This is a genomic window from Bacillus songklensis (genome assembly GCF_042649685.1).
Lineage (GTDB): Bacteria > Bacillota > Bacilli > Bacillales > Bacillaceae_H > Bacillus_BA > Bacillus_BA songklensis.
On sequence record NZ_JBHRZT010000043.1, the window covers coordinates 120,048 to 205,202 of the forward strand.

General features: G+C 39.1%; 66 protein-coding genes, 17 tRNA genes, 1 rRNA gene, 7 pseudogenes and 2 riboswitches. Of the genes and pseudogenes, 22 read left to right on the forward strand and 69 right to left on the reverse strand.

The window, feature by feature from the left end; translation table 11 throughout:
- Window positions 1-194, forward strand: a 194-nt coding sequence (locus ACFOU2_RS10240; RefSeq protein WP_377914774.1) for a hypothetical protein, incomplete at its 5' end; no start/stop codon positions are given.
- Window positions 195-313: 119 nt separating this feature from the next.
- Here ACFOU2_RS10240 and ACFOU2_RS10245 read toward each other — a convergent pair.
- The 6 genes and pseudogenes from ACFOU2_RS10245 to ACFOU2_RS10270 all read right to left on the reverse strand — a co-directional run.
- Window positions 314-559, reverse strand: a pseudogene (locus ACFOU2_RS10245) (DUF1801 domain-containing protein); the annotation flags it as partial.
- Between the two features lie 246 nt (window positions 560-805).
- A complete protein-coding gene (locus tag ACFOU2_RS10250) occupies window positions 806-1,462 on the reverse strand; it encodes a YcnI family copper-binding membrane protein (RefSeq protein ID WP_377914776.1) in 657 nt (218 codons plus the stop codon).
- 22 nt (window positions 1,463-1,484) lie between these two features.
- Entirely contained in the window at window positions 1,485-3,155 is a 1,671-nt protein-coding gene (locus tag ACFOU2_RS10255; protein WP_377914778.1) for a copper resistance CopC/CopD family protein, read from the reverse strand.
- A gap of 991 nt (window positions 3,156-4,146) precedes the next feature.
- A complete protein-coding gene (locus tag ACFOU2_RS10260) occupies window positions 4,147-4,584 on the reverse strand; it encodes a PaaI family thioesterase (protein ID WP_377914780.1) in 438 nt (145 codons plus the stop codon).
- A gap of 481 nt (window positions 4,585-5,065) precedes the next feature.
- On the reverse strand, window positions 5,066-6,814 hold the full coding sequence (locus tag ACFOU2_RS10265; RefSeq protein WP_377914782.1) for an adenine deaminase C-terminal domain-containing protein: 1,749 nt from the start codon (window positions 6,812-6,814) through the stop codon (window positions 5,066-5,068).
- Between the two features lie 1,329 nt (window positions 6,815-8,143).
- On the reverse strand, window positions 8,144-9,556 hold the full coding sequence (locus ACFOU2_RS10270; protein ID WP_377914784.1) for a SpoVR family protein: 1,413 nt from the start codon (window positions 9,554-9,556) through the stop codon (window positions 8,144-8,146).
- A 145-nt stretch (window positions 9,557-9,701) separates the two neighbouring features.
- Between ACFOU2_RS10270 and ACFOU2_RS10275 the strand changes: the two genes are divergently transcribed.
- The 4 genes from ACFOU2_RS10275 to ACFOU2_RS10290 all read left to right on the forward strand — a co-directional run bounded on the left by ACFOU2_RS10275 (window position 9,702) and on the right by ACFOU2_RS10290 (window position 12,881).
- Entirely contained in the window at window positions 9,702-10,019 is a 318-nt protein-coding gene (locus tag ACFOU2_RS10275; RefSeq protein ID WP_377914786.1) for an ArsR/SmtB family transcription factor, read from the forward strand.
- A 15-nt stretch (window positions 10,020-10,034) separates the two neighbouring features.
- Window positions 10,035-11,405, forward strand: a complete 1,371-nt coding sequence (locus ACFOU2_RS10280; RefSeq protein ID WP_377914788.1) for an aldehyde dehydrogenase — start codon at window positions 10,035-10,037, stop codon at window positions 11,403-11,405.
- Between the two features lie 490 nt (window positions 11,406-11,895).
- Window positions 11,896-12,138, forward strand: coding sequence for a YhdB family protein (locus ACFOU2_RS10285; protein WP_377914790.1), 243 nt, complete (start codon window positions 11,896-11,898; stop codon window positions 12,136-12,138).
- A gap of 137 nt (window positions 12,139-12,275) precedes the next feature.
- Window positions 12,276-12,881, forward strand: coding sequence for a biotin transporter BioY (locus ACFOU2_RS10290; RefSeq protein ID WP_377914792.1), 606 nt, complete (start codon window positions 12,276-12,278; stop codon window positions 12,879-12,881).
- Between the two features lie 255 nt (window positions 12,882-13,136).
- Here ACFOU2_RS10290 and ACFOU2_RS10295 read toward each other — a convergent pair whose 3' ends face one another.
- The 11 genes from ACFOU2_RS10295 to ACFOU2_RS10345 form a co-directional block, all read right to left on the reverse strand.
- Window positions 13,137-13,670 (reverse strand): NADPH-dependent FMN reductase, encoded by a 534-nt coding sequence (locus tag ACFOU2_RS10295; protein WP_377914794.1) that lies wholly within the window; start codon window positions 13,668-13,670, stop codon window positions 13,137-13,139.
- A gap of 216 nt (window positions 13,671-13,886) precedes the next feature.
- Entirely contained in the window at window positions 13,887-14,531 is a 645-nt protein-coding gene (locus tag ACFOU2_RS10300) for a response regulator (protein ID WP_377914796.1), read from the reverse strand.
- A 13-nt stretch (window positions 14,532-14,544) separates the two neighbouring features.
- A complete protein-coding gene (locus tag ACFOU2_RS10305; RefSeq protein ID WP_377914798.1) occupies window positions 14,545-15,672 on the reverse strand; it encodes a GAF domain-containing sensor histidine kinase in 1,128 nt (375 codons plus the stop codon).
- A gap of 65 nt (window positions 15,673-15,737) precedes the next feature.
- On the reverse strand, window positions 15,738-15,896 hold the full coding sequence (locus tag ACFOU2_RS10310) for a hypothetical protein (RefSeq protein WP_377914800.1): 159 nt from the start codon (window positions 15,894-15,896) through the stop codon (window positions 15,738-15,740).
- Between the two features lie 199 nt (window positions 15,897-16,095).
- Window positions 16,096-17,853: a phospho-sugar mutase gene (locus ACFOU2_RS10315; protein WP_377914802.1), complete on the reverse strand. Its 1,758-nt coding sequence runs from the start codon at window positions 17,851-17,853 to the stop codon at window positions 16,096-16,098.
- Window positions 17,854-18,168: 315 nt separating this feature from the next.
- The gene (locus ACFOU2_RS10320) at window positions 18,169-19,836 is read right to left on the reverse strand and encodes a glycerol-3-phosphate dehydrogenase/oxidase (protein ID WP_377914804.1); all 1,668 of its coding nucleotides are present in this window, start codon (window positions 19,834-19,836) and stop codon (window positions 18,169-18,171) included.
- 455 nt (window positions 19,837-20,291) lie between these two features.
- Entirely contained in the window at window positions 20,292-21,782 is a 1,491-nt protein-coding gene (gene glpK / locus ACFOU2_RS10325; RefSeq protein ID WP_377914806.1) for a glycerol kinase GlpK, read from the reverse strand.
- Between the two features lie 290 nt (window positions 21,783-22,072).
- The gene (locus ACFOU2_RS10330; RefSeq protein ID WP_377914808.1) at window positions 22,073-22,624 is read right to left on the reverse strand and encodes a glycerol-3-phosphate responsive antiterminator; all 552 of its coding nucleotides are present in this window, start codon (window positions 22,622-22,624) and stop codon (window positions 22,073-22,075) included.
- Window positions 22,625-23,002: 378 nt separating this feature from the next.
- The gene (locus ACFOU2_RS10335; protein ID WP_377914810.1) at window positions 23,003-24,538 is read right to left on the reverse strand and encodes a GNAT family N-acetyltransferase; all 1,536 of its coding nucleotides are present in this window, start codon (window positions 24,536-24,538) and stop codon (window positions 23,003-23,005) included.
- Window positions 24,539-24,664: 126 nt separating this feature from the next.
- Window positions 24,665-25,468, reverse strand: a complete 804-nt coding sequence (locus ACFOU2_RS10340) for a L,D-transpeptidase (protein ID WP_377914812.1) — start codon at window positions 25,466-25,468, stop codon at window positions 24,665-24,667.
- Between the two features lie 456 nt (window positions 25,469-25,924).
- On the reverse strand, window positions 25,925-26,332 hold the full coding sequence (locus tag ACFOU2_RS10345; RefSeq protein WP_377914814.1) for a DUF5365 family protein: 408 nt from the start codon (window positions 26,330-26,332) through the stop codon (window positions 25,925-25,927).
- Window positions 26,333-26,611: 279 nt separating this feature from the next.
- Between ACFOU2_RS10345 and ACFOU2_RS10350 the strand changes: the two genes are divergently transcribed.
- On the forward strand, window positions 26,612-27,538 hold the full coding sequence (locus ACFOU2_RS10350) for an RluA family pseudouridine synthase (RefSeq protein WP_377914816.1): 927 nt from the start codon (window positions 26,612-26,614) through the stop codon (window positions 27,536-27,538).
- A 212-nt stretch (window positions 27,539-27,750) separates the two neighbouring features.
- On the opposite strand, the pseudogene ACFOU2_RS10355 reads toward ACFOU2_RS10350, so the two are convergent.
- The 3 genes and pseudogenes from ACFOU2_RS10355 to ACFOU2_RS10365 all read right to left on the reverse strand — a co-directional run.
- Window positions 27,751-27,849, reverse strand: a pseudogene (locus tag ACFOU2_RS10355) (aldo/keto reductase); the annotation flags it as partial.
- A gap of 225 nt (window positions 27,850-28,074) precedes the next feature.
- A complete protein-coding gene (locus ACFOU2_RS10360; RefSeq protein ID WP_377914818.1) occupies window positions 28,075-28,962 on the reverse strand; it encodes a cation diffusion facilitator family transporter in 888 nt (295 codons plus the stop codon).
- A 303-nt stretch (window positions 28,963-29,265) separates the two neighbouring features.
- A complete protein-coding gene (locus ACFOU2_RS10365) occupies window positions 29,266-29,967 on the reverse strand; it encodes a pirin family protein (protein ID WP_377914820.1) in 702 nt (233 codons plus the stop codon).
- Between the two features lie 266 nt (window positions 29,968-30,233).
- On the opposite strand from ACFOU2_RS10365, the gene ACFOU2_RS10370 reads away from it, so the two are divergent.
- The gene (locus tag ACFOU2_RS10370) at window positions 30,234-31,088 is read left to right on the forward strand and encodes a carbon-nitrogen hydrolase family protein (RefSeq protein ID WP_377914822.1); all 855 of its coding nucleotides are present in this window, start codon (window positions 30,234-30,236) and stop codon (window positions 31,086-31,088) included.
- Between the two features lie 242 nt (window positions 31,089-31,330).
- Here the strand turns inward: ACFOU2_RS10370 and ACFOU2_RS10375 are convergent, their stop codons facing one another.
- The 6 genes from ACFOU2_RS10375 to bioA all read right to left on the reverse strand — a co-directional run bounded on the left by ACFOU2_RS10375 (window position 31,331) and on the right by bioA (window position 40,840).
- A complete protein-coding gene (locus ACFOU2_RS10375) occupies window positions 31,331-34,459 on the reverse strand; it encodes an efflux RND transporter permease subunit (protein ID WP_377914824.1) in 3,129 nt (1,042 codons plus the stop codon).
- 1 nt (window position 34,460) lies between these two features.
- A complete protein-coding gene (locus tag ACFOU2_RS10380) occupies window positions 34,461-36,074 on the reverse strand; it encodes an efflux RND transporter periplasmic adaptor subunit (RefSeq protein ID WP_377914826.1) in 1,614 nt (537 codons plus the stop codon).
- A gap of 93 nt (window positions 36,075-36,167) precedes the next feature.
- Entirely contained in the window at window positions 36,168-37,439 is a 1,272-nt protein-coding gene (locus ACFOU2_RS10385) for a TolC family protein (protein ID WP_377914828.1), read from the reverse strand.
- A gap of 311 nt (window positions 37,440-37,750) precedes the next feature.
- On the reverse strand, window positions 37,751-38,749 hold the full coding sequence (gene bioB / locus ACFOU2_RS10390) for a biotin synthase BioB (RefSeq protein WP_377914830.1): 999 nt from the start codon (window positions 38,747-38,749) through the stop codon (window positions 37,751-37,753).
- Window positions 38,694-39,458, reverse strand: coding sequence for a dethiobiotin synthase (bioD, locus tag ACFOU2_RS10395; protein ID WP_377914832.1), 765 nt, complete (start codon window positions 39,456-39,458; stop codon window positions 38,694-38,696). The genes bioB and bioD overlap by 56 nt, the downstream gene beginning before the upstream one ends.
- Entirely contained in the window at window positions 39,455-40,840 is a 1,386-nt protein-coding gene (bioA, locus tag ACFOU2_RS10400; RefSeq protein ID WP_377914834.1) for an adenosylmethionine--8-amino-7-oxononanoate transaminase, read from the reverse strand. Before bioA ends, bioD begins: the two co-directional genes overlap by 4 nt.
- A gap of 257 nt (window positions 40,841-41,097) precedes the next feature.
- On the opposite strand from bioA, the gene ACFOU2_RS10405 reads away from it, so the two are divergent.
- Complete coding sequence (locus tag ACFOU2_RS10405) at window positions 41,098-41,370, forward strand: small, acid-soluble spore protein, alpha/beta type (protein WP_377914836.1); 273 nt, start codon at window positions 41,098-41,100, stop codon at window positions 41,368-41,370.
- Between the two features lie 266 nt (window positions 41,371-41,636).
- Here the strand turns inward: ACFOU2_RS10405 and ACFOU2_RS10410 are convergent, their stop codons facing one another.
- The 3 genes from ACFOU2_RS10410 to ACFOU2_RS10420 form a co-directional block, all read right to left on the reverse strand.
- A complete protein-coding gene (locus tag ACFOU2_RS10410; RefSeq protein WP_377914838.1) occupies window positions 41,637-44,078 on the reverse strand; it encodes a lamin tail domain-containing protein in 2,442 nt (813 codons plus the stop codon).
- Between the two features lie 231 nt (window positions 44,079-44,309).
- On the reverse strand, window positions 44,310-45,575 hold the full coding sequence (locus tag ACFOU2_RS10415; RefSeq protein WP_377914840.1) for a dicarboxylate/amino acid:cation symporter: 1,266 nt from the start codon (window positions 45,573-45,575) through the stop codon (window positions 44,310-44,312).
- Window positions 45,576-45,816: 241 nt separating this feature from the next.
- Window positions 45,817-46,863 carry a TRAP transporter substrate-binding protein gene (locus ACFOU2_RS10420; RefSeq protein WP_377914842.1) on the reverse strand — a complete coding sequence of 349 codons (1,047 nt, stop codon included), beginning with the start codon at window positions 46,861-46,863 and terminating at the stop codon, window positions 45,817-45,819.
- 117 nt (window positions 46,864-46,980) lie between these two features.
- Here ACFOU2_RS10420 and ACFOU2_RS10425 point away from each other — a divergent pair, with 117 nt between their 5' ends.
- The 3 genes from ACFOU2_RS10425 (at window position 46,981) to ACFOU2_RS10435 (ending at window position 51,142) form a co-directional block, all read left to right on the forward strand.
- Window positions 46,981-48,558, forward strand: a complete 1,578-nt coding sequence (locus ACFOU2_RS10425; RefSeq protein ID WP_377914844.1) for an ATP-binding protein — start codon at window positions 46,981-46,983, stop codon at window positions 48,556-48,558.
- A 29-nt stretch (window positions 48,559-48,587) separates the two neighbouring features.
- Window positions 48,588-49,277: a response regulator gene (locus ACFOU2_RS10430; protein ID WP_377914846.1), complete on the forward strand. Its 690-nt coding sequence runs from the start codon at window positions 48,588-48,590 to the stop codon at window positions 49,275-49,277.
- A 533-nt stretch (window positions 49,278-49,810) separates the two neighbouring features.
- Window positions 49,811-51,142 carry a peptide MFS transporter gene (locus ACFOU2_RS10435; protein ID WP_377914848.1) on the forward strand — a complete coding sequence of 444 codons (1,332 nt, stop codon included), beginning with the start codon at window positions 49,811-49,813 and terminating at the stop codon, window positions 51,140-51,142.
- A gap of 35 nt (window positions 51,143-51,177) precedes the next feature.
- Here the strand turns inward: ACFOU2_RS10435 and ACFOU2_RS10440 are convergent, their stop codons facing one another.
- Complete coding sequence (locus tag ACFOU2_RS10440; RefSeq protein WP_377914850.1) at window positions 51,178-52,497, reverse strand: TrkH family potassium uptake protein; 1,320 nt, start codon at window positions 52,495-52,497, stop codon at window positions 51,178-51,180.
- Window positions 52,498-52,844: 347 nt separating this feature from the next.
- Window positions 52,845-52,988: riboswitch (cyclic di-AMP (ydaO/yuaA leader) on the reverse strand.
- Between the two features lie 140 nt (window positions 52,989-53,128).
- Between ACFOU2_RS10440 and ACFOU2_RS10445 the strand changes: the two genes are divergently transcribed.
- Window positions 53,129-53,272, forward strand: coding sequence for a hypothetical protein (locus tag ACFOU2_RS10445; protein WP_377914851.1), 144 nt, complete (start codon window positions 53,129-53,131; stop codon window positions 53,270-53,272).
- A 161-nt stretch (window positions 53,273-53,433) separates the two neighbouring features.
- Here the strand turns inward: ACFOU2_RS10445 and ACFOU2_RS10450 are convergent, their stop codons facing one another.
- The 3 genes from ACFOU2_RS10450 to ACFOU2_RS10460 all read right to left on the reverse strand — a co-directional run bounded on the left by ACFOU2_RS10450 (window position 53,434) and on the right by ACFOU2_RS10460 (window position 58,308).
- Window positions 53,434-54,156, reverse strand: coding sequence for a thermonuclease family protein (locus tag ACFOU2_RS10450; protein WP_377914852.1), 723 nt, complete (start codon window positions 54,154-54,156; stop codon window positions 53,434-53,436).
- Window positions 54,157-54,403: 247 nt separating this feature from the next.
- The gene (locus ACFOU2_RS10455) at window positions 54,404-55,981 is read right to left on the reverse strand and encodes a peptide chain release factor 3 (RefSeq protein ID WP_377914853.1); all 1,578 of its coding nucleotides are present in this window, start codon (window positions 55,979-55,981) and stop codon (window positions 54,404-54,406) included.
- A 1,019-nt stretch (window positions 55,982-57,000) separates the two neighbouring features.
- Window positions 57,001-58,308: a Na+/H+ antiporter NhaC family protein gene (locus tag ACFOU2_RS10460; RefSeq protein WP_377914899.1), complete on the reverse strand. Its 1,308-nt coding sequence runs from the start codon at window positions 58,306-58,308 to the stop codon at window positions 57,001-57,003.
- 136 nt (window positions 58,309-58,444) lie between these two features.
- Window positions 58,445-58,550, reverse strand: a riboswitch (SAM riboswitch).
- 216 nt (window positions 58,551-58,766) lie between these two features.
- On the opposite strand from ACFOU2_RS10460, the gene ACFOU2_RS10465 reads away from it, so the two are divergent.
- Window positions 58,767-59,384: a DNA-3-methyladenine glycosylase gene (locus ACFOU2_RS10465; RefSeq protein WP_377914901.1), complete on the forward strand. Its 618-nt coding sequence runs from the start codon at window positions 58,767-58,769 to the stop codon at window positions 59,382-59,384.
- Window positions 59,385-59,428: 44 nt separating this feature from the next.
- Here ACFOU2_RS10465 and ACFOU2_RS10470 read toward each other — a convergent pair whose 3' ends face one another.
- On the reverse strand, window positions 59,429-60,532 hold the full coding sequence (locus tag ACFOU2_RS10470; RefSeq protein ID WP_377914855.1) for an AI-2E family transporter: 1,104 nt from the start codon (window positions 60,530-60,532) through the stop codon (window positions 59,429-59,431).
- A 552-nt stretch (window positions 60,533-61,084) separates the two neighbouring features.
- Here ACFOU2_RS10470 and ACFOU2_RS10475 point away from each other — a divergent pair.
- Window positions 61,085-62,422, forward strand: coding sequence for a hemolysin family protein (locus tag ACFOU2_RS10475; RefSeq protein WP_377914857.1), 1,338 nt, complete (start codon window positions 61,085-61,087; stop codon window positions 62,420-62,422).
- Window positions 62,423-62,514: 92 nt separating this feature from the next.
- Here the strand turns inward: ACFOU2_RS10475 and ACFOU2_RS10480 are convergent, their stop codons facing one another.
- Entirely contained in the window at window positions 62,515-62,673 is a 159-nt protein-coding gene (locus tag ACFOU2_RS10480; RefSeq protein WP_377914859.1) for a hypothetical protein, read from the reverse strand.
- A 695-nt stretch (window positions 62,674-63,368) separates the two neighbouring features.
- Complete coding sequence (locus tag ACFOU2_RS10485; protein WP_377914861.1) at window positions 63,369-63,548, reverse strand: hypothetical protein; 180 nt, start codon at window positions 63,546-63,548, stop codon at window positions 63,369-63,371.
- A 484-nt stretch (window positions 63,549-64,032) separates the two neighbouring features.
- Between ACFOU2_RS10485 and ACFOU2_RS10490 the strand changes: the two genes are divergently transcribed.
- A complete protein-coding gene (locus ACFOU2_RS10490) occupies window positions 64,033-64,473 on the forward strand; it encodes a YndM family protein (protein ID WP_377914863.1) in 441 nt (146 codons plus the stop codon).
- 35 nt (window positions 64,474-64,508) lie between these two features.
- Here the strand turns inward: ACFOU2_RS10490 and ACFOU2_RS10495 are convergent.
- Window positions 64,509-64,643 (reverse strand): annotated as a pseudogene (locus tag ACFOU2_RS10495) (hypothetical protein); the annotation flags it as partial.
- A gap of 370 nt (window positions 64,644-65,013) precedes the next feature.
- Between ACFOU2_RS10495 and ACFOU2_RS10500 the strand changes: the two are divergent.
- Window positions 65,014-65,904, forward strand: coding sequence for a YitT family protein (locus tag ACFOU2_RS10500; RefSeq protein WP_377914865.1), 891 nt, complete (start codon window positions 65,014-65,016; stop codon window positions 65,902-65,904).
- A gap of 259 nt (window positions 65,905-66,163) precedes the next feature.
- On the opposite strand, the gene ACFOU2_RS10505 is transcribed toward ACFOU2_RS10500, so the two are convergent.
- Complete coding sequence (locus tag ACFOU2_RS10505) at window positions 66,164-66,637, reverse strand: hypothetical protein (RefSeq protein WP_377914867.1); 474 nt, start codon at window positions 66,635-66,637, stop codon at window positions 66,164-66,166.
- Window positions 66,638-67,475: 838 nt separating this feature from the next.
- On the opposite strand from ACFOU2_RS10505, the gene ACFOU2_RS10510 reads away from it, so the two are divergent.
- Window positions 67,476-67,628 (forward strand): hypothetical protein, encoded by a 153-nt coding sequence (locus tag ACFOU2_RS10510; protein WP_377914914.1) that lies wholly within the window; start codon window positions 67,476-67,478, stop codon window positions 67,626-67,628.
- An 873-nt stretch (window positions 67,629-68,501) separates the two neighbouring features.
- Here the strand turns inward: ACFOU2_RS10510 and ACFOU2_RS10515 are convergent.
- Window positions 68,502-68,660, reverse strand: coding sequence for a hypothetical protein (locus tag ACFOU2_RS10515; protein WP_377914869.1), 159 nt, complete (start codon window positions 68,658-68,660; stop codon window positions 68,502-68,504).
- Between the two features lie 366 nt (window positions 68,661-69,026).
- Here ACFOU2_RS10515 and ACFOU2_RS10520 point away from each other — a divergent pair.
- A pseudogene (locus ACFOU2_RS10520) lies at window positions 69,027-69,222 on the forward strand (hypothetical protein); the annotation flags it as partial.
- Window positions 69,223-69,542: 320 nt separating this feature from the next.
- Here the strand turns inward: ACFOU2_RS10520 and ACFOU2_RS10525 are convergent.
- From ACFOU2_RS10525 to ACFOU2_RS10540, 4 genes and pseudogenes are all read right to left on the reverse strand, one after another.
- Window positions 69,543-70,115, reverse strand: coding sequence for a YitT family protein (locus ACFOU2_RS10525; protein ID WP_377914903.1), 573 nt, complete (start codon window positions 70,113-70,115; stop codon window positions 69,543-69,545).
- A 348-nt stretch (window positions 70,116-70,463) separates the two neighbouring features.
- Complete coding sequence (locus ACFOU2_RS10530) at window positions 70,464-70,718, reverse strand: hypothetical protein (RefSeq protein ID WP_377914871.1); 255 nt, start codon at window positions 70,716-70,718, stop codon at window positions 70,464-70,466.
- A gap of 177 nt (window positions 70,719-70,895) precedes the next feature.
- Window positions 70,896-71,072 (reverse strand): annotated as a pseudogene (locus ACFOU2_RS10535) (cold-inducible protein YdjO-related protein); the annotation flags it as partial.
- Window positions 71,056-72,321, reverse strand: coding sequence for a glycoside hydrolase family 1 protein (locus tag ACFOU2_RS10540; RefSeq protein WP_377914873.1), 1,266 nt, complete (start codon window positions 72,319-72,321; stop codon window positions 71,056-71,058). The pseudogene ACFOU2_RS10535 and the gene ACFOU2_RS10540, both read right to left, overlap by 17 nt.
- A 346-nt stretch (window positions 72,322-72,667) precedes the next feature.
- Between ACFOU2_RS10540 and ACFOU2_RS10545 the strand changes: the two are divergent.
- Together ACFOU2_RS10545 and ACFOU2_RS10550 are read left to right on the forward strand one after the other, a co-directional pair.
- Window positions 72,668-73,082: pseudogene (locus ACFOU2_RS10545) on the forward strand (helix-turn-helix domain-containing protein); the annotation flags it as partial.
- 78 nt (window positions 73,083-73,160) lie between these two features.
- The gene (locus tag ACFOU2_RS10550; RefSeq protein WP_377914905.1) at window positions 73,161-73,517 is read left to right on the forward strand and encodes an SIS domain-containing protein; all 357 of its coding nucleotides are present in this window, start codon (window positions 73,161-73,163) and stop codon (window positions 73,515-73,517) included.
- Window positions 73,518-73,546: 29 nt separating this feature from the next.
- On the opposite strand, the pseudogene ACFOU2_RS10555 reads toward ACFOU2_RS10550, so the two are convergent.
- Together ACFOU2_RS10555 and ACFOU2_RS10560 are read right to left on the reverse strand one after the other, a co-directional pair.
- Window positions 73,547-73,666 (reverse strand): annotated as a pseudogene (locus ACFOU2_RS10555) (hypothetical protein); the annotation flags it as partial.
- Between the two features lie 872 nt (window positions 73,667-74,538).
- On the reverse strand, window positions 74,539-74,859 hold the full coding sequence (locus tag ACFOU2_RS10560) for a 2Fe-2S iron-sulfur cluster-binding protein (RefSeq protein ID WP_377914875.1): 321 nt from the start codon (window positions 74,857-74,859) through the stop codon (window positions 74,539-74,541).
- A gap of 457 nt (window positions 74,860-75,316) precedes the next feature.
- Here ACFOU2_RS10560 and ACFOU2_RS10565 point away from each other — a divergent pair, with 457 nt between their 5' ends.
- A complete protein-coding gene (locus tag ACFOU2_RS10565) occupies window positions 75,317-75,478 on the forward strand; it encodes a hypothetical protein (RefSeq protein ID WP_377914877.1) in 162 nt (53 codons plus the stop codon).
- A gap of 93 nt (window positions 75,479-75,571) precedes the next feature.
- On the opposite strand, the gene yhbH is transcribed toward ACFOU2_RS10565, so the two are convergent.
- From yhbH to queG, 6 genes are all read right to left on the reverse strand, one after another.
- The gene (yhbH, locus tag ACFOU2_RS10570) at window positions 75,572-76,750 is read right to left on the reverse strand and encodes a sporulation protein YhbH (RefSeq protein WP_377914879.1); all 1,179 of its coding nucleotides are present in this window, start codon (window positions 76,748-76,750) and stop codon (window positions 75,572-75,574) included.
- Between the two features lie 235 nt (window positions 76,751-76,985).
- Window positions 76,986-77,141, reverse strand: a complete 156-nt coding sequence (locus tag ACFOU2_RS10575) for a hypothetical protein (RefSeq protein ID WP_377914881.1) — start codon at window positions 77,139-77,141, stop codon at window positions 76,986-76,988.
- An 89-nt stretch (window positions 77,142-77,230) separates the two neighbouring features.
- On the reverse strand, window positions 77,231-79,126 hold the full coding sequence (locus ACFOU2_RS10580; RefSeq protein WP_377914883.1) for a PrkA family serine protein kinase: 1,896 nt from the start codon (window positions 79,124-79,126) through the stop codon (window positions 77,231-77,233).
- A 391-nt stretch (window positions 79,127-79,517) separates the two neighbouring features.
- Entirely contained in the window at window positions 79,518-80,000 is a 483-nt protein-coding gene (gene trmL, locus ACFOU2_RS10585) for a tRNA (uridine(34)/cytosine(34)/5-carboxymethylaminomethyluridine(34)-2'-O)-methyltransferase TrmL (protein WP_377914908.1), read from the reverse strand.
- A gap of 60 nt (window positions 80,001-80,060) precedes the next feature.
- Complete coding sequence (locus ACFOU2_RS10590) at window positions 80,061-80,948, reverse strand: amidase domain-containing protein (protein WP_377914885.1); 888 nt, start codon at window positions 80,946-80,948, stop codon at window positions 80,061-80,063.
- 67 nt (window positions 80,949-81,015) lie between these two features.
- Complete coding sequence (queG, locus tag ACFOU2_RS10595; RefSeq protein WP_377914910.1) at window positions 81,016-82,158, reverse strand: tRNA epoxyqueuosine(34) reductase QueG; 1,143 nt, start codon at window positions 82,156-82,158, stop codon at window positions 81,016-81,018.
- A 123-nt stretch (window positions 82,159-82,281) separates the two neighbouring features.
- On the opposite strand from queG, the gene ACFOU2_RS10600 reads away from it, so the two are divergent.
- Entirely contained in the window at window positions 82,282-82,947 is a 666-nt protein-coding gene (locus tag ACFOU2_RS10600) for a B3/B4 domain-containing protein (protein ID WP_377914888.1), read from the forward strand.
- Window positions 82,948-83,078: 131 nt separating this feature from the next.
- Here ACFOU2_RS10600 and ACFOU2_RS10605 read toward each other — a convergent pair.
- From ACFOU2_RS10605 to rrf, 18 genes are all read right to left on the reverse strand, one after another.
- A tRNA-Gly gene (locus ACFOU2_RS10605) sits at window positions 83,079-83,152 on the reverse strand.
- Between the two features lie 72 nt (window positions 83,153-83,224).
- Window positions 83,225-83,306 (reverse strand) — tRNA-Leu (locus tag ACFOU2_RS10610).
- A 32-nt stretch (window positions 83,307-83,338) separates the two neighbouring features.
- Window positions 83,339-83,427 (reverse strand) — tRNA-Leu (locus tag ACFOU2_RS10615).
- A 10-nt stretch (window positions 83,428-83,437) separates the two neighbouring features.
- A tRNA-Cys gene (locus ACFOU2_RS10620) sits at window positions 83,438-83,512 on the reverse strand.
- Window positions 83,513-83,524: 12 nt separating this feature from the next.
- Window positions 83,525-83,599: transfer RNA gene (locus ACFOU2_RS10625), tRNA-Gly, on the reverse strand.
- A gap of 4 nt (window positions 83,600-83,603) precedes the next feature.
- Window positions 83,604-83,678: transfer RNA gene (locus ACFOU2_RS10630), tRNA-Gln, on the reverse strand.
- Between the two features lie 25 nt (window positions 83,679-83,703).
- A tRNA-His gene (locus ACFOU2_RS10635) sits at window positions 83,704-83,779 on the reverse strand.
- Window positions 83,780-83,791: 12 nt separating this feature from the next.
- Window positions 83,792-83,865 (reverse strand) — tRNA-Trp (locus ACFOU2_RS10640).
- A gap of 5 nt (window positions 83,866-83,870) precedes the next feature.
- Window positions 83,871-83,955 (reverse strand) — tRNA-Tyr (locus ACFOU2_RS10645).
- Window positions 83,956-84,089: 134 nt separating this feature from the next.
- Window positions 84,090-84,165: transfer RNA gene (locus tag ACFOU2_RS10650), tRNA-Thr, on the reverse strand.
- A gap of 10 nt (window positions 84,166-84,175) precedes the next feature.
- Window positions 84,176-84,251, reverse strand: a tRNA-Phe gene (locus ACFOU2_RS10655).
- A 10-nt stretch (window positions 84,252-84,261) separates the two neighbouring features.
- Window positions 84,262-84,337 (reverse strand) — tRNA-Asp (locus ACFOU2_RS10660).
- Window positions 84,338-84,409: 72 nt separating this feature from the next.
- Window positions 84,410-84,486, reverse strand: a tRNA-Met gene (locus ACFOU2_RS10665).
- 20 nt (window positions 84,487-84,506) lie between these two features.
- A tRNA-Val gene (locus ACFOU2_RS10670) sits at window positions 84,507-84,582 on the reverse strand.
- A 7-nt stretch (window positions 84,583-84,589) separates the two neighbouring features.
- Window positions 84,590-84,664 (reverse strand) — tRNA-Glu (locus tag ACFOU2_RS10675).
- Window positions 84,665-84,685: 21 nt separating this feature from the next.
- Window positions 84,686-84,777, reverse strand: a tRNA-Ser gene (locus ACFOU2_RS10680).
- A gap of 3 nt (window positions 84,778-84,780) precedes the next feature.
- Window positions 84,781-84,855: transfer RNA gene (locus ACFOU2_RS10685), tRNA-Asn, on the reverse strand.
- 9 nt (window positions 84,856-84,864) lie between these two features.
- Window positions 84,865-84,980 (reverse strand): 5S ribosomal RNA (gene rrf / locus ACFOU2_RS10690).
- Window positions 84,981-85,155: the final 175 nt, after the last annotated feature.

Genomic DNA, 85,155 nt, shown 5'->3' on the forward strand with positions numbered 1-85,155 from the left:
ATTTTGATTCCAAGATCATACGGATTGATGTCCGTACGCGACGGTTGGACAACTCCCGCATTGACTTTCTTGTTGAACTAGCACCACCCGTTCAACAAGAAAATTTCGTTCTGTTTGGTTCTTTCGATAATTACTTAAGAGCAGCCAATATTCCTACTCGTGATGAACGTTACGGCGAAGAAAAAAGCTTGTAGGAAGTCAAACCGGTAGGCAATGTGCCATCATTCAGCTTCGCTACTGAAACTGGTGTGTGTGACCATTAGTTAGATTCGAATGAATCGAATTTTTAAATCATCCACTTTCTTTAAGCCCTTTAATTATTCGGATACGTTTCTTTCAAAAACCTTACAGATTGGTTAATTAACGCTTTTAAAACATCAACATCAATATCTGCTACTTTATTGATGTATACACACGCTTTTCCAGTCGTATGTTTTCCAAAGTCCTTTAACAATTCCTCTCGTTTTTTGTCACCCACCGCAAAATACAAACTAATTTTGGCTTTTCTAGGTGAAAAGCCGACTAATGGTGCATCGCCTTCGTGACCAGATTCGTATTTATTTTGTTAAACTTCTATCTCCCAACATGTTTAATCTGTTGAACTAGAAGTCTTTTGGCTTTTAGTTTTTTTATGTAGTCAACCACAATCCAAGCAAACAAAAACAACTGTTTTAATAATCCCATTTGTACCAAATATTAGTATGTTTTTTTCTTTCGTAACAACCCCATTCTTTGAGACTATGAGAAGTAAAAAGCTCAGGTTGTCATATCTGAGCTTTTAAAATGATACTTGTTTTATAAATGATTATTTCTTACGACGTAACCCAAGGATCAACGCTCCAATTGAAAGTAATAGAGCAATAATTGATAGAACCATTGTTGTGGTTTGTGTACCGTCATCCCCTGATTCCGTTGCTGCAGCTGTATCTTTTACAGCATCATCATGGTCGGCATGATGACCGGTATCTTGCTGTTCCCCTGATGCAGGTGCCGTAGTAATGTTCGTAATCGAATGAGGAGATTCAGACTCTTCATCTCCTGTCCATTCTACAATGCTGTTGTCTTTATAGTATTGATAAGCATCCCACGCAGCTTCTTGTTCCTTATCTGGATTTTTGGCCACGAATGTAAACCGTTGGAACTGCCCAGGTAAAATCCCCTCACCAATTGCTGTCCATGTAATGGATGTGACATTGCCAGATCCATCTTTTTCAGTGGTAGTTGTCCATCCTGGTACTGGCTCGTATTGCTTATATTCCAATCCTTTAGGAATTTTGACTGTCACTTTTGTCGTTGGAACCTCTTTTTCAACCGGTACTTTCACTGTATAGGTTTCCCAGGCTCCAGGTGCTGATGTACTCGGATTGACCGTGACATGTGCACTGGCTGTGCCTGCAAAAAGAGCCATGGCTGTCATGGTTGAAATAATAGCTGTTGATGATTTCTTTAAGATATTTTTCATTTTATATAATCTCCTTTATCTATTATCGACTTCCTACTGCTACACGAAAATCTGTATCGAAACTGTCCAAAGACTTGGTTAATACATGCACGCGAACATTCCAACGCCCTGCCATATTCAAGTGCATTCCTTCTGTCTGGAATGCTCCTGGTGCTACGTTTGGAATGATAATGGTATTTTCCCCCGTCTGTATGTCGATAGACGAAAAGGTGAGGGTCACTTGTTCAATATTCGTCGGCATCTGCCCTCTCTTATCTTTTAACTCAACCATAAAAACGTTTGCCCCTTCCACATTAGGGCTAATATGTAAAGAAACATGATACCCGTTCTCCACTACACGTTTCGTTTGATTAAACGGCCCCGGCGACGCTGTTGCCGGCGGCAGGTTTGTGAGTATGGTCGCCAGCACGATCACCATCACACCAATCGTGAATTCAAGTCCCAACGTCCATCCCAATGTTTGCTTTTTTCGTTTTTTCCCTTGCTTAAAATGAAAAGCACCTAACAGAAGCATGAGGACAAATAACAGAATCTTGCCTAACAAAACTCGTCCGTATGACGTATGGATAAGGGAGTAAAGCGTTGGGACATACAAGACACTTCCGTAAATTCCCGTAGCTAAAAGAAGGATGACAGCACCTATTGCCCAGGGCGAGAAACGTTGAATGACTCTCCAATAAAACACACTGCTTTGTTCCCCATTTTCTGTTTTAGGGTGACTTCCTGGCAAAAGGATGATCAATGCAAATAACCCCCCTATCCACACAGAAGCCGCTAATAAATGAAGGAAGTCCATGACAACAGGTATGATTTCGTGATGAGAACCTGCAGCATGACTTGTTAACGACTTCGTAACAAGCAATCCCATTATGAAGACGAGCGATGCTCCCCATGCTTTAATGGAAGACAAATTTCCCCGTTTCATAGCCAAATACGTTGTGAAGCCAAGGATGGAAAAGATCATGATTTGTACCATCCAAATAGGTCCGAAAGCCGTATGATTTAATGTTTCTTTTAATAAAGAAGGCTTAAATGCCTGTGACCAGGTGACATCTGCATTAATCGTTGTTTGTAAAGGTAGATTCAGCAAAAGACTGATGGCAATCCCCAACAATGATAACCCCATGATTCTTTCACTTCTAGTCTGAACCTTGGAAGACTCTTGGGACTTTAAAGGATAAATAAAAAGATTAAAAAGGATGACTCCAATATATAATGCAAAGCCCGTATAGAGCAGCCAACGATTAATGATGATATCCGCTTTAGGAAAATAGCTGGATGTTTTCGCTTGTAAATCATTAGACTCTTTTCCTGCCTGACCAATACTAAAAGGAATCATCCCTTGTACGGGGTGTCCATCTGAGGAAATGATTTTCCATTGCATAGAATACGTACCATTTGGCAGGTTATCTTTTATTCCCGCTTCAAGGATCGCATGATTCTCTTTATTGATACGGGCATTGTTCAAATCAACACGATTTCCGGAAGCATCCATCACCGCAAGTGAATAAAAGCCAGGTTGGATAAATTCATTAAATTGAATACGAACGACAGATGGTGGTTCGGATAATGTCTGATTTTCCCCTGGTGTAGATTTTACAATATAAGCATGGGCATATGTCATGACAGGAAACAGTGCGATTACTAAATAAAAAATAAATGCCCCTAATCCAAGTTTTCTAAGGATCCCCAATTTACGCCTCCTCTCTAAAGTAATGAATAAAGGTTCATCTCCCATCAACTAGTCTACAACACATTGCAAAGCTGATACATTAAAGGCTTTACGTTTTAAGGATAAGATAAACTTGTGATGAAATTGTGATAAAACTATAATATTTATGCTCTTTTACATTAATTTTATACTTCACCTAATCGTTCACCTTATGAAAAACAAAAAAATAAGTTAAAAACTTGGCTATAAATCCATTTTCATCTTCAACTAACCCGTTAGCCAACCATGCTGTACTTCCCCAACACTACAGATTATGGAAGGTTTATCATTCTTCCACGGTAATTGAAGTAGAAATAAAAAAACTCCTCTTGTTTGGTTACCAAGTGGAGATCCTAAAATAACATATTCTTACTTTTGTTGCGTTATAAGTACATCTTCCGTTTCATCTTATTTATTACAAGTTAAAAATGCTCTCAGACAGACTATTTATTCTCTTTAGTTGCTTATTCTAGGTGTGCTAATTCTGAGAGTTTTACACATAAAACTTCAAATTGATGATTTTCATTTCTGATTTCACAATAACCGTTATTATAAATATAAATAATCGTATAAATTTCAGAATCGTAAAGAACTTTACTGCCAACTTCCAATTTTAAATGAAGCCCCCTATGTATGTCTGCCTGAGAGCCTTCCTTTACATTATCAGCGTTAAACGTTTTCACGCAACTGATATTTAGCTGAATAAACAATGACAATTTCCGTAAAAAAACTCTTATTCTGTTCAAAAGAAGGTCACATAAACAAATAGTTCACCTAAAAAATAGTCTACCCGAACCGTTCACAGCGTAATGGATGGACTATTTTTTTATTGTTTTGTATGTCTTCTTGAACTAATCTGCTCCTTTAGTTTAATAAGAAAAAAGCGATTTTCCATTATTGAAGCATCGCACCTGTTAGCTGAATAAGAAAAAGCTGTCTTAAGGACAGCTCTGATTAATAACTATTGCACTACTTAATCTTGTTCATCAAGTTCAATAAAATAATGATCCTTACGGTAAGACACTGCCTCCATGGTTGCTATTAGATTTTGCTCATGAAATATGTCAATTCGATAAAATCCAGTACGATAGTTTCTTTTTACTTCGGTTGCACGGGCTGCTATCTTGTCTCCAGACTTAGCTGACTCGATAAACTGGATTGTTGTAGATAGCCCTACGGATGTTTTTCCATATGCATTACAGGCTACCGAAAAAGCATGATCTGCTAAAGCATAAATTACCGCCCCGTGAACAGTTCCATATGCATTTACCATATGGCTTTGCACTACTAGCATTGCTTCTGCAAAACCAGCCTCGAATTTTGTTAACTGAATTCCTAATGACTGAGCATACGGATCGTTTTTTACTTGTTTATAAATTTGTTCGTAGTGTTTTTCTTGAACTACTCCCACTTAGCTAACGCTTGAAGTGAGAGATTCCTGCGAACACCAGTGTATCCACCAGTTTCTTAGCAGGCTACCCTCGTAGTCCCTACGATTGATACGAAATTCGTATGGTCTTTCAGTCTTGTTTTTGGTTTTTTGACACTTGGTTTTCGTGCCACAAGTTTACTGGTTTCTTCTTTTTGCGACTTTCGAATGGTATAGGCGAACGACAGCCACCAGACAAGTTCTATTTACGCAACTAGCACCACACTAGAATTCGTTCAAGAATATGATACCAAAAACTTAGGCTAACGCCTACCGAAATTCATCTCCCACTTACTCATTGGGCTACGCCCTGCACATTCCTTGAAGCGGGAGTATTCTTTCGGAAAATGATAAGTTTGATACTCATCAATTTTCTTCTTCACTAATGACACTCCTTCTTAAAATCCCCATCATTATTAAATGGTTATTAGTATGCTGAAAGATTTAAGTGCTATTGAATTTGTTAATTTTCTCTCTTTGTTGGAAAAACCAAAACCTCTCTATTTTTTACATCATATAAACCACTTGGAGTCAATCTAATAAATGGTAAATGAGTTGCTGAGAAGAATAATAAGGTGAAGGCAGGGTCATTATATTTAAAGCCTCTTTCTTTTAGTAACTCGATCATTTTTTTCTCATTTTTAATTAAAAATCCCATATCTAAATCAGACATGATACCATTTAAAGGTAAAGGAATTTCGTGTAGGATATGATTTTCTTCTGCCAAGACAATACCACCACCGATTGCTTGCATTCGTTCAAAAGCAATTAGCATATCTGTTTTTCTTTTACCTATGATTAAGATATCTCCTGTACCAGAATAAGAACTTGCAATTCCACCTAAATGTTGAACAAACCCTTTCACTAATGTATTTATTCTCCAAGATCCATCTCGAGCAACCATCATAAGGAAACATTCATCATGTTCAGGTGATAATTCATCACTACTTAAATCGATACTACTTTCATACGGTTTGGTAATTACATTATTTAATAAGTTAATGCCATTTGAGGTTGAGAAGCTCAAATCACCTTCTTGTAAAGTCCATTTTAAATTAAGAGGGGATATTTGAAACTTGTCCCAATCGATGGATGATGAATCATTTTTATCTTTTCCATCTTGCTTAATCCATTTACCTTTTGCTAATACACTGATAGGTGTAGGGTTATTTTTGCTCTCTAAAATATTTATATTAGCTATTCTCCCTGTAGCAATTGATCCATGTAAATGTTCCATATTATAATAGCGTGCAATATTATAACTTGCCATACAATAAGCATCAATTAATGGTATACCATGATTAATTGCTATTTTTATCAGTTCATCTGTCATTCCATTTTCATAAAAGAAAGGATGAGAACCGTCCGTGGTAAAGAAAAATCTATCAAATTTTTGGACACCTAACTCTATTAATTCTTTTAAAAGAATTTCTAAATCAGATCGAATAGATGAATGTCTAAGAGATACTGTATAGCCCTGCATTAAACGTGTTAGTGCTTCTTGACCTGTCATTGCTTCATGATCGCAATCTGTGCCCAATAACATTAATTTTGCTAAAGTACGTTCGGAAGCTCCTGGAAAATGCCCTTCTACTTTTTTATTTAACCTCTTTGTCTCTTGTACCCAGGATAGCATTTGGTTATCTCCATTTAATAATTTCGGCCACGCTGTTAGCTCTCCACCTTGCAGCACTGATTCATGTTGGAGCCAAGAAATCACATCTTCAGTATTAAAAATATCATGATTATTCGGCAACTCGGTTTGTCCATCAAAACGACACCACCAGTACATGCTTGATGGAATGTTTTTAAATTCATTTAATAATTCAAAGGCTACTTTGGTAGGGAGCTCAAAGAAAAAGGTTAAATTATCACTAATTAAAGTCGTTGTGCCGAATTGTCCAGCATGTTTTGCTAATGTAAGAGGATTGTATAACTGATAAGGGTGAGTATGCGGCTCAATATATCCAGGTACTAAATATTGCCCCTGACAATCAATGACCTCATATCCATTTAAGTTTTCAGGAAGATTCTCTCCAACATAAACGATACGATCTTCATATATCCAAATATTCGCAACTAACCATTGATGCAAATAGGTATTTAAATAGGTTGCGTTTTTTAGGATAATATGAGGTTTTTTTTCTTCATCAAGTACCTCTACATGGTTTCTGATTTGTTTGTTGCTCCATCTATAATTTCTATTATCCATCTTGTAAACCCCCATGTATGTCACTAAATATAAGTTTTGTTACCACAATAAACTTCACACAAGTTTAATATGCTTTTCAAGAATTTCTAGTCCTGTTTTTAACTCGTCTAAAGAATTTGTAGAAGAAAGAGGAATTCGCAAGAAATTTTCAGAAATGGACGAACCACTGAGAAAACGGACAGAATGAAATCCTCGAACTCCTTTATCCTTTTAATCTTTTTCCAATTGTAATTGACGTTTCCTTTTGTTTCCCTAGCTTCAATTAATATGAATTTCACCCTTTAATAGTTGTCTTAATAGTTAATTATTCTATATCAACTAGGAATTTCCTTTTTCCACTAACCTCCCCATTAGTTAAAGAAGGAGTCCTAGCATTTTGGATCGGCATGCATCAAATATAAGCTTTTATGCAAATTAATACATTCGTTGCTATTTTTCCGCTTCTACAAAATGACCATTTCCTTTAGCGAACACCCAAGAATCAGATAATCACCCAATTTTACATTTTCGTTGTATTTTACCTATTTTTTAACAAAAAAATGAGTATTACGTGGCAAATCTTTAATGATAAGTAGTTAAAAAGAATCAGAAAGGGGGACTGACATGAGCAGAATAGAAAGAGTCTTAATATAAGATATTTATGCTACAGAAGCAATTTGAAATGTATATAATATACAAATCTAGTTGACATTATCGGCAATTAAAAAGGTTAGGCAGCCTTAAGAAGATGATTTCTGTATTGCACAGGAATCATCTTTTTTAAATTCCATAACTTTACTAATGTATCCGTAGCTAAATCTACTGTCATTCGACTGGACACATGACATTTACGCGACCCTGATCATCAACGCAGAACAAGTCAATCTCGTCTTCCGTCTGTCGTTCAGTTGCTAAAGATGACCCAGGATAGGCAATCGTAACGGGGCGTCCTCGCGATGATAATTGCCATGGCATTGGTGGGTCCCATGATAGATATGGATAAAAAGGTACGTGTCTGTATGATAGTTCTCTCAAAGCTCCTTCCTCCTTTTGTTTTCTCCAAAATATGTTATTTTTAGTACCGTATCCTCGTTAATTGTCCCTATCATAATTGGGCTATCATTTAACTTGGATTTCCAGCCAGGATTGTGTTTATTCCGATGAAATTTAGAGTTAATTCTCTATCTAACATATAACGTATGTTGTTTTGTATATAAATGAATAATCTATTCAAAATCAGTTTACATAATCGTTCTTATAGAAAGGAAAAAAAGAGGCAAAATCACCTTTGATTCCAGCCTCTTTTTTATTTGAATTTTAATTAAAGTTATCCTTGAAAGATATTTCTTTTTATAAAAACTTCCGATGCATGGTTTTCCCGTCATATGTAAATACAACGGTCTTGTTCTCCAGCATGGTCTCCAAATGGACTGCTCTCCCCCACAGTTGATACACGTATGGCATAACTTTCTCCAGGTACTTCACATCCAATTCTATGTCTTCGTACCAGTGCTTTAAGTATAGCTCTCCATTCTTCAAATAGTCTCCGTCATTGACCGTGATGTACGGGAAGCCCCCATTGACGCGCATGCCGACTAATTGATCACGCACATTTTCCCACTCTTTGTCAACAATCTTGTAGTCTTTGCCTTGCTTCTGGAATAAGTACATATCTTCCCGCATGACAAGGTCTTTCGTTAAATAGTTGCGGATGAACGAAATATCGGATTCAATTTCACGTACCTCAAACATTTTTTCACGTCCTGATCCCGGCTGGATACCTTGACGTTTCATTTCTTCCGTTGGATTATCGTAACGTTCTTCGATATTTTCAAAGATTTTGATTCCAAGATAATACGGATTGATGCCCGTACGCGACGGTTGGACAACTCCCGCATTGAGCTTTGCAAATTCGATGGCTTCATCGCTCGTCAAGTCCATTTCACGGATGATGCGTTGATGCCAATAACTGGCCCAGCCTTCGTTCATGATTTTTGTCTCAAGCTGCGGCCAGAAATAAAGCATTTCTTCGCGCATCATGGTTAAAATATCACGCTGCCAGTCTTCCAAGTGACGGGCATATTCCTCGATGAATAAAAGAATGTCTTTCTCCGGCTGCGGCGGGAATTTCTTTTGCTTCTTTGAAGGTCTCGGTTTCTTACGATCTTTATAGTCCAAATTCCACAAATCATCATACGGACTTAACGAAGTTTCTGCCTCATCCTCTTCTTCATCATGGACACTCCAAGAGAGTTTTGGCCTCATGAGGGATGGATCGATGTGCTCTTGAATGGATAAAACGGCATCTAAAAATCTTTCCACTTCCCTCTTCCCATGAATCATTTCATATTTCTTAATTCTGTCTGCCGTGGCAGCCATGCTTTCGACCATATCCCTTTTCGTATTGCTGAACCGGCAATTGTTCTTGAAAAAATCACAATGGGCCAAAACGTGGGCCACAATCAATTTATTTTGAATCAAAGAATTGGAGTCGAGTAAAAATGCATAACAAGGATCAGAGTTAATGACAAGTTCATAAATTTTACTGAGACCTAGATCATAATGAAGTTTCATTTTATAAAATTGTTTTCCAAAACTCCAATGTGAAAAGCGTGTCGGCATCCCGTAAGCACCGAACGTGTAAATGATATCGGCAGGACAAATTTCATACCGCATCGGATAGAAGTCCAATCCGAATCCGGAAGCGATCTCCGTAATTTCTTCAATCGACCTCTCCAGAGCTTTACGGTCTTCCTCTCTCATTGTGATACATCCCCCTTTCCTTCTTATTCTCAATTTATGTACTTGCAGATGAAATGATGAGGTAAAAATCATCAAACTTGCTTTCCTTCCTTCTATCTATTACAATACGTTTAAACATTTAAACATATGATGAAAGGTGAAATATATGTCTACTAATAATGATCATGACCAGGCAGTCCAACGTTTCCGGGATAGCATCCCTCTCTTTCAAGCATTGAGTGATCCAGCAAGACAGGATATCATTCTCCTTCTGGCAGAACATAATTCTTTGAACGTAACAGATATTGCCAACCGCTCCCGGTTATCCCGTCCAGCTATTTCCCACCATTTAAAAATATTGAGAGATATCGGGCTAGTTTCCATTGTGCAACAAGGAACACAGCGTTACTATTCACTTTCGCTGGAAGATGCGGTATCCCAATTAAAATCGTTAATTTCAACGGTAGAACAAACTTGTTTATAACCAGAGGTGATAACAATGCTTAATGTCCATTCAATTATTCAGAGACAACGTTCCTTTTTTGCTGGGGGAAAAACAAAACAAGTAGAGTTTCGGCTTGAGCAATTAGCCAAGCTGAAACAATCTGTCAAAGACCGTGAAAAACAAATCATTAAGGCATTAAAACAGGATTTAAACAAATCAGAATTTGAATCTTATGCGACGGAGATTGGTTTCTTATATGAAGAAATCAACATGATGATGAAGCATTTACGTTCATGGGCCAAGCCTGAAAAAGTTAAAACGCCTATGACCCATATCGGCGCAAGCAGCTATATCTATCCAGAGCCGTATGGCTTAACACTTATTATTGCTCCTTGGAACTATCCATTTCAATTGCAGCTCGCCCCTCTTGTCGGAGCGATGGCGGCAGGCAATTGTGCAGTTCTCAAGCCGTCTGAATTAACCCCGAATGTATCTGCCCTGCTTTCCGAACTAGTTCAGTCAACCTTTGAAGAAGAATATATTGCAGTGGTAGAAGGCGGAGTAGAAGCAAGTCAGGCCTTATTAGAGGAAAAATTTGATTATATCTTTTTCACCGGAAGCGTTGCTGTGGGACGAATTGTCATGCAAGCAGCCGCAAAACATTTAACTCCTGTGACACTCGAACTTGGGGGGAAAAGCCCAACCATTGTCGATGAAGATGCAAATTTAGAAATAACCGCTAAGCGAATTGCATGGGGGAAGTTCACTAACGCCGGGCAAACATGTGTCGCCCCTGATTATTTGCTCATTCACAAAAAGGTAAAAGAACAATTCATCCGTCTATTTCAAACATATATTAATGAATTTTATGGGGAGAATCCTCTGGAGAGCGATCAGTACACCCGTATTGTCAGTGAACGTCATTTTAAGCGGCTTGCAGGTTTTTTAGAAAATGGTACAGCTGTTATTGGAGGAAATACCAACGCCGAAAAACTTATGATTGCGCCCACCCTTTTAGATGGTGTGACATGGGATTCTCCGGTCATGCAAGATGAAATTTTCGGCCCCATTTTACCAATGATGGAGTTTTCCACTCTTGATGAAGCAATTGGCCATGTACAACACTCTCCCAATCCGCTGGCTCTTTATTACTTTTCCGAATCAACGGAAAAACAAGAAAGAATTCTTCAGTCCATCCGTTTCGGCGGCGGATGCATGAATGACACACTCATGCATCTTGCCAATCCAAACCTCCCTTTTGGGGGCGTTGGCAACAGCGGTATAGGAAGCTATCACGGAAAAAGCAGCTTTGAAGTATTTTCCCATCAAAAAAGCGTGCTAAAGCAAACAACAAAACTGGATCCTCCATTCCGCTATCCATCTTTTAAGCACGGATTGAGTATGATGAAGAAAATTTTTAAATAAGATACAAACCTCCCATGGCTTTTTATATGAAAAATCATGGATAGTTTTTTACTGAATAAATATCACATACATAAATTAAAATTCAATCTAAATATTATTTTTATAATTATTTTAAATAAATAATTAGTATAAAGAAATAAGTATAATAATCATTACAAGCTAAATCGTGATTATTTTTTAAAATAAAAACTGAAAAAATTTATAATGGGAACAAGGGACGGTCTATAAACTTTAAAAAGAAGACCATCATGTTCCTAAATTGAAAAGAAACGTTAGGCAAACCTTGATTTTGCTAAATTTTTCATGACCGTTTATCTTTGGGAGGATGATTCAAAAACATGAAGAACATGCTTGCGGAGTACCCTCTTAGTTTGTTCGCACTTTTCGGTCTTATACAATTTGTCAACTGGACAGTTCCCCAACATTTACAGGGCAAAAAAAACCGCGAACAACACACAATAAAAGCAACTCCTCTAAAGGAGGGCTTACAATGAACACCATTGATTATGATAAAGCACTATACTACACACACCGTTCACAATGGGATAACCTATTGATTTTAATGGTTCGCACGAAAGATGACTTTCTTTCGAAAAAAATTGAACATTTCTTACATGCCTATAACTTTGAGCGAAACTACCGAGTAATTCAAGAAAAGCTTTATTCTTTACTAAGATATATTGACCATGCTTCAATAACATCGGAATATGAACTGTATACTGACGAGATATAAAGAAGAGCTTTAGCTCTTCTTTATATTTTTTACCATACAGATAACATTGTTAACTATATAAAAAATTAAGTTGACATTAAAGACATTTCCCCTTACCATTTCTTATAATGGTACATAAAAATGAGGGGGATCATTTCATGGATACAAATAGAAAATTTCATACATTAGATATTACATTAGTAGCCATGTTTGCAGCTTTAATGGCAATTGGTGCAAATATTACATCATGGGCACCTTTTCTACAAGTGGCCAACGTTCCGCTGTCTATGCAGCCGTTTTTCGCCATTTTAGCCGGCCTTCTATTGGGAAGTCGCCTCGGTGCTGTTTCCATGTTTGTCTACATGCTGATTGGAATGGCCGGTGCACCAGTGTTTGCGGGCTTTTCAGGTGGCGCAGCCATTATCTTTAAAAGCACAGGCGGATTTATTTTATCTTATATTGTTGCAGCTTATGTTGTTGGCAAAATGGTAGAAGCAAAGAAAAATCCTCAACTGCCAACCTTTATGTCTGCTTCTTTTGTTGGCATTTTTCTCATTTATTTCATCGGTACAAATTATATGTACTTAGCCGTGAATTATTGGCTTTCTGCTCCAATGAGCTATGGAACGGCATGGAAAGTAATGATGTGGTTTGCAGTAAAAGACATTGCCTTTACGATTGCCGGAGGCTTTTTGGCTCTGCGTATTTACCGTTCTCTTCAGCACTCTGCCTATTTTGCCCAACGAAAAAAACATGCGGCTTAATTAGAAAAGTGAAGCAAGCTCGCTTGTGCAGCTGGACAATTTCAATGCACAATTTATACTTTCTTATTCGTTCAAAAAGGCAGGAATCTTTCATGAATTCCTGTCTTTTTATTTATGCTTCAACGTTTATTGGTTTATACCTTTTCTCTCTCAAAAATATTCCGATGAGGCTGACTCAAAAGCCTTCAGGGAATGACAATAGTCTATTTTTTGAAAACGAGAATCGCGAAAAAGAGGACTCATAGTGACGTCCCCTCATGAATTCAGCTGCTTAATACTTTGGTGGGCATGTACATAAAGCTTCAATTCCATCAAGACATCGTCTACTAGTTTCCCCGCTTCGGCTGTCAATTCACCGTTCTCAGTAAAGCAGATGGGGTCGAGCACCACTTGCTTCGGAATCACATTTGCATAAAGGCCCCGTGCTACTACACGCATATTATTCAAGGCATTGATCCCGCCTTTCCCTCCTCCTGCCACTGCGATTAAAGCAACAGGCTTGTGCTGAAAATGTTGGCAGCTTAAAAAATCCAATGCGTTCTTTAAAGCACCGCTCATGCCGCTATGGTATTCTGGCGAAGCTAAAATAATACCGTCTGCTTCTTCGACTGCTTCTCGTAATACTCGAACACTCATTAGTTTAGCCTGGGTCTCCCCCCCGTTAAACAAAGGCAATATGAGTGCACTCAAATCAATGAATTCAACTCCATACGCATTCGATATAAAACGACTTACCATCCCTGTGCGTCCTTGTTTTCTCGGACTCCCATTTATCACCACTAATTTCATGATTTATCTCTCCTTCAATCGATTGTCTTACTCTTATTATAGAAAGATTTTCCTTATCATAAATCTTACTGGAGCTTGAACTTTCCCTACGAAAAAAGATGGGGAAAAAGGGATGACACTTCAGACCAAAGTTGTAGAAAAAAAGAGGATGATCCAGCAGCATGTTCCTTGTACTGTTGGATCATCCGTGAAAATGAATCGCTTCCCTTCATTCCTTCATTGCTCAACAAATCCGTTTTTGACCGCAAACAAAGCGGCTTGTGTGCGATCAGCTAGATTTAGTTTGGCCAGAATGTTAGAGACATGCGTTTTGACCGTTTTTTCCGTAATATATAATGTACTGGCAATCTCTTTATTGCTTTTTCCTTTCGCAATTTCCGTGAGCACTTCCCTTTCCCGCTTTGTTAGTTCTTCAAGCGGGTTTTGTTCTTGCTGATTTCCAGATGACAAATGCGTTAACACATGGGACGTCACTTTGGGATGCAGCTGACTCTCTCCACGGTGAACAGCAAAAATGGCATTAACGAGCTCATCCGGTTCCGCATCTTTTAGTTGATAGCCGACAGCCCCTGCCCGAATCCCTTGGATGACATGATCCTGGTCTGAAAAACTCGTTAAAATTAACACCTTGGTGGAAGGCATCAATTCCTTTAATTTCTTTGTTGCCTCAATTCCATCCATGTTCGGCATCACCAAATCCATCAATACAACATCCGGATGTAATTTCTGAGCCAATTCAACGGCCTCTGCGCCATCCTTTGCTTCCCCTATCACTTCAATATCTTTTTGTGTTTTTAAAAAGAAGAGCAGTCCCCTCCGTACAACATGATGATCATCAGCGATGAGTACTCTAATCCCCATATTCTCTCCCTCCTTACAAAGGAATGACAACGTCAATCGTCGTTCCTTTTCCTTTTTGGCTTGTTAATAAAAACGTTCCATTCAGCATTTCTGCCCTTTCTTTCATCGTGGATAATCCCAACGAAAGCAAAGAGTTAGCAGGATCGTAATCAAATCCATTCCCCTGATCGCTCATTTGTAAGGAAATACAGCGGTTTTTCACCTTTAGCACTACTTTGGCCTTCGATGTACCCGCATGCTTACTGCAATTATTCAGCCCTTCTTGCCCGATACGCCATACGGCCTCTTCAATGTGGCACGGAAGGTTAATGACCCCTTCTACTTCTACATCTACCGAAAGGCCCAATACTTTTCCATAGTTAATCAAAGCGCAGCTAATCCCATTTTCCAACCCTTGTGGACGCAGCTGCCAAATAAGAGAGCGCATTTCGCTCAATGCTTCCTGTGACAGCTCCTGAATATAATCAAGCATTTCTTTCACCGTTTCATCTTCCACCATTTCTTTCGTTCCTCTTGCAGTTAATGCAAGAGAAAATAGGAGCTGATTGACTGAATCATGCAAATCTCTCGCTAGACGGTTACGTTCCGTAATCAGTGCATGATCTTTTTCTTTTCGGGTCAGTTCAATCCTCTTAATCGCTGTGCCGATTTGATAAGCGACTGCTTCTAACAGCGCCAATTCCCCGTCCGCAAAATGCATTTTATTCGGTGAAGCCACATTCAACAATCCAAATTTTTCGTCTCCCGCTCGAAGAGGGACAGTAGCATGGTGGGTAATTCCCCTTGTATCTCCCCTATTTTCTTCGATCGCATCTTCCAAGCGCTTACATTCGATGATGTTTGCAGCGCTCTGTAAACGTCCATCATTATAACGATCTAAACACCAGCAGTCTCCTTCGCACATTGGTTTCTTTTCGCTTATACACAATGCTTCCGGCAATCGATAATCAGCTGCCAGCTGATAATGCCCATGTTCGTCAATCAAGAACACCCAGCCTGTCTCCATTCCTGTAATTTGAAGCAGTTCTCTTAATACATCATGAAGCATCGAATATAAGTCATTCGATGAATTTAATGTTTCGGCAATGGCCTTTAATGTCCGCAGCTCAACTATTCTTTGTTCACCTTTCAGCACTTGCATCCCCCATCTCCGGTCATCAAAAATTTGCCTTTTCATTTACCTTTATTATAGCAGGCGTATGTTCTTCATACTGTCGGATTGCGGCCTAATTTCCTCTCCATCAAAAGTCGTAGAAGCGTATGTCTCTTCAAACTCCTTTTCATATCCTTTTCGTTCATTTCAGATTCATTTGCCACATCAACCTGAAATGCTTCTACATGCTGGAATCCTTTTTGATAAAGCACATGTTAAACACTCCCTATAGGTATGTGTATTATCTTCGTTGCTTTTCGTATTTTAACAAAAGAAGAAATTGAACTCTAAATCTTCTTAATCAAACGCTTGTTTAAAAAAGTCCAACATCTTGTGGATCCTGACTTTTCGTCTGTTTAATCAAACGTTTGTTTAGATAAGAATGAAACAAACAGCAGGAAGGCTAACGCCTTATCCTGCTGTTTGAGTGTTTTCAGCTAATTCATTCACACGCTTCATTAAATCCTTTTCAATCGCATCAAGTTTATTGATACTTTCTTGTCTGTTCTTGGCTTTGACCCCGAAGTAAAATTTCACTTTTGGCTCTGTACCAGACGGACGCAAACAGAACCATGACCCGTCTTCTAAAAAGTATTTTAGTACATCCGATTTCGGTAAATGAATCTGTTTCATTTCCTTTGTCTCCAAGTTTAAACGCTCGCTCGTTTTGTAATCTTCCTGAGCAACAATTCTTTGCCCACCCATTGTTGTTGGCGGTTCTTGACGGAAAGAAGCTAAAATATGTTGAATTTGCTGTGCTCCTTTTTTTCCTTTTAACGTTAAAGATTTCAACCCTTCACGATAATAACCGTACGTGTCAAAAATTTGTTCAAGTGCCTGATATAACGTCATGCCTTGCTTTTTATAATGAGCACATGCCTCGACCGCAAATAAAACAGCTTGTACGGCATCTTTATCACGAGCGAAATCGCCAATTAAATACCCATAGCTTTCTTCATAACCGAATTGGAATATGTATTCACCCGTTTGCTCGTATTCTTTGATTTTTTCACCGATAAATTTGAACCCTGTTAATGTATCGATTGTATCCAGCCCGAACGAAGCAGCGATATCTCTTCCAATTTCAGACGTTACGATCGTCTTTAATACAACACCATTGGCTGGAAGGATTCCTTTTTCTTTTCGCTGTGATAGTAAGTAATGCAACAAGATCGCTCCCGTTTGATTTCCTGTAAGCAAAACGTATTCCCCTGCTTCATCTTTTACGGCTACCCCCAAACGGTCCGCATCCGGATCTGTTGCAATTAAAATATCAGCATCAATCTTTTTACCTTCCTTAATTGCATATTCAAACGCCGATGCTTCTTCAGGATTTGGTGATTTCACAGTGGAAAAGTCAGCATCTGGAAGTTCTTGTTCTTTCACGACAACGACATTGGAATAACCTAGAGATTGTAAAGCCCTAAGTACGGGTTTATTGGATGTTCCATGCAATGGTGTGAACACGATCTTTAAATCTTGACCAACTTCTTGTGCCAGAGAAGGATTCAACGAAATGGTGAGAAGTTTTTCATTGTAAGCCTGGTCAACCTCTTCCCCAATGATTTTGATAAGGTCTTTCTCTTTTAAATTCTGTTCATCTTCCACATGAATCTTAAGTTCACTCTCAATTTTGTTTACTTCTTTTACAAGCTGGCCAGCAGGCTCAGGCGGAAGCTGTCCGCCGTCTGGACCGTACACTTTAAACCCATTGTATTCAGGCGGATTGTGGCTTGCTGTAATGACAATACCGCCAAAGGCATTTAAATGACGTACAGCAAAGGATAGTTCAGGAGTAGGACGAAGCTCCTCAAATACATATGTTTGAATCCCGTGAGTAGCCAATGTTTTAGCTGACTCCATCGCAAATTCAGGGGACTTATGCCTTGAATCATAAGCAATGACTACCCCCCGTTTTTTCGCCTCTTCCCCGAAGGATTCAATATAGTTCGCAAACCCTTCCGCTGCTTTGCGAACAGTATAAATGTTCATTCGATTCGTTCCAGCACCGATTTCTCCGCGCATGCCGCCTGTGCCAAACTCTAAATCTTTATAAAAACAGTCTTCTAACAGCTTTTCATCATCCTTGAATTTCGTTAATAATTCACGCATTTCTTGATCAAGATTTGTATCTTGTTCCCAAGTCTTATACTTTTCCATCCAATTCATGCAAAATCCCTCCGACAAAGTTAAAGTTTGAAGGAGGAGGGTGAGACAATGAGGATTTCTCCACTTGACTCACCCTCCTGAAATCAACGGTCATATGAAACCGGTAACATACAAGGTTTCAACGACGTCCCGATTTATCAAAACTGCTTATTATCTAAAAATCCTATAAAACAGCCCCTTCAAACAATTCTATAAGCAATGGCATCTTCCTGCTTCATTTTATCTTCTTCTTTTGACAAATTGTGCCCATCCACGGGAATTTACATGTTACACAATTGGTCTCCTCTCTAATCTTAACATAAGGACTTGAGTTGGTTAACTTACTTTTTCCGCTGCTTCTTCTTCTACTGTTACGACAACGTCATGTAAGTGTTTTTTCAATTCTTTTTGATAATTCGATTTTTGCTCAGCAGACCATTTTAAGACGTTTGCCATATAGTTCACAACTTCATCTTTCCATTCCTTGACCCAATTAATATCAAAGAACAAGGCTCCAGTCCGCCGAATGAAGAAATCGACCGGCTTTGTTACCATTTCTTCTTTAATTGCATAAGCAATTTGTAAAAATACATATAACGGCAGCATGCTTCCTTTTGCTTCCTTCGCATACTCATATACACGGTCTATATTTGAGCCATATCGCTTTGCAAGCTTTAATGCCTCTTCTTTCGTTAAGCCAAGGTGGGTACCAAGTTTGGCTTTTTCTTCAATAAAGGCAGATAGTTTTTTCGAGCCGCCCACATGGCCTCCTGAAATTGGCATTGTTTTTGTTTTACAAGCCTGAAACAATTTTCCGCCTTCTTGTTGTAATTGCTTTGTGACCAAATCTACAACGATTTCTGCCATTTTGCGATAACCAGTTAACTTCCCGCCTGCAATCGTAATCAGACCCGATTTTGAAGTCCAAATTTCATCTTTACGTGAAATTTCAGAAGGGTCCTTTCCATCTTCATGAATAAGAGGACGTAAACCGGTCCAACTTGATTCCACATCCTTCACCATGATTTTCAAGGATGGAAACATATAATTGATCGCATCAATAACATATTGTCGATCTGCTGTTGTCATGCGTGGATGTGCTATATCCTCCTTATACACGGTATCCGTTGTACCGACATACGTTTTACCGTCTCTTGGAATTGCAAACACCATGCGTTTGTCTGGTGTATCAAAGTAGATTGCTTGCTTTAATGGAAAGCGGCTTTGATCAATGACAAGATGAATTCCTTTTGTTAATTGAAGGGATTTACCTGTTTTCGAATGATCTTTGTCGCGCAATGAATCCACCCAGGGACCCGCGGCATTCACGATTTTTTTTGCATACACTTTATAAGGCCTCTTGGAAACTTCATCAACAATGACTGCTCCCACAACTTTTCCGTTTTCATAAATGAATTCTTCTACCTTTGCATAGTTAACAGCAGTTGCTCCTTGCTGGACGGCTTCTTTCACCACTTCGATTGTTAAGCGGGCATCATCAGTTTTATACTCTACATAATAGCCGCTGCCTTTTAATCCTTCTGACTTTAAGAGAGGCTCTCTTTCCATCGTTTCATCTGTACTTAGCATGGTTCTGCGCTCGCTGCGTTTTACACCCGCTAAATAATCATAGACTAATAGACCGATAGATGTAGAAAATTTCCCGAATGTTCCCCCTTTGTGAATCGGCAAAAGCATCCATTCCGGTGTTGTCACATGTGGACCATTCTCATATACAATGGCACGTTCTTTTCCAACTTCCGCTACCATTTTCACTTCAAATTGCTTTAAATAACGCAATCCACCGTGAACCAGCTTGGTTGAGCGGCTTGATGTTCCAGCTGCAAAATCTTGCATTTCGACCAATGCTGTTTTCATCCCGCGCGTTGTCGCATCCAAGGCAATTCCACAGCCTGTAATCCCTCCGCCAATAACAAGAACATCGTATTTTTCCTTTTCCATCTGCTTTAAAATTGCTGTGCGGTTTTCACTTGAAAATGTCATAATCTTGTATGACTCCTTTCGTTTATATAGCTTGCGCAAACGTTTTCTTCCACTTAAACGAAAAAGAGACCACAAATCACCTTACATCTATAGACATAAGGGTTCTGTGGTCTCTCCGTTTCTCCAGCCAAATTATTAACTTATTTGTATTATACCATAAAGACGGTAAAAATGAAAGCGCAGAGGTGTCCCAAAATTAAGAAAATATGTAATTTTAGGAACCCCCCCTCAAATGAAATGGCAGGAGAATCTAATAAGATCAAGGATTTTCCTGACGTTTCATTTGATTAAAAAATTTTATAACTTGAAGGAAAACCTTTTGAGCATCCCACTTAATTTTTTAACCTCAGTTGTTATCTTTGAACTTCTTTACCTTTCTTCCGGTTTTCTCATCCTCAATAGGCTAAAAGGGTCTTTATGTGAATTCATATATATTTGACTACATGAGAAAAAAATCATTTGAAAGCAATCGCTGCCTTAATTGCTTTTTTCCAGCCATTGTATAGGTCTTCGCGCTTTTCTTCTTCCATTTTGGGTTCAAATGATGTGTCAATGTTCCATTGTGCAGCAATTTCTTGCTGATCCTTCCAATAGCCTACTGCCAAACCTGCTAAATAAGCGGCTCCTAAAGCCGTTGTTTCGTTCACGACTGGACGCTCAACCGGCACATTTAAAACATCACTTTGGAATTGCATCAAAAAGTTATTTTTGACTGCTCCGCCATCAACACGCAATGTTTTTAAGGTAATATGTGAATCGGCTTCCATTGCTCCAACTACATCTCTTGTCTGATAAGCAAGCGACTCCAGTGTTGCACGGATGAAGTGTTCCTTCGTTGTCCCTCGTGTTAATCCAAATATGGCTCCTCTTACATCACTGTCCCAATATGGTGTACCTAGGCCTACAAAGGCAGGAACAACGTATACGCCATCAGTTGAATCCGCATCGGCCGCGTATCTTTCACTTTCTTTGGCATCTTTAATCATTCGTAAACCATCACGCAGCCACTGAATAGCAGAACCTGCGACGAAGATACTTCCTTCTAATGCATATTCCACTTTCCCATTAATCCCCCAGGCGATGGTCGTTAATAAGCCGTGATCGGAGGAAACAGCCGTTTCACCTGTGTTCATTAACATAAAGCAACCAGTCCCATAAGTGTTTTTGGCCATTCCCTTTTCATAGCAGGCCTGGCCGAATAAAGCTGCCTGCTGATCCCCTGCTGCCCCTGCAATCGGAACCGCTTGACCGAAGAAATGATAATCGATTGTATGGGCATACACCTCAGATGACGGCTTTACTTCAGGAAGCATCCTCTTTGGCACATCAAGGATATCCAACAATTCGTCATCCCATTTCAATTCATGGATATTGAACATTAACGTTCTTGAAGCATTAGAGTAATCCGTGACGTGAGCTTTGCCGCCTGAAAGCTTCCAAATAAGCCATGTATCAATCGTTCCAAACAGTAACTCCCCTTTTTCCGCACGCTCTCTCGCACCCTCCACATGGTCTAAAATCCACTTTACTTTTGTGCCGGAAAAATACGCATCAATTAATAAGCCAGTTTTTTGACGGAATAAATCATTGTATCCTTTTTCTTTTAACTCTTCACAAATACCGGCTGTTTGACGGGATTGCCATACAATCGCATTATAAATCGGACGTCCTGTGTCCTTTTCCCAAACAACTGTTGTTTCACGCTGGTTTGTGATCCCGATCCCCGCAATTTGATTGGCCGGCACCCCAGATTCCGATAAACAAGATGCAATCACGGCCAAAATGGAGCTCCAGATTTCATTTGGATTATGTTCAACCCATCCCGGCTTTGGAAAATGTTGTGTGAATTCTTTTTGAGCTGTGTATACTACTTCGCCTTTTTGGTTGAAAAGAATCGCTCGAGAGCTTGTTGTACCTTGATCTAACGATAAAATATATTTTTCCATACTTAAGACCTCCGTTTTCCCACTCGCCATGTAAGCGCCTTAATAAGAAAATCCACAATACTTTCCCCCTTATGGAAGAAGTAATTGTGGATCTTCAGGTCTCCGTCACATGTCATTAACTTACTTGCTAGTTTACTAGAAGTTGAAAACGCTGTCAACTATATAAATCCAACTTTTCAGCCTATTCAAGATGGAAGAACAAAAGAGCCGCGAATAGGATAAAGCAGAATGATTCATGTAAAAAAGTTAAGTTAGACTTATATACCTATATATGAATCATATTCGTATATTTAATATGTCTTCCATAGGTCCCGCTTTGATGTCGTAACAGCCGTTGCCCCTGCTTTTAGAGCTCCCGCTACATCTTGCTCTGTGCGAATTAATCCCCCAGCCAAAACAGGGATCCCTGTTTTTTGATGCACTTCCTGAATGAAGGATGGAATGATACCGGGCAAGAGTTCAATATAATCAGGCTGCACCTTTTGGATGAGGCTGTAGCTTTTTTCAAGAGCCGTGCTGTCCAATAAAAAGATCCTTTGGACGGCATACACGCCTTTCTGTTTCGCTTTGACAATGACACTCGAACGGGTAGAAATAATTCCGGCAGGCTTTAATTCCTGACATAGAAATTCAACCGCGTACTCATCATGTTTTAATCCTTGAATCAAGTCAACATGTAAGAACATCTCCTTATCAGCGCGTTTTACCGCGTTCATTATCCCTTTTAACTGTCCTAGATGACTATCGAGCAATACCCCGTATTTATAGTCACTTTCTAAAAACTTATCCAGCTGTTTCATTTCTCTAACCGCAGGCAAAATTTGCTGTTCATCAAAGGCCATCTCTTTCACTCCGTTTACATTCTGTACTTTTTTATGTATAAGTTTAATTTAAAAAAATATAATTATCCATCTCCTTCTTTTGAATGCAACATCCAGTCCATATAATAGTTTATTTGACTTAAATTCGGCAGAGAAACTAATCTTTTTTTGTTACATTATTCTCATTGACTCGTACAGCTTTCCGGATGATAATAATAATTGTTATCATCGATATTAATTATCATTATCATCTATTTTTTAGGCGTTGCCCTGCACAAAATTTGAAGTGGGAATCTTCTCGCCTAAAATGATAAAATAAGATATCTCATAAACAAAGAAGTACCTTTTATGAGTTGTATCCCGACCCCAGGTTTCCTGTGGTCGGGATACAACTCCGATTTATTTCTTATATTTAATTTCATACACATCACCGCGGCGGTCTTTTAGCTGACGGACGGTGCCTGACTGGCGCTGCCTGCGCAAAATTTCCAGATCGACATCACCGATGACGACCATTTCGATATTATCGTTACATTCTCCCACAATACCATCACGTGCGAATTCAAAGTCAGATGGAGCAAAAATGGCTGATTTCGCATATTGGATATCCATATTTTCTACTTGGGGTAAGTTTCCGACTGTACCTGCAATAACGGTATAAATTTGATTCTCTACCGCCCTTGCCTGTGCACAATAGCGAACACGCAAATAACCTTGACGATCTTCTGTACAGAATGGGATAAAAATAATATTAGCACCTTTATCTGTCGCAATACGTGCCATTTCAGGAAACTCAATATCATAGCAAATCTGGATTGCAATTTTTCCGCAGTCTGTATCAAATACTTCTACTTTGCTGCCACGGCTGATTCCCCACCATTTACGCTCATTCGGTGTAATATGCACTTTATATTGCTTTTCAATGGTCCCATCGCGGCGGAACAAATATGCAATATTGTAAATGCCGTCTTCCTCATCCACAAAGTGGGAACCGCCGATAATATTGACATTATATTTCACAGCAAGGCCTGTAAAGAGCTCAATATACTGTTCGGTAAATTGTGCCACATGCTGTACCGCTTTACTTGGTATTTTTTCATTCAAAAAGGACATGAGCTGCGTTGTGAAAATTTCTGGGAACACACAAAAGTCTGCCCCCGCATCGTACGCCACATCTGTATAATATTCGACTTGTGTAGCAAACTCTTCAAATGAACCAATTTGTTTCATCATATATTGAACAACACAAATCCGTACTGGAAAAGCTGTTCTAAAATGGCGTTTTGAGGTTGGTACATAATCGACATTATTCCACTCCATTAACGTCGCATATTTATTGGAAGCAACATCATCCGGGAGATAGCCTCGATTGATTCGCATCAATGTAAATCCATTGCGAAGCTGAAATGTTAAAACCGGATCATAAATTTTATGTTTTATAACTTGTTGTACGTATTGTCTTGGTGTTAATTCACGGGCATATTTATGGTAATTAGGAATCCTTCCCCCAATAATGATGCTTTTTAAATTCAGTTCACGTGCTAACTCTTCACGGGCTTCATACAAGCGTCGTCCAATCTTCATTCCACGGTAATCCGGATGAACCATAACCTCAATGCCATATAAATTATATCCTTCAGGATTATGGTTCGTAATGTAGCCTTCATCAGTAATGTCATCCCATGTATGCTGGGCATCATACTCATCGAAGTTGACCATCAAACTGGAGCAAGAACCGATGATTTTCCCTTCAAATTCCACACAAATCTGACCTTCCGGAAAAATACTTAAATGGCTCTCTAACTGCTCCCGTTTCCATGGAATCATGCCGGGAAAACAAAGTTTTTGCAGTTCAATAATTTCATCAATATCTTTATATTCAATGTTACGGATAATTATCTTTTTCTCAAATTTCGATAAATCAATCGTTGACACGTTTATAGCAACCCCTTTTAGTCTATCTTCTTTTCTTTTTCCCTAAATGTATCCCGGCTAAACAAGATTTTTTTAAGCATGGCGGCCATAAAAAGACACCCGGACGAGGGTGTCTTTTTGCTCATATCAATTGTAATATTCGTTTACTTTCTTAATGACATCCGCCGGGAGGTAAGAAATGTGGATTCGGTCTAGATTGTAATGCACAAACTTTCCACCTATGTTTACCAAGGCGAGGTTCTTATTTACTTCATACACTTTATACGTCTTATTTACCGGTAAAGTACTGATAACTTCATATTTTCCCTCTTTCGTTCTCACCATTAGAGGCATTGGTTTTTTCACCGTTAAGAATCCAACTTGCCCTTTTGATAACTGACTTCCTTTAAAACATACTCCCTTGCATACATTGGCGTTATAGCCGTATTTGCTTGCAATCGCTTCAAAAGCTTGGGACTTGAATTGACCGATAATTACCTTTGTATGTAATTCCACTCGATCAAATAACCATCTTACTTCTTCATCATACATCCGCACGCATCCTGAGCTCACATATTTGCCGATTGAACTTGGATTGTTGTTTCCGTGAATGCCGTATGTCGTTCCATATGTACCGCGCGCATTCAAACCAAGCCAACGATCTCCGAGTGGATTGCGCGGGTCGCCTCCCGGGATTCCTCCCTTATAGTAGGGGCGATTCTTAATCTTATTCACTATTGTAAATGTGCCTTCAGGGGTGTAACTTATTTGTCTCCCCGTTCCAACACTAAACGTTCTGACCAATTTTCCATTTTCAAAAAAGGCTAACCGGTTTGTTGATTTGTTAATGATGATGAATTGATTTTTACTTGCTGCAGACGCTGGTGTTGCGCTAATTGTACTAAAAATCATAAAGACTGCCAAAATCAGACCAAAAACTAGCTTTCTCACTTTTATTTCCCCCTTTTTCTCTGTATCTAGCTGAATTATAAATGACTTAAATTGGTAATAAAACACTTTAGACCAAACAAGTCAAAATATTACAAATAATTAGAATTCTTTCGACACCTAGTTTTCAAAAAAAATAGGAATTCAGCATATTTTACTTTCCAAACGTTGTCTTCTATAATTTTGCTGGGGATTAAAAAGATTGTGAGGAAGTTTTTGTGGAGACTAATAGGCGCATAGAATCATTTCTCTTTTTTTTCGTTAGGGTACATTACCATTCCTTTGGATGAAATATGGCATTGACTCTACTCCCCTACCATCGTTCGTTATGAAGATGGAAAAGAAGTGAATCGAATTGTAGGCTCACAAGAGAAAAGTGTGTTTAAAGACTGGTTTAATCAAACAGGCCAAACAAAATAAAAACCTCTCCTCCCTTAGCAGTTAGAGAGGAGAGATTTTTTAATTGACAGCAAAAGAATATGTTGAAACATTCGGATAATACATATTGACTTGGCACTGTTCCTTTGCAAATTGATCGATTGTTAAAGGAAACGAGAATCCGTATCTTTCTAATATTTCTACATTTTTTTCGAATAATATTTCATGCCGCTTTTGAATTTCACGATGACGAATACACTCGATGACTGCCATAATGGTTTGTAAGCTGCTAATGACTTGTAATGCTTCCTGCAGCAAACCATTATAACGTGAATTCGCTACATGATCAGGATTCAATAAATGAAGCTGTTCTATCTTTTTAAGCTCCTGCGAGGAGAAGTACCGAGGAATAATCTCAAACAAAATCTGAGTTTTCAGGTCTTCTATGTAAGCTTCTATTTCCGGAGTAGCTGCACATTCAATCCTCAATATAGACCCACCTTTTTTAATTGTTCATCAAATTTTCATGTATTACTAGCATACCATAGACTGCAAATTAAATGGGAAGGTATTTGTTCCTTTATATGCAAATATCAGGAATTTATCGTTTCTCTGATAAACAAGATATACTGGTAAAAACGTGGCGGTTTTAGCATTCTCTGTATTTTTGGGCCGTCGTTCCACTATTCTTCTTGTACTTCCTCTTTGTTCTCTTCCCTCGTTATTATATACTCATAAATAACTAAGAAACGAAAAGGTGATATGCATATGTTGATGTCAAGAAAAGGAGATTGGTTTGAAGCGATAATCACAGAAAAACAAGCTGGAATCTCCATTGAAACCTTTTTAAAAGAACATTGGAAAATGCCTAAAAAACTGCTTCATCAATTTCGAATGAAAAAACAAGTAAAAGTCAATAACGAGGTCGTGAATTGGAATCGGCTTTTGCAGCCAAATGACCGGTTGCAAGCTCAATTTTATTTTTCCGAAGAAAACAAGTTGCAGCCGTTTTATCAAGAGCTTGATATATTGTATGAAGATGATCATCTTCTTATTATTAATAAACCAGCAGGGATGGACACACATCCAACTAATCCAACAGATGGGCATACCCTTTCCAATATTGTTTCCTTCTATTTTTTAACAGAAGGATTACAGACCAGCCCCAGACATATTCATCGATTGGATCGGGATACATCCGGAGCCATTTTGTTTGCTAAGCATCCGCTTGCTGCCGCTTTATTAGATCAACAGCTGGAGAAAAGAGAAATTAAACGAACATATATTGCCATTGTAGATGGTATCGTAAAACAAAACAAAGGAACGATTAATGCTTCGATTGGGCGCGATCGTCATCATGCAACAAGAAGACGCGTCTCCTCTTCCGGCCAGCATGCCATTACAAACTATCGTGTTGTACAACGTAACCAACAATTGCAGCAAACATTGGTAGAGTTATCTCTTCAAACGGGACGCACTCATCAAATCCGGGTACATATGAGCCATATCGGTCACCCGCTTGTTGGAGATAACCTTTACGGCGGCTCATCATCTTTTTTTAAACAGGCACTTCATGCCGTGCGTCTTCAATTGACACATCCTTTTACGGATGAGAATATCGAAGTAGTGGCTTCTGCACCTTCTCATATCTTTAAAGCTTATGAGCTCACTATTTCAAAAGAATACTACCACTAATATCAAAAAGGGATTCATAAGGTAAACGACACCTCTTCCGCTTATGATTGCTCTATATCTTGCTCAAGACAGCTTCGGAACAGCCTGTAACGTAACAGGTGATGGTGCATGGTTAATCAGCTTACAGCTAAAAATAACATCACGAATCTTTCGGCTAAAAAAGCAAGTTAATCATGAAAGAGGCTCCTCACAGGAGGGGCCTCTTTCATTAATTAAAAATCAAAATTATCAGGGTCTGGACCAACACGACGGTCTTCATTTAATGCGTTAATTTTCTCCATATCTTCTGCAGTCAGTTCAAAATCAAAAATTAATGAGCGAGAAACTAAACAAACGTTTGATTAACTTTACGAGTTCTGATGCGAAAAAGTACCCGCTGGAAATACAGAGCGCTTAAGTTCTTCAGTTTTGCTGATCAAGCAGTCAATCCAAAAAGTTCATGTATGATTTGACTTAGACATAATAATCACGTACCTCTTTTAGAGTAGTAATATCAGTATGCCCAAGTTTCATAAATTTCTTGTACCAGAACCGTTTCAGCTGTCTTTTTCAACTTTTCTTATTATGTCCGGTTCAATGTGAACAAAGGTAGTGTGGATTTCGTACTTTTCTTCCATTTTTTCTTCAATCTCATCTGCAATAAGGTGACCTTTCACTACACTTAAAAAAGGATCTACTTTCACAGTAACATCTATCAGCACATGATTTCCCTGCATTCTCGCTCTTAAGTCTGCCACCCTGTTTACACCGGGTATGGATTCAATCACTTTCCTATATTCCATTAACTTTTCTTCATCAAAACCATCCGTTAGTAAATGAGAGGCTTCTTTAAAAATTTCAATCGCTGTTTTACAAATAATCAGGCCTACAATCAAAGCGGCAAGCGGGTCAAGCCAAGGGATGCCAAGGTGAGCTCCTGCAATCCCAAGGACAGCCCCCATACTGACAAGTGCGTCTGATAAATTATCTTTTGCCACGGCTTTTAGTGCCTGGCTATTGATTCGATTAGCCAACCGCTGATTATATATGTATACCATCAGCATAACAGCAGTTCCTCCAAGAGCGGTCCAGACTGCCATAAAATCAGGAATTTGTTCTTTTTTATCCGTAATGGAATGAAACGCTTCATACAGTACCTGTACCCCAATGGATAGCATAATAAAAGAAGCAACCAAAGAAGCTATATTTTCCGCACGGGAGTGCCCATAAGGATGATTTTCATCTCGAGGCTTTTTGGAGATTTTCAAGCCAATCAAAACTGCAATAGAGGCAATAATATCTGTAAGGTTATTGAAGCCGTCCGCTTGCAATGCTTCGGAGTCGGCGATCGTTCCAATCATCAGCTTAAAAATGGATAAACCAATATAAGCAACAATGCTAAGCCAGGCTCCTTTTTCTGCATGTTCATAAACCTTTTCTTCCATTCCACGTTCACCTTTCTTTCGACCTCCATAAGCAAACCTAGTGTACCAAACGGAATCCATGTGGGTCTACAGCAACAAACTTGAACGATTGAATGTATATAGCAAGCAGAAAAAACTTTAAACTTAGCCAAAATCATTTTCCCTTGGCAAACTCATTAAAAATTGCTATATAAGAAAAGCGGAGGCGACTGTCTAATCTTGAAAGGCGTTGGAGCGTCTGACAAAGAAGCGCTTTTGGCTTCATATGTTCGTCTGCTCTTGCATCCTGACTAGACTAAAAGGTTCTTATGTGGATTCATATAGTTATGGTAAATCAATTAACATGAATCTTGTATGTTCATTCGCTTTAATGCGAAGTGACTGAGTAGCTGTAATACGGGCGGAATCACGTTTGTATAACGTTTCTTCTCCGTTTAATTCAATCTCTCCCTCAATTACAAAAATAAAAATACGTCTTTCATTCTCTTGTTTAAATGTTAATTCGTGATTTTCATCGAAGTCGGATAAATAAATCGTTAGATCTTGGTTAATGTGTGCAACGTCTTCTCCCGAATTTCTCGATACAACAGGAAGAAGATGATTTTTCAGCTTCTCGATGTCAAAATTCGTTTGTTCATAAGAAGGAGCCAATCCGTTTTTTTCAGGCAAAAACCACATTTGCAGGAAGTTTACCTCTTCCTCTTTCGATGGATTCACTTCTGAGTGAATCACTCCTGTACCGGCGGACATCCTTTGAACACCACCAAATGTAGTAACGGCAGAATGTCCTGTGCTATCTTCATGCTTTAAATAACCGCTTAATACAATTGACACAATTTCCATTTCTTTATGTGGATGTGCACCAAATCCTCTCAAGGGTGCAACGATGTCATCATTTAACACACGCATGGGACCAAAATTTAAATTGTTTGGATCAAAATATTCGGCAAAGGAAAAACTAAACGCACTTTGAAGCCATCCATGATTTGCTTTAAATCTATCTTGTTCACGATAAACTTGAATCATTTTTCATCGATCCTTTCATAATATCCTTTATATACAGATTCTTGAAATCAAGATATAAGACTAATTTTTTTGAATGCTGATTATTCCCTCATGAAAATAAGCTGAAAGTTTTTATCTCGAATTCAAGATAATTATACGCACAGCTCTTCTTTCTCGTCAATCCTTTTTTATTTTACTTTTCTTTCCTGTTTCCCCCTTTTCTTGTTGATATTTGCATCAGTTCCCCCTATAATGGATGTGTTTTTTATGATAAAGGGGGAACCAATTTGAAAATACGTGTTTCAGCTGTTCAATATCCACTTCAAACTATTCAAAATATAGATGAGTTTAAGCATTATGTTGAACATTATATAAAAACAGCAAAAGAATTTAATGCTGAATATATCCTTTTTCCAGAGTTTTTAACCACTCAACTTCTTTCTATCGGCGATGAGGAAGGAAAAGCATTTCCTCTTTCGTATTTACCTCGTTTTACAAATGATTATCACCATTTCTTTTCCAAAATGGCTGAGCAATATCAGATGTACATTATAGGCGGTACACATATCACGGAACGAAACGGCAGCTTATACAACACGGCGCACTTGTTTTATCCGAATGGTACCATTAAAACCCAAGATAAATTGCACATCACTCCAACCGAATTTTACGATTGGGGCATTAAAGCAGGTGATCAGTTTCAAATTTTCGACACCGGCAAACTGAAAGTCGCTATTTTAACGTGCTATGATATCGAATTCCCCGAGTTAGCCAGAATGGCGCGAGCAAAGGGGGCAGATATCATTTTCTGCCCTTCTTGTACAGATGATCGCCACGGTTTCCATCGGGTTCGCTATACCAGTCATGCAAGAGCAATTGAAAACCAGATTTACGTCGTTGTAACAGGAACAATTGGTTCGTTGCCAACCGTTGATTATATGAGAGCGAACATGGGGCAGGCAGCTATTATCACACCTAATGATCTCGGATTTCCAATGGGCGGCATTTTAGATGAAGGTATTGTTAATCACGATATGATTATCACAGCGGATTTAGATTTCGATCTTTTACAAAAGTCCCGTCAAAGCGGCTCTGTTTCAACCTGGCAAGACCGCCGTCTTGATTTTTATGAACGCCTATAATGGCCATGGAAGAAAATATTCTTCCGAGAAGGACATCCTAACAGAGTAATAGCCCGTTAAGCTTTTTTACTGCAGATTCCTAGTTCTGGCTGATGTACTCACTTTCGTTCAAGCATTGCTATTATAGACACTTATTATTTCTGCCTTTCATCAACCAAAAGAGCACTTGGATTGAACCCAAGTGCTCTTTCGTTTATCCGACCCCCATGGATAATAAGACTCCCAACGGCTGAAGCTTCACTTTATTGTGTTAACTCCACTTCTTCTGTTTGTTTAGGTTTGCGCCGGAAGCGGAAACGCTTCATTTTGCTTCCAAAATCATCGATTAACGTATAAACAACCGGAACTAATACTAACGTAAAGAGAGTTGAGAACGTTAAACCAAAGATAATGACAACTGCCATCGGAGCCTGTGCCTCTGCTCCTTCCCCAATGCCAAGGGCCAGCGGCACCATACCTAATATAGTAGAGAGAGCCGTCATAAGAATTGGTCTGATCCTGCTTAACCCTGCATCTATGATCGCCTCCATTCGATCGAATCCTTTTTGACGCAGGATATTGATGTATTCCACTAATATAATCCCATTGTTTACAACGATACCGGCCAGCATAATAATCCCAATGAAAGCTGGAACACTTAACGGCTTTTGTGTAATAAACAACCCTACTAATACTCCTATTACAGTTGTTGGCAGTGAGAACATAATAACAAACGGATAAGCAAATGATTCAAACTGTACAGCCATAACTAAGTAAACAAGGAAAACAGATAGAATTAAGGCAAGAGATAAGTCCTTAAAGGAGTCTGCCATATCTTCCCCCTGCCCTCCTGTTGAAATGCGATATCCTTCCGGAACAGTAAGCTGATCAAGTTTTGCCTTGATTTCTTTATTGATGCTTCCCAAATCGCGATCTCGAATATCACTTGTGACCGAAACTTGACGCTGCTGGTTGTCCCTATTGATTTCAGCAGGCCCCTGCACTTGTTTCAATTCTGCCACTGCGGATAATGGGATATCGATTCCTGTATTGGAGCGAATGGTCATACTTTCTAAATCTCGAATGGTTTGACGTTTGTCTTCAGGCAGAAGAACACGGACATCATATTCATTTCCGTCTGTTCGATAGCGTGTCGCTACTTGACCGTCAAATCCAAGCTTAATTTCATTCATGACCTGTTGATATGATAAACCATACTGGGAAACAAGATCCCGCTTTACTTTAATTTTGATTTCCGGACGGCCTTCCGCTACCGTATTATCGATATTATAAGTACCCTTTACATCTTCTACTATCCACGTAACCTGTTGGGCCAAATCTTTTAGCACGTCTAAATCAGGACCGCTTATTTTTATGTCGACAGGTGCTCCAGAACCAAAACCCGGATCAAGGGTTCCCACCTTAAATTCCGCCCCTGGTATACCTTTCATGTCTTTTTCCAATTTTTCAATCATAGAAGCTGTGTCTATGTTTCGCTTATCAGCTTCTACGAGTTGGATAATATAACTCGCTTCATTAGAAACTGATGTTCCAAATCCAGTATTGTTGCCCCCGACAGTAACATAACTTGTCGCAATTGTATCATCGTATTTTTTCAATTTCTTATCTACTTCATCCACAATGGACTCCATTTCTTTCAGCTGCACGCCTTCTCGAGCCACGATATCTAAAGAAATTTGCCCTTGATCAGAAGGAGGAATGAAAGAACTCCCAATGAAAGGAACAAGACCAAAACTTCCGATGATTAAGAGGAGGATTGTCAGCAACACCGTTTTACGATGATTGAGCGCCCATTGTAAAAAGCGGCTGTAGCGGTTGCTCACAGACTTAATAAATGACTGAAAACGCCCTGTTTTCTCTTCCACTTCCGGCACTTCTGTCACAGTGCCAATCGTCTTGACATTTTTCAGCAGCCTCGCTGACAGCATTGGAACCAATGTTAAAGCGGCCGCTAAAGACGCAAATTGAGAAAATGATACAGTTAATGCTAAGGGACGAAACAGCTCAGCAGCTAAACCTTCTACGAAAACGATAGGAGCAAATACAACGACACTTGTCAACGTAGAAGCGATAACAGCAGGTGCCAGTTCGGAGCCGCCTTGAATTGCTGCTTCCTGTAAAGGAACGCCTTTTTGCCTCAGGCTAAAAATGTGTTCCATAATAACAATGGCACTATCTACCATCATACCAATCCCAAGGGCAAGACCGCCCATCGATAGGATGTTTAGCGTTTCACCTGTAAAATACATTAAACTGAAGGTCGCAATAATTCCGATTGGAATCGTTAAGCCGATTACAAGCATGGCACGGATGCTCTTTAAAAAGAACAACAAGATAACGGTAGAAAGTACGGCACCTGAAATGATATTGTCCACTACACTATCGATAGACTGGCGAATGAAGTCCGATGTATCTAATATAATCGATAATGAAATGCCGTCTTTTTTGAGATTTTTCTGTATTTCATCAATCGCTTCATACATACCATCTGCTACCTTCACAGTGTTGGCATCCGACTGTTTTAAGACGGACAAGACAAGCGCAGGTTCATGGTTAACACGCGATGTTGTAAGTAAGTCTTTAAACGTGTCCTTTATTTCTGCTACATCCCCTAATTCAATGGTTCGCCCATCTTTCAATTGAATCGGCGTTTTTTGGATATCTTCTACCTCAGTAAATTCCCCATCGATACGAACTTGAAGTTCTTGGGATCCTTTCTCCAAGTTGCCAGCCGAAGCAGCCTGGTTTTCAGAACGAAGGGCTTCCACAAGTTGAGCGGCAGAAAGCCCATAACTGTTCAACCTTGCCTGGTCGATTTCCACTCGAATTTCACGTTCTTTTCCTCCTTGGGTAGAGATGGATGCTACTCCATCTACACGCTCAAAGTAAGGTTCAATCTCATCCTTTACAATATCTTGCAGCTTTTCCGGAGCAGCTCCCGAAAGCCCGATCCACATAACCGGGGTTTGTTGGGGATCGATTCGCAATACCGACGGCCTATCTGCATCCTCCGGAAGCATTCCCGCTACTTGATCAATCCGTTCACGTATATCATTTAATGCGTTATCGATATTGGTTCCCCAATCGAACTGCATAACAACCAAAGATGAGTTAGGAGAGGAAACGGATTGAATCTTATCTATCCCCTGGATGGAACCTACGACCGACTCGATCGGTTCACTAACTAGTCTCTCTATCTCTTGCGGTGAAGCTCCTTGATACGTTGTGGTTATAACTGCCACCGGCACTTCAATTTTTGGATAAAGGTCAACAGCCAGATTTTTCAACGATACAATCCCTAGTACAAGCACTCCAAAAATCAGCATGATAACACCGACAGGACGCTTTACCGCCAATTGGGCAAGATTCACCTTACTTCTCCTCCTTCACGATTCGGATTTGATCACCGTCTTTGAGGAGATTCTGACCTTTCACTACAACCTTATCGCCTTTTTCGATATCTCCGTTAATGGCTGTAAAATCGGTTTCAGCACGAATGATTTCAATCTCTTTTTGGACTGCTTTGTCGTTTTGAACGACAAAAATATAGGCGCTGTCATTCTTTTCGACTACCGCTTCTGTCGGAGCAAGGAAGCTGTTGGCTACCAGTACCTCCTTCAGATTTAGCTGTGCGACCATTCCAGGTCGAAGTTTTTGGCCATCATTTGGAAGCTGGACCTCAACCTTAAATAAGCCGGCCTGCTCGGAAGTCGGTGAAATATAATTCACTGTACCACTCACTTTTCTCTTTAGCGAAGGTACATGCACTTCCACTTTTTCCCCTTCTTCAAGGGTAAACATTTGTTCAGGCGTCACAAGCGCTTCTAAGTGAACGACATCTGCAGAAACTAAACGTGCAAAAGGCGATTGGTTGGAAACAAACTCGCCTTCTTCCGCCATTACATCCAATACTTCACCGGAGACCGGGGCTTTAATAATCATATCGTCAACTTTCTTTTGGGCCTGTTCTACACCAATTTGGGCTTCTTGAACAGCTATACTTGCTTCCTTTACTCCTACCAAAGCAATATTTTCATTTGTTTTTGCATCCTCAACAGTCTTCTTTGCCCGGTCAATGCCGACTTGTGCCTGTTCAACCCCAACCTTTGCCTGATCAATTCCATACCTTGCTTTATTCACCGCGGACTTTGCTTGGTCAACCCCAACTTTTGCCTGATCAACGTTTGATTGCAATACCGTTAAGTTATCCTGCCGATTTGCCTGCTTTTCTGACAGCTTAGCCTGTTGATAAGCGGTGCTTGCCTGTATTTCCGCATTTTTGGCTTGATCAAATTGCTGTTGGGAAATCAATCCATCTTTGAACAATCCTTGCATACGTTCCAAATTTCTTTTTGCATCATCCCACTGATTTTTAGCGTTTTGGAGATTGTAAGAAGCACCTTCTATCCCATCAAGCCGTCCATTTTTCGCCTGATTCAAGCTATCCTCCGCTTGGCGCAGTGCAATTTCTGACTGGCGCACTCCATCTTCCGCATCCGGCACCCCGTCCTCTGCTTGACGCAGCGTAACTGTTGCTTGACGCAGTGTAGCCTCTGCTTGGCGTACACCATCTTGCGCCTGGCTTGTCGCTCCTTTAGCCTGTTTGTATGCTTCCTGAGCACGTTTCTCGTTGTTTTGTACACGACTTAAAGCAGTGCGGGCCTGTTTCAAGTTCAATTCATAATCTCTTGTGTCAAGCTTGGCCAAAATTTGGCCCTTTTTCACGTAGTCACCTTTCTTAACGGAAACCGATACCAACTCTCCTGCATTTGTCGGCATTAACTCTACATCTTTTCCAGGTTTAATCGTACCTGTAATAAGGGTACTATCACTTAGAGAACCGCCTGTAATAGCTGTTACGGCAACAGGGATTTCAGGAATGGCCTTGGATGCTTCTTCTGTTTTATTGCAGCCGGCTGTTACAAGCACAGCACTGAACAGTACAGCTGTCAGCTTTGCTGTTTGACATTTTACCTTCTTTCTCACCATACAACATCCTTTCATTCTTATGAATTAAAAACAGGAAGTGGATGTCCGGTCAGTCATCTCTAAAAAGGAACAAGTGTTATCACTTGCCCCTTACTGTATATAGCCTTGTTTTAAAGCACTGAGAGACTGATGAACTAGGAAATTTTGAATGTTGAGCATTTCTCCATTGAATACTAGCTGATCTAATTGGAACAATGCTTTTTCGTACTCTGCCTTTGAAACAACCCCGTAACGATATCTCTTCTCCAGAGCCGTCATGTCCTCTTTAACGTTTTCTAATTGACGAAGGGATTCTTCATAGTCAAATTCTGTTGTTTCAACGTTATGGTATAATGCTTCAATTTTCGGTGTTAACTCTTGGTATAAAGCAGTGATTTTCTCTTCTGCAGATTTTACTCTATAATCTTGCTCTTGTTTGGCATATTCACCGGAGTCTTCATCCTTATAAACTTCATCGCGATTGAACTTGGCAAGCTCTAAATCTTCTTTTGCCCGCTTCATCTTGAACGTATTATCAATAACCGCTTTATAATCGTCCATTCTAATCCATTTGTTTATCTGAAGGTTCATCGGAGTAATATACAAGTCTGGCTTGTATTGAATACCGATATCAAAAGCAAGGGAAGCCAAATTGTATTGATATTCGTTCTGTTGTTTTTCCAATTGCTTTTCAATGTTCGTTTGCTTCTTTTTAGCCTGATCCACTTCTTCCCTCGAAGCCACTCCGTATTGATAGCGGCGATCTGTTCTTTGTACTTCTTTCACTGCCTCCTGAATTTCTTTTTTCTTAAAATCCATTTGCTTTTGTAAGCTTAGAAGATTGACATAATCAGAAGTTAATTTGAGAGTAATGCCCGCCTTTACCTCTTCTTGTTGAAAGCCCGCTTGAAGCTGCCCGGATTCTAACTTTTTGATTGTTTGCCCAAGATTGGTGATTTTATCTTCTAGCCCTTCAATCGCATCGTTTATGGCAATTCTTTCCTGTCCATTCATGATTCTGGAGGCCGCATCGGTTAATCGATCTCGTTCTTTCTTTAACTTATCCAACTGCTTGTTTAAATCTTTGATGTCTTTTTGTGTATCGGTTTTATCATCCACCACATCCAGTGTTTGATTTTTCAGTGCCTCTAATTCATATTGCAAGACCACGAGATTTTGATTGTTTTCCAACGCACGTTTTAATACATCTTCTAACGTCAGCACGTTTACTTCTTCCGTTTGATTTTCTTCTCTTTCTTGTTCTGCGACATCTTTTTTCTCTATATCTGATGGAGCGTTTGGCTCTTCAACCGCTTGCACAGTATCGGCAAATGGTGAGCTTGCCATAGCTGCAGCAAAAAGAAGAGTTATGACCTTTTTCATTGTTTGATTTTCCCCCTATTCAAGAAATAAATAACATAATAGTAAATATAACCATAAAAATATAGTAACATGAAATATTAGTATTTTTTAACTGTAAACCTTCAATTTTATTTTAATTTTTTGCGGCTGTGCCCTTAACAGAGGTTAAAGGCACAGCCACATAAAAAAACTTTAAACAAACGTTTGTTTAAACATTCCCCTTCCCTTTTACCGCTATTATTCTATTTGTCTTGGTCAAGTATTCATTTAAAACGAAAGGAGGATGTCCCAAAAGTACAACAAACATACTTTTGGGACATCCTCTCCCTTCTTTATAGTGCACACTCTTCAATTTCAAATCCGAGATCCTCAATGATCCCCCAATCCGATGTTGGTTCCTGTCCTTCTGTTGTTAAATAGTCGCCAACAAAGATGGAGTTCGCCGCGAATAACCCAAGCGGCTGCAAGGAACGTAAATTCACTTCACGCCCGCCGGAAATGCGAATTTCTTTCGTCGGGTTAACAAAACGCATCATTGCCAGGATTTTCAAACATTTGACTGGTGTCAATGCTTCTTGCCCTTCTAAAGGGGTTCCTTTAATGGAAACAAGGAAGTTACATGGAATGGAGTCAGCATCTATGCGATTTAGCTCAAACGCAATATCTACTGCCTGCTCGTCTGTTTCGCCCATTCCGAAAATGGCGCCTGAGCATGGAGAAATCCCTGCTTCCTTTGCTTTTTCTACAGTATCAACACGATCATCATACGTATGGGTTGAACAAATATTTTCATAGTTATTGACATGTGTATTCAGGTTATGATTATAGCGGTGAACCCCCGCTTCTGCTAAACGTGCTGCCTGATCTTCATTCAAAAATCCTAAACAGCAGCAAATTTTCAAATCCGTGTTCTCACGAATTTCCTTTACCGCTCCAATGACGTGCTCAACCTCTTTATCGGTTGGACGGCGGCCTGAAGCGACAATACAGTAGGTACCTGCTTTGCGTCTCTTGGCTTCATAAGCACCTTCAACGATTTTTTCTTTTGTTAACCATGCATAGCGGTCAATCGGTGCTTCTGATACGATTGATTGGGAACAGTAGCCGCAATCTTCTGGACATAAGCCAGATTTTGTATTGATGATCATGTTTAGTTTCACTTTTTTCCCATAATAGTGATGGCGGATCAGAAAGGCAGCGTTCATTATTTCTAAAATATCTTCGTCTTTCGTATGCAGAATTGCTAATGCATCCTCACGGCTGATTGAATTGCCGTCAATGACTCCCTGCGCCAGCTCTTTCCACGTTTTTTTCGTTTGTATTAGCTCCATCGTTCCATCCCCCGTTTTTCATAATGGATTGAATAAAAGATTGGTTAATATATTGATCACATGCTTGGATAACCGCTTCCCTTGAAGGATGGTTTCCAAGATGCGGTAAAGCTCCCCACACTTTTGTACGTCCATGCTGTTCAATCATGTTAATATTTTCATTCACCCTCTCTTTTTGAGAGGAGTCGTAACCCGATAAGATTACTCCCGCTACTGTTAAACCGTGCTGTCTTGCATATTCAACCGTCAAAATCGTATGGTTGACGGTTCCTAAAGTTGGTCTTGCTACAATTAAAAGCGGCATTTTCAATGCTTGAGCTAGGTGAATAACCATACAGTCCGACGTGTATGGAACAGCTAAACCGCCCGCACCCTCCACAAACATAAATTCATGTGTATTTTCCAGGTGCTCAAAATGCCTTAGAAGATCAGCCATGGCCACTTCAAATCCGGCTCTTTTTAAAGCCAAGGCAGGGGCTAGCGGCTCGAGAACAGAATAAGGGCAAACGGTATGGACATCATCATCAACTCCTGACACATGCTTTAAGCGCCACGCATCTCCCTCTTTGTCATTCGCATCATGACCGCTTTGAATTGGTTTAAACACCCCTGCATCAAAGCCTTTTTTCCGTAACAGTCCGGCTAATCCCCCTGTCACAAGCGTCTTGCCTACTTCCGTATCCGTTGCCGTTACGAATAATCCATTCATTCTTTATCCTCCTCAGTGATGTCATAAATCGCTTGTTTGAGAATGGACAACATATCATCCAGTTCTTCAACGGTAGAGGCAAGCGGCGGCATAAAGACAATGACATTGCCAAGCGGACGCAGCAACATGCCGAGTTCTTTCGCACGACGGCATACAAGTACCCCGATTCTCTCTTTCCACTCGTATGCTTCTTTTGTAGTCTTATCTTTCACTAGCTCAATGCCTATCATAAATCCTTTTTGGCGAATGTCCCCTACATGCTCCAGCTCATAAAAATCGTTTAAACGACTTTCCAGATAAATAGATTTATTTGCAACCTGCTCAACTAATCTATTTTTTTCGAATAACTCCAGGTTGGCTAAAGCAGCGGCGCATCCAAGCGGATTTCCTGTATAGCTGTGGCCATGGAAAAACGTTTTTTGTTCTTCATACTCTCCTAAAAAAGCTTCGTAAATATTGTCTGTCGTCACGGTAATGGCAACTGGCAAGTAACCTCCTGTAATGCCTTTTCCAGCCGTTAAAATATCCGGTGTTACTCCTTCATGCTCACAGGCAAACATTTTCCCCGTTCTGCCAAACCCTGTGGCCACTTCATCGGCAATCATTAATACATTATATGTTGTACAAAGCTCCCGTACGCCTCGCAAATATCCTTCAGGCATCACGATGATCCCGCTTGCCCCTTGTACGATCGGCTCCACAATTAAAGCAGCGATTTCATGACCTCGTTCCTTCAGCAACTCTTCCAGTTCTTCCAAATGCTTTTTGACAATTACATCATGATCTTCTCCATAAGGAGATCGATAAACAAATGGATATGTAACTTTAATAGACGGAAATAAAAGAGAACTGTAGGTTTTATGGTATAAATCGATCGCACCGACCGAAACCGCCCCGATGGTATCCCCGTGATACGCTTCTTTCATGGTGATAAAGTGCTGTTTTGCAGGTTTGCCCTTATGCTGCCAATATTGGAAAGCCATTTTAATCGCAATCTCAACAGAGGTGGCTCCTGCATCTGAATAAAACACCTTTCTTAACCCTTTTGGCATAATTTCCACTAATTTTTCAGCCAGCAAAACAGAAGGAACATTAGCCATTCCTAAAAGGGTAGAATGGGCGACAAGATCCAACTGCTCTCGGATAGCGTTGTCAATTTCCTCAATACAGTGCCCATGTACATTCAACCAAATAGACGAAACTCCGTCCCAATATTCCTTTCCTTGCATATCATATAATTTCCGGCCTTTTCCATGCGTAATGATAACCGGGTCATCTTCTATGTATTGTTTCATTTGAGTAAACGGATGCCATACATATTCTTTGTTTTTGGCAGCCATTTCTTCGTAAGTCAGCTGTGCATATGGTTTTGTTGCCGTCATTTCTCCTTTTCACCTCTATTTGTTAACTTTTTATAATTAAAAGTTAACATTATGGGTGCAATAGTGTCAATCAAATTCCACAAAATTCCTACTATATTCCTTTTACTAAAGAAAAGTGGAACGAGCCTGCTTAGCTCCATAGGGAATTGGAGCTTCTGAGAAGGAGTCGCTTTTTGACTCCGAATGAGCTTTTTGTTCCTCTTATACATAACTTGGTGAATAGTTAAAAAACTATACGTAAAAGGAGGGAACATAACATGGCAAGAAGACGAAGATTACTCGTTCCAGAAGCCCAACAGGGTATGGACCAATTAAAAGAAAGCGTTATGAAACGAGATGGCTATCAAGTAAGCAGCGACAATCCTAACGATGTAAAATATGAAGTGGCAAAAGAATTAAATATTCCCCTTCAACACGGAAGAAACGGGCACTTAACATCAGTGCAGGCAGGAAAAATCGGCGGCCAAATCGGAGGAAGAATGGTAAAAGAATTGATTAAAATGGCACAAGAAACGTTAAACAAAAAGTAAACGATACAAGATTTTCCAAATCACTTTACTATTCACCATATTTCTTTGTTCTTTTGCAATTCGCGTGCCATTTCCCGAGAAATATGTCATCTTTTCACATTAATTGCCGCATTAAGGCTCATTTCTTTCAAGAAAACCCGGCTAGACCCAAGCCTTTAGGCACTAGAGTTCGCCTCGCTGTACTTATGCGGTTAAGAAGGTATTTTTATACTTTCTTACTAGACAAAAAAAGACGTCCCTTCACTTGAAGGGACGTCTTTTCCTTGCTATTTGATAAGGTTAGATACTGTTTTAAAGTAAGAGTATTCAGCTGGCTTAACCTTTAAATCAAGCTGCACAATCACCGGATCATGGTCGCTTGCACGCCCATGTTCTTCTGTGAAGTCAGAGTTTATGTTTACAATATCAACTTTAGTTCGGCTAGTTAGATTATTGGATACTAGAATATGATCCAATACTTGCGCATTTCCCTCATAGTTATACGTGTATTGCTGTTCTAGAGGCAATTCCTCAATCATGCTCGTTAAAACATTTCCTTTTAATGTTTTAAGTGGCTTAGAAAATTGGAAATCATTTAGGTCACCTAACACAACGACATTCGCGTTAGGATTATTTTCTACAATATCCTGTACAAAGCCGTTCACTACTTTAGCAATTTCCATACGCTGCTTTTCGCTCTCTAATACAGGCGGCTGGTTGGAACCAAATAAAGCATCATCTCCGCCTTTAGAGTTAAAGTGATTTGCAATGACTGTTACTTTTCGGCCTTTAAATTTGAACTCGGCAGCTAATGGTTTACGTGAATTCTCAAAAACAGGGTTTGTCGGATCAATACGGCCCGGATTAAGGGTTAACCCGTTCTTTCCTACTTCAACGGCGGTAAGGGCATCGCCTTTTGGCTTATCATCAACAAGCTGTACCCGTTCCGGATTGTAAATATATCCCACACGAATGTTTCCACCAGGTTGTCCGCCATCCTTTTTGTCTTCTGGAGCGATATCTGTAAATTGATATGCAGGACCGCCTGCCGCTTTAATGGCTTCAATTAAAGTTTGGTAACTTTCACTGGCATCAGTCACACCCGAGTTTTTAGGACCATCATTGTCTTGCACTTCTACTAAACCAACAATATCAGGATTTTTCAGCTTCTCTACAATCGCTTTAGCTAATCTCTCTGTCTTTTCTGTCCCTACTGATTTTGAGAAGTTTTCAACGTTATATGAGGCAATTGTTAATTGATCTTTGTCAAATTGAATCGTTGTTGCTTCTCTCTCTTTCTTACCTTCCGCCACTTCAGGAAGGGGCTCTGTATTCAATAATTTAAAGTTGCTATAGCTGTAGTGCATAACACCTTTAATAGCACCCGCGAAAGAATCTCCTACTTTTACTTGAGGCTCCTCCGCTATAAGCACATCATCAATAATAATCCGTTCAGGATTTGAATCGTCTTCCTTAAGTAATACTCCACCCATAGGCGTCAATTGTTCATCCAAAGGTTCATTGCCTGGAACAACCGGGATTTCCCCATATTTATTTGTTGGTCCAACTACCTTGGCATCATTAACTTGAACATACATTCCTTCAATGCTCTCAAAGAAGTCAATACCGTCTTCTGCTGGATTAAACTCGTCAAAGTTGTCGTTATCAATGACTTTAGTTGGCAGTACATAATCACCTTGCCCCAATATAGTTGGAGCAGGAAGTGCGTTGCCCGACGACATTTTTTTCACTGTAGCATTTGTCATTTCGGTAATGGTCAGTTCGCCTTCATAACCGTGTTCTTTGACTATTCCATTTACTGAAACTTTATCTCCAACTTGAACCTCTGCGTCTCTTTTATACACATAAATGCCCTCGGAAGTTTTAGGACTGCTATCCTGCTGGTCATCTTGCATATAAAATCCTTTCGCATCAACCGTCGTTACAATACCTTGAATGTTTGTCACTTCTTGATCTGTAAGCGGCGAAGTATGAGCCGCCCCTTGAATATCATGGATTCGAAGAGTAGGTTCAGGGATTTCCTCATCTCCTGGCGTTCCTGTGTCCCCACCATTATCTGGCTGGTCTGGAACCTGTCCAATGGAATTAACAGGCGTTGGCTCTTTCACCTCAAAATCTGCTTTATTGTTGTTTGTATCAACATTCGGATCTTTCCGTTGAGCGCTTGTTGCATTGCTTAATGAATCAGTGGGGGCATCTCCTTCATATTGGCTTGCTGATGAGCCATAGCCCACAAAATCGACAACATCCGGGTCGTCTTTGCCTGTTACAGCCTCTTCATTACGGACAAGAGCTACTTTTCCACTTGAACCGCTCATGGCAATTTTGCCTTCCGTGTCAGGCGTCGGCAACAGCTCAGCAGCTGCATTAGCTCCCGCCGCTTGCTGCACTAGATAATAAGACTTTGGCTGGATAGTTCCTTTTAATTCTGTTTTGTTCGTACTGAAGCTTCCGGTGGAAGATGCATACTGCACCGTCCATCCCTCTAATGAAACTGCATGATCAGTAGGATTATAAAGTTCAATGAAATCGTTTTTTAATGTTGCTCCATTGTTCCCTCCGCCGCCGTACACTTCACTAATCACAATATGTTCGGCTGTATTTGTTTCCGCTTTCGCTGTGTTAGAAATAGCTGCAGGCAATAGCAAGAACGAGACTAGGGACACATTTAATACTTTTTTCATCTTTACTAATCTCTTGATCTCCAACTCTCCAAACTCCCTCTCCATTTGTATTTGTCATGTTATTGCAAAATCAAGTTACATTTTGCACTATAACAACGAAACATCAATTCTATGTTTCGATAATGTAAAAACATTATAAATTTGTAAGAATTATACATACCATTCATATAGTTAACTTTTATTTAACGATTTATGGGGGATTTTATAAAACTGGATGCAAACACAAAAAGACCCTGCTTGCGCAGAGTCCATTCTTTATTTTGCTACTGTCATATTCGCTTCTTCCATTTTTTCTTCTATAGGCGGATGAAACTCGTTTTCCATTTTTGATATGACGACAGTAGCTACACCATTTCCGATTAAGTTTGTGATCGCGCGAGCTTCTGACATAAAGCGGTCTACCCCCAGAAGTAAAGCGATACCTTCTACCGGAATCATCGGGAAAGCTGCAAGAGTTGCTGCAAGAGTAATGAAACCGGAGCCTGTTACACCTGCAGCCCCTTTCGATGTCAGCATCAAGATTCCTAATAGTGTAAGTTCTTGCCATATTGTTAAATCAACGCCATATGCTTGTGCGATAAAGATTGCTGCCATTGATAAGTAAATGGCTGTCCCGTCCAAGTTAAATGAATAACCTGTTGGAACAACAAGACCTACCACTGATTTCGAACAACCGTATTTCTCCAATCTTTCCATCATTTTCGGAAGTGCTGATTCAGATGAAGAAGTTCCTAATACGAGCAAGATTTCTTCTTTAATATAAGCGATGAATTTCAGAATACTGAATCCATAAAACTTAGTGATTGCACCAAGAACCAGGATAATAAATAAAAACATAGTAATGTATACAGATCCCATTAATTTTCCTAACGACACTAGTGACCCTAAACCAAAGTTTCCGATTGTATAGGCCATAGCACCAAATGCCGCAATCGGTGATACCTTCATGATCATGTTAACAATGCCAAAGAAGATATCCGTCAATCTTTCGAACAATGTAATAACAGGTGCTGCTTTCTCACCAAGTGCGGCTGTTGCGAGTCCAAATAACACCGCAAAGAATAAGATTGGCAATAATTCACCATTTGCCATTGCTGCCACTGCGTTATCCGGGATAATTCCCATGATAAACTCTATAAAGCCGTGCTGTGCCTCTGCTGCTTGTGTCGTATATTGTGAAATGTCTCCACCTTCTACAGCACTTGTATTAAAACCTGTACCTGGTTTAATAATATTTACAACAAGGATACCGATTGCTAATGCAAATGTTGTGACGATTTCAAAATATAGTAAAGCTTTGCCTCCAATTCTCCCTACTTTCTTCAAGTCCCCCATACTGCCGATCCCAATGACAACCGTAAAGAAGATAATAGGTGCAATCACCATCTTAATAAGTTTAATGAATATATCTGCTAATACTTTCAGCTGTGCCCCAAACTCCGGAAACAAAAACCCTACACCAATCCCGAGTATAATCGCAATGATAACTCGAACTGTTAAGTTATTAAAGTTGATCTTCAATTCTTCCTCCCCCTCTCACTTCCGTTTATTTGTTAACGCTTTCATATATTCGTTTATTCGTTTATTCGTTAATTTAATATTAACTAATTATTAAGAAATTTTAAATTTATGGTGATAATGGTCTTTTTGTTCATTTTGGTCTTTTCCATGTCAGAGCTTCCTCAAGAAAGCTCTGACATGAAAAAACCTTATCGCTGCGGCTGCTGATTTACAAGGCATGGTAGCGACAAGGTTATCTTTTTTACTCTTTCTTTAATTCTTCAATCATTTTTACTAGTTCTTCCGTAGCTTCCTCTTTAAAGTTTCGATAAATCGGCCGGAACCTCTGACGCCACTTCTTTTTTTCTTCCTCTGTCAGGTAATATACCTTAATATTGGATTCTTTTTGAATACGTTCCAATTGCTCTTCGTTCATTAATTTTGATTGTTCCCAAATCCAGGTGGTCGTTTCTTCCATCGCCCCTGTCAGGAGAACCTGAACATCAGGTGGTAAACGCTCCCAAAACTCCTCATTCATCAAGACTGCATAACCTAAATAACCGTGATTGCTAATCGTCATATAACGCTGCAGCTGATAAAAGCGTTTCGAATAAATATTTGAAATGGTATTTTCCTGCCCATCAAATTGATGCTTTTCCAAAGATTCGTAAACTTGATTAAACGGTACCACTTTCGGCTCTCCGCCCAATAGCCGAAACTGCTCTTCAATGACTTCACTGGGCATAATCCGAAATCGCTGCCCCTTAAAATCTCTCGGTTTCAGCAAAGGCCGCTCATCACTCGTCATTTGCTTAAAACCGTTACTCCATAAAGCCAGACCTTTTATGTTCTCATCCTTAAGCATTGTCAACAGCTTCCTGCCTACATCTCCCATGAAAGCTCGTTCTACCTCTTCATAATCCTCAAATATAAAAGGTAAGTCAAACACTTGCCATTCCGGCATTATCTCTGTCATTTTCGAAAAGGATGGAGCTATCATTTGTACGTCATCTCGCATTAATGCATTGATTTCCTCATCGTCGGAGTACAACACGCCATTAGGAAATACTTCTACCTTTACTCGTCCATCCGATTTTTCATTGACTATTTCAGCGAATTTTTGAGCTGCCAACCCTTTTGGAGTATTTTCTGCTACTACATGACTGAAATTAATGACAATTTGTTCCTTTAACCCCTTCTGCTCGTCATCATAATAAGTTGCTTTTTTTTCGAAAGCATCATAGCCAAATAAAAAGAAAAACATGAGGAAAAGACTGACGAACATGCTTGCTCCCACAAAGATTCTCATTGTTTCTCCCATCTCTATCAAAAGTTTTCTGACTACTAATATTGTAACATGCGGTTTTTTCCATGGTAAAATGAAATTATAGATTATTATTTTTTATAATTGAGGTACTGTCGACTTATGATTCGCCTATCGATGCAGTCAAAAATTACAGGTTTAATCTTTTTTATCGTCGGTTTTTCCCTATTTTTAGCCGGACTTGTTATAATGAGGGATTTTGTTCAATCAAAAGAAGAAGATCTTCGTCAGCGCTCTCTTATCACCGCCCGTACTGTAGCTGAGATTCCAGAAATCCCACGGAAAATGACCAGGGGTGAAAGTGAAAGAAGAGAGATTAACAAACTCGTAGAACCTATCCGTATCATTCATAGCGCTGATTACATTGTCATCCTCGATATGAACCGAGTACGGTTGTCCCATCCCGTTTCGAGGATGATTGGAAAAGTATCAAAAAGTAAAGATGAAGGACCAGCTTTTGCGGAGCATACTTATACAACAAAAGCAAAAGGAGAAAGCGGTACAGTTGTGCGCTCGTTTGTTCCCATTGTTAATGATAACCACCAACAAGTGGGGGTCGTCATTGCAGGATACCTGCTTCCTACTTTTCTAGAAGTGCTTTTCAGCCTAAAAAAAGAGATTTTCTTAACAGCTGGCCTATCATTATTATTTGGAGGATGGGGAGCATGGTTATTGGCTTCGCACATTAAAAAACAAATGTTTGAACTGGAGCCTCATGAGATTGCCAGATTACTGGTAGAGAGAACGGAAACATTCAATGCCATGCATGAAGGTGTCATCGCCATCGATACAAAAGAGAATATCACCATTTTTAATGATAAAGCTAAATCAATGATGGGAATCAGCGGTGATGTTGTCGGCCATAACATTCATCAGGTCATCCCTGACACAAGGCTTCCTGAAATTCTCCAGCTGGACCAACCTATTTATAATAAAGAGCTTCAAGTCCGAAACTTAAACATTTTGAGCAATCGTATTCCAATTAAAGCAAACAATAAAACAGTAGGAGCCGTAGCGATTTTCCAGGATCAAACGGAAGTGAAAAAACTGGCTGAAGAGTTGACCGGAGTCAAAGCATTTGTAAGCGCTTTGAGGGTCCAAAACCACGAGCATATGAACAAGCTTCATACTATTGCCGGTTTAATTCAATTAGGGAATAAAGAAAAAGCACTGGAATATGTGTTTCAAGTCTCGGAAGAGCAGGAAGAGCTAACACGCTTCCTAAGTAAAAACATTAAATATGATAGTATTTCCGGGCTGCTGTTAAGTAAAGTCAGCCGTGGAAAAGAACTCGGAATCACCTTAACGATTGATCGGCATAGTCGGTTAGAATCATTTCCCAATCATCTCGACCAACATGATTTTGTCGTTATTATTGGGAACTTAATCGAAAATGCCTTTGATTCTTTTATAAATAGTAAATACCTGAAAAAGGAAGTTTATGTAAGCATCGAGCAGAACGAGAACATTCTTTCCGTTCTCGTGGAGGATAACGGCTGTGGGATAAAGCAAGAGCAGCTAACACATATCTTCGAAGAAGGGTTCTCCACTAAAGCAAAACAAAATCGAGGAATTGGCTTACATTTGATTAAACAAATTGTTGAAAAAGGACAAGGAGAAATACAGGTAGATACTCAACCGGGAAAAGGTACAACCTTTACCATTACTTTCTTCATCTAACGTCTATCACTTAAAGGGGAGCACAGGACATGAATAAACAAGAATGGAACGTTCTTCTGATCGAGGACGATCCAATGGTACAAGAGGTAAATCGTCAATTTATTGAGCAGGTAGAAGGATTCAATATTATTGGATACGCTTCAGACGGGGTAGAAGGAATGGAATTGATAAGAAAGTATAATCCCGATTTGGCTATTATGGACATGTACATGCCGAATCAAGATGGACTAACCACGTTACAGCAAATTCGTTCTGAAGGCTATACAACTGATATTATTGCGGTAACGGCAGCAAGCGATATGGAGACCGTAAGACGAGTCTTGCAACACGGTGCCATCGACTATATCATGAAACCTTTTAAATTTGAGAGAATTAAACATGCTCTCGAAAACTACCGTACTTTTCGAACACAAATAAAACAAAAAGAAAATGTGACCCAAACGGAATTAGATAGGATCTTGTTTCAAAAACATGAGGAGAAACTGCATTCCCTGCCCAAAGGGCTTAATGCTCTAACATTGAAGAACATTCAACATTATCTCGCCAAACAATCCACTCCCATCTCAGCAGAAGAAGTCGCTGAAGGAGTGGGCATTGCCCGTGTGACAGCACGGCGTTATCTAGAGTTTCTAGAACAAGACAATCAAGTAAAACTTCACATCGAATATGGAGGTGTCGGAAGACCCGTAAATCGATATATGTTGGTGGAAAGGAGATGATTCAAAAAATAGGAAATCATACCTTCTGAATCATCCCCCTGAAAGGACCCGGTACGTGAAATCCCGTAAAACCAAGGATTTTTCTGTCGGGTCCTTTTAATAAAAACATTTCTGGCTATCTCCTCTAACTTATGGGACAGCTCCTTTTTATTTTTCTGCTCCTTATGTATCAACTTTTTCTTTACACCTCTTTAGAGTTATATTAGAATAATCAATACAAATCACCATTTATATTTTCAGAATAATTATAAATAATAAAATTTTATATATTTTTTCACTAATCTCAAAATACTACCATTGCTTTATTTAGTATTTTTACGTAATAACGTTACAAAATAACCTTAATTATCATTATTTTTTTATTTCCCAGTAATTTTTCCATATAATTTCATTGACGAACTCATCATTTGTTTAATAAAATGAAAAACATGCAATTATTTTGTAAATTTCAATACTTATCGTTTAAATTTTTTGTAAATTTAAACGATTAGTGCATGATTTAATATTTGACTATTTTTTAGGAGGACTTAATTATGCAGGCAGCTGTAAAAAATGATGTTCAACAGCCAAACCAGTCCAGAAAAAAACATCCTCCTGGATTGTATATGCTGTTTATGACTGAGGCATGGGAGCGTTTCAGCTACTATGGAATGAGGGCAATTCTTGTTCTTTACTTAACAGCAACCGTTGTAAACGGTGGGCTTGGAGTCGACAAAACTACGGCTATGAGTATTTACGGATTCTTTACCGGTGCCGTCTATATTACGCCAATGATCGGCGGATATTTATCTGACCGTTTCTTGGGCAGAAGATTGGCGATCACAATCGGTGGTATTTTAATGGCACTTGGTAACTTCGCGCTATTCGCAAGCCAAACCACAAATGCTTTATACATTGGTCTTGGTTTATTGATTATCGGTAATGGTTTCTTCAAGCCGAACATCTCAACAATTGTTGGTGATCTTTACGACGACAACGATCCGCGTCGTGACGGAGCTTTTACTATCTTCTACATGGGGATTAACGTTGGTGCCTTCTTTGCGCCGTTAGTAGTCGGGCTTATGAGCTATAAATATGGATTCTTGACAGCAGCAATCGGTATGATTGTCGGACAGTTGATTTTCAACTTGTTAGGAAATCGTTATTTAGGTGATATCGGTAAAAAACCTACCGGTAAACCGGAAGTAACAGCTGGTCAAAAATCAACGGCACCGTTAACGAAAAGAGAAAAGAAACGTACAACAGCTATCGTTATTTTAGCAGTATTTGTCATTGCATTCTGGGCCGCTTTTGAGCAAGCGGGAAGCTCATTGACATTGTATGCTCAAGATCAGATTGACCGCAATGTATTTGGTTTTGAGGTTCCAACTGCCTGGTTCCAATCATTGAACCCATTATTCATCGTTATTTTAGCGCCAATTATGTCTGCTTTATGGTACAAGCTTGGCAGCTCAAAACGCGGTGACTTAAAAACTCCAACGAAAATGGCTCTTGGTTTAGTCACTGTTGGTTTAGGCTTCTTAGTACTGCTTCCTGCCGTTATGCACACAGGAAACGATCCGGCATTGAAAGCAAACATCCTGTTCATGGTTGTAACGTATTTCCTTCACACATTGGCTGAATTAATGATTTCACCAGTTGGTTTATCAATGGTAAGTAGAATTGCTCCAATCAAGCTTGCATCTCTTCTAATGGGTGTATGGCTGGCAAGTTCTGCTGTTGCCAACATGGTAGCCGGTCAATTAGCTGCATACACGCAGTCTTTAGGTTACCTTGACATCTTCAGCTTAATTGGTTTTGTAACGATTGGTTTAGGTATTTTATTACTGTTGCTTTCTAAGCCAATTACTAAATTGATGGACTAAAAAAGATGGAAGCTTTTGCTTCCATCTTTTTTTTGCTATCCTGCAAGGACATCTTCCTTTGGATAACCAATCTTCGAATGTTCTCTTCTTGCCAAAGAAAAAGCCAGCGTTAAAGGGCCAAGTTTTCCAATACTCATCATAAAAATGATCACCAGTTTTCCAATCGCCGTTAATTGAAAAGTCAATCCCATTGTTAACCCGACAGTTCCGAAAGCAGATATGACTTCAAAGATGATTTTGACGAACGGCGCTTTCTCTGTAATCGTTAAAATAAAAGCGGCAACAAAAATAAATAATAAACTGATCATGGTAATGGCCAATGCTTTAAATACAAGCTTATTGTCGATTGTCCTTTTGAATACCTGGATATCTTCTTTCCCTTTCAAATAGGTGAAAACAGATAACACAATAATCAAAAAGGTGGTAAGCTTAATACCTCCGCCGGTTGAAGCACTTCCCGCCCCTACGAACATTAGCAGCATCATATAAAAAGCGGTGGAGTCCTTGAGCGCTGTCACATCAATCGTATTAAAGCCTGCTGTACGCGGGCTCACTCCTTGAAAATAAGAACCCCAAAGCTTTTCTGACCAATCCAATGCTCCCAACGTTTTTGGGTTATCCATTTCCAATAACAAAATAATGATCATACTTAAGGCATTTAGTAAAAGTGTTCCAAGAATCATTAATTTTGAATGCAGGCTTAGCTTTTTCCACCTGCGTTTATTGTGCAAATCAATCAGCACGGTGAAACCTAACCCTCCAATAATAAAGAGAGAAGTAATTACGATATTAACAATCGGATCTCCTACGTATTTCATCAAATTATCAGGCAACAATCCAAACCCTGCATTGTTAAAGGCTGAAACAGCATGAAAAAAACTAAAATAAAGACCTTGGGCTACTCCAAATTCCGGCACCCAGCGAATAGCTAAAAATATGACTGCAATAATCTCAATAATAAAAGCAAAAGCAAATAAGTTCACAACCAATCGGATGACACCGCCAAAAGATGTTTGGTTAAGGGACTGTTGTATTAAAACACGTTCTTTAAACCCGATTTTCTTTCCAAGCATGATAAAAATCAATATGGCAAACGACATAATTCCAAGGCCGCCGATTTGAATCCAAAGCATAATAATGGTTTGGCCAAACAACGTATAAGTCGTGCCTGTATCGACCGATGTTAACCCTGTGACGGTGGTAGCAGATGTAATCGTAAAAAGTGCATCAATCCAGCTAATCGGCTCCTTTGTCGCAATCGGTAATTTTAATAAAATTGCACCTAATAAAATAAAAAAAGCAAAAAATAAAATAAGCAACTGCGGAGGCGCCAATTGAATGCGTTTTGGTAACATAAAAAACTTCCTTCTTTCTCAAATAATGATTCATTCCAATTATTCTCTTCTTAATAAGTCATTCAAATTAATAAGTCATTCAAACCATCAAAAATATAATGTTGCCCTCGATCATCCCCTACTACTGCAGTAAATGGAGTCTTTAACACATATCCTTGAATTTAAAAATAGATAAGCTAAAACGCATATACCTGAAGTGGACCTTCAATAAAACTAATGGCTTCCTCCTATATTCCAGGGAAAGGTCCACTTCATAAGGCAACGTTAACCGTATGTTTTTTATACGGTTAACGTTGCCTTACTAATAAAAAAGACCATTCCGAAGAATGGTCAATGACAATCATTGTCCCTTCCCTCAAAAAGTGCTTACGAGGTTAGCTGTCGGGTTCGGATTTGAGAGTATCCTACTTTAATTAAAGATTCACCCCAAGTACATCGTATGTACAATTACGGTTCCCCCGCTCCTATAAAGGATTAAGCAAGTTAACATTGAAACATATGATTATGAAAGTAATCATAATTCCGCCCACACAAACTGTCAAGCATATTTTAAACATCTTTGTTTCACTGCATATATTGTTTTTAAATGTCAATGCTAACAATAAGATTACCGGGTAAAGGAGAAAAGACGTTGAAAATCGTAGCGGTTTGTAAACAATGCAACGGTGCTGGACGAGTGGATACAATGATTCCTTTTTACAAGAGAGCATGTTCTTCATGCAATGGTACAGGAAAATTCACCCAAACATTGACCGAATACAGAGAAAATATATAAAAGAGGATGACTCAAAAGGTATAAAAGGCCATACCTTTTGAGTCATCCTCCTAAAAGGACCCGTCATGAAAATCCAGCAAAATCACAGGATTCCGTGACGGGTCCTTTCAGTAAAGATCAACTTTTATCATTAACTCGAGACTTATGGGACAGCCTCTTTTTTACCTATCAGGGGAACGGAACCCCGCTGCCTTTGCCTCTTTTTCTGTGCAAAACATCATTTCCGGTTTCGTTACTTTATATTGCGGACTATCCGGTGTATGATAGATTTTTTCGCCTTTACTGTTTATATTGCCTTTTATCAAAGGCTGTTTGCAGCTCACTTTCTGTTCACTCTTTGTTTCGTTTTGCTCTACTTGATCTTCTTCAAATCCTCTATCCGTTGCGTAGTTCTCAATCGACCATATCTTTAATTCTTGCTTACGAGCCTTTTCCTGTATATCCCTAAATCGATCAACATATTTTGTATTGGGTTCAAATACATAAGCAACACGTGCATATCCCTTTTCAAGTAGTAATTCATTCAGCATTTTGCCATCAACCCATACATAAGCAAGCAAACGTCCATATTTATCTCTTTCTCCTACATCCATTTCTAGCTTGACTTCTTTTCCCTCAGGCAACAGCTCTTTAACAAAATTACTGGCTTCCTTTCCGTATGGTTGGACAGGTTTGGATGGATGGACAGACTCTGGAGTATCCACCAGCAACAGCCGAACTGTTTCTGATCGATTGTTCACTTCCACCTTGATCGTGTCCCCGTCGACTACCCGCTCCACTACCGCTGGGATTTTGGAATCCTGCTGTTGACATGCAGGCAATATAACAATAATAAGTGTTAATATTGCAACCATCCAAAGATTCTTGAAATATGTATATCTCATTTTCTGTTCTTCTCCTCTCACCTTGGCTCATCAACAGAAAAAGAGTCTGGCTTTTTCACCAAACCCTTTTATCCCGCATTAAAGGGCAGTAAAATCCTCACTTCAAAACATAGCATAATCGGAGAAGTCTAAGTGGGAATCCCTTCCCTGATCTAGACGTTTCACTCCTTCCTACAGAACCCAAAAGCGGTTCTGTAGGAAGGAGTTCCAACGCACGTCGGAGCTAAACAGTCGCCTCCGCTCCTCTTTACCCAAACGTACTTCTTAATTCAACAGAAGGGTATTTCTCTTGGAACATGCGCAGTACAAAATCATTTTCAAATAATAATACAGGGTTTTCTTCCCGGTCCTCAACCAACATAACACGGGAATCGATCATTTTATCTTGCAAGTCTTCCTTATTGATCCATTTAGCCGCAACATGGCTTAAACGTTGAAACTCGATATCCACTCCATATTCATTTTTCATTCTGTACTCAAAGACCTGGAATTGCAGCTCCCCGACAGCCCCGAGAATGTAATCACCAAAATAAGGAGTGCGGTAAAGCTGGACAGCTCCTTCCTGTACCAATTGAGTGATTCCTTTTTCGAAGTGCTTCCCCTTCATCGCATTTTTGACACGCACTTTCGCAAATAGTTCAGGGGGGAACGTTGGTAATGGATTAAACTGAAAAACAGATGCCCCTTCTCCAACGAGGGTATCCCCTATTTGATATGTTCCTGAATCATATAATCCGATAATATCCCCGGCATATGCTTCCTCTACCGTTTCGCGGCTGGAAGCCAAAAATTGGTGGGATTGTGACAATTTTAACTTTCGTCCTGTTCTGGACAGAGTAACGTTCATGCCCCGCTCGAATTTACCTGAACATACCCTTACAAACGCAATTCGGTCACGGTGGGCTGGATTCATATTTGCTTGAATTTTAAAGATAAAACCGGAGAAATTTGTATCCGTAGGATCGATTTCACCATTTGATGACTCGCGAGACTGCGGCGGCAACGTTAATTGCAAAAATTCATCAAAGAAAGACTGTACACCGAAGTTAGCGATGGCGCTGCCGAAAAAGACGGGTGTGAGCTTTCCTTTCTTGACTTTTTCCATGGAAAAATCATTTCCTGCTTCATCTAAAAGAGCAAGCTCATCGGCTAAGGAAGGAAGATAACCTTCATCAATATGCTCGGTCACATCATCTGTTACAGTCGTTCCATCAAAATCGACGAAAAACGAATCTTCATTTCCCCGATACACCTCAATTTTCTTTTGAAAACGGTCATATGTTCCCTGGAACCTCTTTCCCATCCCAATCGGCCAAGTAACGGCATACGACTCGATTCCAAGCACTTCTTCAATCTCTTCTAATAACTCCAGCGGATCTTTTCCTTCGCGATCTAACTTGTTTATAAATGTTAAGATTGGGATTCCGCGCATGCTGCATACTTTAAATAATTTAATGGTCTGTTCCTCAATTCCTTTTGTACCATCAATCACCATCACGGCACTGTCCACAGCCGTCAACGTACGATACGTATCCTCGCTGAAGTCCTGGTGCCCCGGTGTGTCCACGATGTTAATATGGTGGTCCTTATAATAGAATTGCATGACACTTGATGTAACGGAAATTCCGCGCTGCTTTTCAATTTCCATCCAGTCAGACGTTGCATACTTCCCGGTTTTTCTGGCTTTTACCGTACCTGCAGAGCGAATCATACCGCCTAATAGTAACAATTTCTCCGTTAATGTTGTTTTCCCGGCATCCGGGTGGGAAATAATCGCAAAGGTGCGTCTTGATTCAACTTGTTCTTTTTGTTTCTGATGATTCATTTTCCTAGTCCTCTCTCAAATCGATACAATTTTTCACTTATGATTAACTGTATGTGTTTTAGTTAAGTAACGTTTATACTCCTTGTTAACCTGCAACTCGCTCTTATCCATAATAATATTTATTGGCTCAATTTAAAATGGAATTTCCTTGCTTTTGATCAAAAAAAGCCAATCCTATATGCTGCCGTGTTGAAATTGTAGCATAGCCATCGCTTCTAAACAAACAACTCTGTAGTCACTTTTCTGTTTTTATAGCAGATGATATCGTATAATTTTTCCTTCTCATTTGTGACGATAAAATGATCTTGTTTTCTAAAAACTATGCTAAAGTCTAGTGTCGATTTATCCACTTTCAACTTCCGCTGAAATTGTGTGAAATGGCCATTTCACACAATTGATCCCAAAATAATAAAAACAACATTGTTCTTTAATAAAGCTTTTCTAAAAAAGATTTAAAAAGAAAGAAGCTAAAGAAATGAAAGGGGTACACCATGATTGAATATACTGGAGAAAGAATTCAAGGCGAACCTTCCAATGAGCCTTTCCATGTTCATCAACTAACGGCACATGAATTCCAACATTTATTTCGTGATCATTCACATGTAGAGTTTTTTACCAACGCGGCGTTCTCACCGAGAAAGGAAGAGAAGGAATGCACTATCCTCTGGGTATTGCCGTTTAGCCTTCCCTGGTCATGTCAGCTCTTTCTATAGCTAAACATTCCCGCTTACTCTTAATATGTAAAAATCAAAAAAGACAGAAGGTGATAAAAAAGGTGGCTTTTATGATCGTATGTCCAAAATGTAAAGGGGTTGGGAAACAAAAAAGGAAATCGTTTATCATTTCAGTCACGAAAAAGTGCACCACCTGTAAAGGAATGGGGAAAATAGACATTTCAAAAAAGTAGCTCTATGCCTTGTGAAGGCATAGAGCTAAGGATATCGCCCATCACTTTTCCTTAAGGTTGTTAGAAGGAGCAAATTAAATAACAAAAAGTCAGCCGCTCGGCTGACTTTTTGTTATTTACCCCTATAGCTTTCGCTTACTCCATATACTTTTCGCTCTTTTTCCTTCTTTATCGCTGAAAACCTGGGGAATCCGATCAAAATGGAAATCACGCCGCAAATCGCGATTAAAATCGGATAGAAAGAATAAGGTAAAACACTAATAGGTGAAATAGCCGCCAGCTTAGCTGCTGTTAAGATTTGTGCTCCATATGGAATTAAACCTTGAACACCGCACGAGAAAATGTCGAGTAAGCTCGCTGATTTGCGCTTATCAATCTCGTACTGATCCGCAATGTTTTTCGCGAGCGGGCCTGTGAAAATGATAGAAATGGTGTTATTGGCAGTTGAAAAGTTAGTTAAGCTTACAAGGCCGGCAATACCGAACTCCGCTCCCTTTTTAGACTTAATGTTTCGAGTCATTAAGTTTAATAAATAATCAATACCGCCGTTATACTTGATAATTTCAACCATTCCGCCAATCAACAAAGCAAGAATCACCAATTCCGCCATGCCTAAAATGCCTTCGGTTACTTTTGGGAAAAGGTTTGATAATGTGTAGCTTCCGTCTGCCAGGCCAATCACACCCGCTAAGACAGTACCGCCTGTCAATACTGCAAGTACATTAAATCCTAACAATGCAGTAATCAATACTCCTACATAAGGAAGGATTTTCACCCAATCGAAACTCTCTGCTGCTACTTCGGAATGATTTCCCATTGTGACAGCAATCAAGATAATACATGTTAAAATGGCAGCCGGCAATACAATGAAGAAATTCGTCTTAAATTTATCCTTCATTTCCGTTTGCTGTGTACGCACCGCTGCGATCGTTGTATCAGAGATGAATGATAAATTATCACCAAACATCGCGCCGCCGATGACCGCTGCCATAGATAGAGCCATTGAAATATCGGTCTCAGCGCTGATTCCGACTCCGATTGGCGCCAACGCTGCAATGGTTCCCATGGAAGTGCCCATCGATAGCGAAATAAATGCTCCAATGACAAATAAACCGACGACTAAAAAGCTTGGAGGAAGAACAGACAATGCTAGATTAACCGTGGATTCCACCGCTCCCATACCTTTTGCCGTTTCAGAGAAAGCACCTGCCAGAATGAAAATGAACGTCATGATAATAATATCCGGATGACCTGCCCCAGCTGCGAATCGCTCCACCTTTGTCGTTAACGTTTCCTTCCGATTCATGATCAATGAGACTGTTGCGGCAATTAAAATGGCCACCAAAACAGGCATTTTATAAAAATCCCCTGTAATCACTCCAGACCCGACAAACAAAGCTAAAAATATGACTAACGGCATTAAAGCCAATGGATTTCCCTTTGATTTTTCCAATGATTGCACCTCTCTTTTAATATTGATAAAAGTATAGATCCATCAAAAAGACCCCTTCTCACAAACAAGAAGAGGTCTTATATACAATATATAAGAAACACTCTCCCCATCTCTCAAGCATAACGCCTGCTGGATTTGGCACAGCACTCTTTTTAGAGTCCGCTGCCGAGACATCGTCGGGCCAGTCCCTCCGTCTCTCTCGATAAGAAGATTTAGTTATTGTCTTTCCGGAATTACCTTAACCTACTTTAAGGGGTTTAACCCCAAAAGTCAAATATTATTTTACTAAAGTTAAATATAACCAAAAGACAGTGTTCGAGGTTTGAAACATGGCCCGAATGTGTAGGTTAAATAAGACAGTAAACCTTATATAAACTCTAAAGGAAAGGGAGAAGAAAAAGTTGAACAGCGTGTTTCCATACTACCTGCACCCTGATCATGAAAACGAAAAATCAATAGTGGTTCAGCCGATTGAAAAAGATTTCTTTCAAATGTCAACCCTTGAGCTCTCCAAGTCTTTACTCGGCTGTCTCCTCGTAAAAGAGACAAAGGAAGGAACCACCTCCGGCTTTATAGTGGAAACGGAAGCATACATCGGTCCCGGTGACAGAGCATCCCACAGTTACGGCAACCGAAGAACAAAAAGAACGGAGATCATGTTTGGAGAAGCTGGCTATGTGTATACATACGTCATGCATACCCATTGTTTAGTGAATGTGGTCAGCGGAGAACTCGAAAAGCCGGAAGCCGTTCTTATCCGCGCACTAGAACCATTCAGCGGACAATCTCTTATGAAGGAAAGAAGAAAAGGAATGACCGATATAAAAAATTGGACGAACGGTCCCGGAAAGCTCACAAAAGCGATGGGTATCACCATGGAAGATTACGGCCATCCTATTTTCAGGCCTCCCCTATTTCTCTCAAAGGGATTCATTCCGGAAAGTATCTCGCAAGGAAAAAGAATCGGCATTGAGAACTCGGGAGAGGCCCGTGACTATCCATGGCGTTTTTGGGTTACAGGAAATAAATTTGTATCTAGATAGAAATAATGAAAAAGGTCAGCTTGGGCGGCTGACCTTTTTCATTATTAGATTGGTACATCCTCTTTGGTTTCTCTATTTCTTAATCGCACCAATTTCACAATATTGATGATGATCGTTTTAGTAACCGCATATAGAGGAACACCTAAAATCATCCCTAGCACTCCAGCGAGATTTCCTGCTACCAATAAAATGATGATGATGGTAAGCGGGTGAATATCCAAACGTTTTCCAATGACCAGCGGCGAAATAAAGTTACCGTCAATTTGTTGTACAATCGTAATCACGACAATAACAAGCAACGCTTTGGTCGGTGAATCAAGCAACCCGATGACTACAGCCGGAGCTGCCCCGATAAAAGGGCCAAGATACGGAATGATATTCGTGATCGCTACTACAATCGCCAAAGTGAGTCCATAAGGCAAGCCAATAATTAAGTATCCAATGAAGGTAAATATTCCAACAAACAATGCCACCAAAAACTGCCCCTGAATATAGGCAGATAATGTTTCGCCTGTTTCCTCAATAATATGAAGACCATCTCTTCGATAAGAAGAAGGTAAGAAACGAACGGCTGCCTTCGGAAACTTATGGCCATCCTTAAACATATAAAACAAAATGAAAGGAACAGTCACAACAGTTAACGTAATATTTGCAATAACGCCAAATACCGTTCTCACACTTCTCGTAAGATTATCAGGTAAAGACGCTGCATAATTTGTCAAAGTCTCTTCCATCTTTTCAAGAGAGACAAACTCTTGTCCTAACATCCACTTAAACCATTTTGATTGAGATAAATCATCAAAAAAGATACGGATTTTCGAAATATAAGACGGCATGTTGCGGACCAAGTCCGTAATTTGATCTGATAAAATAGGCGCAACTACCCCTATTCCAACACTCATTAAACCAATAAACACTATATATAAAATGAGGATGGCCAAATTCCGAGGAATTTTATATTTAATTAAAAAATTGACAATCGGGCTAAATAAGAAATAAAGAAAGCCCGAAATTAAAACCGGAAAGAAAAGAGTCGACACGAACACCACAATTGGCTCAAATAAAAAAGAAATCTTCGTGCTGACATAAATAATCAATACAATTAACAAAATTTGAAGCGTCCAAAATTGTACTTTTGACTTTGACACGTATTCACTTCCCCTGTTTAAATATCTTTATCTTTAAAATAAATCTCCTTCTCTTTACATGCAAGCACAATGTTTCATCTTCTAAAATCTTTATTACCGAAAGAACAAAAGTTTAAAACCTCATTCTTTTTATACACTATCAGTTTGACAAAATAACAGACGCATGAAACCTTTTTATGCTTCAATCGCAAAACATGGCAAGACTTATTTTATTTTGTGGTGAATACTGCAAATGCTGAAGTGTTTTGCATTTAAAGGGCTTTCTTACGTTCATCGCATTGGGTCGTTTCATTTGGGCACAATTTAAAGTAAAAGGAAATATTAATAAACGAACCGGATTCCTGCACATATATGGAGAGTGAAAGCAAAAAACTTAATATCACTAAAGGAATTTATTTATAATGGACATATGAACTTGATTCAGTTTCATGAGCGGTAGAACCTTCACTGATCAAAGTTTGACTTTATTGAGCCGCAAAAATATTGTCACGAAGATATATTAGGAGGTGTTACCTTACCTGTTGTGTTTCTTGGCACGGTAAGGAATCATAGTTGGAAATCATTAATCTGATACTAGTCGCTTTATTAATCGCACTTACTGGATTTTTCGTCGCCTCAGAATTCGCGATCGTAAAAGTCCGCAGTACACGCATCGATCAATTAGTTTCTGAAGGAAATAAAAGAGCCATAGCAGCTAAAAGGGTCATTTCAAATCTCGATGAATCTCTTTCCGCCTGCCAGTTGGGTATCACAGTTACTGCATTAGGCTTGGGATGGCTGGGGGAACCGACTGTCGAAACATTATTGCATCCCCTTTTTGAAAAACTAAACATGGCACCATCAATTGCAGGCTTTCTGTCATTTGTTATTGCCTTTTTGTTCATTACGTTTTTACACGTTGTAGTCGGCGAACTTGCACCCAAAACGCTGGCCATTCAAAAGGCGGAGTGGGTTACATTACAATTTGCGCGCCCTTTAATTTTATTTTATAAAGTCCTATATCCATTTATTTGGGCATTAAATCATTCAGCCCGTGCAGTGGCAGGTATATTTGGACTGAAACCCGCTTCCGAACATGAAATAGCCCATAGTGAAGAAGAGCTGCGCATCATTCTTTCGGAAAGTTATGAGAGCGGGGAAATCAATCAATCGGAGTACAAATATGTCAACAATATTTTTGAATTCGATGACCGCATTGCGAAAGAGATTATGGTACCAAGAACGGAAATAGTGAGCATATCAAAAGAAGCAACCATTGAAGATTTTTTAGGTATTGCAGGTGTTGAAAGATATACGCGCTATCCCGTAGTTTCCGATAGCGATAAAGACCAGATTATCGGGCTAATTAATATCAAAGAGATTTTAACCGATTTTGTAAACGGAAAAGAAATTAAGCATTTGCCTATAGAGCATTATGTAAAACCTATTATCCAAGTCATTGAATCTATCCCCATCCATGATTTGTTATTAAGAATGCAAAAAGACCGAATCCATATGGCGATCTTAATGGATGAATACGGCGGCACAGCCGGACTTGTGACAGTTGAAGATATTTTAGAAGAAATCGTGGGAGACATTCGAGACGAATTTGATACCGATGAAGTACCGTACATTCAAAAGCTAAATGAACATCATTATATCTTCGACTCTAAAGTCTTAATCGATGAAGTAAATGACTTGTTAGGAACACATCTTGAAGAAGAAGAGGTGGATACGATCGGCGGTTGGATTTTGACTCAACAATTTGATGTCCAAAAAGGGGATTCCATTGATTTTGATCAATATGAATTCAAAGTGCTCGATATGGAAGGGCATCATATTAAACAAGTCGAAGCATTTAAAAAGAAAGTACAAGTCCCTCAGCTAGAAGAGACCGAAATCGAACTTTAATATAAAGAGATTAATTCAAAAATATAAAGAACAAGTTGGTATTGGATCAATTTCCTAAAATAAAACAGGAGCCTTTTGGTTCCTGTTTTATTTTAGTTCTCCTCTGGATTTTTTTCATCCATCTCATCATTTTGATGACCATCATCAACACCATTATCTTGGTCTACTCCATCACCGCATCCAGCTAATCCTCCAAGCGTTAACGCAAACGCCATTCCACCAACCATAAATTTCTTTTTCCAACTAGTCATTGTTAACATCTCCTCTAACAGTAATCATTTTCGTTTGTTGAATATCTATTACCCTTGTCCCATAAATTTTTAAACATTAAAGAGAAAACAGATGAAATTTCACTTTATTAAACAGGATTATCATATGGCAGGTTTCTAGTTTCATATCTTTAAATCCGATGATACTCATTTTGTAAACTCCTTTCTTTATTATGTTTAGAAAATGTTTTCCCGGAGGCAATGAAAATAAAACCTCTTCTATCCAAGAAATAAATTCCACTATTTCCATAATATCCTTCAAACTATTCCTGTTTTGTTAGCCTTATATCCATTTCTACCAACCAACCTAGCTACTCTTCCGAATAAAAAGAAGCCCTTCCTGCAAGGGCTTCTTTTTTGTTTCTTTATCATGCTTAATGAGTTGACTGTTCTCGATTCCGGCCATGATTGGATAAGTGGCTAAAACAATAGGTACAGCTCCTTCTAATCCCGACCATGAAATGAATAGCTTTTCTTTAAACGTTAAACTTTACAATGGAATGACGATACGTCAAATCAGCATGTCCCATCATTAATCCAAACACCATCTGCCACAAAAAGCTAATCAGAAGACTGAAAGTATGTACTTTAATAAAAAAGTTAAATCTTTAACGAAAAAAGAACGGGATTGTTGATTCCCTTTTTATAATTGGGCATCCCGCTCAAAAAAATTCAATCTACAACATCAATTTCTCCTTTAAGCAGTCATTATATATCTCCAACAGCTCTTTATCATCAAGTTCTATGATTAATCTGTTTGTGCCTGGAACCCAATCCACAATAACATTTTCCATTCTTATTCTCTCAATCTCATCAAGAAAGTAATACTTCAGTACCAAAGTCGTGATGGTCAGCATTGTTCTTCTCTCCCTTACGCTTTATATGCTTCTAGTCTTACCATAAAGGAGAGATTCATACATTTATAGTGTTTCATCAAGCCTTTCTTACTATATAAATCCATTTTTATTTTTCGACATCAGCTTTTGCTTTTTAAGCTACTTACCGTTTTTCTGTCTTTACATCTTGAATAGGCTGAAAAGGTTTTCGTATAAGCATTTGCCAAGAGACCGTAAGGTTGTTTGGCAAATGCTTATGCGTTGAAAATCTGACATGGCTGCTTTTTGCCATGTCGGATTTTCAATGTGGATTTATATAATAGGCTCTGCTAAAATTTTAGTCTTAACCTTTATATCAAAAGAGAAAAAGACCGAAATAACAGTCAGCCGTTGCATATGTCTTCTTTAATGATCGCTCGCCGTTAGCGCGGGATAAAAATGTTTAATTTCATGTATGAAATTCCCTTTTTTGATTCAAACTAAATAGAAAAGGGAGGTTCGGATGATGAAAAATACAACCGTACTACTTGTAAAATTTATATCATGTATTATTGCTTTTGCGATTGGTCTAGATTTATTTTTTGATGCGACCATTGTTGACATTCTCTCCTTTAGCCTGGTTGTCACCATTATCTCTTATATATTAGGAGATAGAATTATCTTGCCGCATTTCGGAAATACAACCGCTACTGTGGTTGATTTTCTTTTGACCTATATGAGTGTGTGGATTTTCGGCAATATACTCCTAGACAACTATTTGCAAATCGCCTGGGGAAGCATTCTGTCAGCAATCGTCATTACAGCGGCCGAAATCTTTGTTCACCGTTATTTACTTAAGCGCATTCCCGCTGGTCGAACAAACGAAAGACAGCAAACCAGTTTCAACCGAAGACTGGCATATGGAACAGAATTTGCGGAAGAGCAGGACATCAGGGATAAAGATTGACCAAAAGGGTAAAAAGGCTGATAACCCACCGGAACGGATTCTAAGAATAGAGCTCCGTTATTTGTCAGCCAGTCACCCATAATATGACTTAATGTACCTAATCCGATTGCCGATGATGTGCAGAACGAAAAATAAAATCGACTAAACAATATACCGCTACCGACTGTCACTACACCTGCGAGCAACAGGGAGTCGGCAGCGGTTCTATGTTTGATGAACAAACTAGCCCAAAAAAACGTAATGTCTACCCGAATTAAGCATTTTCAAGCACTTCTTTTGATTTGTCTAGATTTATTCCTGCTAATCGGAAAAATAATATCGATTTGGCAATCAAGTGATATAATAAACGGGGCTGACCCAAAAGGGCGTGTAAAGTGTCCTTTTGGGTCAGCCCCTTCGATTTAACCAATTGTTTCATGTTACCTAAAGTTTATAATCATAACACTCAAGAGGTACATGCTTTTTTATCAAGGTTAATGAATCTTTACGCTATAATAAGACAAGAGACACTACATAATACATCTTGCAAAAAGGAGAGGGATGCAGGTGACTGAACTTGCACAGACAAAATCTCGACACCGAAAGTTATCCATGTTTAAAATTATTCGGAGAGCTCTTGCTATAAGTATTGGAGCATTACTTATGGCGACAGGTCTCGAAATCTTTTTAGTTCCCAATCATGTTATTGATGGGGGAATTACAGGCATATCCATTATGCTTTCCCATCTTACCGGATTGGACCTTGGAATCTTTATCCTCCTCTTAAACCTTCCGTTCGTCTTTATTGGATATAAGCAAATCGGAAAAACATTTGCTTTTTCTACCATTTTTGGAATTTTTGTTTTATCCGTTTTTACTGCTCTTTTCCACCCGGTACCTGCCTTCACTCAAGATATTCTCCTTGCTACCATATTTGGGGGAATAGTACTTGGAGTAGGAGTAGGGCTCGTCATTCGTTTTGGTGGAGCGTTGGATGGTACGGAAATCCTTGCTATTTTGATTAATCAAAGAGTTCCTTTTTCTGTAGGCGAAATTGTTATGTTCTTTAATGTTTTTATTTTAGGTGCGGCAGGATTCGTATTTGGATGGGATCGTGCCATGTACTCCATTTTGGCATATGTTATTGCTTCCAAATCCATTGATGCTGTCGTAAAAGGGCTTGAGGAATCAAAGTCTGCCTGGATCATCAGTGACCAATACAAAGAGATTGGAGATGCGATTGCTGCGCGTTTAGGCCGTGGTGTTACTTTTCTGAATGGTGAAGGGGCCTATACAGGTGACGATAAAAAGGTGGTTTTTTGCATTATTACACGGCTGGAAGAAGCCAAACTTAAAGCACTTGTCGAAGAATTGGATCCATCTGCTTTCTTAGCCGTGGGAGATATTACGGAAGTGCGCGGGGGACGCTTTAAAAAGAAAGATATACATTAATCAGATACTTTTATCCGTTTTTAATGGATATAACTACCCTTAGAGAAAGCCGATTGCAAAAACTCCTTGGCGTCCAAAAGGTTTTGATTTATACATTTTCTATGGTTTTACCTCTTCGATGTGCAGATGGTGCAGACATACCCGACCTCTGATAATAGGATTTATAACCAGTATCGGAGGGCGGATACTCTCTGGCCCATTCTTTTTTCAAATACATACAAATGTATTCATTACACATAAGAATCCCTTTGATTTGTTATTATTGTCCGCTAATAGCTTTCTTTTCTAGTTTACATATCCACTTATAATATGTTAATAAGATAAGCAAAAGTATAGGGTCAATAATTGCTGCGTACCACAACTTCCACCACCCATAATGAAAGTATCCCCAAGGATCAGGAAGTAATGTGAGTACTTCATAAATTAGAACACCTATTACCCAAATAATCATAAAAGCAATCTGTTTACTGATTGCATTTTTAAAAGGATACCAATTTAGAAACATCATATTAACGGGTGGAACTAATACAGTATGCGGAAGAACTCCTGCCCAGTTCACTCCCTTATCAAAATACCAGTATCCGTGGTATTTAAATTCCACAATCACATCGAAGATTAACTGGAACGCAATTGTAAATGTCCAAATGTGAACAATTTGATTCACTGTCAACCTTTTGTTTGTTCTGAAGGCAATAAAGTTAAATACAATTATTGCGAGGATAAGCCCTATCATAACTACCTCTTTTTTCACTATAATTCCCAGAAAAAGAATTGTGATACCGAAAAAGTGGAAGATAGACGGTACTTATTGTTTATTACATTTCAAAAAATTCTCTCTCCACTTTGCAAACCCTTAATGCAAAATTTTAACACTTTTAAACATCATCATCTGTAAAAAGTGTTTGGGCTGTGATTTACTTGCACATTCTGGGTGTGTATAGAAATACTTCTTGGAGGATGATAAAGTTCCAAAGTTATAATGGTGACGGCATACAATTTAGCTGTCACGATAAATGTAACGAATAAAAGAATTTTTCTTTGTATATCTATGTCCAACTAATTATGTTTCTCCTCTTCAAAAAAATACCTAATAATGGATAGTGATGTGGCTCCTACATATTTTTAGATCACGGTTTTCCTCCTGCCAAATAAAATAAAAAACCTTTACCAAAATTTCTGGTAAAGGTTTTTTTCGATCTTATATAAAACCTTTACCAAATTGGCAAAGGTCTCGCAAACAACATCTCATGTTGCCAGTTAAGCCGGTGATGATCACATCACGTAATGTCGACATAACTATTAGCTACTCCCCTTTGAAGTATTATAAACCCAAACTCATCAATAGTCTTAACTTTTTTGACTATTAAGATAATAATATGATGATCTATAGTGAAAGTCAATATGATTGTATAAAAAGCCTTCATTTAGTCATTGAATGGCGATAGCTGTAATAAAAGGAGCATGGGACAGAATTCGCTTGAGAAGATTCATCGAGTTCTTGCATAAGATAAAACTCTTAAATAAGTATGAAATTACTGCCGATACTACATGCTATGAATGGAGGGATGTATATGAACATGAACTTGCCTGTTGTCACATGTCCTAATTGTAAATCACAAAAAGAAATCCACTTAGTGTTGACTGCACAATCCAATCAAAATGTGATTTACGATTGTCCCGATTGTGGTTACGAACTAAGGAATATAGAAACAAGCAAAGGATAAAGGGCGAATTTTTTGCGGTCATAGAATTTTGAAAATATATTTTCCAGCAATCACAGGAGTACGACCAGTGTGTTTCTTTTTTAGTGTTATTATTTAGTATTGATTTTTTAGGTAATTAAAAAGACCGCCTTTGATTAGGTGGTCAAATGCTGCCCTTTCTTCAACTAACGTCCCCGTTTCGCCAACCATCGCGCGGCCCGGCACCGCCGATTATGGAAGAAATTCTGTTCTTCCATGGGAGTCACGAAGCAGTAAGTCATAACATGATCAATGTTACTTTAGGACCGAAAGAAGAGGGTGTCCCAAGTAAAAGATGTACTTGGGACACCCTCCTGCAATGAACCTTCATTAAAAACCCAAAAAAATCACGGATTTCAGTGACGGTTCATCACAGAAAAAATAGATTATTGCCCTTCCCCTGAGGCTTTTGAGTCGGCCCCTTTATTTACATAACCGGGATTATCAATAATGAAACATGCCTCCGAATATTAAAGAGCAAAGTTAAGAACTATCTCACACACAATTAGTATACATAAGATAGAAAGAAGGAACCGAGATAATCTTGATTCTCTAAATCCCCGACTAATAAGTTGCTTTATAGACAGATACATAAATAAAAATAAAAAATACCCCAGCATGATTGTAGTTGCATAAAAAGAACATCCTAAAATTACGAAAAATGTGCTGATAGTTATGATAAGGACTAGTAAAGATTCTGTCTCATTAAAATGTTTATCCAATTTATACACCTTCCCTATTCGAAGCAAAAGCCAGTAAATTATTATAAAGTATGATAAGGAAGGGACTGACTCGAAAGTATAAATAACTTTTGGGTTTCAGCCTCTTTTAATCCTAGTTATCATGATAAAGACCTTAAATAGTAGCTAAAGCAAAACATTCATCATTAAAGTAAACAACCTCGGAAAGAATCTTGTATCCTTGAATGTTCTCGAAAGCTTCTCTTGCTTCTTTTTCCGTGTCAAATTCAAACATTGTCGTGTTTTCCTTTGAATAGACTGTGATTACCCACATAAAAAATTTCCCCCAATTTAAAAATATTTTTCCCCTTCTTCATAGACAACCAAAGATATTATGAACAATATAAGGCAAAATGAAAACCCTTTCTACAAAAGATGTCAAAACATTACAAAAAATGAGTGTTACATCATAAAAACGTTACCTTTTTAGCTAACGTTATCCAGTTTGTCCTTTACCCCGCCTTGTGCAACAGTCTGAAAGCCAAAAAATTGAGTATAAGAAAATCGTTCCCGATCTCCATTGTAGGACGATTGAAGAATTGACTTAATTGTCATTTTAATATTTTATGATAAGGAGTTTAATCCTTCCTTTCAAATATATCTATTCATCTTATCAAATTAGGATAAAAATGTATTCATTATGGCCATCTTAATGGATGGGTACGGTGGAACAGCCGGGCTTGTAACCGTTGAGGACATTTTGGAGGAAATTGTGGGCGAGATTCGTGATGAATTCGATGCGGATGAAGTCCCTGATGTTCAAAAAATAAAGGAAAGTCACTACATTTTTGATTCAAAAGTATTAATCGATGAAGTGAACGACTTGCCGGGGACAGACATTGAAGAGCATCATATTAAACGAATTGAAGTTTTTCAAGTCAAAATTGACTCTAATGCCTTACAAGAAACAGAAATAACGTCATAGCAATACAACAAAGGCATGTACGAATAGAAACGTACATGTCTTTTCTTTGAGGCAATTCCCTCTTTTATTTCTGAGGGAGAGTTTGACTTTAGAAGTTCTGTTAATTTTATTGCCCATTTTTATGTTAAAAGAAAAGGATCGACTTATATCAATGTTTTTTAAGCATTACCACGCGTTAATCCACTATGGGGTTCTTCGTGATACTACAGATTATGCGGGATTTACCGTTCTTCAACGGACAGAAGGTACTATTACCATAAGGGAAGTCGTAACGCCTACAACAGAAATTACCACTAATGAAAACATGAAAGATGTCAATCCAATTGTCCCTATTCCCGACAGGACAACAATACTATCAATTACAAAGATTAATATCCCTACATTCCATGAAGTCCATTTGGCTAAAATCTGAGCTACTAAATCTGTTCCACCTGTACTTGTCTCATAACGCAGCATTAATCCTATACCGATTCCAACCAATGTTCCTCCCAGAATCGCACTCAAGAAAATAGGTAAGTCAAAATGATGTCGCAACGGAGAGAGCCAATCAATTAAGAGTGATGAGAGCAAGAGGCCGTTTAAGCTGTTATAAAAATAATTCCTCTCATATTTCCAGGCATATAAGTATAGAGGAGTGCTTAAAACAATCATGCATAATCCAGTAGGGAAAGAAAAGTAATAATGGAGAATAGGAGCAATACCAATAACGCCCCCATCTAATAAATGATAAGGGGCCAAAAAGCCGCTAATGCCTATCCCTAATAAAAAGCTGCCTAAAAAAGCGGCCAATGTCTTCTGAAGGATATGAACCACCTTTTTCTTTAATTATTCACTTGTAATGTATGTCCCAATCTGAACATCTAGAAGGAAAATAAAAAAATGCATAAAGAAAGCCGGTAAAATCCGGGCTTTCTTTATGAGCATGCCTTGCCCTCTTCCTCTTTCCGAAAGACACTTCTCATCGCATGGAACACATCGGCTTTTTGCTTAAGAATATAACGGGAGCACTTCCCATCATTGATATTCTTTAAACTTGTTTCTCCAATCATAAGAAAAAAATCTTCAGCTGCGAGCTGAAGGTTAACATAACATTCGTTCTTCAACTAAACCGCTCCGTTATCACTATAAAAAAAGCGACATTCATTTCTATGCTCATTTTTCGTATTCAACAGGGATTAGGTCCATTTTTACCTTTTTAGCTACAATATAGCGTGTATAGCCATCCGTGAGAATCTTCGTATCCCGCTTAATTGTAATGGGTTCATCTAAGGAGCCTGTCCGTTTTACGTAGTCCACGACTTTCTGTATTTTTTTAGGGTTAGGACGTGAATTTAAAAACTCTTCCGTTACAACAACCTCTTCAAGTGACATAAAATCTTCAGTTCCTTCTGGTCCTTTTGTTTTCAACTCTATTTTCACCTCTTCTTCAGTTTAATTATATACTTTATTCGATTTTCCAGTTAATATAACGGAGTCCTGCAGGGAGCAAAAAAGCTCGGAGCAAAAATAGTCCAAGCTTTTATCATATAACATTGTTATTGTACAAGACATAGATATAGATCGTTTTCGATAGAGATTAGGGGGCAACTTTTCTAAAAGACGTTCCCCAGCTCTCATCTTATGACCGCATAACGGACAATTTTGATGATTCTCATAGGAGAAATCCTTTCTCATCCACCCAATACCGTCTTCTGATTCACATTCCCAAACCTCTGTTTGTTCCTTAGGTAACCGTTCTTCATTTTTATAGTTTTTCCCCATTTGTTGCAATTACGTCTTTATACCAGAAGAAAGACTTTTTCTTTTTGCGTTCTAATGTCCCACTGCCATCATCATGTTTATCAACATAAATGAAACCATAACGTTTAGAGAACTCGCCTGATGAAGCACTTACCAAATCAATGCAGCCCCAGCTTGTATAGCCCATTAATTCAACGCCATCTTCAATTGCTTCACCCATTGCTTTAATGTGATCACGAAGATAATCAATTCGATAGTCATCATTGATTGAACCGTCCTCTTCTACTTTGTCATAGGCTCCTAACCCATTTTCTACAACGAACAGCGGTATCTGGTAGCGGTCATACAATTGGTTTAAGCTAATACGTAATCCTACTGGGTCGATTTCCCACCCCCAATCGCTTGCCTTTAAGAAAGGATTCTTAACTCCGCCGATGAGATTTCCTTTTGTATTTTCTAAATCTGACTTGTCTTTTTTCTCTGTTCTAGACATATAATAGCTAAATCCAATATAATCTACAGTGCCCTCCCTAATTAACTCCAGGTCACCGTCCTGAATTTCTAATTCAATATTATGCTCCTTGAAATAACGTTTAATAAAAGCAGGATATTCGCCTCTCACCTGAACATCTGCGCAAAAATAGTTAAAAAAGCGTTCTTCTTGGAGGGCATACATCACATTTTCCGGATTGGAATCATACGAGTAAACTGGTGCATATAAAATCATGCATCCAATTTGAGCGTCTGGAATGATTTCGTGACAAGTTTTTACAGCAATGCTGCTAGCAACAAATTGATGATGGAATGCCTGGAATGTTGGTTGGTATTTGTCTTCTTCCTTTTGGATAGAGAAACCAAGGCCCTGGATGGGCATAATAAATCCACTATTGATTTCGTTAAAGGTCATCCAATATTTCACTTTGTTTTTATAACGGTTGAATATCGCATTCACATATCTTTCAAAGAAGGTAACCACTTCACGATTTCTCCAACCTCCATATTCTTTAACAAGATTTAACGGCATTTCATAGTGAGAAATTGTTACAAGATGATAAAAGTCAATGGCTTCATGGTTTGGATAACTGTATTTCTCTCGATCGATTTCGAAATTAAAACCCGGGGATTGTAAAATTTTAAGTCTTTCTTTTCCACCTGGAAGAACATCGGCAATATTTAATCCTTTATTTCCTTCATAAAACCCGCCTTCTATTTGATTGGCAGCTGTAGCTCCTCCCCATAAGAAACCTTCAGGGAATTGATATTTTTTCATTTGATTGCCTCCCGATATTTTATCCATAGTAATTAGCATTTGTTTGTCGTGTAAATTTATCAAAAAAATAGGCGAGAACACCCCTTCCTCAAGGAATGAGAAGGGCGTAACCCAAAGAGTAAATGGGGGATGGAATCGCCTTCGGACTAGAGATGGCTCACTTGCCATCTCAATTGTCCGACTGTTTGAGTGTATATAAAATGACTTGAAAATCATCATTGTACGAGTCCCGCCCCTTTTCCTCCTTTTGTGTATCTGATTTTTCCAAGCGAGTTTCTTGATAAAACAGAACAAATGTTTTTATTTTTATTCCTAATAATGGTATAATAAGGAAGGGGGGAAAGCCATGCTGATCAACAAAGCCTATAAGTTTCGCATCTATCCAACTAAAAAACAAGCCACTTTAATCCATAAAACTATTGGGTGTTCATGTTTTGTCTTTAACTATTTTCTTACCAAATGGAATAATAACTACACAGAAACAGGCAAAGGATTAACCTATCATTCGTGTTCTGCTCAATTAACGCAACTAAAAAAAGAGTTGGTATAGCTAAAAGAAGTGGATAGTATTGCCGTTCAATCCTCTTTGAAAAACCTTGCGGATGCGTACACTTGATTTTTCAAGAAACAAAATGATGCCCACGCTTTAAATCCAAAAAAACAAGATTCAATCCTATACAACTAAACATACGAATGGAAACATAAAAAGCCCCCAACATTCAATAGTTGAGTTTTTTGAGCGGACGTTAAAAGGTGATATAGAAGAAAAAGTCAGGAAGGCTGCAAGTCTAGTTACCAAAGCAGATAATGTCATTTTTATTGGGATAGGAAGCTCAGGTATTCTTGCTGAATATGGTGCGAGATATTTCTCAAGCTTAGGTAAATTTTCGATGTATATTAAAGACCCTCACTTTCCTATTCACTCCAAACTCATGTTTAACAGCGTAACAATTGCTTTATCTGTCTCAGGAGAAAATAATTTTACAGTCACTCATCTTCATCAACTTAAACAAGAAGGAAGTAAAATTATTAGCATTACAAACACTAAACTCTCAACCATTGCAAAAATCTCTGATATAAACATTCCATATTATGTAACTGAGGAATTTTTTGAAGAAGCTAATATTACTACACAAGTACCCGTTGTTTATATTCTAGAATCTATGGCTCGTGAAATATATAAACTTAATCAATAGCCTGATATTCGGAATGAAACAAACGTTTATCCAGTTCCTTTTATGCCACAGCCTCCAAACCAACCAAATAACTTTTGTGTTCCGTAAAAGATAAAAACTTTTCTTGTGGATTCCCCACAATAGCCGTAATATGATGAATTCCCATCGATTTTTTAGTCATTTATATGATCTCCCTTCTATCTATAAAATCTGGCAGTGTAAACATCTTCACACACGTTATCAACAACTTTCGAAATAAGAACACAACCTGAATATTATTTCGAATTCGAGATATAAAGCCTAATAAATTTGATATTCCCTTTTTAACCCATTTTCATTGAATTTTAAAATATGTTTTACCTGTACTGGATGTTTGTAAAACGAAAAGCCTATTATAAAGTCTTTAACCGTGTTTCCATGATAGTCGAATGTAAAGCTCTTCGTCCCATCTAGATTGCCGCTAGATACGCAGATAACTGTATCTGTATATCTTGATGTTTCCCCAATGCTTCCATAGTGATACATCATTATATATGATTGAAAATATGATGGCATGTACCACCTAAAATTCTAAGCCAATACATTGATCTTAAAAGATAGTATGTTAAAGTTTTTATCCTTAGGATATATTCCTTGCCATGAATAGTAGATTTGAATTTTTTCTCATATATAGGTTAGTTATTCAAAATAAATTCAAAGCAAATACTTTTAATTAAAAAATCTTTAATTCTATATAATTAGAAAACGTCTACTCAATCATTGTCAATCCCTGATTTTTAAAAGATTAACTGATTTTATTAAAAAGCATACAAGAGTACTTGTATGTTTTTCTACCCCTATGAGGAACTTGGTATAGTTAGCATGTTCCTTTCTTTTTTGGTTCTGCATTTTGAATGGGCTCACTCATGAATGTAAGGCAAGTCAAGGTTCTTTGGTATAAAGAAGTCTCCGATCGGGAACGTTTGTTCATCCTGTGTAACACAGGCAAAAACACTCCTTTTACGGCTGGTTTATGTTCTCTGTTTTGAAATACAAAATTGACTTATTCGACTGGTCTCGGACCAGCATCCATACCAGAGCTTGCTACTGTCATAATAGGACGAACGGCTACATCTCCACTTACACGAATTTGACAAGATAAACGCAAATGATCTTCAATCCCTTTTTGTGAAAAGGCATTTTTTTCTGCATTGGTTATATCACAAAACTCTCCTGCCAATACTTCTACTCTGCAGGTCGTACATTTTGCCTTACCTCCACAGCGGTGGAGAATATCTACACCGTTGTCCTCTAGTGCTAATACTAACTTTGTCCCATTTTCTACTTCAAAAGTTCCTCGTCCTGGAACCGTTACATTTGGCATCTTATAACCTCCCCGTCTAAATAATGAATGCTTAAAAACTTCTAACATAATTATCGCCTAACCTTGTATTTTATAGACATCAACCTGAGATTGACGGGACACTTTATATTGGAGGATAAGAATGATAAAATTTGTCGTCATTTATACTTTCTTCACGTACCTGTTATATGTTTTATCCTTTACTTCAGTTAATGACATAGAAGACACTGTATACTTTTTGTATTGGAAAAGACGATAAGTCATTCAACCCCAAAGTATTTGTAACACGAGGAAATTTTGCATCATTCTTATCCTGATTTTATAAAGTAGCTACAAAAAAAGATGAGTCCTTATTAAAGAATTGCCCTTGTTAGCACAATAAAAAACTGTGAGGTCTCCTGTCCGGCTGCCTCCTCTATCGTAATGCATAAAAGCAATCTATCCAACACAAAATACCCAACAACGGGAGGTGGCTAGATTGCCAAATAACAGAAAAAAAATGCTAAAGGGAGACGCGGATCAGACCGCGGATGAACTCATTGACGGACCGGTAAGTCCTCGACCAGATGTCTCATGGTCCTGGTCTGAACATAACGGAAAACAATCAAAACCGACAAAGACAGAATCAGCAGAGGAATAGTTAGTATACTGCCCCGTTAGCATAATAAGAAGAGGAGCCACCGTAGCGGTTCCTCTTCTTCAAAAAAAGTGATTGCTCACTCCGATCGTTTCTTTACGCATATGCCTTATCTTCTTCATCTTTCCGAAAGAAACTTCTCATCGCATGAAACACATCGGCTTTTTGTTTGAGGATATAATGATAAAATTTGTCGTCGTTTATATTCTTATATGCGGACATTAGCGTAGAATGTCGATTATATTGATTCACTTCCCCATACCCAAACATGTTAGATACTTTCATCAATTCATGCACGAATTTTACGCATCGAGCATTGTCTGATGTTAGATTGTCTCCATCCGAAAAGTGAAATGGATAAATGTTATAGCGGACTGGATCGTATTTTTGATCAATTAGTTCAAGAGCTTTTCGATAAGCTGAAGAACAAATCGTCCCCCCGCTTTCTCCTTTTGAGAAGAAATCTTCCTCTGATACGACCTTGGCTTCTGTATGATGGGCAATAAATTCGATATCTACCTTTTCATATTTGGTACGCAGGAATCGTGTCATCCAGAAGAAGAAGCTGCGGGCCATGTATTTTTCCCAAATTCCCATTGATCCACTTGTATCCATCATAGCGAGAACTACTGCCTTTGATTCAGGCTTCAGCACTTCATTCCACGTTTTAAACTTTAAATCTTCCGGAAAAATGGGATGAAAACTAGGCTTACCGCTCATAGCATTGCGTTTGTAAGCCGACATGATTGTTCTTTTTTTATCGATATTACCCATAAGTCCTGTACGGCGGATGTCATTAAACTCAATATGCTGCACCACGTTTTGGTCTGTTTCTTTTCTCTTTAATCTTGGCAATTCCAACTGTGCAAATAAAGCTTCTTCCAGTTCCATCATGGATACTTCGGCTTCATAATAATCTTCTCCTGCTTGATCTCCAGCCCCCTGGCCTTTTCCGGCCCCCTGCTGACCTTTCTCCTCGGCTCCATCTCGTGCTACAACATCTCCTACCTTACTGTCTCCATCCCCTTGACCCACATGTTTATTTTTATCATAGTTATAACGGATACGATATTCATCTAAGGAACGGATCGGAATTTTGACGACATCTCTTCCATTTGACATAATGATGCTTTCTTCTGTAATGAGATCCGGAAGATTGTTTTTAATCGCTTCTTGAATTTTTTCTTGATGTCTCTTCTGGTCATCATGGCCTTTTCGATGGAGGGACCAGTCTTCTTTTGAAATCGCAAAATTTTTGTTATCTTCTTTTCCCATCTTCTTCCCCTCCTTATTTATTAAAAAACTGTCACCTTTTATAAAGTCTTTACATAAAGTATGGTGAATGCTTTTTTAGAAACAACGCCCCTCTATAAAGGTTGGTTACTCTATACTATGCATTAGCTAGAGATAATTGACAAATAATTACGACAATTAGACAATTCCCCATAAAAAATAGACAAGTCTCTCTGTGCTTGTCTACTTTTACGGAGAATTATTACTTTGTTTATTGTCAATCATCATATTGTTCAGGATCTGGAGACATTCCTTTCTTTTCTTTGAGTTCTTTATTTGTCTCCATATTCCTCATGCCTCCTGCATGTTCCTTCATTTCCTTTAAATTTCGCACCATTAAACCATTCATCGGTTGTTCTTTTTCTTTCTTCATCATTATCACCTCTTGTTGTTCAATTCCCGTTATCTGCTACTTTTAAACCTTAAGCATACAAAAAACACTGCCAAAAGGCAGCGCTTCTCTCATCGGTTTAATAAGCTTCCAACATAACGAAGCAACTCATTAGCCGAAACTGAATTATATCCGTGTTCGTCGATTAACCGAGCCACTACTTCATTGACTTTCTTCAACTGCTGTTCATCTGGTGTTTTGGTCGATGTCGTAATTTTCACTACATCTTTCAAGTCTGCAAACAGCTTCTTCTGGATCGCTTCACGCAAACGCTCATGAGAATTATATTCAAACCGTTTTCCTTTGCGTGCAAAAGCAGAAATTCGAATTAAAATTTCTTCGCGGAACGCTTTCTTCGCATTTTCGGAAATGCCGATTTGCTCTTCGATCGAGCGCATAAGCTTTTCATCTGGATTCATTTCTTCACCTGTGAGCGGATCACGCAGCTTATTTTTATTGCAATATGCTTCAACGTTATCCAAATAGTTATCCATTAACGTCTTAGCCGATTCTTCATATGAATACACAAACGCTTTTTGTACTTCCTTCTTCGCAATTTCATCGTACTCTTTTCGTGCTGAAGAAATGCAGTTTAAATAGCGCTCACGATTTTCATTCGAAATAGATGGATGCTGATCCAGCCCTTCTTTGAGCGAGCGCAGGACATCAAGTGCATTGATGGATTTTACTTCTTTACGGATGATTGTCGATGAAATCCGATTAATGACATAACGCGGATCAATGCCGCTCATTCCTTCATCTGGGTACTCCTTCTGCAATTCCTCTACATCTGCATCATTATAGCCTTCCACCGCTTGCCCATCATACAGCCTCATTTTTTTCACTAAATCGATGTCACCTTTTTTCGGCTCTTTCAAGCGGGTTAAAATCGTAAACATGGCAGCTACACGAAGTGTATGTGGAGCAATGTGTACATCTGATACATCACTTTCGCTAATCATTTTTTCATAGATGCGCTCTTCTTCACTCACTTTTAAGTTATATGGAATCGGCATGACGATAATACGCGAGTGAAGGGCTTCATTTTTCTTATTGGCAATAAATGAACGATACTCTGTTTCATTCGTATGGGCGACAATGAGTTCATCTGCACTAATTAACGCAAAACGGCCAGCTTTAAAATTCCCTTCTTGTGTCAACGATAGTAAATGCCATAAAAACTTCTCATCACACTTTAACATCTCTTGGAATTCCATCATTCCGCGGTTGGCTTTATTTAATTCACCATCAAAACGATAAGCTCGCGGATCAGATTCTGAGCCGAATTCGGCAATTGTTGAAAAATCAATGCTTCCCGTTAAATCGGCAATATCTTGAGATTTTGGATCCGAAGGGCTAAACGTTCCGATCCCGGTACGCTTGTTTTCAGATAAGAAAATTCTTTCAACCAACACATCCTCTATTCGTCCGCCATATTCTTCTTCAAGGCGCATCATGTTAAGAGGAGACAGGTTACCCTCTATACGAATACCATATTCCTTATAAAAATCTTGACGAAGATGATGCGGAATAAGATGCAGCGGATCTTCATGCATTGGGCATCCTTTTATAGCGAAAATAGCGCCGTTATCTGTATGGGAATACGCCTCCAGCCCTCTTTTAAGCATTGTTACAAGTGTAGATTTACCGCCGCTGACAGGTCCCATTAGTAACAAAATTCTTTTTCGAACGTCTAGACGTTTTGCTGCCGGATGGAAGTATTCCTCCACAAGCCGCTCTAATGCATCCTCTAACCCAAACAGTTGTCCGCTGAAAAATTGATAGTTTCTTTTTCCATTCACTTCTTCAAAACCAGCATCTTTGATCATATTGTAAACTCTGGAATGTGCCGACTGAGCGACCCAAGGTTTCCGTTTTATAACCTCTAGATACTCTGCGAAGGTGCCTTCCCATTTGAGCCTTTGTTCTTCTTCGCGGTACATTTCAATCTTTTTTAATATATCCATTAAAGAACCTCCCTACCATTGATGCTACTGATCAAGATTAATACACTTTATGCGGGGATGTCCTTGAACATGCTTTTTTTCATTTTGTGAATCTAAAAACTTTAAACATTTTGTTAAATTTTGCTCATACTTTCCGTTCACACGGATAGACACATGGGCTATAATAAATTTATGACCTATTGTGGAGAAAGTAAAACAAATTAAAGGAGGAACACAGCGGTGAGAACGATTTTAGTGCTAGGTGTTATGTTAACATTCTTATCAGCGATTTTTACGGCTGGATATAATGACAAGCCTGGAGTAAAACGCAAATAATTTTTTTCATAAAATGAAAGCCTTGTCATCTCCAAAAGATGACAAGGCTTTTTATGTTGCATTTCCTATCCGGGTTTTATGATAACCCCGGAAAGTTTTGCTGCTTTAGAGCTTCATAAATAAGAATGGCAGCTGTATTCGATAAATTTAAAGCTCTTACTTTATCGTTCATCGGAATACGCAGGCAGCGCTCCATATTATTTGAAATGACCTCTTTAGGAAGGCCAGTTGTTTCGCGGCCAAATATAAAGAAGTAATCTTGATTTGGATCCGTATAATCAAACGTACTATACGTCTTTTGCCCGAACTTCGTAATGAAATAAAATTGCCCCTCTTTGTACTCTTCGAAAAATTCCTCTAAGGAATCGTGATATACAACCTCCACGTGCTCCCAATAATCCAATCCAGCACGTTTTAACATTTTATCATCTGTTGAAAACCCCAAAGGACGAATTAAATGTAAAGTTGTTCCTGTTGCAGCGCAAGTTCTGGCAATATTGCCTGTATTGGCTGGAATTTCTGGTTGATATAAAACAACATGTAGTCCCACACATTTCACCTCTAACAAAAAATCTAATTCTCATTATACCACTATCTTCTTAAAACAAAAGTACTCCATCTAACCAACAATACGAAAAAACGCATATTTAATATTAGGGGTATAAGCTGATGAATCCTCGTACGCCCAATATCTCATACGGCTGTTATACGTATGGGCGTTCACAAGAGGCATATCGTTTGCATCTTTTGCCACTACTACTGTTGTATGATTCCATCTGCCATCACCTTCAAAATCATAGCAAATCACATCTCCCGGCATAAGAAGCACCGGATTGGATACCTGCTTTGCCCGTAAACCGGTAGTAGAATTCTTCAAGTAAGCATGGAAGGCATGAGCAACCGCCCAGCTGTAACTCCATGAATTGTTTTGCATCCACCAACCCTTCCCCTTATTCGGATACCCTCTCATCGGTGCGCCGCCCTCATGGACACACTGAGATATAAAGTTCGTACAATCAACAGCAAACTTCTTATATTTTGGGTTATAACTGTTCCACCATGTTTCCGCATACCGAACGACGGCTAAACGGTTATAATGGTAGGAAGATCTCACTTCTTCTTTCGATTCATATTCCATCACATCTTCTAAAGTTTGTTTTTCTCCAACAGGATTGACTATTTGATCGGTAATAAGCGTATCTTTATAAAAAACAGCCAACCGTGATTCTATTTCTTCCTCTATATAAAAAAATGTCCCTTGCTTGATCAATGACTGAAGATGAACATGATACAACACATCTTCTTTCGCTTCATTTTCTTTGATAGAACGAATCCAGCCTCTGGCGTTACACTTAACAATTTCGGCTCCTCGTTTTTGGAGTGAAGCTGCTTTTTGTTCGGCTTGAGAATAAATAAAGGAAGAAAAATCCTTTTTCGCACGACCATTGACTAAGTATTCTGCCCTTGCTGTAATTAAGGCATGGAGTAGTTGTTTTTTGGTCAACAAAGGTTTCACCGCTTTCATACGTTTTATTATAACGCTATGATGAAACCACACCTGTTTAACACAAAATTCACTCACTTTGCATATGGAGCATTTCTAAACCTTTTTGGATTTCTTTTAACACGTCTTCCTCTTGTTCTCGCTCATATGCTTTCTCTAAGGCTGATAATGCTGCTTGATCACCTATTTTTCCTAAAGCCCACGCAGCCATTCCTCTAATAACAGGACGAACATCTTCTTTTAGAAGCTTTACTAAATCTGGGACAGCCGTCTTATCTTTATAATGGGCTAAAGCGATAATGGCATTACGCTGAATCGGTTTTTTTCCTCGCCATGAACCGGATACATGCCCGAACTTTTCTTTGAACTCTTTATTGCTCATATGAAGTAATGGTTTCAATAAAGGCTTGGCTAATTCCGGATCAGGCTCCATCTCTGCATGAAGATGAAAGTCTTTCCCTCTATTTTCCGGACACACTGTTTGGCATGTATCACAGCCATATAATCGATTTCCCACCTTGGCCCGAAACTCTTCAGGAAGAAATCCTTTAGTCTGCGTCAAAAATGCAATACATCGCTGTGAATTTAACTGACCCGGTCCTACCAATGCACCTGTTGGACATACTTCTATACACTTATTACACGTTCCGCATCGATCTTCTATCGGGGCATCCGGAGGAAGCGGGATGTTTGTAACCATTTCTCCCAAATAGACATAAGATCCAAATTCAGGGGTAATGATAGAACAGTTTTTTCCACTCCACCCTATCCCAGCACGCTGGGCAACTGCCCGATCTGAAAGTTCGCCTGTATCTACCATGGATTTCACCTTAGCTTCTGGCATTTTCTCTAAAATGAATTGCTCTAATTTCTCAAGACGGTCCCGCAAGACCGTATGATAGTCTTGTCCCCATGAAGCCCTACAAAAAATACCTCTTCGTTCTTCCTTTGTGCTTTTTGGAGCGTTTTTTAGCTTTGAAGGATAAGCAAGTGCAATGGCGATAATTGATCTTGCTTTTGGAAGCAATAACTCAGGATTCGTTCGTTTCTCAATATCGGGCTCCTCAAAACCTGACTGATATCCTAATTGTTGTTGAGCAATTAGCCTTCCTTTTAACTCGTCAAATATTGAAGCACTGGTAAATCCAATTTTATCGATTCCAATCGTTTTACTATAAGCAATAATGTCTTGTTTTAGCTGTAGAACGTCTATCATTCAGTTTCCTCCTCTCTTTCTATATTCATTTATTGAAAAGTCTGAGCGACCGTTTAATTTCATTTCAGCTCAACAATCATTATAATAAAGGATAACAGCCTAATAAGGGAGAGTAAGTAAATGGAAATCAATATTCATTCTGATATTAAAGCAAAGATTCCAGATTTTAAAATTGGCATTATACAGTATAAACATATTTCTATTGGAGAATCTCCTCAAATGTTAAAAGGAAGACTGCGCTTGTTTCAAGAATCCATCTTTTTTGACTTAGAAACAAAATCAGTTTCTGACATACAAGGAGTGGCAGAATGGCGAAAAGTATTTAAAACAATTGGCACAGACCCAGGTAAATATCGGCCTTCAGTGGAAGCATTGTTCCGTCGGATTAAAAAGCAAACCTATCTTACATCCATCAATTCAGCAGTTGATCTCAATAATTTTTTCTCCTTACAATATGAAATACCAATTGGAATATACGACTGCAGCACTTTAGGGAGAGATATTCTCATTCGTACCGGAAACGAGGATGAGCATTATTTGGCATTGAATGAACGAGAGGTTTCCTTGAAAAACAAGATCATTTCAAGCGATGAACAAGGAGCATTTGGCAGCCCATACGTAGATTCAAAGAGAGCCCCTGTAACAGAGAAAACAACAGAAGCGATTCAAATCATCTATTTACGTCCGTCATTGCCAATGGAAAAAGCCGTTAAACTCACAGAGTCTCTGAAAGACATGTTTTTGCAAATACATGGAGGAGAAGCTACATTTTCAATTAAAATGTAGACAATTAAAAAGTGCCTTTTATTCTCAGTTTAAAGGGCACCTCCTTCTCTGGCATGTTTCACAACAAATAAAAAAAACGCAATACCCCGTTTTATGATGGAAACGAAACACTGCGTTGTAACCGATATGTATGGAGCGGGTGATGGGAATCGAACCCACGACATCAGCTTGGAAGGCTGAGGTTTTACCATTAAACTACACCCGCATATTTTATCATAATTTGTCGAACATAAAACAAAAAGAAAACAGGTATTTCTCCTGTTAAATAAAAGCTTGATACCGGTGGTCGGGGTCGAACCGACACTCCAGAAGGAACACGATTTTGAGTCGTGCGCGTCTGCCAATTCCGCCACACCGGCGTATTCAAAGCTAAACAATAAACAAAAATAAATGGTGCCGAGGACCGGAATCGAACCGGTACGGTAGTCACCTACCGCAGGATTTTAAGTCCTGTGCGTCTGCCAGTTCCGCCACCCCGGCGACAAATACATGGAGGCGGCAACCGGATTCGAACCGGTGAATAAAGGTTTTGCAGACCTTGGCCTTACCACTTGGCTATGCCGCCTTATATAAACAATGGAGCGGAAGACGGGATTCGAACCCGCGACCCCCACCTTGGCAAGGTGGTGTTCTACCACTGAACTACTTCCGCAATATGGCTGGGCTAGCTGGATTCGAACCAACGCATGACGGAGTCAAAGTCCGTTGCCTTACCGCTTGGCTATAGCCCAATCATTTTACTACTATTATAATATATGGGGCGATTGATGGGAATCGAACCCACGAGTGCCAGAGCCACAATCTGGTGCGTTAACCACTTCGCCACAACCGCCATATTTCAAATTGGCAGGGGCAGTAGGAATCGAACCCACACCGGAGGTTTTGGAGACCTCTGTTCTACCGTTAAACTATGCCCCTGTAAATGGTGGAGGGGGACGGATTCGAACCGCCGAACCCTGAGGGAGCGGATTTACAGTCCGCCGCGTTTAGCCACTTCGCTACCCCTCCATTATTCGAATGTCTAGCTATGGCTCCTAATCTTTCAGTCGTTTCACTTATGTCCATGAAACCAAAGAGCGGTTTTCCGGTCATAAGCTCCAACGCCTTTCAAGATTGAACAGTCGCCTTTGCTTTTCTTTAAATGGTGCCGGCGAGAGGACTTGAACCCCCAACCTACTGATTACAAGTCAGTTGCTCTACCAATTGAGCTACACCGGCGTTTAAGAAATGGTGGCTCGGGACGGAATCGAACCGCCGACACAAGGATTTTCAGTCCTTTGCTCTACCGACTGAGCTACCGAGCCTTTTTATAAATGGCGGTCCCGACGGGACTCGAACCCGCGATCTCCTGCGTGACAGGCAGGCATGTTAACCACTACACCACGGGACCACACATTTTGCTTAAAATATCTTACGATATTTTGCGCGAACTCCCAAAGATGAAATTCAAAGAAGTTGGAGTTGGTTGCGGGGACAGGATTTGAACCTGCGACCTTCGGGTTATGAGCCCGACGAGCTACCAGACTGCTCCACCCCGCGATAATAAATTTACATGTACATGGTGGAGGATGACGGGATCGAACCGCCGACCCCCTGCTTGTAAGGCAGGTGCTCTCCCAGCTGAGCTAATCCTCCATTATAATGGTGACCCGTACGGGATTCGAACCCGTGTTACCGCCGTGAAAGGGCGGTGTCTTAACCGCTTGACCAACGGGCCATTTAAATAAAATCACTTATATGGCGGAGAGCAAGGGATTTGAACCCTTGAGGCAGCGTTAACCGCCTACACGATTTCCAATCGTGCTCCTTCGGCCACTCGGACAGCTCTCCAAATGGCTCCACAGGTAGGACTCGAACCTACGACCGATCGGTTAACAGCCGATTGCTCTACCACTGAGCTACTGTGGAATCATATCAGCCTGGCAACGTCCTACTCTCACAGGGGGAAACCCCCAACTACCATCGGCGCTGAAGAGCTTAACTTCCGTGTTCGGCATGGGAACGGGTGTGACCTCTTCGCCATCATCACCAGACATATTATATTATACATGATTGTGAAGAAATTTCAACTCTTTTTTAAAGTTATTCCTTCAAAACTAGATAACAAGTACTGAGGAAAGCACGTAGTGCTTTTTAAATTGGTTAAGTCCTCGATCGATTAGTATCAGTCAACTCCACGTGTCACCACGCTTCCATCTCTGACCTATC

What these genes read in the sequence shown, in the direction of transcription:
- ACFOU2_RS10440 (WP_377914850.1), bottom strand. Translation starts at nt 52,497, where the DNA reads ATGTTACCAAAACGCATTCAATTGGCGCCTCCGCAGTTGCTTATTTTA.
- ACFOU2_RS10275 (WP_377914786.1), top strand. Translation starts at nt 9,702, where the DNA reads ATGTCTACTAATAATGATCATGACCAGGCAGTCCAACGTTTCCGGGAT.
- bioA (WP_377914834.1), bottom strand. Translation starts at nt 40,840, where the DNA reads ATGACGGCAACAAAACCATATGCACAGCTGACTTACGAAGAAATGGCT.
- ACFOU2_RS10510 (WP_377914914.1), top strand. Translation starts at nt 67,476, where the DNA reads ATGAACATGAACTTGCCTGTTGTCACATGTCCTAATTGTAAATCACAA.
- ACFOU2_RS10385 (WP_377914828.1), bottom strand. Translation starts at nt 37,439, where the DNA reads ATGAAAAAGGTCATAACTCTTCTTTTTGCTGCAGCTATGGCAAGCTCA.
- ACFOU2_RS10360 (WP_377914818.1), bottom strand. Translation starts at nt 28,962, where the DNA reads ATGGAAGAAAAGGTTTATGAACATGCAGAAAAAGGAGCCTGGCTTAGC.
- ACFOU2_RS10270 (WP_377914784.1), bottom strand. Translation starts at nt 9,556, where the DNA reads ATGAGAGAGGAAGACCGTAAAGCTCTGGAGAGGTCGATTGAAGAAATT.
- ACFOU2_RS10600 (WP_377914888.1), top strand. Translation starts at nt 82,282, where the DNA reads ATGGAAATCAATATTCATTCTGATATTAAAGCAAAGATTCCAGATTTT.
- ACFOU2_RS10330 (WP_377914808.1), bottom strand. Translation starts at nt 22,624, where the DNA reads ATGGCCTTTGATGAACAGCAAATTTTGCCTGCGGTTAGAGAAATGAAA.
- ACFOU2_RS10285 (WP_377914790.1), top strand. Translation starts at nt 11,896, where the DNA reads ATGAACACCATTGATTATGATAAAGCACTATACTACACACACCGTTCA.
- ACFOU2_RS10305 (WP_377914798.1), bottom strand. Translation starts at nt 15,672, where the DNA reads ATGCAAGTGCTGAAAGGTGAACAAAGAATAGTTGAGCTGCGGACATTA.
- ACFOU2_RS10290 (WP_377914792.1), top strand. Translation starts at nt 12,276, where the DNA reads ATGGATACAAATAGAAAATTTCATACATTAGATATTACATTAGTAGCC.
- ACFOU2_RS10265 (WP_377914782.1), bottom strand. Translation starts at nt 6,814, where the DNA reads ATGGATAATAGAAATTATAGATGGAGCAACAAACAAATCAGAAACCAT.
- bioB (WP_377914830.1), bottom strand. Translation starts at nt 38,749, where the DNA reads ATGGAGCTAATACAAACGAAAAAAACGTGGAAAGAGCTGGCGCAGGGA.
- ACFOU2_RS10460 (WP_377914899.1), bottom strand. Translation starts at nt 58,308, where the DNA reads ATGCCGTTAGTCATATTTTTAGCTTTGTTTGTCGGGTCTGGAGTGATT.
- ACFOU2_RS10575 (WP_377914881.1), bottom strand. Translation starts at nt 77,141, where the DNA reads ATGAAGAAAGAAAAAGAACAACCGATGAATGGTTTAATGGTGCGAAAT.
- ACFOU2_RS10315 (WP_377914802.1), bottom strand. Translation starts at nt 17,853, where the DNA reads ATGAATTGGATGGAAAAGTATAAGACTTGGGAACAAGATACAAATCTT.
- ACFOU2_RS10320 (WP_377914804.1), bottom strand. Translation starts at nt 19,836, where the DNA reads ATGACATTTTCAAGTGAAAACCGCACAGCAATTTTAAAGCAGATGGAA.
- ACFOU2_RS10515 (WP_377914869.1), bottom strand. Translation starts at nt 68,660, where the DNA reads ATGTGGGTAATCACAGTCTATTCAAAGGAAAACACGACAATGTTTGAA.
- ACFOU2_RS10485 (WP_377914861.1), bottom strand. Translation starts at nt 63,548, where the DNA reads ATGCTGACCATCACGACTTTGGTACTGAAGTATTACTTTCTTGATGAG.
- ACFOU2_RS10405 (WP_377914836.1), top strand. Translation starts at nt 41,098, where the DNA reads ATGGCAAGAAGACGAAGATTACTCGTTCCAGAAGCCCAACAGGGTATG.
- ACFOU2_RS10480 (WP_377914859.1), bottom strand. Translation starts at nt 62,673, where the DNA reads ATGACTAGTTGGAAAAAGAAATTTATGGTTGGTGGAATGGCGTTTGCG.
- glpK (WP_377914806.1), bottom strand. Translation starts at nt 21,782, where the DNA reads ATGGAAAAATATATTTTATCGTTAGATCAAGGTACAACAAGCTCTCGA.
- ACFOU2_RS10560 (WP_377914875.1), bottom strand. Translation starts at nt 74,859, where the DNA reads ATGCCAAATGTAACGGTTCCAGGACGAGGAACTTTTGAAGTAGAAAAT.
- ACFOU2_RS10420 (WP_377914842.1), bottom strand. Translation starts at nt 46,863, where the DNA reads ATGAGAATCTTTGTGGGAGCAAGCATGTTCGTCAGTCTTTTCCTCATG.
- ACFOU2_RS10490 (WP_377914863.1), top strand. Translation starts at nt 64,033, where the DNA reads ATGAAAAATACAACCGTACTACTTGTAAAATTTATATCATGTATTATT.
- yhbH (WP_377914879.1), bottom strand. Translation starts at nt 76,750, where the DNA reads ATGGGAAAAGAAGATAACAAAAATTTTGCGATTTCAAAAGAAGACTGG.
- ACFOU2_RS10450 (WP_377914852.1), bottom strand. Translation starts at nt 54,156, where the DNA reads ATGAGATATACATATTTCAAGAATCTTTGGATGGTTGCAATATTAACA.
- ACFOU2_RS10280 (WP_377914788.1), top strand. Translation starts at nt 10,035, where the DNA reads ATGCTTAATGTCCATTCAATTATTCAGAGACAACGTTCCTTTTTTGCT.
- ACFOU2_RS10250 (WP_377914776.1), bottom strand. Translation starts at nt 1,462, where the DNA reads ATGAAAAATATCTTAAAGAAATCATCAACAGCTATTATTTCAACCATG.
- ACFOU2_RS10500 (WP_377914865.1), top strand. Translation starts at nt 65,014, where the DNA reads ATGCAGGTGACTGAACTTGCACAGACAAAATCTCGACACCGAAAGTTA.
- bioD (WP_377914832.1), bottom strand. Translation starts at nt 39,458, where the DNA reads ATGAATGGATTATTCGTAACGGCAACGGATACGGAAGTAGGCAAGACG.
- ACFOU2_RS10435 (WP_377914848.1), top strand. Translation starts at nt 49,811, where the DNA reads ATGCAGGCAGCTGTAAAAAATGATGTTCAACAGCCAAACCAGTCCAGA.
- ACFOU2_RS10540 (WP_377914873.1), bottom strand. Translation starts at nt 72,321, where the DNA reads ATGAAAAAATATCAATTCCCTGAAGGTTTCTTATGGGGAGGAGCTACA.
- ACFOU2_RS10425 (WP_377914844.1), top strand. Translation starts at nt 46,981, where the DNA reads ATGATTCGCCTATCGATGCAGTCAAAAATTACAGGTTTAATCTTTTTT.
- ACFOU2_RS10295 (WP_377914794.1), bottom strand. Translation starts at nt 13,670, where the DNA reads ATGAAATTAGTGGTGATAAATGGGAGTCCGAGAAAACAAGGACGCACA.
- ACFOU2_RS10455 (WP_377914853.1), bottom strand. Translation starts at nt 55,981, where the DNA reads ATGAATCATCAGAAACAAAAAGAACAAGTTGAATCAAGACGCACCTTT.
- ACFOU2_RS10580 (WP_377914883.1), bottom strand. Translation starts at nt 79,126, where the DNA reads ATGGATATATTAAAAAAGATTGAAATGTACCGCGAAGAAGAACAAAGG.
- ACFOU2_RS10505 (WP_377914867.1), bottom strand. Translation starts at nt 66,637, where the DNA reads ATGATAGGGCTTATCCTCGCAATAATTGTATTTAACTTTATTGCCTTC.
- ACFOU2_RS10300 (WP_377914796.1), bottom strand. Translation starts at nt 14,531, where the DNA reads ATGGGGATTAGAGTACTCATCGCTGATGATCATCATGTTGTACGGAGG.
- ACFOU2_RS10430 (WP_377914846.1), top strand. Translation starts at nt 48,588, where the DNA reads ATGAATAAACAAGAATGGAACGTTCTTCTGATCGAGGACGATCCAATG.
- ACFOU2_RS10350 (WP_377914816.1), top strand. Translation starts at nt 26,612, where the DNA reads ATGTTGATGTCAAGAAAAGGAGATTGGTTTGAAGCGATAATCACAGAA.
- ACFOU2_RS10365 (WP_377914820.1), bottom strand. Translation starts at nt 29,967, where the DNA reads ATGATTCAAGTTTATCGTGAACAAGATAGATTTAAAGCAAATCATGGA.